Origin of the sequence: Streptomyces sp. ISL-11, from assembly GCF_018614525.1 — a bacterium.
Taxonomy (GTDB): Bacteria; Actinomycetota; Actinomycetes; order Streptomycetales; family Streptomycetaceae; genus Streptomyces.
In genome coordinates, this window is sequence record NZ_JAGGOL010000006.1 from 1 (window position 1) to 86,676 (window position 86,676).

73 protein-coding genes, 1 tRNA gene and 5 pseudogenes are annotated in these 86,676 nt (G+C 71.9%); 31 read left to right on the top strand and 48 right to left on the bottom strand.

Features of this window, described 5'->3' with window-relative positions; translation table 11 throughout:
• Nucleotides 1–1,128: ATP-dependent DNA ligase (locus J7E86_RS01045; RefSeq protein WP_215078761.1), on the top strand; the 1,128-nt coding region annotated here is incomplete at its 5' end.
• A 60-nt stretch (nt 1,129–1,188) separates the two neighbouring features.
• On the opposite strand, the gene J7E86_RS01050 is transcribed toward J7E86_RS01045, so the two are convergent.
• Nucleotides 1,189–3,186, bottom strand: a complete 1,998-nt coding sequence (locus J7E86_RS01050; RefSeq protein ID WP_215078763.1) for a glycoside hydrolase — start codon at nt 3,184–3,186, stop codon at nt 1,189–1,191.
• A gap of 116 nt (nt 3,187–3,302) precedes the next feature.
• A complete protein-coding gene (locus J7E86_RS01055) occupies nt 3,303–3,716 on the bottom strand; it encodes an ankyrin repeat domain-containing protein (RefSeq protein ID WP_215078765.1) in 414 nt (137 codons plus the stop codon).
• A 386-nt stretch (nt 3,717–4,102) separates the two neighbouring features.
• Here J7E86_RS01055 and J7E86_RS01060 point away from each other — a divergent pair, with 386 nt between their 5' ends.
• Nucleotides 4,103–4,297, top strand: coding sequence for a hypothetical protein (locus tag J7E86_RS01060; RefSeq protein WP_215078768.1), 195 nt, complete (start codon nt 4,103–4,105; stop codon nt 4,295–4,297).
• Nucleotides 4,298–4,334: 37 nt separating this feature from the next.
• Nucleotides 4,335–5,918 carry a hypothetical protein gene (locus J7E86_RS01065; RefSeq protein WP_215078770.1) on the top strand — a complete coding sequence of 528 codons (1,584 nt, stop codon included), beginning with the start codon at nt 4,335–4,337 and terminating at the stop codon, nt 5,916–5,918.
• A 219-nt stretch (nt 5,919–6,137) separates the two neighbouring features.
• Here J7E86_RS01065 and J7E86_RS01070 read toward each other — a convergent pair whose 3' ends face one another.
• Nucleotides 6,138–7,652 carry a PLP-dependent aminotransferase family protein gene (locus J7E86_RS01070; protein WP_215078772.1) on the bottom strand — a complete coding sequence of 505 codons (1,515 nt, stop codon included), beginning with the start codon at nt 7,650–7,652 and terminating at the stop codon, nt 6,138–6,140.
• Nucleotides 7,653–7,785: 133 nt separating this feature from the next.
• On the opposite strand from J7E86_RS01070, the gene J7E86_RS01075 reads away from it, so the two are divergent.
• Together J7E86_RS01075 and J7E86_RS01080 are read left to right on the top strand one after the other, a co-directional pair.
• A complete protein-coding gene (locus J7E86_RS01075; RefSeq protein WP_215078774.1) occupies nt 7,786–8,484 on the top strand; it encodes a YitT family protein in 699 nt (232 codons plus the stop codon).
• Nucleotides 8,485–8,741: 257 nt separating this feature from the next.
• On the top strand, nt 8,742–9,116 hold the full coding sequence (locus J7E86_RS01080) for an RNA polymerase-binding protein RbpA (RefSeq protein WP_087929069.1): 375 nt from the start codon (nt 8,742–8,744) through the stop codon (nt 9,114–9,116).
• Between the two features lie 111 nt (nt 9,117–9,227).
• On the opposite strand, the gene fxsA is transcribed toward J7E86_RS01080, so the two are convergent.
• From fxsA to J7E86_RS01105, 5 genes are all read right to left on the bottom strand, one after another.
• Nucleotides 9,228–9,788, bottom strand: a complete 561-nt coding sequence (gene fxsA, locus J7E86_RS01085) for an FxsA family membrane protein (RefSeq protein WP_215078776.1) — start codon at nt 9,786–9,788, stop codon at nt 9,228–9,230.
• 42 nt (nt 9,789–9,830) lie between these two features.
• On the bottom strand, nt 9,831–10,592 hold the full coding sequence (locus J7E86_RS01090) for a polyprenol monophosphomannose synthase (RefSeq protein WP_215078778.1): 762 nt from the start codon (nt 10,590–10,592) through the stop codon (nt 9,831–9,833).
• Nucleotides 10,589–12,364: an apolipoprotein N-acyltransferase gene (lnt, locus tag J7E86_RS01095; RefSeq protein ID WP_215078883.1), complete on the bottom strand. Its 1,776-nt coding sequence runs from the start codon at nt 12,362–12,364 to the stop codon at nt 10,589–10,591. The genes J7E86_RS01090 and lnt overlap by 4 nt, the downstream gene beginning before the upstream one ends.
• Nucleotides 12,365–12,894: 530 nt before the next feature.
• Entirely contained in the window at nt 12,895–14,553 is a 1,659-nt protein-coding gene (locus tag J7E86_RS01100; protein WP_215078780.1) for an amidohydrolase, read from the bottom strand.
• A 70-nt stretch (nt 14,554–14,623) separates the two neighbouring features.
• The gene (locus J7E86_RS01105; RefSeq protein WP_087929064.1) at nt 14,624–15,067 is read right to left on the bottom strand and encodes an Lrp/AsnC family transcriptional regulator; all 444 of its coding nucleotides are present in this window, start codon (nt 15,065–15,067) and stop codon (nt 14,624–14,626) included.
• 196 nt (nt 15,068–15,263) lie between these two features.
• Here J7E86_RS01105 and J7E86_RS01110 point away from each other — a divergent pair, with 196 nt between their 5' ends.
• Nucleotides 15,264–15,632 (top strand): hypothetical protein, encoded by a 369-nt coding sequence (locus J7E86_RS01110; RefSeq protein ID WP_215078781.1) that lies wholly within the window; start codon nt 15,264–15,266, stop codon nt 15,630–15,632.
• A gap of 56 nt (nt 15,633–15,688) precedes the next feature.
• Here the strand turns inward: J7E86_RS01110 and J7E86_RS01115 are convergent, their stop codons facing one another.
• On the bottom strand, nt 15,689–15,925 hold the full coding sequence (locus tag J7E86_RS01115) for a hypothetical protein (protein WP_215078783.1): 237 nt from the start codon (nt 15,923–15,925) through the stop codon (nt 15,689–15,691).
• A gap of 114 nt (nt 15,926–16,039) precedes the next feature.
• On the bottom strand, nt 16,040–17,212 hold the full coding sequence (locus tag J7E86_RS01120) for an acyl-CoA dehydrogenase family protein (RefSeq protein WP_215078785.1): 1,173 nt from the start codon (nt 17,210–17,212) through the stop codon (nt 16,040–16,042).
• Nucleotides 17,213–17,584: 372 nt separating this feature from the next.
• Here J7E86_RS01120 and J7E86_RS01125 point away from each other — a divergent pair, with 372 nt between their 5' ends.
• The 3 genes from J7E86_RS01125 (at nt 17,585) to J7E86_RS01135 (ending at nt 19,717) form a co-directional block, all read left to right on the top strand.
• Nucleotides 17,585–18,835, top strand: a complete 1,251-nt coding sequence (locus tag J7E86_RS01125) for a glycoside hydrolase family 18 protein (protein ID WP_215078787.1) — start codon at nt 17,585–17,587, stop codon at nt 18,833–18,835.
• 101 nt (nt 18,836–18,936) lie between these two features.
• Entirely contained in the window at nt 18,937–19,575 is a 639-nt protein-coding gene (locus tag J7E86_RS01130; protein ID WP_215078789.1) for a hypothetical protein, read from the top strand.
• A 69-nt stretch (nt 19,576–19,644) separates the two neighbouring features.
• A tRNA-Arg gene (locus J7E86_RS01135) sits at nt 19,645–19,717 on the top strand.
• A gap of 326 nt (nt 19,718–20,043) precedes the next feature.
• Here J7E86_RS01135 and J7E86_RS01140 read toward each other — a convergent pair.
• On the bottom strand, nt 20,044–20,964 hold the full coding sequence (locus tag J7E86_RS01140) for an aldo/keto reductase (RefSeq protein ID WP_215078885.1): 921 nt from the start codon (nt 20,962–20,964) through the stop codon (nt 20,044–20,046).
• Between the two features lie 93 nt (nt 20,965–21,057).
• Here J7E86_RS01140 and J7E86_RS01145 point away from each other — a divergent pair, with 93 nt between their 5' ends.
• Nucleotides 21,058–22,050, top strand: a complete 993-nt coding sequence (locus tag J7E86_RS01145) for an ArsR family transcriptional regulator (RefSeq protein WP_308312430.1) — start codon at nt 21,058–21,060, stop codon at nt 22,048–22,050.
• 12 nt (nt 22,051–22,062) lie between these two features.
• On the opposite strand, the gene J7E86_RS01150 is transcribed toward J7E86_RS01145, so the two are convergent.
• From J7E86_RS01150 to J7E86_RS01160, 3 genes are all read right to left on the bottom strand, one after another.
• A complete protein-coding gene (locus J7E86_RS01150) occupies nt 22,063–22,602 on the bottom strand; it encodes a hypothetical protein (protein ID WP_215078791.1) in 540 nt (179 codons plus the stop codon).
• A gap of 193 nt (nt 22,603–22,795) precedes the next feature.
• Complete coding sequence (locus tag J7E86_RS01155; protein ID WP_251018508.1) at nt 22,796–23,074, bottom strand: DUF1540 domain-containing protein; 279 nt, start codon at nt 23,072–23,074, stop codon at nt 22,796–22,798.
• Nucleotides 23,075–23,310: 236 nt separating this feature from the next.
• Nucleotides 23,311–23,853: a DUF1707 and FHA domain-containing protein gene (locus J7E86_RS01160; RefSeq protein WP_215078794.1), complete on the bottom strand. Its 543-nt coding sequence runs from the start codon at nt 23,851–23,853 to the stop codon at nt 23,311–23,313.
• 141 nt (nt 23,854–23,994) lie between these two features.
• Here J7E86_RS01160 and J7E86_RS01165 point away from each other — a divergent pair, with 141 nt between their 5' ends.
• On the top strand, nt 23,995–24,678 hold the full coding sequence (locus tag J7E86_RS01165) for a 1,4-alpha-glucan branching protein (protein WP_215078796.1): 684 nt from the start codon (nt 23,995–23,997) through the stop codon (nt 24,676–24,678).
• A 34-nt stretch (nt 24,679–24,712) separates the two neighbouring features.
• On the opposite strand, the gene J7E86_RS01170 is transcribed toward J7E86_RS01165, so the two are convergent.
• Nucleotides 24,713–25,747: a sulfotransferase gene (locus J7E86_RS01170; protein ID WP_215078798.1), complete on the bottom strand. Its 1,035-nt coding sequence runs from the start codon at nt 25,745–25,747 to the stop codon at nt 24,713–24,715.
• A gap of 444 nt (nt 25,748–26,191) precedes the next feature.
• Here J7E86_RS01170 and dhaL point away from each other — a divergent pair.
• The 3 genes and pseudogenes from dhaL to J7E86_RS01180 all read left to right on the top strand — a co-directional run.
• Nucleotides 26,192–26,821: pseudogene (dhaL, locus tag J7E86_RS30630) on the top strand (dihydroxyacetone kinase subunit DhaL); the annotation flags it as partial.
• A 90-nt stretch (nt 26,822–26,911) separates the two neighbouring features.
• Nucleotides 26,912–27,298 (top strand): PTS-dependent dihydroxyacetone kinase phosphotransferase subunit DhaM, encoded by a 387-nt coding sequence (locus tag J7E86_RS30635; protein WP_251018510.1) that lies wholly within the window; start codon nt 26,912–26,914, stop codon nt 27,296–27,298.
• A gap of 257 nt (nt 27,299–27,555) precedes the next feature.
• Nucleotides 27,556–28,704, top strand: a complete 1,149-nt coding sequence (locus J7E86_RS01180; protein ID WP_215078802.1) for a PP2C family protein-serine/threonine phosphatase — start codon at nt 27,556–27,558, stop codon at nt 28,702–28,704.
• Here the strand turns inward: J7E86_RS01180 and J7E86_RS01185 are convergent.
• A complete protein-coding gene (locus J7E86_RS01185; RefSeq protein WP_215078804.1) occupies nt 28,694–29,434 on the bottom strand; it encodes a PIG-L deacetylase family protein in 741 nt (246 codons plus the stop codon). The two genes, J7E86_RS01180 and J7E86_RS01185, sit on opposite strands and share 11 nt — an antisense overlap.
• Nucleotides 29,435–29,588: 154 nt before the next feature.
• On the opposite strand from J7E86_RS01185, the gene J7E86_RS01190 reads away from it, so the two are divergent.
• The 4 genes from J7E86_RS01190 to J7E86_RS01205 all read left to right on the top strand — a co-directional run bounded on the left by J7E86_RS01190 (nt 29,589) and on the right by J7E86_RS01205 (nt 33,312).
• A complete protein-coding gene (locus J7E86_RS01190) occupies nt 29,589–30,650 on the top strand; it encodes an ABC transporter substrate-binding protein (protein ID WP_215078806.1) in 1,062 nt (353 codons plus the stop codon).
• Entirely contained in the window at nt 30,651–31,715 is a 1,065-nt protein-coding gene (locus J7E86_RS01195) for an iron ABC transporter permease (protein WP_215078808.1), read from the top strand.
• A 1-nt stretch (nt 31,716) separates the two neighbouring features.
• Nucleotides 31,717–32,508, top strand: a complete 792-nt coding sequence (locus tag J7E86_RS01200; protein WP_215078809.1) for an ABC transporter ATP-binding protein — start codon at nt 31,717–31,719, stop codon at nt 32,506–32,508.
• Nucleotides 32,509–32,652: 144 nt separating this feature from the next.
• Nucleotides 32,653–33,312 (top strand): GNAT family N-acetyltransferase, encoded by a 660-nt coding sequence (locus tag J7E86_RS01205; RefSeq protein WP_215078811.1) that lies wholly within the window; start codon nt 32,653–32,655, stop codon nt 33,310–33,312.
• Nucleotides 33,313–33,411: 99 nt separating this feature from the next.
• On the opposite strand, the gene J7E86_RS01210 is transcribed toward J7E86_RS01205, so the two are convergent.
• The 3 genes from J7E86_RS01210 to J7E86_RS01220 form a co-directional block, all read right to left on the bottom strand.
• Nucleotides 33,412–34,350, bottom strand: a complete 939-nt coding sequence (locus J7E86_RS01210; RefSeq protein ID WP_215078813.1) for a phosphatidylinositol-specific phospholipase C — start codon at nt 34,348–34,350, stop codon at nt 33,412–33,414.
• A gap of 258 nt (nt 34,351–34,608) precedes the next feature.
• Nucleotides 34,609–35,571 (bottom strand): L-tyrosine/L-tryptophan isonitrile synthase family protein, encoded by a 963-nt coding sequence (locus tag J7E86_RS01215; protein ID WP_374223750.1) that lies wholly within the window; start codon nt 35,569–35,571, stop codon nt 34,609–34,611.
• A gap of 8 nt (nt 35,572–35,579) precedes the next feature.
• Entirely contained in the window at nt 35,580–36,815 is a 1,236-nt protein-coding gene (locus tag J7E86_RS01220; protein WP_215078815.1) for a cytochrome P450, read from the bottom strand.
• Nucleotides 36,816–37,104: 289 nt separating this feature from the next.
• On the opposite strand from J7E86_RS01220, the gene J7E86_RS01225 reads away from it, so the two are divergent.
• From J7E86_RS01225 to J7E86_RS01235, 3 genes are read left to right on the top strand one after another with little or no spacing between them, the layout of a single operon-like run.
• Nucleotides 37,105–37,356 carry a hypothetical protein gene (locus J7E86_RS01225; RefSeq protein ID WP_215078817.1) on the top strand — a complete coding sequence of 84 codons (252 nt, stop codon included), beginning with the start codon at nt 37,105–37,107 and terminating at the stop codon, nt 37,354–37,356.
• On the top strand, nt 37,353–39,740 hold the full coding sequence (locus tag J7E86_RS01230; protein WP_215078819.1) for a cation-translocating P-type ATPase: 2,388 nt from the start codon (nt 37,353–37,355) through the stop codon (nt 39,738–39,740). Before J7E86_RS01225 ends, J7E86_RS01230 begins: the two co-directional genes overlap by 4 nt.
• Nucleotides 39,737–40,249 (top strand): copper chaperone PCu(A)C, encoded by a 513-nt coding sequence (locus J7E86_RS01235; RefSeq protein ID WP_215078821.1) that lies wholly within the window; start codon nt 39,737–39,739, stop codon nt 40,247–40,249. The genes J7E86_RS01230 and J7E86_RS01235 overlap by 4 nt, the downstream gene beginning before the upstream one ends.
• Nucleotides 40,250–40,585: 336 nt before the next feature.
• Here the strand turns inward: J7E86_RS01235 and J7E86_RS01240 are convergent, their stop codons facing one another.
• Nucleotides 40,586–41,191: a sigma-70 family RNA polymerase sigma factor gene (locus J7E86_RS01240; RefSeq protein ID WP_215078822.1), complete on the bottom strand. Its 606-nt coding sequence runs from the start codon at nt 41,189–41,191 to the stop codon at nt 40,586–40,588.
• 61 nt (nt 41,192–41,252) lie between these two features.
• Here J7E86_RS01240 and J7E86_RS31740 point away from each other — a divergent pair, with 61 nt between their 5' ends.
• Complete coding sequence (locus J7E86_RS31740; protein ID WP_308312428.1) at nt 41,253–41,423, top strand: zf-HC2 domain-containing protein; 171 nt, start codon at nt 41,253–41,255, stop codon at nt 41,421–41,423.
• Nucleotides 41,424–41,677: 254 nt separating this feature from the next.
• On the opposite strand, the gene J7E86_RS01250 is transcribed toward J7E86_RS31740, so the two are convergent.
• Nucleotides 41,678–42,442, bottom strand: coding sequence for a hypothetical protein (locus J7E86_RS01250; RefSeq protein WP_215078825.1), 765 nt, complete (start codon nt 42,440–42,442; stop codon nt 41,678–41,680).
• A 307-nt stretch (nt 42,443–42,749) separates the two neighbouring features.
• Nucleotides 42,750–43,019, bottom strand: a complete 270-nt coding sequence (locus J7E86_RS01255; RefSeq protein ID WP_215078827.1) for a holin — start codon at nt 43,017–43,019, stop codon at nt 42,750–42,752.
• 114 nt (nt 43,020–43,133) lie between these two features.
• On the opposite strand from J7E86_RS01255, the gene J7E86_RS01260 reads away from it, so the two are divergent.
• From J7E86_RS01260 to J7E86_RS01280, 5 genes and pseudogenes are all read left to right on the top strand, one after another.
• A complete protein-coding gene (locus tag J7E86_RS01260) occupies nt 43,134–44,420 on the top strand; it encodes a helix-turn-helix domain-containing protein (RefSeq protein ID WP_215078892.1) in 1,287 nt (428 codons plus the stop codon).
• 62 nt (nt 44,421–44,482) lie between these two features.
• Nucleotides 44,483–46,006: an aldehyde dehydrogenase family protein gene (locus J7E86_RS01265; RefSeq protein ID WP_215078829.1), complete on the top strand. Its 1,524-nt coding sequence runs from the start codon at nt 44,483–44,485 to the stop codon at nt 46,004–46,006.
• A 252-nt stretch (nt 46,007–46,258) separates the two neighbouring features.
• Entirely contained in the window at nt 46,259–47,809 is a 1,551-nt protein-coding gene (locus tag J7E86_RS01270) for an alpha/beta hydrolase (protein WP_215078831.1), read from the top strand.
• 12 nt (nt 47,810–47,821) lie between these two features.
• Nucleotides 47,822–49,429: an alpha/beta fold hydrolase gene (locus tag J7E86_RS01275; RefSeq protein WP_215078833.1), complete on the top strand. Its 1,608-nt coding sequence runs from the start codon at nt 47,822–47,824 to the stop codon at nt 49,427–49,429.
• Nucleotides 49,430–49,751: 322 nt separating this feature from the next.
• Nucleotides 49,752–50,846 (top strand): annotated as a pseudogene (locus J7E86_RS01280) (hypothetical protein).
• Between the two features lie 104 nt (nt 50,847–50,950).
• Here the strand turns inward: J7E86_RS01280 and J7E86_RS30640 are convergent.
• Complete coding sequence (locus J7E86_RS30640) at nt 50,951–51,175, bottom strand: hypothetical protein (RefSeq protein ID WP_251018500.1); 225 nt, start codon at nt 51,173–51,175, stop codon at nt 50,951–50,953.
• Between the two features lie 120 nt (nt 51,176–51,295).
• On the opposite strand from J7E86_RS30640, the gene J7E86_RS01290 reads away from it, so the two are divergent.
• Entirely contained in the window at nt 51,296–51,781 is a 486-nt protein-coding gene (locus tag J7E86_RS01290; RefSeq protein ID WP_215078835.1) for a nitroreductase family deazaflavin-dependent oxidoreductase, read from the top strand.
• A 150-nt stretch (nt 51,782–51,931) separates the two neighbouring features.
• Here the strand turns inward: J7E86_RS01290 and J7E86_RS01295 are convergent, their stop codons facing one another.
• The 3 genes from J7E86_RS01295 to J7E86_RS01305 all read right to left on the bottom strand — a co-directional run bounded on the left by J7E86_RS01295 (nt 51,932) and on the right by J7E86_RS01305 (nt 56,986).
• Entirely contained in the window at nt 51,932–52,477 is a 546-nt protein-coding gene (locus tag J7E86_RS01295) for a hypothetical protein (RefSeq protein WP_308312429.1), read from the bottom strand.
• A gap of 229 nt (nt 52,478–52,706) precedes the next feature.
• The gene (locus J7E86_RS01300; protein ID WP_215078837.1) at nt 52,707–55,283 is read right to left on the bottom strand and encodes an AMP-binding protein; all 2,577 of its coding nucleotides are present in this window, start codon (nt 55,281–55,283) and stop codon (nt 52,707–52,709) included.
• Nucleotides 55,283–56,986 carry an MFS transporter gene (locus J7E86_RS01305; RefSeq protein ID WP_215078839.1) on the bottom strand — a complete coding sequence of 568 codons (1,704 nt, stop codon included), beginning with the start codon at nt 56,984–56,986 and terminating at the stop codon, nt 55,283–55,285. The genes J7E86_RS01300 and J7E86_RS01305 overlap by 1 nt, the downstream gene beginning before the upstream one ends.
• Nucleotides 56,987–57,305: 319 nt before the next feature.
• Between J7E86_RS01305 and J7E86_RS01310 the strand changes: the two genes are divergently transcribed.
• Nucleotides 57,306–58,337 (top strand): hypothetical protein, encoded by a 1,032-nt coding sequence (locus tag J7E86_RS01310; protein ID WP_215078841.1) that lies wholly within the window; start codon nt 57,306–57,308, stop codon nt 58,335–58,337.
• A 192-nt stretch (nt 58,338–58,529) separates the two neighbouring features.
• On the opposite strand, the gene J7E86_RS01315 is transcribed toward J7E86_RS01310, so the two are convergent.
• The 3 genes and pseudogenes from J7E86_RS01315 to J7E86_RS01325 all read right to left on the bottom strand — a co-directional run bounded on the left by J7E86_RS01315 (nt 58,530) and on the right by J7E86_RS01325 (nt 61,604).
• Entirely contained in the window at nt 58,530–59,417 is an 888-nt protein-coding gene (locus J7E86_RS01315) for a hypothetical protein (RefSeq protein WP_215078843.1), read from the bottom strand.
• Nucleotides 59,418–59,542: 125 nt separating this feature from the next.
• Nucleotides 59,543–59,770: pseudogene (gene ilvN / locus J7E86_RS01320) on the bottom strand (acetolactate synthase small subunit); the annotation flags it as partial.
• A 7-nt stretch (nt 59,771–59,777) separates the two neighbouring features.
• Nucleotides 59,778–61,604 (bottom strand): acetolactate synthase large subunit, encoded by a 1,827-nt coding sequence (locus J7E86_RS01325; RefSeq protein ID WP_215078847.1) that lies wholly within the window; start codon nt 61,602–61,604, stop codon nt 59,778–59,780.
• Between the two features lie 830 nt (nt 61,605–62,434).
• Here J7E86_RS01325 and J7E86_RS30645 point away from each other — a divergent pair.
• Together J7E86_RS30645 and J7E86_RS01335 are read left to right on the top strand one after the other, a co-directional pair.
• A pseudogene (locus tag J7E86_RS30645) lies at nt 62,435–62,870 on the top strand (serine hydrolase); the annotation flags it as partial.
• 222 nt (nt 62,871–63,092) lie between these two features.
• Nucleotides 63,093–63,494 (top strand): hypothetical protein, encoded by a 402-nt coding sequence (locus J7E86_RS01335; RefSeq protein ID WP_215078849.1) that lies wholly within the window; start codon nt 63,093–63,095, stop codon nt 63,492–63,494.
• Nucleotides 63,495–63,576: 82 nt separating this feature from the next.
• Here J7E86_RS01335 and J7E86_RS01340 read toward each other — a convergent pair whose 3' ends face one another.
• The 19 genes and pseudogenes from J7E86_RS01340 to J7E86_RS01430 all read right to left on the bottom strand — a co-directional run.
• A complete protein-coding gene (locus J7E86_RS01340) occupies nt 63,577–64,602 on the bottom strand; it encodes a PQQ-binding-like beta-propeller repeat protein (RefSeq protein ID WP_215078851.1) in 1,026 nt (341 codons plus the stop codon).
• A 365-nt stretch (nt 64,603–64,967) separates the two neighbouring features.
• Nucleotides 64,968–65,570, bottom strand: coding sequence for a pyridoxamine 5'-phosphate oxidase family protein (locus J7E86_RS01345; RefSeq protein WP_215078853.1), 603 nt, complete (start codon nt 65,568–65,570; stop codon nt 64,968–64,970).
• Nucleotides 65,571–65,612: 42 nt separating this feature from the next.
• The gene (locus tag J7E86_RS01350) at nt 65,613–66,746 is read right to left on the bottom strand and encodes a globin domain-containing protein (RefSeq protein ID WP_251018502.1); all 1,134 of its coding nucleotides are present in this window, start codon (nt 66,744–66,746) and stop codon (nt 65,613–65,615) included.
• Nucleotides 66,747–67,366: 620 nt separating this feature from the next.
• Entirely contained in the window at nt 67,367–67,720 is a 354-nt protein-coding gene (locus tag J7E86_RS01355; RefSeq protein ID WP_215078857.1) for a PRC-barrel domain-containing protein, read from the bottom strand.
• Nucleotides 67,721–67,862: 142 nt separating this feature from the next.
• The gene (locus J7E86_RS01360) at nt 67,863–69,272 is read right to left on the bottom strand and encodes a DUF6519 domain-containing protein (RefSeq protein WP_215078859.1); all 1,410 of its coding nucleotides are present in this window, start codon (nt 69,270–69,272) and stop codon (nt 67,863–67,865) included.
• A gap of 79 nt (nt 69,273–69,351) precedes the next feature.
• Complete coding sequence (locus J7E86_RS01365) at nt 69,352–71,592, bottom strand: hypothetical protein (protein WP_215078861.1); 2,241 nt, start codon at nt 71,590–71,592, stop codon at nt 69,352–69,354.
• A complete protein-coding gene (locus J7E86_RS01370; protein ID WP_215078863.1) occupies nt 71,589–74,822 on the bottom strand; it encodes a putative baseplate assembly protein in 3,234 nt (1,077 codons plus the stop codon). Before J7E86_RS01370 ends, J7E86_RS01365 begins: the two co-directional genes overlap by 4 nt.
• Nucleotides 74,819–77,641, bottom strand: coding sequence for a putative baseplate assembly protein (locus J7E86_RS01375; protein ID WP_215078865.1), 2,823 nt, complete (start codon nt 77,639–77,641; stop codon nt 74,819–74,821). The genes J7E86_RS01370 and J7E86_RS01375 overlap by 4 nt, the downstream gene beginning before the upstream one ends.
• Complete coding sequence (locus J7E86_RS01380; protein WP_215078866.1) at nt 77,638–78,000, bottom strand: GPW/gp25 family protein; 363 nt, start codon at nt 77,998–78,000, stop codon at nt 77,638–77,640. Before J7E86_RS01380 ends, J7E86_RS01375 begins: the two co-directional genes overlap by 4 nt.
• 5 nt (nt 78,001–78,005) lie before the next feature.
• Entirely contained in the window at nt 78,006–78,350 is a 345-nt protein-coding gene (locus J7E86_RS01385; protein WP_215078868.1) for a hypothetical protein, read from the bottom strand.
• Between the two features lie 10 nt (nt 78,351–78,360).
• Nucleotides 78,361–78,897, bottom strand: a complete 537-nt coding sequence (locus tag J7E86_RS01390; RefSeq protein WP_215078870.1) for a phage baseplate assembly protein V — start codon at nt 78,895–78,897, stop codon at nt 78,361–78,363.
• Entirely contained in the window at nt 78,894–80,015 is a 1,122-nt protein-coding gene (locus J7E86_RS01395) for a hypothetical protein (protein WP_215078872.1), read from the bottom strand. The genes J7E86_RS01390 and J7E86_RS01395 overlap by 4 nt, the downstream gene beginning before the upstream one ends.
• Complete coding sequence (locus J7E86_RS01400; RefSeq protein WP_215078874.1) at nt 80,012–80,335, bottom strand: hypothetical protein; 324 nt, start codon at nt 80,333–80,335, stop codon at nt 80,012–80,014. The genes J7E86_RS01395 and J7E86_RS01400 overlap by 4 nt, the downstream gene beginning before the upstream one ends.
• A 31-nt stretch (nt 80,336–80,366) precedes the next feature.
• Nucleotides 80,367–81,017 carry a hypothetical protein gene (locus tag J7E86_RS01405; RefSeq protein WP_215078876.1) on the bottom strand — a complete coding sequence of 217 codons (651 nt, stop codon included), beginning with the start codon at nt 81,015–81,017 and terminating at the stop codon, nt 80,367–80,369.
• A 31-nt stretch (nt 81,018–81,048) separates the two neighbouring features.
• On the bottom strand, nt 81,049–82,752 hold the full coding sequence (locus tag J7E86_RS01410) for a DUF4157 domain-containing protein (RefSeq protein WP_215078878.1): 1,704 nt from the start codon (nt 82,750–82,752) through the stop codon (nt 81,049–81,051).
• A gap of 167 nt (nt 82,753–82,919) precedes the next feature.
• On the bottom strand, nt 82,920–83,177 hold the full coding sequence (locus J7E86_RS01415; RefSeq protein ID WP_215078880.1) for a hypothetical protein: 258 nt from the start codon (nt 83,175–83,177) through the stop codon (nt 82,920–82,922).
• Nucleotides 83,174–85,267 carry an ATP-binding protein gene (locus J7E86_RS01420; protein WP_251018504.1) on the bottom strand — a complete coding sequence of 698 codons (2,094 nt, stop codon included), beginning with the start codon at nt 85,265–85,267 and terminating at the stop codon, nt 83,174–83,176. Before J7E86_RS01420 ends, J7E86_RS01415 begins: the two co-directional genes overlap by 4 nt.
• Nucleotides 85,264–86,457, bottom strand: a complete 1,194-nt coding sequence (locus J7E86_RS01425; protein WP_215078882.1) for a DUF4255 domain-containing protein — start codon at nt 86,455–86,457, stop codon at nt 85,264–85,266. The genes J7E86_RS01420 and J7E86_RS01425 overlap by 4 nt, the downstream gene beginning before the upstream one ends.
• Nucleotides 86,454–86,676, bottom strand: a pseudogene (locus J7E86_RS01430) (hypothetical protein); the annotation flags it as partial. The pseudogene J7E86_RS01430 and the gene J7E86_RS01425, both read right to left, overlap by 4 nt.

Sequence of the window (86,676 nt, forward strand, 5' to 3'; positions counted from 1 at the left end):
GCCGCGGCGGGCGCGGACCCGGCCGGCGTACGGCGGGCGGTGATGCTGGGCGGCTCGCTCGGCGCGGTCGCCCGGGAGCTGCTGGCCCGGGGCCCGGAGGCGCTGGCCGGGTTCCGGCTGGAGGTGGGGCGGCCGGTGCAGCCGATGCTGGCCCACACGGCCAAGGACGTCGAGGAGGCGCTGGACCGGCTGGGGCCGTGCGCGGTGGAGGAGAAGCTCGACGGGATCCGGGTGCAGGTGCACCGCGACGGCGAGGTGGTCCGGGTCTGGACCCGGAAGCTGGAGGAGATCACCGAGCGGCTGCCGGAACTGGCCCGGGTGGCGCGGGAGCTGCCGGTGACGCGGGCCGTGCTGGACGGTGAGGTCATCGCCCTGGACGAGGCGGGCCGCCCGCGCCCGTTCCAGGAGATCGCGGGCCGGGTCGGCTCCCGGCTGGACGTGGCGGAGGCGGCGGTGACGGTGCCGCTGTCACCGGTCTTCTTCGACCTGCTGACCGTGGACGACCGCGACCTGCTCGCGCTCCCGGTGACCGAGCGTCACGCGGAGCTGGCCCGCGTGGTGCCGGAACCGCTGCGCGTACGCCGGCTGGTGGTCGCCGACCCGGCGGACGAGGGTGCCCGGGCGGCGGCGCGGGACTTCGCGGAGGCGGTGCTGCGGCGCGGCCACGAGGGCGTGGTGGTCAAGTCCCTCGACGCCCCGTACAGCGCGGGCCGGCGCGGCGCGTCCTGGCTGAAGGTCAAACCGGTGCACACGCTGGACCTGGTGGTGCTGGCGGCGGAGTGGGGGCACGGCCGCCGGACCGGCAAGCTGTCCAATCTCCATCTGGGGGCGCGGCGCCCGGACGGCTCGTTCGCGATGCTCGGCAAGACGTTCAAGGGGCTGACGGACGCGGTGCTGGCGTGGCAGACGGAGCGCCTGCGCGAGCTGGCCGTCGGCGACGACGGTTTCGTGGTGACGGTGCGGCCGGAGCTGGTGGTGGAGATCGCGTACGACGGGTTGCAGCGGTCGACGCGGTATCCGGCGGGGGTCACGCTGCGGTTCGCGCGCGTGCTGCGGTACCGGGAGGACAAGACGGCGGAGGAGGCGGACACGGTGGAGACGGTGCTGGCCGGAGGGGTTCCGGACTGACCCGCCCGTTCCGCGGGGCATCGCCGGACGGGCCGGGCCCTCGGCCCGCCCGGCGATGGTCTACCGGTTGACGTCAGCCGGGCACAGGCGGCGCGGTTCCTTGTCGCCCTTCAGTTTCGCGTCCACGCAGCCGCCCGGCAGGCCCTTGTACGCGCCGGAGCCGAAGTTCGCCGTGACCGTGAGCGTGCCGTCGCCGAAGACCGTGCGCTGTACCGTGCGGTCGGCGGTCAGCGTGCGGAAGTCGGTCATGGCCTCGGCGCCGGCCGCCTCGTGGAGGGGCTTGAAGTACTTCTGGAGCGCCGCCAGTTCGGATCCCCGGCTCTCGATCGAGTCGCCGTCGAGGACGAAGTTGAGCGGGGTGTTGTAGAGCATCGCCAGCAGCGCGCGGTCGGTCTTCTGCCGCGGCAGCTTGTCGTAGGACAGCTCCCAGCGCTCGGTGTTGACCACGGAGTCGTGCAGCGCGGTCTCGTACAGCGGGACGCGGTAGGCCGGGTCGTACATCGCCTTGGCCACGGGCGCGGGGAGCTCGGCGGGCTTGAAGAAGATGCCGGGCGCCTTGGCGGGGGCGTAGCCGCCCCACTTCTCCTTGTCCTTCTGGGCCTTCCAGAGGCCGTCGGCCACCGGGGTGCCCGAGCCGTGGTCGAAGGCGAGGACCTGGTTGGACCAGGCGCCGGCGGACTCCGAGCCGAGCACCAGGCCGCGGTCGGTCAGGCGCTTCATCCGGGCGAGCCGGTTGGCGCGGTCGCGGGCTTCGTCCATGGGGTGGGCGGCGCTGTGGTCGCGGAAGAGCTCGCCGGCGGCGTCGACGTCGAGGAAGTAGCTGTCGGCGCCGTTGGCGGTCATCTTCCGGGTGCGGTCGGCGAGGTAGTGGCGGGTGGGCTCGGCCTTCTCGAACGCCTCGGAGCTGAGGTAGCAGCCGCGGTCGTGGAAGCCGGGCACCGGCTTGCCGTCGGCGCCCTCGACGCAGAAGTCCGGGTGGACCTTGTCGGGCCAGACGGAGGTGGGCGCGTCGGAGGTCGCGGGGTCCTGGCCGTTGGCGAAGGAGTCGTACGGGCCGACGAGGTAGCCGGCCCGCTTGGCGGCGGTGACGGCGGCGGCGTCCATGGGCTTGTCGTCGGCGTCGTAGCCGAGCCACATCCGGTCGACGCCGAGCGTGCGCAGCTTGCCGATGCCCTCGGCCGTGCGGGCGTCGCCCCACAGGTAGGCGTGGAAGGCGCCGAGGAGCTTGCCGGTGGCGGGCGAGGCCACCGTCTTGGCGCGCAGGCTGCCGAGCTGTCCGTGCTCCTTCAGCCAGGCGCGGTAGTCGGCGGCGGGGGCCACGGGCGAGCCGTCGGTGAGGCTGAAGGCGACGGTGTAGTCGGTGGTGCCCCCGGCGCGGGAGAAGCGGTGGGTGGCGGTGGTGCGCAGCCGCCCGTGGTCGGAGGTCACCCGCAGGGAGGTGCCGATGTCGGTGGGAACGATGTAGCCGACGCCCTGGCGTCCCATGCTGTAGCCCCACAGCGGCATGGACATCGCCGAGCTCAGGTCGAGGTCGCTGTCGGTGAGTCCGGCGTCGGCGGAGTTCCAGAAGGTGTCGGCGACGGGCAGGGAGAGTCCCTCGCCGCGCGGCAGCTGGAGGGCGGAGGAGGCGCGGTCGGTGCCGGTGACGGGCCAGGACAGGGTGCGGTCGGCGGCGCCGCCCGCCGTGACGGACATCAGGAGCCGGCCCCGCTCGGCGCGGGCGGTGACGGTCAGTCCGCTGTCGGGATACGTCCAGCGGGCGCCGTCGCGGGTGACGCTCACGGGCCCGGGGGTGCCGGGCGCGGCGGCCGCCGGGGCCGACAGCTCGACGGTGCCGTGGCCGGTGCGGGCGCTCACGCGCAGCGAGGAGGTGTCGACGGTGGCCGTACCGCCCCGGACGGCGATGTCGACGAGCCGGCCGTGCACCTCGGCGGTCCGGGCGGGGCGCGGACCGGCGTGGGCGGGTGCGGCGAGGGAGACACACGGGAGGGTGACAGCCAGCGCGACCGCGGCGGCGCGGACGGTGCGGGCGGTGCGGCAGGAAGTGAAGGTGTGCATGAGGAGTTGATAGTCGGCGGTTCTAAGAACTTTGTAAGCCGCCGCCCGTTCCCGGCCCTCGCGCGGCCCGCTTTCCGTTCCCGTGGCGGGAGGGGAGGCGGGCCGCGCGCCCCGGATCACTCGCCCCGGAAGAGCTCCAGCAGGTCCTCGCGGCCGAAGACCCCGGCCGCCTCGATCGCCGAGGGCGTCCCCGCGGACGGGTCGGCGCCGTGCGCGAGCAGGGTGCGGACGATCTCGTCCTCGCCCTTGAAGACGGCCCCGGCGAGCGGTGTCTGGCCGCGGTCGTTGGGGCGGTTGGGGTCGGCCTCGCGCCGGAGCAGGGCCAGGACGGCGTCGAGATGGCCGTGGTAGGCGGCCAGCATGATGAGCGTGTCGCCCCGGTCGTTGGTGAGGTTCACCGGCACGCCGGCGTCCACGTAGGCGGCGAGGGTGTCGGTGTCGCCGTGTCGTGCCAGGTCGAAGACCTTGGCGGCGAGCTGGAGCACCTCGGGGTCGTGTGCGGGCTCGGGCTCGGGGGTCGGCTCGGTCATGGGCTGCGGTCCTCCGGGTTCAACGCCTGGCGGGGGTTTCGTCACGTGAGTGCTGCCCTACCCTACGTACGGCCGCGCACGCGAAGATCATGGGCATCTCTCCCGCGAGTCGCCCGGTCCGGCGGGATGCGGACGCGCCCGTACGGGTGAATCCAGGACGGGTCCGGCGGGGGCCGGCACGCGCTGCCGTGTGGGGGCGGCGATCACCGAAGGGCGGCTTTCGCCCGTGTTCAAGCGGTTCGCCCTTTTCGCCCTTACAGCACCTCCCCTCGATGATCATGCGATTCGAAACTTTCGCGCGTCAAAGCTTGCTTTTGCCTTATTAATACTTTCTGTGAGTCTTGAGGAACGCGTGGTGAGCGTCCCCGACCACTCAGGAGAACGTCATGATCCTGTCCATCTCCGGCGTCGTGCTGTTCGGAATCGTCGCCTTCCTGTTCTTCCGCAAGGACGGCCTCAAGCTTTCCCACGGCCTCGTCTGCGCCCTGTTCGGCTTCTACCTGTCGAGCACGGCCATCGCCCCGAGCATCAAGGCGGGCAGCGCGAGCCTCGCCGGGCTGCTGGGCGGCCTCAAGTTCTGACCGGCCCCCACCGTCCGCACCGACACAGGAGACCGACGTGGGCCGGCGAGCGCTCCCCAGCAGCCTGACCGTCAGCACTCCCCTCTCCCGCGGGCGCGAGCTCGCGCGCTCCGCCGCCGACAACGCCGCCGACGTGCTCCATCCGCTGATCACCATCGCGCGGGGACTGCGCGCCCTGGCCGTCGCGGGATGGCGTCACTGGCTGCGGATGCCCGGGGACCGGCGCGGGCCCACGGTGATGCTGGTGGTCTCGTCCACGGTCATCGTGGCGCTCGTTCCCTATGGGCCGGCGCTCGGCACGATCGCGCTGATGATGGCGGCGGCCTGGGCCGGCCGGCGGGAGCGCTCCTCGGACGCCGTGGTCCGGACGGAAGAGGGCAACGAGCGCCTCCAGGTGCTGTACGAGGCCCTGGTGCCGTACCTCTCGGTGCCCGAGGACCCCGACCCGCTGTACGCGCACGGGGGCGACTGGCGGCGGGCGTTCACCGAGCACGCCTTCGACGACACCGGGCGGCCGGTGTCGCTCCAGCTGCGCTACCCCGCCTACTTCACCGACGGCGAGGCCCGGTCGCGTTCCCGGATCGAGCAGTTGCTCCAGGCCAAGACCGGCCGGGGACGGGAGTACCGGTTCGAGTGGGACCAGGAGGCCAACCACCTCACCGTGAGCGTGCTGCCCCCGCTGCCGACCGACATCGACGCCCAGCGGTTCGTGACCGTGCCCGGCGAGATCGTCCTCGGCTTCACCGACGACTTCCTCGTCCAGCGGACCCTGCCGCTGGCCGACGACGCGGGGATCCGCGACGAGCGGCCCGTCCTGTGGCGGACGGGCCAGCGCTCCACCGAACCGCACCTGCTGGCCCTGGGGCGGCCCTCCGGCGGCACCACGACGCTGCTGCGCTCGATCGCGCTCCAGGCGCTCCCCCACGGCGACGTCCTGCTGATCGACGGCGGTGGCACGGGCGAGTACGCCAGCCTCCTGGGCCGGGAGGGGGTGCTGGCCGTGGAGACCTCGCCCGCGGGCGCCCTCTCCACGCTGGAGTGGGTCTCCCACGAGACCGAGCGGCGCATCCTGGCCGCCGGCCACGCCCGCCAGTTGGGACGACCCGCTCCGCACGACACCCGCCGCCCGCTGTGGGTGGTCCTCGACCGGCCCGCCGCCCTGAGCCATGCCGCCGCCGGCGAGGGGCGGCCCGATCCGCAGCGGCTGCTGGACGTGCCGCTGCGCCACGGGCGGGCCGCCAACGTCACGGTCGTCGTCGCCGAACACCTGGAGAACTCAGGACAGCTCGACGAGACCCTCCTCACGCACACCGGTGCCCGTGTGGTCCTCGGCGTGGTCACCCCCGAGCAGGTACGGGCCGCTCTCGGCGCCCCGCCGCCCACCACCCCGCCCCCGGACGTGCCGCCGGGGCGGGGTTACGCGCGGCTGGGCTCGGGCCCCGTGCACCGCGTGCAGGTGCCGGCCACGCCGGACCCGTACGACGAGGACACGGCCGAGACGCAGCGGCAGGCGGTGCTGGAGCTGCTGCCCGAGCCGTCGGTCCCGGTGCCGTACGGGTCCGAGGCCGCCGACCGGGGGCACACCGGGGACGAGGGCGTGCTGCCCGTTCAGGCCACCTAGGCGGTGTCCGGTGGCTCTTCGGCTGCGGGCCGTCTTTGCCGCCTGCGGCGGCGGGCGCCCTGCGGGCGCGTCCTCAAACGCCGGACGGGCTTGATTTGCGGCTGAGCTCAGCCACTTTCAGCCTGTCCGGCGATTGAGGACACCACCGCGCAGCGGTGCTGCGCACGACACGGCCCGCAGCCGCCCGCTCGCATGACCCGCCGGACAGGCCACGGCGGGTCAGGCCACGTACGTCCGGGGCGTCTCCACGGCCGCGGTCGCACCGCTGGCGACCAGGTGGGCGGCCTCGGCCAGCCGGCTCGCGGCCTGGTCGGCGACCGCCCCGGTGACCGTGAACGGCAGCCGGACGAAGCCCTCGAAGGCGCCGTCCACCCCGAACCGCGGCCCGGACGGCACCCGCACCCCGAGCCGCTCCCCCGCCTCCGCGATCCGCGACCCGGAGAGCCCTCCGGTGCGCACCCACAGGGTCAGACCGCCGTGCGGAACCGTGAACTCCCAGTCGGGCAGGTGCCGTCGGACCGCGTCGACCAGCGCGTCACGGTTCTCCCGCGTGGTGGAACGCCGTATGTCACCGGCGGAGTCCCAGCCCTCGGTGGTCAGCAGCCAGGTGACGGCGAGCTGTTCGACCACGGGGGTGCCGAGGTCGGCGTAGGCGCGGGCCGCGACGAGGCTGCGGATGATGTCGGGGGCGGCCCGTACCCAGCCGATCCGCATGCCGGCCCAGAACGACTTGCTGGCCGACCCGACGGTGACGACGGTGCTGCCGGCCGGGTCGAAGGCGCAGACGGGCCGCGGCATCTCCACGTCCGGGTCCAGGCGCAGGTCGGTCATCGTCTCGTCGGCGATGAGCACGGTCCCCGCCGCCCGGACCGCCTCGACGAGCTCGCGGCGCTGCTCCTCGGGGGCGAGGGAGCCCGTCGGGTTGTGGAAGTCGGCGATGACGTAGGCCATGCGGGGCGCGGCGTCGCGCAGCACCTGGCGCCAGGCGGCGAGGTCCCAGCCGGCGAGCCGGTCGGCCATCGCGACGGGCACCAGCCGGGCACCGGCCTCGCGCATGAGCTGGAGGACGTTGGCGTACGAGGGCGACTCGACGGCGACGCGCTCGCCGCGGCCGGCCATGAGGTGGCAGATGGCGGCGACGGCGCCCATGGCTCCGGTGGTCACCATGATCTGCTCGGGCATGGTCGGGATGCCGCGCGCGGTGTAGCGGTCGGCGATGGCCTGGCGCAGGGCGGGCAGCCCGGCGGGGAAGTCGCCGTGGGTGTGGGCGTAGGGCGGCAGCTCCTCCAGGGCGCCCTGGAAGGCCCGGGTCAGCCACGGCTCGGGGGCCGGCAGCGCGGCGCAGCCGAGGTCGATGACCGAACCGGCGGCCCCCGGTGGCAGCGGGTCGAGGCCGCGGGTGGGCAGCGGGTTCCCGGCGGGCATGGAGGTCCAGCTGCCGGCGCCGCGCCGGGACTCCAGGAAGCCCTCGCCGCGCAGCGCCTCGTAGGCGGCGGCCACGGTCGTACGGCTGACGGAGAGGGCGGCGGCGAGCTCGCGCTCGGCGGGCAGCCGGGCGGCGACCGGAACGCGGCCTTCCAGGACCAGCAGCCGGATCCCGTCCGCGAGGGACCGGTAGGCGGGTGCCCGGCGTCCGCCGAGGGGCGTCACGACGGAGGCTCCGTCGCGGCGGTGCTGGGAGCCCAGGAGCTGTGCCAGCTTTGGCGCTCCTACCGAAGAGGTCCACTGACTCATCTTTTCGGTCCACCTTCCCGGGATTGGCTATGGATCATTATGCGATCCAGTCCACAGACTGTCATGCGGCAGGCCACTTGCACCACTGGCCTGCCGCCTATATTTCGTTCAGTCGTTCGCTCAGGAGGATCCGTTGTCCGCATCAGGGGGGTCGCGCCTCGCCCGTCGTCTGCTTCAGCTGTACGTCGGGCTCGCGCTGTACGGGGTGAGTGCCGGTCTGCAGTTGCGGGCCGGGCTCGGGCTGGCGCCGTGGGACGTCCTCAACCAGGGTGTCGCGCGCCATACGGGAATATCGATCGGCACCGCCTCGATCATCATCGGCGCGGCGGTGCTGCTGCTGTGGATACCGCTGCGGCAGCGCCCGGGACTGGGCACGGTCTCCAACGTGCTGGTGATCGGCCTGGCCATGGACGCCACCCTCGGCCTGACCCCCGCGCCGCACTCGCTGTGGCTGCGGATCCCGCTGCTGGCCTTCGCGGTCGTGCTGTGCGCGGCCGCGACGGGCCTGTACATCTCGGCGCGGTTCGGCCCGGGTCCCCGCGACGGCCTGATGACCGGCCTGCACCGGCGCACGGGCCGCTCGCTGCGGCTGGTGCGGACCTGCATCGAGGTGACCGTACTGGCGACGGGCTTCGCGCTGGGCGGCTCGGTGGGTGCGGGCACGGTGCTCTACGCGCTGGCGATCGGGCCGCTGGCCCAGGTCTTCCTGCGTCTCTTCGCACTCCAGGAGCCCGCCGCGACGCCCGCGGAGACCCCGGCGACGGTCCCGGTGACGACCCCGGCGCCGGCTCCCGTGGGGGCGGCGGCGCGCGAAGTTCCGGACCTGGTTTAGGCACGGGACAGGCGGGCCGGTAGTGTACGCCTTCGACCCACCGGATGGACCGTTACTGCGCGCTAAACCGACAGAAACACAGGGTGACATCCGTTGCCAGATGTGACAAAACGGGCGCTGGTGGGTACAACAAGGGGCGGCACGACGGGCGACGCATGTCCCTACAACGGGAATCTTCACCGCCGACCGGACGTTGACCGGATGACGACGACAGCGACACCTGTCCTGTGGGCGACCAAGCCCGGGAGGCACGATTCATGAGTGAGCGAGCTCTCCGCGGCACGCGACTTGTGGTTACCAGCTACGAGACCGACCGCGGCATCGATCTGGCCCCGCGCCAGGCGGTGGAGTACGCATGCCCGAACGGGCATCGATTTGAGATGCCGTTCTCGGTAGAGGCGGAGATTCCGCCGGAGTGGGAGTGCAAGGCGTGCGGCGCCGTTGCACTCCTCGTGGACGGCGACGGTCCTGAGGAGAAGAAGGGCAAGCCCGCGCGTACGCACTGGGACATGCTCATGGAGCGGCGTACCCGCGAGGAGCTGGAGGAGGTGCTGGCCGAGCGGCTGGCCGTCCTGCGCTCCGGTGCCATGAACATCGCCGTGCATCCGCGGGACAACCGCAAGTCCGCCTGAGGGCGGCATAGAGAGAGCACCGTCAAGGGCCCGGGCCACTGCGTTTCAGCAGTGGCCCGGGCCCTTTTCGTACGTCTTCCCTCGCGCTTCGCCGCGCGGCCCGTCAGGGCCTCAGCGCGGCAGCTGCGGGTCGTCGTGCCGCGGCGCCGGCGGCTCGTCGTCCGGGACGACCTCGCCCTGGACGACCTTGCCGTCGGGCATCCGCATACGGGCCTGCTGGAAGGCGTCGCCGAGGGTGCCGGGGGCCGCCGCGCGGCCCAGCCGCCGCTCCAGGCCCTTGCGCAGCAGCGCCCGGGTGGGCGGGAAGAGGCACAGCAGCCCGGCCGCGTCGGAGAGCAGCCCCGGTAGGATGATCAGCAGGCCGCCGAGCATCGTCAGGCCGTTGCCGCCGCCCTCGGGCGCCGTCCCGGCCGTGGCCGCGCCGGGCTGGAGGGAACCCGCCAGCCGCTGCCAGGCGCGCCGCCCGGCCCGCTTGATCACGTACGAGCCGACCAGCACGCCGCCCGCCAGCAGCGCCAGGACGGTCAGCCCGCCCGCCGCGTCCGCGACGAGGGTCAGCAGCCAGATCTCCAGCACGGCCCAGACGGCCACGCCCAGGGGGATGAGCCTGCGGGCCCGCCCGCGCTTCGCCGGCCGGCCGTCCACGGTCTGCTGAGGTGCTCCGAACGTCATGCCTCAAGTGTGCCTGGACCGCGGCCGGACGCGGGAGCGGGGTCAGCCCCGGCCGAGCGCCTTGCCGACCCGCGAGCCGACGCCCCAGGACGTCACCCGCCACAGCGCCTCGGCGACGATGTCGCGGCTCATCTTGCTGTCGCCCAGCTCGCGCTCGACGAAGGTGATGGGCACCTCCACGACGTGGAAGCCCGCCTTGACCGCACGCCACGCCAGGTCGACCTGGAAGCAGTAGCCCTGCGAGGCCACCTCCTCCATGCCGAGGCCCTCCAGCGTCTCCCGGCGGAAGGCACGGAAGCCACCGGTGACGTCGCGGATCGGGACGTCGAGGAGCAGCCGGGAGTAGGTCGAGCCGCCGCGGGAGAGGATCTCGCGGGACTTCGGCCAGTTCACGACCCGGCCCCCGGGCACCCAGCGCGAGCCCAGCACCAGGTCGGAGCCCTTGAGGGCGGTGAGCAGGCGGGGCAGCTCCTCGGGCTGGTGCGAGCCGTCGGCGTCCATCTCGACCAGGACGCCGTAGCCGTTGTCCAGGCCCCAGCGGAAGCCCGCGAGGTAGGCGGCGCCGAGCCCTTCCTTGCCCTTGCGGTGCAGCACCTTGACCTGGTCGTCCTCGCCCGCGAGCTCGTCGGCCAGCTTGCCGGTGCCATCGGGGCTGTTGTCGTCGGCGACCAGAACGTGCGCCTCCGGCACCGCCGACCGCACCCGGCCGACGATGGTCTTGATGTTCTCCGCCTCGTTGTAGGTCGGAATGATCACCAAGGTCGTGCCGAGCGGCCCGTATCTCCGCTGACCACCGTCGTTCACTGCTGCCTCTTCTTCTTCGGCCGGTCCGTACGCGTCCGACGGCCGATCAGGATCGCGGCCGCACAGGACAGAAGGCCCACCATAGCGAGCGCCCATTCGGGCGCCGCACCGGTGCGGTCGGCGACGGTGGTGCCGTCCCGCAGAGGGATGCGCGCCTCGATGACATCACGGGTGAATTCCTCGCTCCGGTCGAGCACCCGCCCGTCGGGCGCCACCACCGCGCTGATGCCGCTGGTGGCGACGGTGACCACCGACCGGCCGTGCTCGACGGCCCGCAGCCGGGACATCGCCAGCTGCTGCTCCGGCTGGCCGGTGCGGCCGTACGTGGCGTTGTTGGTCTGTACGACGAGGGCGCGGGCACCGGCCTTGACGGTGTCACGGACGATCTCGTCGTAGGCCACCTCGAAGCAGATGACGTCTCCGAGCCGCGCCGGGCCGACCTGGAGCACCCCGGTGTGGTCGCCGGGGTAGAAGTCCCGCTGGACGCGCTGGAGGCGGGTGATGACCTGGCTGAGCTGGTCCCGGAACGGCACGTACTCGCCGAAGGGCACGGGGTGCTGCTTGGTGTAGGAGGCGCCGGGGCCCGTCCTGGGGTCCCAGACGACGCCGTCGTTGTCGACGTAACCGCTCTTCCCCGGGTGGTCGACGAGCACGCCGACGAGGACGGGGACGCCCACGGCCCTGACCGCCTGCTGGATGCGGTCGTACGCCTGCGGGTACTGGAAGGGGTCGAGGTCGGAGGAGTTCTCCGGCCAGATCACCAGGTCGGGCCGGGCCGCCCGGCCCGCCTTGATGTCCCGGGCCAGCTGGAGCGTGGCGTCGACGTGGTTGTCGAGGACCATCATCGGGCGGCCGAGGAAGTCCATGCCGGGCTTCTCGACGTTGCCCTGGACGAGCGCGACGTCGACGGTGTCGTCGGCCTTCGTGGGGACGGGCACGGCGTAGCCGGCCAGGGCGACGGCCACGGCCAGCGCGACGGCCTCCACGCCGGGCAGCGCGGCCCGCAGGGTGCCGGCGGGCCGGGGGACCCCTCGCAGCCGCCCGGCGGTGGCCGCGCCGTACGCGAGGAGGCCGCCGCAGAGGGCGACGGCGAAGGTGACCAGGGGCGCGCCGCCGAGGGCCGCGAGCGGGGTGAACGGGGAGCCGGTGTTGGCGAAGGCCAACCGCCCCCACGGAAAGCCGCCGAACGGCAGCCGGTCACGGGCCAGCTCCTCGGCGACCCACAGACAGGCACCCCACAGCGGCCACCCGCGCAGCCGCGACGTCAGGGCCAGGGTCGCCCCCAGCACGGCGAGGAACAGCGCCTCGATGGCGGACAGGCCGACCACGGCGTCGTAGCCCACCACCCGCAACCAGCGCAGCAGCACGAAGAAGAACGGCAGCCCGAAGGCGAATCCCGTCCACGCACCCTGCCGGGCCGTGCGCCCGCGCGTCAGCAGCCCGAGCGCGGCGACGGCGACGACGGACAGCGGCCACAGGTCGTAGGGCGGGAAGGCCGGCGCGAGCGCCAGGCCGGCGAGGACCGCGAGCCCGGTGCGGGGCGCCTCGCGGCGGGCGAGCCGGGCGAGGCGGGTGCGCCGGGTGGGACGGGGGGCCGGAGGGGCGGCGACGGCCTCCGCCGTCGGATCCGCGGCCGCGTCCCCTTCAGGTGCGGCGTCAACCGTCCGGTCCGCGGCTTCGGCCCGCTGATCTGCGGCTTCACTCCTGCCGTCTGCGGCTTCACTCCTGCCGTCTGCGGCTTCACTTCTACCGTTTGCGGCTTCGCCGCCCATGGCGTCGGCGGTGGTTTCGGGACCCGGGGGCACGGTCGCGCCTTCCTGAAGCTGAGCGGTGATGAGCCGACCGTACAACGCCCGGGACACACCCCGGATCCTGGGTGGGAATCCCGCTCAGCGCGGTGCCGACGAATGGGGGCCCGGCGTCCTTCGGGCCGACCTGGGACCCGCTGGCTGCGGGTCGACCGAGAGCCGTTGTCTACTGAACATCCGGGCCCCACCCGGGTCGCACCTGCCGGCCTGGCGGAACCCCCCTCGCCCCCGTGCGCTGAACCTGGCTGCCAGTGAGCGGCGCACCCTCTCCGGCGCACCGCCCCACGGCCCAGCGGCGTACGACGACTGTGTGGAGATTCACCGGCCGGACGTCCTGTGGTGGACTCCGCAGAACCTACCCGCCGCCGACCACACCCTGTCAACACCGGCACGACCTGGGCATATGCCATAAATCAGCAGGTCAGTACCGCGAGTGACCGCCGGTGACGACAGGCCGACGGCACGTCGTTCGGCGGTACGCCACGCGGGTCACGTCACTCGTTCGGACGCTCCCGCAGGTCATGCACGGTGCGGCCGCCCACCACGGTGCGCAGGCACACCGGCAGCGGGACGCCGGGCATGAGGTCGGGCAGGCCGGGCGTGCCGGAGCGCGGGTCCGTCGACCAGCTCGCGACCCGGTCGTCCGGGACCTGGACGACGAGGTCGCCGGCCTCCCAGACCGCGTAGTCGGCGGGCGCGCCCGGGACCAGCACACCCGCGTCGTCGCGCCCGATGGCCCGCCAACCGCCGCGCGTGTGCGCGGTGAAGGCGGCGCGCACCGAGATCCGGTGCTCGGGCGTGCGGTGGAAGGCCGCCGCGCGAACGGTCCCCCACGGATCGAGCGGGGTGACCGGGCTGTCGGAGCCGAGGGCCAGCGGGACGCCCGCGCGCAGCATGGCCGCGTACGGGTTGAGGGTGCGGGCCCGCTCGGCGCCCAGGCGCTGCGCGTACAGCGCGTCGTCGCCGCCCCAGGCGGCGTCGAAGGCGGGCTGGACGGAGGCGGTGAGGGCGAACTCGGCGAACGCCGCGATGTGCTCGGGCGTGAGCATCTCGGCGTGCTCGACGCGGTGCCGGGCGGCGCGGACCCGGGCCAGGCCCAGCTTGTCCGCGGCGGCCCGGACGCCCTCGACGACGGCCGTGAGCGCCGCGTCCCCGATGGCGTGGAAGCCGGCCTGGAGGCCCGCCTCGGTGCAGGCGGTGACATGGGCGGCGATGGCGGCGGCGTCGAGGTGGGCGGTGCCGGTGTGGCCGGCGTGCGGGCCGTCGGCGTAGGGCTCGTGCAGGCAGGCGGTGTGCGAGCCGAGGGAGCCGTCGACGAAGAGGTCGCCGGCCGCGCCGATCGCGCCGAGTTCCCGCACGCGCTCGGCATCGTTCGCGGATGCGACGGCTTCCGCCCAGTAGCCGACGACGCGGGGGCCGGGGCGGCCGGCCGCGAGGGCGAGCAGCCCGGCGAGGTCCTCGGTGCCGGAGATCTGCGGGCCGGCGCACTCGTGGACGGAGCCGATGCCGAGGGAGGCGGCGCGGTCGAGGGCCGCGGTCTGGGCCTCGCGGCGCTGGGTGGGTGTGAGGCCGTCGTGCGCGGCCGCGCGCACGGCATGGTGGGCGTCGCCGGTCAGCGGGGCCTCCGCCGCGAATCCGGCCAGGTCGCGGACGCCGGGGACGAGGTCGAGCAGGGCCGTGGTGACGACGGCGGAGTGCACGTCGGCGCGAGTGAGGTAGAGCGCGCGGCCGCCGGCGGCCTCGTCCAGTTCACGGCGGGACGGGGGCCGTCGCTCCGGCCAGGCGCTGGCGTCCCAGCCGTGTCCGAGGAGGACCCGGTCGGCGGGCCGGGCGGCCGCGTGCGCCCGTACGCGCTCCAGGGCCTCGGCGAGCGTGCGGGCCCCGGTGAGGTCGAGACCGGTGAGCGCGAGGCCGGTCGCGGTCGTGTGCACATGTGCGTCGGTGAACGCGGGGGTGACGAGCGCGCCGTCGAGGTCGACGACCTCGTCCACGCCGTCGGCGAAGGAGTCGGCGGCGCCTTCGGAGCCGACCCAGGCGACGTGGCCGCGCTCGACGACCATGGCCGTGGCGAACGGGTCGGCGGGGCTGTGCACCTCGCCGCGGCGCAGCAGCACGGTGCGGGGTTCCTGGTGCGGTTCGGGGCGCTCACTCATGGGGTCAGTCTCTCCCCTGGCCCGCCCCTTCCCGTAACCGGGGCCGCTTCGCCGGACGGGCCGAAAGGTGTCAGCCCACCCGCGGCGGCCGCGCCTCGTACGGCGTCGACAGCACGATCGTCGTGCGGGTCGACACCCCGGCCAGCGACCGGATGTGGGCGAGCAGGTGCTCCAGCTCCAGCGGCGTCGCCACCCGGACCTTCAGGATGTAGTTCTCGTCGCCGGCGACGCTGTGGCACGCCTCGATCTCGGGGATCTCGGCGAGCCGGTCCGCGATGTCGTCGGGGGCGCTGGGGTCGAAGGGCTTCACCGAGATGAACGCGGTGAGCGGCAGGCCGACGGCCTCGGGGTCGACCACCGCCGCGTAACCCCGGATGACACCGCGCTGTTCGAGCCGGCGCACGCGCTGATGCACCGCCGAGGTGGACAGGCCCGTGGCCTTCCCCAGGTCGGTGTAGCTCATCCGCCCGTCCTTGACGAGCAGTTCCACGATTTCTCTGTCCAGCTCCTCCACGCGGATCAACCTACTGCGTCACGGTCGGCCGGGCACTATCGACGGCCCGAACGCCCGCGCAACCCATGTGATGAACAACACGCCTATGCGCCCGTGTCCTGGCGGCCAGGGCGATTACCCGACTCGACAGGCGGGAAGTGCTTGCTGTGGCCGAGGCCGAGGTGCCTGGCCGGCCCATCCGAGGGGGAGAAAGAATATGCCCAGCCTGGAACGCCTCAATGAAGGCGACGGCAGTCCGTACGAGACCTATGACATCACCTCGATGTTCCGGGTGACGTGCCCGGACTGCGCGCGTCCGATCGCGCTGTTGCCGGACGAGGACGTCCTCCCGGAGCACGCCCTGTGCCCGTCGCCGTGGAACCCCTTCGGGCTCACGGTCTGCGCCGGCTCGGGACGCGGCGTGGAGGAGGCGGCCGCCGCCGACGAGTCGCTGGACGCCCGCGACTGCGACACGGCCCTGCTGCTCACCCTGCCGGAGAGCCTGGACTGGCGCACCCAGCCGTTCTCCCACATCGGTGGTTCCGGCTCCCACCCGCTGGGAGTGCCGGGCATGCGGCACGCTTGAGCGGACAGCCGGCGCCGACGGCTCCGCACACGCGGTGGCCTTCCTCGCGGTGGCCCTCATTTGCGGTGGCAGACGAACTGCCGGCTGCCGTCGTCACCGGTCTGGATCACCGCACTCGCGCACCCCTCGGGGCACCGGGGCGGCGCGGCGTACTCGCTGCGCTGCCGCCCGGAGGGGTGCACACAGGTCGGGCAGTACCACGTCGGCGCGTAGGGGTAGGTGACGTCCCACCACATCGGGTGGCGGCAGTGGGGGCACCTGACCAGAGGGGGTGTTCTCCGCCCGGCGTTCATACGGGCATCGTCCCGCTTGAGCCACCCGCCGCGTGGATCCCTGCTGACTCGTCACCCGAACGAGTTTCACCGGCGTGAACCGGGCTGTCGGACGACCCGGTTCACGCGTGGCGGTCAGCGGGACTCGGGGCCCGCCAGGTGGCGGGCGACGACCATGCGCTGGATCTGGTTGGTGCCCTCGACGATCTGCAGCACCTTGGCCTCGCGCATGTAGCGCTCGGCGGGGAAGTCGGCGGTGTAGCCGTAGCCGCCGAGGAGCTGGACGGCGTCGGTGGTCACCTTCATCGCGGCGTCGGTGCAGAAGAGCTTGGCCATGGCCGCCTGCTTGGAGAACGGCAGACCGGCGTCGCGCAGCCGGGCCGCGGCGAGGTAGAGCGCGCGGCCCGCCTCGATCTGCGTGGCCATGTCCGCGAGCATGAAGCGCAGGCCCTGGAAGTCGGCGAGGGGGCGGCCGAACTGGCGCCGGCCCGCGAGGAAGGCGAGCGCCTCGTCGAGCGCGGCCTGGGCGATCCCGATGGCGCAGGCCGCGATGCCCAGGCGGCCGGAGTCCAGCGCGGACAGGGCGATGGCGAAGCCCTGGCCCTCGTCGCCGATGCGGCGGAAGTCGGGGACCCGCACGCCGTCGAAGTGCAGCTGGGCGGTGGGCGAGCCCTTCATGCCCATCTTGCGCTCCGGCGGGGCCGGCGTGAGGCCGGGTGCGTCGCCGGGCACGAGGAAGGCGGTGATGCCGTGGGCGCCCTCACCGCCGGTGCGGGCGAGGACGGTGTAGAAGTCCGCGACGCCGCCGTGGGTGATCCACGCCTTGGTGCCCTCGATGGTCCAGGTGTCGCCGTCGCGGGTGGCGCGGGTGCGCAGGGAGGCGGCGTCGGAGCCGGCGGCCGGCTCGGAGAGGCAGTACGCGCCCAGCAGTCCGCCGCCGAGCATCGCGGGCAGGTGCGCGGCCTGCTGTTCCTTGGTGCCGTAGCCGGCCAGGGCATGACAGGCGAGGGTGTGCACGCTGACACCGAGGCCGACGGTGAGGCGGGCCGCGGCGAGCTCCTCCAGGACCTGGAGGTAGACCTCGTACGGCTGGTCACCGCCGCCGAACTCCTCGGCGTACGGCAGGGCGAGCAGCCCGGACGCGGAGAGCAACCGGAAGACCTCGCGCGGGAAGTGCCCGGCGTCCTCTTCCTCGGCGGCGCGGGGTTCGATCTCCCGCTGCACCAGATCTCGTACGAGCGCGATCAGATCGCGGGCCTCCTCGGTGGGCAGCTGACGCTCCACCGGCTGCGGGCCGTGGTCGGTCATGGCGGCGCTCTCCTCCCTGTCGGGCGCTGCGGCGACGGGCGCGCAAGGGTGTGGCGCCGCCGTCGGTGATGCCCCAGCCAATGATCCCGTGCCGGGTCGCGGCACCGGATGACCTGCGGCTGTGGCGGGTTGGAGTATGCCCGATCGGCGGCTCGACGTCACGGGTTGACAAGTGGCCGCAGAGGTCTGACGTGCCACGGAAGGCTCGTGGGGCCCTTGTCGACGGGCCGGTGAACGGAGTTGGTCCGAACCATTGACCCCAGTGGTCTAGTCCTTCTACGGTTTCCCCACCGTTCAGCGCGTCCATGCCAAGCAGCAACGCAAACGTGGACAGGTCACCCCCATCTCTCCCCACCCCACCGAGGAGACACCATGCCCCGACCGCACGCCGACGCCTTCCGACGCCGCCCCCGCACGCTGCTCGCGGCCCTCGCCGCCGGTGGCGCCATGCTCGCGACGACCCTCTTCACGGGCACCGCCTCGGCCGGCCCCACCGCCGACCCCGACGAGACCGCCGCCGGCCACCACGTCGTCGGCTACTTCACCAACTGGGGCGTCTACGGGCGCAATTACCACGTCAAGAACATCGAGACCTCCGGCTCGGCCGCCAAGCTCACCCACATCAACTACGCCTTCGGCAACGTCACCGGCGGCAAGTGCGCGATCGGCGACGCCTACGCCGACTACGACAAGGCGTACGACGCGGCCGGCAGCGTCGACGGCAAGGCCGACACCTGGGACAACGGCGCCCTGCGCGGCAACTTCAACCAGCTGCGCAAGCTGAAGAAGCTCCACCCGAACCTCAAGGTGGTCTGGTCCTTCGGCGGCTGGACCTGGTCCGGCGGCTTCGGCGAGGCCGCCAGGAACCCGGCCGCGTTCGCCGAGTCCTGTTACGGACTGGTCAAGGACCCGCGCTGGGCCGATGTCTTCGACGGCATCGACATCGACTGGGAGTACCCGAACGCCTGCGGCCTGACCTGCGACACCAGCGGGCGCGACGCCTTCGGCAAGGTGATGGCCGCGCTGCGCGCGAAGTTCGGCTCGCGCAACCTCGTCACCGCCGCCATCACCGCGGACGCGTCGAGCGGCGGGAAGATCGACGCCGTGGACTACGCGGGCGCGGCGCGCTACGTCGACTGGTACAACCCCATGACGTACGACTACTTCGGGGCCTGGGAGGCGAAGGGCCCCACGGCCCCCCACTCGCCGCTGAGCTCGTACAACGGCATCCCGAAGGCCGGCTTCGACAGCGAGGCGACGATCGGGAAGCTCAGGTCGCTGGGGATCCCGCCGTCCAAGCTGCTGCTGGGCATCGGCTTCTACGGGCGCGGCTGGACCGGCGTGACCCGGTCCGCCCCGGGCGGCACGGCCACGGGCCCGGCGAAGGGCACGTACGAGGACGGCATCGACGACTACAAGGTCCTCAAGGCCAAGTGCCCCGCGAACGGCACGGTGGCGGGCACCGCGTACGCCAAGTGCGGCAGCGACTGGTGGAGCTACGACACCCCCTCCACGATCGCCGGGAAGATGACGTACAAGAACCGGCAGGGCCTGGGAGGTACCTTCTTCTGGGAGCTGAGCGGTGACACGGCGAACGGCGAGCTGATCAAGGCGATCGACTAGCCCCGGGGCCGGACCGGCGGGCGTGCTCGCGCGGGGACCGCTTCGGGCCCGGGTATGTTGGGGGCGATCATGTACCTGGCATTCCCCTCCCGGAGGAGACCGTGAGCACGCCCGCCACCGCCCGGCCGGCCACGAGCACCGAGCGCGCGGCAGCCCCCGCGGCGCCCTCCGGGCGGTCCCGCCGGCTCAATACGCTGAAGTGGGCCCTGCTCATCCCGGTCCTGACCGTCGTGGCCGGCTGCGCCGCCCAGTACCCGTACGGCATGTGGCTCACGATTCCCCTGGCGTTCGTCACCATCGGCGCGGCGGCGATCGTGGCGGGCAGCTCCTGGCGCCGCCCGGGCGCCGCGACCCTGGCCTGTGTCGCCGCCTTCGCCCTGCTCTTCTTCTCCGGTCCCGCGCTCTACGACCTGTACGCGAAGAAGCTCGGCGAACCCCTCGACGCGGTGGTGGCGCAGAAGGGGACCCACCGGAACGCCAAGGGCACGGAGCTGGACACCTGCACGGTGATCGACACCGACGGGGGCGTCCACCGCCTGTCCCAACAGCAGAACTGCTTCGGCCAGTTCAAGGAGTGGGAGCCCGTGACGCTGATGAAGGACCCGGTCGGCCTCCTGGAGCCGTACCTCCTCGCCCGTACCGAGCGCGCCCCCGACACCACCGGGCTGGGCATCTCGGCGGGGCTGTTCGCGCTGACGGGCGCGAGCATGCTGTACGCGGGCGGGCGCCGGCGCGGCTGACGGCACCGGACGGCCGCACATATCCGTTTGCCCGCCCGCTGCCGCCGCCCCTAGCCTGATCACCGACGACGGCGTGTAGCTCAGCCAGAAGAGCACCGGGCTCCGGACCCGGAGGGCGCGGGTGCAAATCCCGCCGCGTCGGCATGAATGACGGGTCTGCGACTGGTGGCGGCGGGCGGCCGGTTCGACACGGCACATGCGGCCGGGCCCGCCGCTTCCTGGGCTGGTCCACGAAGGACCACTGGATGCGGGTGGTCTGACGGCTGGTCCGAAAGGTCACGTCCCTGCGGGCCGTGTCGTGTGCACCACCGCTGCGCGGTGGTGTCCTCAATCGCCGGACGGGCTTGATTGTGGCCGAGCTCAGCCACAATCAAGCCCGTCTGGGGGCACCTCCCAGCGGTAGCTGGGGGAGATTGAGGACGCGCCCGCAGGGCGCCCGCCGCCGCAGGCGGCAAAGACGGCCCCCACCTAGTTCCGCTGCTCCGGAGCGACGCCGTGGAGGGAGTTCAGGACCGTGAGTTCGTCCTCGGAGAGCCGCAGCGCGCCGGCGGCCACGTTCTGGCCGAGGTGGTCGGGATCGCCGGTGCCGGGGATGGCCAGGACGTGGGGGCCCTGGTGCAGTGTCCACGCCAGCCGTATCTGCGCCGGGCTCACCCCACGGGCTCGGGCGACGGCGTGCACCTCGCCGCTCTCGCCGGTGGTCGCGCCGGCCTCGCGTCCGGTGCCGGCGATCGAGTAGAACGGCACGAATGCGACGCCTTGTTCGCCGCAGGTGCGCAGGAATTCCTCCTGCTCGGGTGATGCCCCGATGCCGTGCATGTTCTGGACGCAGACCACGGGTGCGATGGCCTGGGCCTCGGCGAGGTGGTGGGGACGGATGTTGGAGAGGCCCAGGTGGCGGATGAGACCTGCTTCGCGCAGGTCGGCCAGCGCGCCGAACCGCTCGGCGATCGAGTCGGTTCCCGTGATGCGCAGGTTCACCACGTCCAGGTGGTCGCGGCCGAGCTGGCGCAGGTTCTCCTCCACCTGGCCGCGCAGCTGCTGGGGTGTCGCATGGGGCAGCCAGTTGCCCGAGAGGTCACGGCCCGGCCCGACCTTGGTGACGATGACGAGATCATCGGAGTAGGGCGCCAGCGCCCGGTTGATCAGCTCGTTGGCGGACCGCAGCGGCGAGAAGTAGAACGCGGCGGTGTCGATGTGGTTCACGCCGAGCTCAATCGCGCGGCGTAGCACCTGGATCGCCTGATCGCGGTCGCGTGGAACGGCGTCGGGTATCAACGCCTCGCCGTGCTGCGTCAAGCGCATCGTGCCGAACCCGATGCGGTTGACCACCAGGTCGCCGAGCTTCCAGGTGCCTGATGCCGCTGCGGTGATGGAGTCCGAAGCCATGTGGGAGGTCATGGGTGAGGTCATACCGGAATGATCTCCACCGAGTAGAGTGACCGCCACTGATTCGGACATGTATGAATCCTGAAGGTGGTCATCCTGGCGGAGCTGGCGTTCTCGGCGAGCGATCTGGCGCAGGTACGGTTCGCCGTCTCGCCGATGTGGCAGGTGGTGACCAGCTTTCGGCTGCTGTCGGACCACGCCTCCGCATCCCCTGTTCACCGGCCCTGGATCCAGCAGGTCCGGCCACGAGCGGCGGCGGCCGGGCTGGACCGGGGCTGGCTCGCGGAGTTGGTCCCGCAGTCGGGTTTCTTTCCGTACTTCCTCAACCCGGCCTCCGCCGGACCGGCCCCGGTGCTGGACGCGGAGCTGGACGCCATCCAGGACAGCCCCACCGACCGGGTCCGCCACGACCTCGATCACCTCGAGTATCACCAGGGACGTCTCGGCCCCCGGCTGCGGTCGCTGCGCACCGACCCGCACACCCGCCTGACCCGCCTCACCCAGGAGATCCGCACCTACTGGGAGCTGGCCCTCGCCCCCTACTGGGCACGCATCCGCGCGGTGCTCGACACCGACGTCTTCCACCGGGCGCGCCAGGTCGCCGAACACGGCGCGGGCCACGTGCTCAACGACCTGCACGAATCGGTGAGGTGGGACGGCAGTGCGCTGCACTTGATCCGCCGGAACAGGCCCTTGTCCCGCACGACAGCGGGCCCGGGACTGCTGCTGGTTCCCTCGGCCTTCACCGGGCCGGGCATGCTGACCCGGGTCGCGCCACCTGAACCACCACAACTCGCCTATGCGGCGCGCGGCATCGGCTCGCTGTGGGCTCCCGGGCCGACCACCGGCACCGGCACCCTCGCCGCCGTACTCGGCCGCTCACGAACCCGCCTGCTGGCCGAGCTGGACACCCCGGCCTCCACCACCCAGCTGGCGCACCGCACCGGCCTGTCCCCGGCCGGCGTGTCCCAGTACCTGACCGCTCTACGTGATGCGGGGCTGGTCAGCGCCCACCGAGCCGGCCGCTCCGTCCTCTACGCCCGCACCGCCGCCGCTGACACCCTCCTCGAAGCCGCCTCCGCCTGAACCTCGGGTCACTCAGTTCCAGGGGTTGGCCGGCTGGTCGTTGATGGCTGTCCAGAAGCGGGTGCCGACGGGGACGTCACCGTAGGCCCAGTAGCTCCAGCCTCCTGAGTTCTCGAGGTTGGGGCCGTATCTGCCGTCGTGGAACTCGGCCATGCGCCAGCCCGCCCCGAAGGTGTTCGCACAGACTCCGTCGGCGGCCGCGCGGCTGGTCAGGCGGGTGCCGCGGATCGGGCCGGTGGCCGCGACCTCGCCGCGCGCCCAGCCCGCGTAGAAACCGGGCGTGATGCCGGCGGGCGCCGGCCGGCCGTCGATTCTCAGGCAGAGCACGGGCAGGGCCGTGGTCGTGGCGGTGTCGCCCTGATAGGGGTTGCTCAGAGGACCGCCGCCCACCTGGACCGTTCCGCTGGGCCCGTCCGCGAGCAGGGTCCAGGTCATGGCCTTCCCGTTGGCGTGCACAGAGGGAGCCGCTGCTGTCGCGGCCGGGGTCATGATGCTCCCCGTCGCGGCCAGCGCCGCGACACCGAGAGCGAGGACCGTCTTCACCGAGCGCATGATGTCTCCTCACCGACGTGACATGAGATCCATGGCGTGACGGTGGGGATTCTCCACGTTCTTCACAGGACATCCAAGAGTGGGAACCGGACATCGCGCCGGAGGACCGGCCCGGAGCCGCAGGCAAGGCCGCCGCGGTCCTCGCCGCAGCCGGCGGCGATCCGGCGGGCGGCCGCGCCCGTTGTCCTGCCGTCTACCGCGCCGTGTACGTCAGGCAGTCCGCCGAGGCCCCCAGGGAGGCCACGGTGATGCCGGGAGCCTGGCATTCGAGACCGACGTTGTGCAGGCAGCCGGACATCTTGCAGGCACCGACCCTGCCGACCGAGGAGGAGTCGCCGCCCTCGGCTGGGAACACGAAGAACGTGTCGCAGTGGGGGTGGGTGGCATCGCCCACGGTGATCGCGAGGGCGTGGCAGGCGCTGTCCCGGTTGTACGCGCACTCGTCCACCTGACACACGCTCACTTGCGGCATTTCCACGGGGTTCTCCTCGGCATGACGTCCGGACCGGCCACCGGCGCCACACCGCGTCGAGCGCGGCGCCCCCGGAGCTTTCCCACCGACGCCTTCCTCGGGCACCGGGCGGCGACACCGGCGCCCGGGTGGGTTCACCCGGAAGCGGCATCGGCTCCGCGGTCCCGGCGGCCGCGCCGCCGGGCGGCCGGACGGAACAGGCCGCCAGGCAGACAGACCGTCAAACGGACAGTCCGTCAGACCGACAGGCGGAAGGAGAGGTCGCCGAAGGCGACGTGGTCGCCGGGGCCGACCCGGACGGACCCGGCTATGCGCAGGCCGTTGACATAGGTGCCGTTGCGGGAGCCGAGGTCCGTCAGGCGCCAGCCGTGGTCGAGCCAGCGCAGTTCCGCGTGCCGGCGGGAGACCGTGTCGTCCCCGAGGCGCAGGCCGGAGACCGGGGCCCGGCCGATGCTCAGCGGCTTCGTGCCGGGCTCGGGGAGCCGGAGGCCCGGGAGCCGCGCGCCCCGCCAGGCCCCGCGCACGCCCGCTGCGAAGGCGGACAGGCGACCCACCGCGCGGAGGACGAAGTCCGAGAACCGCCCGCGGGAGGGGAGATCGGCCATGACGAGGTCGATCTCGGCACTGCTGCGCGCGGTCAGGACGAGGTCCATGCGGCGCATGAACGTGTCGTGGGAGAGCCTGCCGTCGCCTGTGCCGTCGCGCAGGATCACCAGGGCCCGCTCCCGCTCGGCCTCGGAGGGCCGTGTCACGCGCGTACGGAACTCAGGAGACGTCATGAGGCCGATTCTCGGGTTCCGGCCCCCACTCTGTCCATAAAATCAAACAGACGCCCGGATCCAAGCCCGTTACCCTGGCGCGGGCCTTCCGACTCCGGGTGCGAAGGCTCCCCCACCGCCCGACGCAGGAGGATCCGCGGTATGGCTGTCATCCATCAGACCACCCTCAAGCCCACCAAGCTGGAGCTGCTCGCCTCCTGGCTGCCCTCCCGGACGTGGTACCAGGGTGGCTCGGGCGAACCGCGATTGGTCAAGGCGGGCGGGTTCCGGCTGGACGACCCGCACGGTGAGGTGGGGGTCGAGTTCATCGTGGTCGCCGACACCGGTGGCACTCATCCGGTCGCCTATCTGGTGCCGTTCACCTACCGCGGCGCCCCGCTGGAGGGGGCGGACCACGCCCTCGTCGGCACGATGGAGCACGGGGTGCTGGGGCGGCGCTGGGTCTACGACGGCTGCCACGACCCGGTGCCGGTCGCCCAGTTGCTCGCCCTCATCGAGGGCCGGGTCCAGGCCCAGGACCAGAACACCAGCGACACCCCCGACCGGGAGGTCACCCGCTCCTTCACCGGCGACGGACCGGCCCCGGCGGACTTCGTCGTCGGCGCCACCACCGACGACCAGGACGGAACCGAGCTGTCCGCCGCGCAGGGCGCGATCCTGCGCGTGCACCGGGTCCTGCGTCCCGGCACCGACAGCCGCTCTCCCCTCCCCCAGGGAACAACGGGCCACGTCGGCGGCTCCTGGCAACTGCCGGACGGCACCCGGGCCCGGGGGCTGTTCGCCACGCTGCGCACCGCCCCCGGGATCGACGCCGGGGCACGCTGACGAAGCGGTCCCCGACCAGGACGACGGGATCGGTTCACGTACAGCCCTCCAGAGCCAGCGCACCGTGGGTACAACACTCCCTCAGCGCGGCCAGTTCGCCGGGCGGCAGCCGCAGGGAGGCGCCCCTGCGGCTGTCGTCGAGCAGTGCGCTCCCGGCCTCAAGCCACTCCGGGAGCGGATCGACGCCGATGAACGCGGCGAGCCGGGCGAGCTCCTGACGGGGATCGTCGAGCAGGCTCTCGTAGGAGAGCGTGGTCCGCAGGGGCGCGGGCACCTGACGGAGGTGGCCGGCTCCTTGGGCGACCAGCTCCGACCACAGCGTCCCGAATCCCACGAGCGGCAGGTCGCGGTCCCGTACCAGGGCGGGATCGAAGCGGTCCGCCAGCAGCGCCGACAGCTCCGGGGGCAGTGACCGTACGTCCCGCTCCGTCAGGTCGCCGAACTCCTTGACCCCGGTCCGGGAGCGGATCTCCCGCATCAGGAAGATCATCCGGTAGCCGGGGTGGCGGCTCATGGACAGCGCGCAGTCGGGTCCGTCCCTGAACAGGTGCACGAACCGCGCCCGCGGGAACGCCGCCCGCAGCCGCGGGACCCAGTGCGTCGAGTATCCGGAGCGTTCGACGGCCGCCCCGGTACGGCCGAGCCGCGCGCCGAGCGTGTCGAACAGCGCGTGGTAGTGCCCGGCGGCGGCACGGCTCGGCCACGTCGTGACCTCCCCTTCGAGCGCGTCGAACAGCCCGTCCGGGTCGTCGGTGAGGTGCGGCAGCACCATGAGGGAGAGGGCGGGGATCCCGGCGCCGTCCGCCGCGAACCGGCGCCCGGGGCGGCGGGTGTAGAGGAACTCCGGCAACGGCACCCCGCTGCGGATCATGGTGTCGAACACGCGGTTCGGCGTGGCGAGCAGCCGCCAGAACTCCCCGCCGCCGAGCTCCCCTTCGGGGAACCCCTCGTGCCCCACGGAGGCGAGCAGCTCATTGAGGCTGAGCACGTCGGGATGGGTGCCGAGGACGCGGGACAGGGCGGTCGACCCGCTCCGTCCCGTACCGACGACGAAGGTCAGGTTTCGCACGGCCACTCTCCTTGGGTGACGGCCTGATCGGGCACCCACTTCCTACCCTCCGGTGAGCCCCCGGCGAACCCCTGTCACCACCCCTTGCGCACCGGGGCCGGGCATCTCGGTTCGTAGTCCTCGATGGCCCGCAGGGCGTCGCCCGGGCCGCGAACGAGCAGGGAGCACACCGTCTCGCGCGGCAGTTCGCGGTGGTTCAGCCATGACCCACGTCGACGCCGAACAGGCCCTGGTCACCTCCGACCTCATCGTCGCCGACCGGCTGACCCTCACGGCGGGCCGGCCGTCGTGACCGGACCGGCGGGGCGGCCCGCCTGCCGACCGGACCGGCGGGGCACTGACGCGCGAGCGGCGATCACCTGGCCGAGGGGGCCGCACTACGCTGGCCGGGCCGGGCCCGTACCAGCTGGTGCGGGCTGTTCCAGCGACGAGGAGCCACCGCACATGTCCGTCCCGCTCGACCTGGCCTTCTTCCACCGTTTCCTCGACCGCGCCACCCGCGTGATCGTCGCGGAGGCGGCGCGGCTGACCGACCTCGACGCCGCCATCGGCGACGCCGACCACGGCGCCAACCTCAAGCGCGGCTTCACCTCCGCCTCCGAGGCCGTGACCGCCGGCGCCGAGCCGCCGGCGACGCCGGGCGCGCTGCTGACCGCGGTCGGCGCGCATCTGACCAACACCGTCGGCGGCGCGTCGGGGCCGTTGTACGGGACGGTGCTGCGCCGCATGGGGAAGATCCTCGGCGAGGACGCGGTGGTCGAACCGGAGACGCTGGGCCGGGCGCTGGCCGCCGCGGTGGCGAGCGTACGGCGGCTGGGCGACTCGGCGCCCGGCGACAAGACGATGGTCGACGCGTTGCAGCCGGCCGCCGACGCGTATGCCGCCGCGCTCGCGCAGGGCGATGTCACCGCCGCGCTGGACGCCGCGGCACGGGCCGCCCGTGAGGGTGCGGAGGCCACGATTCCGATGCGGGCGCGGCGCGGGCGTGCCAGCTACCTGGGCGAGCGCAGCGTCGGCCACCAGGACCCGGGTGCCACCTCCTCCGCGCTGCTGATCACCGCGCTGTACGAGGCCACCGACCCGGAACTGTGCGCCTCGGCCCCGGAGGCGGAGGCTCCGGCGGAGCCGAAGGCCGCCGCGGAGGAGCCCGCCGGCCGGGTGGGCATGGTGCTGGTCTCGCACAGCCGCGAGGTGGCCGCCTCGACGGCGGCGCTGGCCAGGGCCCTGGTCGGCACCGGCGACCCGGCGCCGGCCGCGGCCGCCGGCGGGCTGCCCGACGGCTCCGTCGGCACCAGCGCCGAGCTGGTCCGCCGGGCGGTCGCGGAGGTGGACCGGGGCCGGGGCGTGGTGGTGCTGTGCGACATGGGCAGCGCGGTCCTGACCGTCAAGGCGCTGCTGGGCGACGGTTCGCTCGGCGCGGCGGACGTGCGGATCGCGGACGCGCCGTTCGTGGAGGGCGCGGTGACGGCGCTGGTGACGGCGTCGGCCGGGGGCGATGTGGAAGCGGTGCTCGCGGCGACGGACGACGCGCGGACGTACCGCAAGGTCTGAGGCTCACGGGCGGGCGCCGCGCCCCCGGGTGGCGGACCCCCGGGAGGCGCGGGCCCAAGAGGCGCGGGCCCAAGAGGCGCGGGCCCGAGAGGCGCGGTCCACGGAAACGGAAACCCACGGTAAAACTCCGGCCAAACCCGCGACTCAAGATCGCAGCGGTGGCCGGTGGGCACCGGCCGTGGAAGGCTGTGCCTGGCGAATTGCCCAATGCAGCCCATTTCCGGCGTGGAGGTCCCGCCACCGTGTCGTCGCGCAGCATGCCTTTCGCGCTCGTTGTGGTCTATCTCGTGGTCATCGTGGCCGTGGACCTGGTGACCCCGGCCCATCTGCGGCTGGACCTCTTCGCGGCGCTGGCGCCGATGACGGCCGCGGTGCTGTGCACCTATCGGCAGACGGTGTTCGTGGGCATCCTCGACTTCTGTCTGATGGCCACCCACCACGGGGTGCTGGTCAGCGACGTGGCCGTCAACCGCGTCGGCTCGTTCGTCGGCAACGCCCTGATGGTGGGCGCGAGCATCGCGGTGGCGCGGCTGCGGCGGGACGGCGAGGAACTGCTGGAACGGGTGCGGGCCACCGGCGAGGCCGCGCAGCGGGCGCTGCTGCGGCCGCTGCCGCTGCGCACCCGCAGCGTCGTGGTCGACGGCTTCTACGTCTCCTCGCAGCGGGAGGCGCTGGTCGGCGGCGACCTCTACGAGGTCGTCGACACCCCGTACGGGACGCGGGTCCTCATCGGCGACGTGCGGGGCAAGGGGCTCGGCACGCTGGGCGCGGGAGCGGCGGTCCTGACGGCGTTCCGGGAGGCCGCGTACCACCGGCCGGACCTGGTGAGCGGGATGGAGGCGGTGGAGCAGGGGCTCTACCGCTACCACCGGTCGGCGGCCTACCAGGTGCGGACACCTTCGCACCCGGCGGCGGCCGTCTCGGAGGACGTGGCGCTGCGGGTGTCGGAGGAGTTCGTCACGGCGCTCGTCTTCGGCACGGAGGAGGACGCGCCGGGACAGGACGGCAGCCGGGTGCCCGTGGTGTTCGTGGACTGCGGCCACGTGGCGCCGTTCCTGATCGGGCCGGACGGTGAGGTGCGGGAGCTGGAGGCGGCCGACCCGGGGCTGCCGCTGGGCCTGGGCAACCTCTCCCCCGTCCCCCGGACCGGCCGGCGGATCGCGCTGCCGGCCGCCTGCCGGGTGCTGGCCTGCACGGACGGCGTCACGGAGGCGCGTGACCCCGACGGCGGCTTCTATCCGCTGGCGGAACGGCTGGGGGCCTGGGCGGGACTGCCGACGCGGGAGCTCCTGGAGCGGTTGCGGGCGGATCTCGACGCGCACACGGGCGGACGGCTGCAGGACGACGCGGCGGTGCTGGTGATGGAGCGGGCGCCTTGCCCGGACGCTCCGGAGCTCAGCGGCTGAACAGCTCGAACGCCACGCCCGACCGCCCGCCGAAGCGCTCCGAGACCGCCTTCATGTTGCCCTCCAGGAAACGGCGGCAGTACGTTTCCGGGTCCTCCTTCGTCAGCGCCTCGATGTACGTGCGGTGACAGAGCAGCGAGGCGACGGCCCGGTCCAGGCCGCTGCTCGCGTCGATGGCGTGGGTGGACCGCGGGGAGCCGGCGACGGCCACGTAGCGGACGCCGTCCCAGGGCAGCAGCCCCTCCTCCGCGAGGTCGGGGAAGATCCAGCGGTTGCCGGCGTCCGCGACGGCGTCGAGGGTGGCCCGGCCGACGGCCCGGTGGTCGGGGGTGTTCCAGAAGACGGAGCCGTCGAAGGACCAGGTGTCGTGGTGGTTGAGGGTCAGGACGAGCTCGGGGCGGTGGCGGCGGATGGCGGCGGCGAAGTCGCGGCGCAGCGCGGTCCCGTACTCGATGACGCCGTCGTGGTGGCCGAGGAATTCCACGGTCGACACCCCGACGGCGGCGGCGCTGGCCCGCTGCTCCCGCTCGCGCAACGGGCCGGCCTCGGCGGGTGCGAGGGTGTCGATGCCGGCCTCGCCCAGGCTGGCCAGCAGATAGACGCACTCGCGGCCGTCGTCGAGCCACGTGGCGATGGCGGCGGAGGCACCGTATTCGAGGTCGTCGGGGTGGGCGACGATCGCGAGAGCGCGTCGCCAGTCGGTGGGCATCTCCTGGAGCTGGTGCGCCATGCGGGGTCTCCTTCGCGCGTCGATTGGACGTTCGGGTCAGGGTACGTCGCGGTTCCTCGCGACACGCGGGAACCGGGCGGGGGCGCGGTCCGACTACCTGATCCGGGCCCGCAGGTGCGGGCCCGTGCGGACGTCGATCACTGGAGAGTTTCTGATGCGCCCTCGTGCGTGGTGCGGTGTGCTGGCCGCTGTGGCCCTGTCGGCGACGGCTTGCGGCGGTGGCGGGAAGGCGGGCGGGACCGCCGATGACGAGGCGGGCGCGGCGCGCGCGGGCTTTCCCGTGAGCGTCTCCGACTGCATGGGGGCGAAGACGACGTTCGAGGCGGCGCCGAAGCGGATCGTCACCAGCAACGCCGCGAGCCTGGAGCTGCTGATGTGGCTGGGCGCGGGCGACAAGGTGGCCGGTACGGGCTTCCCGCCCGGCAAGGGGGCGCTGCCGGGGGAGTTCTCGGACCGGGCCGCGAAGGTGCCGGTGCTGGGGAAGACCGTCATTCCCAAGGAGAAGCTGCTGGGCTCGGGCGCGGACCTGTACGTCGACTCGTTCTCGTCCATGAAGAACATGGGCAGGATGGGTGACGCCCCCACGCCCAAGGAGTTCGAGACGGCCGGGATCAAGCACGTCTTCCTGAAGTCGACGGCGTGCGCGTCGATGAGCAAGGCCCCGCGTATGGACCTCTCGGGCGTCGAGGCCGACATCGAGGAGCTGGGCAGGATCACCGGAACCTCGCGGCGGGCCGGTGAGCTGGTCACGGCGATGCGGCAGAAGACGGGCGCGGTGCGCGAGGCGCTCAAGGACGTACCCGAGGCCGAGCGGCCGTCGTACTTCTTCTTCGACTACGACGCCGGCACCAAGACGCCCATGGCCGTGTGCAACCGCCAGGTCGCCAACGCGGTGATCACCCAGGCGGGCGGGCGGAACGTCTTCGCGGACTGCACCGGTGACTTCAAGCCCGTGGGCTGGGAGGACGTCGTCGCGAAGAACCCGGACTTCATCCAGCTCGGGGTCCGCGACCGCGGCAGCGAGGAGGCGAACAAGAAGGCGTTCGACGAGGCCGCCGACTTCCTGCGCTCCTTCCCCGCCACGAAGGACCTCACCGCGGTGAAGGAGGGGCGCTTCGTGCGCATCGGCTCGGAGCGTACGACGATCGGCGGGGTGCGCAGCGCCGACACCGTGCGGGAGATCGCGCACACGCTCCACCCCGACCGGGTCAAGTAGATGGCGGCGCTCACCGCGGCGGTGGAGGAGGAGCGCGAGCCGGGGATACGGGCCGGCCTGGCCGGCGCCGGCCTGGGCGCCGCCCTGCTGGCCGCGCTGGTCGCGTCCGTGTGCCTGGGTTCGTCGGACGTGCCGCTCGGCGAGGTGTGGTCGGCGGTGGCGCGCGGCGTGAGCGGCCGGCATCCGGTGCCGGGCACCCGCGACCTGATCGTGTGGCAGCTGCGGGTGCCCCGGGCCCTGCTGGCGGCCGTGGTGGGCGCGGGCCTGGGCCTGGTCGGCACGGCCGTGCAGGCCCTGGTCCGCAACCCCCTCGCGGACCCGTACCTGCTGGGCATCTCCAGCGGCGCGTCGCTGGGCGCGGTCGCGGCCATCGTCCTGGGCGCGGGGGCCGGCGGGCTGCTCGGAGTGGGACTGTCGGCGGCGGCGTTCGCCGGTGCGCTGGCGTCCTTCGCCCTGGTGTGGGCGATGGCGCGGCGCGGCGGCGGGTTCTCGCCGCTGCGGCTGGTGCTGTCGGGAGTGGGGATCGGACAGTTCCTGTCGGGCTTCACCCACTACCTGGTGCTTCAGGCGGGCGACGACCAGCAGACGCACGGCGTGCTCTTCTGGCTGATGGGCTCGCTCGGCGGGGCGCAGTGGTCCACGCTGGCCGTGCCCGTGGCGGCGGTACTGCTGGGTCTGGCGGCACTGCTGGCCCGGGCCCGCGCCCTGGACGCCATGCTGATGGGCGACGAGACCGCGGCCGGGCTCGGCGTGGACGTGGCACGGCTGCGGCGTGAGCTGTTCGTGGTGACCAGCGTGCTCACGGGTGTACTGGTGTCGGTGTCCGGCGCGATCGGCTTCGTGGGGCTGATGGTGCCGCATGTGTGCCGGATGGTGGTGGGCGGCGACCACCGCCGGCTGCTGCCGGTGGCCGCGCTGTTCGGCGCGGTCCTGCTGGTGGTCGTCGACCTGGTGGCCCGTACGGCCCTGCCGGACCAGGAGTTGCCGGTGGGCGTGGTCACGGCGCTGATCGGCGCGCCGACGCTGCTGTATCTGCTGGACCGGCGCCTGGAGAGGGGACACTGACATGCGCGTCGCCATCGAGGACCTGGACGTCGCCCTGTCGGGGCGGACCGTGGTCTCCGGCGTCCACCTGGTCGCACGGGACGGCGAGATCGCGGGCCTCATCGGCCCGAACGGCAGTGGCAAGTCGACCGTGCTGCGCACCGTCTACCGCTATCTGCGCCCGCACGCCGGGCGCGTGCTGCTCGGCGACACCGACATCCGCACACTGACCGCGGCCGAGTCGGCCCGGCACGTGGCGGCGCTGCCGCAGGAGCGCGGGAGCGACTTCGAGCTGTCGGTGCGGGCGGTCGTCGCGATGGGCCGTACGCCCTACAAGCGCGCGTTCGCCGCCGAGGACCGCGCCGACGCGGACATCGTGGCCGCGTCCCTGGAACAGGTGGGCATGGCCGGCGCCGGCGGCCGCCGGTTCTCCACGCTGTCCGGCGGCGAGCGCCAGCGGGTCCTGCTGGCCCGGGCCCTGGCACAGGACCCGAAGGTGCTGGTCCTGGACGAACCGACCAACCACCTGGACGTGCGCCACCAGGTGGAACTGCTGGCCCTGCTGCGCGAACAGCGCCGCACGACGCTGCTGTCGCTGCACGACCTCAACGCGGCGGCATCGCTGTGCGACCGCCTGCACGTACTGCACGAGGGCTCGGTAGTGGCCTCGGGCCCCCCGCGCGAGGTCCTCACGCCGGAACTCCTGGCGGAGGTCTTCGGCGTACGGGCGGCGGTGGTGGACCATCCGCTGACGGGCGACCCTCTGATCGCTTTTGACCACCGGGTGCCGACGCGGTGGGTGCCGGTCGGCTGAACCCTTCCCCGGGCCCTCTTGGCAGCGATCGTTCTCGGCATCCGTGGGGCCCTTCTCATGTCACCGCCCGAATGGAACGACCCTCATGTCCGCCAGGCCGTAAAGCCGTGGACAGCCCCCCGGTGCTGGGCGAACATCTCCGTGATGAAGAACGAACCTCTCTCCATTCCCAAAAGCGTCCGCTTCGTCGGGCTCAGCGAAAGGGCGCTGCGGGCGCTTGCCGACGGTGACCTCGCCGGCGGCAGCGCCGAGGCCGGGGTCGCCCTTGACGAACACTTCGTCGGTGAGCGAGCCCGCTGGATCTTCGGTTACCGCGCCGACCAGCTCGCCAAGGATCCCTCTGCCGCGCCCTGGATCACGCGGGCCGCGGTGTCCGAGCCGGACGGGGTCGTCGTCGGCGACGCCGGGTTCCACGGGCCGCCGGACGAGGCCGGCATGGTCGAGGTCGGCTATACCGTCGTGCCCGGGTACCGCCGCCAGGGCTATGCCCGCGCCATGCTGAGGGCGCTGCTCGTCAGGGCCGCCGCCGAACCCGGTGTCAGGACCGTGCGCGCCAGGATCGGATCCGACAACACCGCCTCCCTGGCCTCCATCGAGGGCTTCGGCTTCACGCGCGTCGGCGAGCAGGGGAACGAGCGCGACGGACTCACGATCGTCTTTGAGGTCCCGGCAGACGCGATTCAGGGCGGTGCGCCGCAACGCGGATGTGAAAGCCTTCCCGGTGCTGCCCCGCAGGTGCGACCGCGCGGCCCCATCGAGACCGAAGCGGCTCGCCGTCTCGCCGACGCCCTCAAGAACGAGTGATCACCCGGTTACCCAACACTTTCTGACGGCCGACTCCTCAACGTCGAGCCGCCGAGCCGCCGCGCTCCGTCGGCGGCCCGCAGGCTCCCGCGCTTCTCGCTACCTGACGAAGTTCTTCTCCACCAGGAGGCGTACGACGTCCTGGTTGAAGTCGGGGAAGTCCATCGGGACGATGCCCAAGTGGATCTTCTCGTCCCTCCTGGCGTTCAGGTACTGGAAGACATCCGGGAGTACCTGGCTCGCGTTGAGTTTGGGCCAGCGATCCGCGGAGTAGCTCGTGAAGTTCACGTACGGCTCATACGATTTCTGGTCGTAGTAGGCCGCGTCGAACCACTTGGTGATGAACCGGACCTTGGCGGCGCTGTTGGGGGCGTTCCACTCGTCCTGGATCTTGAAGTAGTTCTTGTCGGGCGTGCCGCTGGTCCAGTTGAGGATGCCCCATTCGTTGGCGAAGTCGGCGGCCAGGACGATCTTGCCGCGGACCTGGCCGAGGGCGGGCCACGAGGGAGCGGTCCAGAACAGGCTCCGGTACCCCATGTTGTCCATGTAGTAGTTGAACCGGCGCCGGAATTCTTCGGGGCCGAGCGCCTGGCCGCCGGCGTTCTCGTTCTTGAGCCGCATGATGATTGTTTCGCCCGGACTCTGCCGGAGGAAGTTGCGGCACACGTCCAGGACGTCCTGGTAGCGGTGGTGCTGGTAGGCGGCTCCATGGTAGAGCCCGAATTCGTTGGGCGCGCCCTGGAGTCCGTTGCAACGGATGTCGAGGAAGCGGATTCCCCGTTCGAGCTGCTCGGGGATGCCCCAGTTCTGGGTGTGCGCCCACTCCGTTCCGTTGCTCGGGTCGGTGCACCACGAGTCGTGGGTCCCGGGGATCGTGAGGCGGGCCAGCAGTGTGCTGTTGGGGAGTCGGCCCATCCACGAGGGGTCGTTGAAGCCGCTCCCCGCGCGGGCGGTCGCGGGCAGGCCGAGCGCGGCCGCGGTCGCCGCGCCTCCGGCGCCGACTCCCCATTTCAAGACGTCACGACGGGTGGGGCTCATGCGTACGCTCCAAGTCTTCGCAGGGATACCTGCCGTGAAGTACGGGCACTCCTCGCCACACCGGGCGCGGCAGGCCCGAACCGTCGGAACGCGTCCGTCGGGCCTTGTGCGCCAGCCACCGCATCAATGCGGCGAAAGGCCGAGCAGTGCCCCTCCTCAGGCGGGCCCCATCCTGCTCGCCCGGCCGAAGGCCGGCCATCGTGGAACACCACGAGATCGCCGCCGGCGGTCAGGGGCGGAGCCCCGGAAAATCACCTGTCAGGCCACCGCCTCGAAGTGGCTGGGCCGCCCGTCCCGCAGAACGACGCGCCCCACCTCCTCCGCGTCCGCCCGTCGCACCAGCCGTGCGGCCCCCCGCTGCCGGAGGACGACCCCGTGCCATGGCGTGGCCCACGCGTCCGCCGCCTCCAGCAACCGGATCCCGAACTTCTCCGAGCCCGGTCGCTGCGGATGGATCGACAGCCGCACGGACCGGGGATGCCGGTCCGCGATGAGGTCGCCCCAGGCCCTGCTGCGCGCGATCACGCCGTACGCACGTGCCCGGCACGCCCGTTGCAGCGCGGACCGTGTCCCGGAGAAGGCCGCGGTGTCCTCGACGAGGAAGCGCGTGATGCCGCGGTAGAGCCGTGCCGTCTCCTCGTCCGTGCGGGCCTGTGCGCGAAGCGTGTCGAGCGACGGCGCGTACGCCTCGGTGACCAGGCGCCGCTTCGTGTCGTGGTCCACGTCGCCGTGGACGTCGCGCAGGTCGAACGTGTCGATCCGGGTCAGGCCCTCCCGGTGGACGAGGGTGCGCAGTTCGTCACCGTAGGCGTCGATGTGCTCGTCGGGCACGCCGATGAGGTCACCGAAGATGTGGCCGTCGGAGCAGATGAGCATGCGGGCGCCGGGCGCGTATATCTCGCCGACGCGCGCGCAGAGGCGGTCGAGGAAGGAGAGGGAGAGGCGCTCGCCCTCGTCGGGGAGGTGGCCGAGCACCTTGGCCGGGTTGGGCGACTTGCAGGGGAATCCGGGGAGGGTGAAGACGATCGGCTCGCCGGTGGCGGTGAACTGCCGTATCTGGCGCAGTTGCTCGGGGTGGTCGGCGGGATCCGCGGACGCCGGCCCGCTGGTGCGGTGGTACGGCAGGAGGAGACGCAGCACGCGCGCCTCCACGGACATGCCGGAAAAGGGGTCGGAGGGGGCGAACGCGGGAGCGGCCGGTGCGGCGCAGGTGATCGGCATGTGCGGACTCACCTCCCGGAGCGGGGGCAGACGGGCCCGTCGAAGGCGACGGGCAGCGCGCCCACGCCCCGGCCGAGGACGGCGGGGATCCAGGGGAGTTCCTCGTCCGGTACGGCGAGCCGTATGCCCGGCAGGCGGGCGAGCAGGGTCCCGAGGGCCACCTGGAGTTCGATGCGGGCGAGGGCGGCGCCGGGGCAGAAGTGGATGCCGTGGCCGAAGGACAGGTGCGACCCCTGCGCCCGGTCGAGGTCGAGGGTGTCGGGGTCGGGGAAGCGCTCGGGGTCGCGGTTCGCGGCGCACAGGGAGACGATCACGGAGTCGCCGGCCGGGACGCGGGTGCCGTGCAGCTCGGCGTCCTCGGCGAGGAACCGCCAGGTCGTCAGCTCGAACGCCCCGTCCAGGCGCAGGAGTTCCTCGACGGCGTCCGCCATGAGCTCCGGCTCGGCGCGCAGCCGCCGAAGGGCCTCGGGGTGCCGGAGCAGCGCGACCATGGCGGTGGTGATCTGGTTGGTGACGGGTTCCTGGCCGGCCACCAGGAGCTGGAAGATCATGGAGTCCAGCTCCTCCCGGGTGAGTTCACCGCTGTCGCGGGCGGCGACCAGGCCGCCGAGGAGCCCGTCGCCGGGATCGGCCACGGCCTCGGCGATGTACGCCTGGAGCTCGCGCAGCAGCGCCTCGTACGCGGGGCGGCCCGGGTCCGTGGGTCCGACGGGGGCCACGACCCTGCCCCATTCGCGGCGGAAGCGTGCGGCCAGGCGCGGGGGCAGCCCGATGACCTCGGCGAGGACCTGGAAGGGGAAGCGGGCGGCGAAGCAGCGCACGAGGTCGGCGGAGTCCGCGCCGGCGGGCATGGCGTCGACGAGCGCGTCGGCCATCTCCTGGAAGCGGGGCCGCATCTCCTCCACGCGGCGCGGCGCGAAGGCTTCGGTGACCAGGCGGCGCATCGCGGTGTGCTTCGGCGGGTCCTGGTGGAGCAGGTGGACCTGGAGCTGCGAGTGCTGCGGCTCGGGCATGATCGAGGCGCGGGCGCGCCAGGCGTCGTTGCCCCGGGCGTGGTTCTTGCCGAGCCGGGGGTCGGCGAGCGTCCGCTGGGCGGCGGCGTGGCCGGTGACCAGCCACGCGGTGACCCCGCTGGGGAAGAGCACCCGGTGGATCGGGCCGGCCGCGCGCATGCGCGCGTACAGCGGATACGGGTCCCGCTTGTACTCGGGGCCGTACAGGGGGATCGGGTCGGGCAGCGACACGGTGGGGGCTCCTCGCGAAGTCGTGGACCCCTGAGAAGTCGGATGGCGGGAGGGGCGAGTTCCCGGCTGTTTTCCCGACACTTCCCGGCCGCTCCCGACACTTTCCGACGGTTCTCGGTGGTTCCCGACCGGTTGTCGAAGGTATGCGGGCCGTGGGAACACCGTCGCGATCCTTGGGTAGTCGGCTCGGGGAGCGGGCTGGTTCCCGGGGGCGAAAGGGATGATCCTCACGTGCCGGAAGCCGGCGGCAAGCCGTCGTACGCGGCCCGGGCCGTGCCACGATGCGGCGATGACCGCTCGTCACGTCCTCAGTCCGTTCGGCAGGCCGTTCGGCGCGTACGGAGCCCTGATCGGCTTCGTCCTGCTGCTGGCCGCCCTCTTCGGTGTCGCGTACGCGGCCGGCGCGGCGGCCGGGCCCGCCTCCCCCGGCATACACCGCACCGGCGGCGGCTCCGGCGGCTCGTCCCCGGGCGGCGGCACGGGCGGGATGGGCGGCATGCACGACATGGGCGCGCCGGTCACCGGGCGGGTGGCCCGATGAGCGCGCCGGACACCACGGCGGCCGGCGCCACCACGGAACTGATCGTCGGCGGGATGACCTGCGCGGCGTGCGTGGCCCGCGTGGAGAAGAAGCTCGGCCGGGTGGAGGGCGTCAGCGCCACCGTCAACCTCGCCACCGGCCGGGCCCGGGTCAGTCATCCGGCGGGCGTGAGCGCGGCGGAGCTGATGGCCGTCGTGGAGGGCGCGGGCTTCACCGCCGCGCTGCCCGAACCGGAGACCCCGGCGGAGCCCGAGGCCGGCGAGGCGGCCGCGGCGACGGCCAGGACCCGGCTGCTGGTGACGGCACTGCTCTCGGTGCCGGTCCTGGTGCTGTCCATGGCGCCGGCGCTCCAGTTCCGCAACTGGCAGTGGCTGTGCTTCGCCCTGGCCACGCCGGTCGCGGCGTGGGGCGCGTGGCCGTTCCACGAGAAGGCCCTGCGCGGGCTGCGGCACACCACCGCCACCATGGACACCCTGGTCTCCCTCGGCGTCCTCGCCTCGTACTCCTGGTCGGCCTACGCGCTCTTCCTCGGCGGCGCGGGCGAACCGGACATGCGGATGCCGTTCACGCTGGTCCCCTCCATGGCCGGCGGCACCGCGGACGTCTACCTCGAAGCGGTCGTGGGCGTACCGCTGTTCGTCCTGCTCGGCCGGCTGCTGGAGGCGCGGGCCCGGCACCGTACGGGCTCGGCGCTGCGGGCGCTCGCCTCGCTCGCCGCGAAGGACGTCGTCGTACGGGCCGGTGGCGTCGAGCGCCGCGTGCCGATCGCGGAGCTGCGGGTCGGCGACCACTTCGTCGTACGCCCCGGGGAGCGGGTCGCGACCGACGGCACGGTCGTCGCGGGCAGCTCCGCGCTGGACCTGTCGCTGGTGACGGGCGAGAGCGCGCCCGTCGAGGCCGGGCCCGGTTCGGCCGTGGTCGGCGGTGCCGTCAACTCCGGCGGGCTGCTGGAGGTGCGGGCCGAGGCGGTCGGCGCGGACACCCGGCTCGCGCGGATCGCGCGGCTGGTGGAGGACGCGCAGGCGGGCAAGGCGAAGGCGCAGCGCGTCGCGGACGCGGTGGCGGGCGTCTTCGTCCCGGCGGTGCTGGCCGTCGCGGTCACCGTCCTCGGCTTCTGGCTCGGCGCGGGTGCCACCGCCCAGGCGTCGGTCACGGCCGCCGTCGCGGTGCTCGTGGTCGCCTGCCCGTGCGCGCTCGGCCTCGCCACGCCCACGGCGCTGCTGGCCGCGACGGGCCGCGGCGCGGGCCTCGGCATCCTGGTCAGCGGGCCGCGGGCACTGGAAGGGCTGCGGCGGGTGGACACCGTCGTCCTCGACAAGACGGGCACCTTGACGACGGGTTCGATGACGGTGACGGGCGTGACCGCCCGGCCCAGCGGCCTGGACTCGGACGAGGCGCTGCGGCTGGCGGCGGCGGTCGAGCGGGGCTCGGAGCACCCGGTGGGCCGGGCGGTGTGCGCGTACGTGCCGGACGCCTCCGCGCTCCCGGAGGTCGCGGACTTCGCGGCGACGCCGGGCAAGGGCGTCGCGGGGCGCGTCGCGGGACGGCTCGTGGAGGTCGTACGGCCCGGGACCCCGTCCGTACCGGCCGGGAACCGGGCCCGGAAGACGGTCCGCAAGAACCCCGCCGCCCTCCCGGAGGCACTGGCCTCGGCCGTCCGGAACGCCGAGAAGGACGGCCGCACGGTCGTGGTGGTACGCGTGGACGGCACGGCCGAGGCGGTGATCGCCCTGGGCGACACCGTGCGTTCCGGCTCGTACCGCGCGGTCGACCACCTCAAGCGGCTCGGCCTGCGGCCCGTCCTGGCCACCGGTGACAGCGAGGGCGCGGCGCGGGCCGTGGCCGAGGAGCTCGGCATCACCGAGGTCCACGCGCGCGCCACCCCGGAGGACAAGGCGGAGCTCGTCCGCGGCCTGCGCGCCCAGGGACGCCGGGTGGCGGTCATCGGCGACGGCGTCAACGACACCGCCGCGCTGGCCGGCGCGGACCTGGGCATCGCGATGGGCGGCGGCACGGACGCGGCCATCGGCGCGGCCGACGTGACGCTCGTCCGCGAGGACATGGCCGTCCTGGCGGACGCGGTCCGCCTGGCCCGCCGCACGTCGGCGACGATCCGGGCCAACCTCGCCTGGGCCTTCGGCTACAACCTGGTCACCCTGCCGCTGGCCGCCGTCGGCCTGCTGAGCCCGATGGTCGCGGCGGCGGCGATGTCCGTCAGCTCGGTCCTGGTCGTGGCCAACAGCCTCCGCCTGCGCACCTGGCAGCCGGGGCCCGCCCAGACACCCGGGCGGCGGCCGAGAGGAGCCCCGGTACGTACGAGCACGGGCCGCCCCGCCGCGGCGAACGTCCCCGCCCACTCCATCGCACGAGGTGACACCCGATGACGGACCTCTCCCCCGGCCGCGGCGGCCTGCCGGCCCGGCTCGCCGGAACCGCCCGCGCGGCCCTCGTGCCCGTCCTCGCCTGCGCCGTGACCCTGGCCGGGCTGGGCGCCTGGACGGCCGCCGGCGGGGCGCGGCGGCCCGCCACCCTCACGGTCGAGGACGCGCGTGTGCTGCTGCCGTTCGGCACGGACGACACCGCGGCGTTCTTCCGGGTGCGTAACGACGGGGACGCCGGCGACGAGCTCCTGGCCGTCGACGTCCCGACGGCCGGCGCCGCCATGCTCAGCCGCACGGTGGTGACGAAGGGCGCGGGTTCCATGCGCATGGTCCCCTCCGCGCCCGTACCGGCCGGCGGCACGCTGGAGATGTCACCGCACGGCCTGGACGTCATGGTGGCGGCCCCGCCCCGGCTGCGCCTGGGCGACCGGCTCCCCGTGACGCTGCGGTTCCGCGAGAGCGGGAGCGTGAAGGTGGAGGCGCGGGTGGTACGGGCGGGGAGCGGAGGCTGAAGTCCGCCTGTTCCCCCGCCCTGACGGAGGACGACGGTCCGGACGCGGCGGCGCCCCCCAGCGCCGCAGCGCCCGGACCGGTCGGCACCTCGCGGCTGTGCCGTGTCCGGCAGATCGTGTCAGCGGGCGAGCTACGGACCGTGTCGTGCGCGCCAACGCTGCGCGGTGGTGTCCTCAAGCGCCGGACGGGCTGCTGTGCTGTGTCCTCAAACGCCGGACAGGCTGACATCGGCCGAGCCCAGCCGAATCAAGCCCGTCCGGCGATTGAGGACGCGCCCGCAGGGCGCCCGCCGCCGCAGGCGGCAAAGACGGCCCGCAGCGGAGCACCCGCCGGACCTAGGCCGCCGCGCTCGCCCCGGCCAGCACCGGCACCCGGCCCGCGCCGCACCCCGCGTCACGCTCCGCCGTCTCCAGCTGGACGATCAGCGCCTCGCGGGCCCGCGCCACGCGGGAACGCACCGTGCCGACCGGGCAGCCCGCGACGACCGCGGCCTCCGCGTACGGCAGCCCCAGCAGCTGCGTCAGCACGAACGCCTCGCGCCGCTCGTAGGGCAGGCGGTCCAGCAGCTGCGAGAGGACCACGCCCTCGTCGAAGCCCGGCAGCTCCGCGGACTGGGTCCGCTCGGCCGCCGACAGCCAGTCGTCGGTGTCGGACAACCGCGGCCGGGCCGCGTTGAAGCGGAGCCGGTCCACGACCGTACGGCGGGCGATGGTCAGCAGCCAGGTACGGGCCGACGAACGGCCCTCGAAGCGCGGCAGCGAGCGCAGCGCGCGCAGGAACGTCTCCTGTACGAGGTCGTCCGCGCCCTGCGGGTCATTGCTGAGCCGCGCCACGTACCGGCGCACGTCGCCCTGGGTGGCGCGGATGAAGCACTCCACCGCGTCGGCGTCGCCGCCGCGCGCGGCGAGCGCCCAGGCGGTCACCGTCTCGTCGTCACGCACGGCGGCCTCCCGCACGGGGGGTGGTGCGCGGTGCTCCGGCGGCGCCGGGGACGATGGCGGGGTGCACTGCCCCGATTTCCGTACCGCCATATCCGCCCGCGTCGACGGCGAGGAGCTGCCGCCGGACCTCTCCGGCACCGCGCTCGCCGCGCATCTGCGCGGGTGTGCCGACTGCCGCCGCTGGGAGGAGCGCGCGTACCGGCTCAAGAAGCTGACGGCAGGACTCTTCTGAGGCGTACGGAGTCCCCGTGGCGGGGGGCTCGGCCGACGTGTGGCCGGTCGGCGGATGGTCGATCGGCGGGTGGCCGACCGACGCGTGCGGGGAACGCATCGAAGGCGCGGCCGACGGCGGAACGTGTCGCCGTGGTGTGTCCTGTGTGAGGGCAGGGGTCATCGCCCCGGGTCCTTCCTGGAATCCGGGCGCCTCGACCCCGAGGGGGCGGCGGCCCGGTGACGTGATACGGCCAGGTCGGTCGCCGTCGGCCCTCAGCGGGCGGCGGCGACGCGGACGGCCGGTGGACCACGTGTGGCCAGGACATGGCCGTAGAGCAGCCGGCGGAGCCGCTGCGCGGCGCGCGTGCGGTCGGCGCGGATGCGGGGCGGCCCCGGGCGCGTGGGGACGTCGCGGAAGAGGACGAGCAGGGGTGCGAAGAGCCGGGTGCGCAGCGTGCGGGCGAGGCGGAAGGCGGCCTGTTCGCCGCCGGAGAGCCAGATGCCGCAGATGAGCGCGACGACGACGTGCGCGGACCACATGCCGAGGGCGCCGTGTCCGGCGTGCAGGGACATGCTTCCCATGTCCATACCGCCCATGCCGCCCATGCCGCTCATGCCGCTCATGCCGCCGCCCATGTCCATGCCCTCCATGGGCATGGACATGGAGTGATCCATGGGCATGGGCGCCGGCATCCCGTGAGCACCGGCCATGCCGTCCGTGCCGGTCGTGCCGGGGTCCAGGCCCATCCGCCGCGCATGCGCGGCGTTCACCGCGACGTTCTGCGCGAGGGCGAAGAACTGGTGCAGAGCGGTCTGCGCGCCGACCGTGGCGAGCGTGATCAGCAGCGGTCCGCGTTCGCGGCCCGCCAGGAACCACGCGCCGCTGCCCGTACCGGACAGCGCCACGGCGACGGCCCACCACGGGACGGTCGACCCGGACATGACCGCGTGCCCCAGGGCAGCGAGCAGCACACAGACGACTGCGAACACCGCGGCTCGCAGCGCCCGGGGTCCCTGGTACGGCTGCCCTGCTCTCATGACGTGGACATCGTTGCACCCGCACCGCGCGGAGCGACGGCGGGGTGCACCCCGACGCCCGTACGACCGCCCGCTCGGGCGCACGGGTCCGCCCCGTACCGTCCGCCCGGCGGTACGAGGCGGTGGGCCGCCGGCTCGGGGGAAGGACCGGCGGCCCGGGTCCCGTCGCTCCATTGGGACTCGCGTAGCCGAGTCAACCGCCCGCGGGGCCGGCGCGGGAGCGTGTGCGAGGGGGTGCGCGTGGGTGCGCCACGCACACCCCGTGTGAACGGTGCCCCTCCGCCCGGCGCTCGCACCGGCCCTCCGCTCAGCCTCTGCCGGCCGACGCCCCGCCGGCGGTCTTCTTCCCCTTCCCGGACTTCTTCTCCGGCAGCCAGGCCGCGCTCTCCTTGTTGCCGAAGCGGGTGCCTATCGCGCCCTTGATCACGGAGAGGGCGGCGGGCAGCGCGGCGATGGCGGCGGCCTTGAGCGCGGACACGTCCGTCAGGTCGAAACCGTCGGCGATGAGGAGACCGAGGAAGGTCGTGAGGTAGGCGGCCAGGGTGCGTTCGAGGATGTCGACGATGACTTTCCGCATGGCTTCTTCCGGCCTCTTCCGTTCGCGTCCTATGAGTCAGGGGAAGCCTCGTGGCGGCGAGGCGACGTCCGCAAGCCCTTTCGGCGCACGTTCTTGCGGAGTGGAGGGTCCATGGTGGTCAACCCCTGGCTGGCACTGCCGACCGGTGACGATCCCGCCGAACGGTGCCGGACGGTCCGCGGCGCGCACGCGGCGTTCGCGGCCGGAGGGGCGGTGGCCCCGCAGGTACGGGCGGTGGTGGCCGCCTCGTGGCGGCGTTCGGCGGCGGCGCTGCCGGGGCCCGAGTTCATGGCGCCCGTGGAGCTGTACGGCGCGGAGCTGGAGAGCTATCGCCGCGCGCATCCGCTGGCCGCCGTGCTGCCGCTCGTCCGGGAACTGCTCGGCACCATCGCCGACGACGGTGCCCACCTGCTCGCGGTCTGCGACGCGTCGGGGCGGATGCTGTGGGTGGAGGGGCACGCGGGGGTCCGCAGGGGCGCCGAGCGCATGAACTTCGTCGCCGGTGCCCGCTGGGACGAACGCCACGCCGGCACCAACGCCCCGGGCACCGCCCTCACCCTCGACCACGCGGTCCAGATCTTCGCCACCGAGCACTACAACCGCCTGGTCCAGCCCTGGACGTGCGCCGCCGCCCCGGTCCACGACCCGCGCACCGGGCGGCTGCTGGGCGCGGTGGACCTGACGGGCGGCGACCACCTTGCGGCGCCGCACAGCCTGGCGCTCGTCCAGGCGACGGCGCGGGCGGCCGAGGCACAGCTGGCCGCCGCTCCCGGTGCCGTGGCCGGGCACGCGCTGTCGGTACTGGGCCGGGACGAGGCGCTGCTGGTGGCGGACGGGCGGCGCTCACGGCTGGGCCGCCGGCACAGCGAGATCCTCCTCCTGCTGGCCGGCCGTCCCGAGGGGCTGACGGGCGAGCAGCTGACGGCGGCGCTCTACGGGGACCGCCCGGTACCGCCGGTGACGCTGCGCGCCGAACTGTCCCGGCTGAGACGGCTGGTGGGCCCGCTCCTCGGCTCCCGCCCGTACCGGCTGTGCGCCCCGGTCGATACGGACCTCGCCCGGGTGGAGCGCGCGATGGCGGCCGGTGACGTGCGCGGCGCCCTGCGCGCGTACGACGGCCCGCCGCTGCCCCTGTCGGAGGCGCCCGGTGTGTGCCGGCTGCGGCGGGGCCTGGAGGGCCGGCTGCGGCGGGCCGTGCTGACCGGCGGGGACGCCGGGGCGCTCCAGCTGTGGGCGGACAGCCCGTGGGGCGAGGAGGACCTGGAGGTGTGGGAGCGGCTGCTGGCGGCCCTGCCGATGAGCGCGCCGCAGCGGGGCGCGGTGGCGGCGGAGGCGCGCCGCCTGCGCGCGGCGTACGCGCCTGGCTCCGGGGCAACGTCCGGGCAACCCCCGCGGCGCTAGCTTCCACCCGGTCGCCGCCCGCGCAGGGAGCGGGCGGCAGCGAACGGGAAGGGCACACCCCCATGCCTCGCTACGCCAACCCCGGCTCCTCCGACGCGGTCGTCTCCTACCGGCCGCGGTACGACCACTGGATCGGCGGTGAGTACGTACCGCCCGCACGGGGCCGGTACTTCGAGAACCCGACCCCGGTGAACGGGCAGCCGTTCACCGAGATCGCGCGCGGCACGGCCGAGGACGTCGAACGCGCGCTGGACGCCGCCCACGCGGCGGCCCCGGCCTGGGGCCGCACCGCCCCGGCCGACCGCGCGGCCGTCCTGAACCGGATCGCCGACCGCATGGAACAGAACCTGGAGCTCCTCGCGGTCGCCGAGTCGTGGGAGAACGGCAAGCCGGTCCGCGAGACCCTGGCCGCCGACATCCCGCTCGCCGTCGACCACTTCCGCTATTTCGCGGGCGCGATACGGGCCCAGGAGGGCGGCCTCTCCGAACTGGACGAGGACACCGTCGCGTACCACTTCCACGAGCCGCTCGGCGTCGTCGCCCAGATCATCCCGTGGAACTTCCCCCTCCTGATGGCCGCGTGGAAACTGGCCCCGGCCCTGGCGGCGGGCAACACGGCCGTCCTGAAGCCGGCGGAACAGACCCCGGCGTCGATCCACGTGTGGCTGGAGCTGGTGGCGGACCTGCTGCCCCCGGGCGTGGTGAACGTCGTCAACGGCTTCGGCGTGGAGGCCGGCAAGCCCCTGGCGTCCAGCCCGCGGGTCGCCAAGATCGCCTTCACGGGCGAGACCACGACCGGCCGCCTGATCATGCAGTACGCGTCGGAGAACCTGAAGCCGGTGACGCTCGAACTGGGTGGCAAGAGCCCCAACATCTTCTTCGACGACGTTTCCGCGGCGGCCGACGACTTCCTGGACAAGGCGCTGGAGGGCTTCACGATGTTCGCCCTCAACCAGGGCGAGGTCTGCACCTGCCCGTCCCGCGCCCTCATCCAGCGGGGCCACTACGCCCCCTTCCTGGAAGCGGCCGTGGCCCGCACCGAGGCGATCGTCCCCGGCCACCCCCTGGACACCGCCACCATGATCGGCGCCCAGGCGTCGAACGACCAGCTGGAGAAGATCCTCTCCTACCTCGACATCGGCAAGCAGGAAGGCGCCCGCATTCTCACCGGCGGCACCCGCGCCGACCTCGGCGGCGAACTGAACGGCGGCTACTACGTCCGACCCACCATCTTCGAGGGCACCAACCGCATGCGCGTCTTCCAGGAGGAGATCTTCGGCCCGGTGGTGGCCGTCACCTCCTTCACCGACTTCGACGAGGCGGTCTCCCTGGCCAACGACACCCTCTACGGCCTGGGCGCGGGCGTCTGGACCCGCGACGGCACCACGGCCTACCGCGCCGGCCGAGCCATCCAGGCCGGCCGCGTCTGGACGAACTGCTACCACACATATCCGGCGCATGCCGCTTTCGGCGGCTATAAGCAGTCGGGGATCGGGCGCGAGGGCCACAGGATGATGCTGAACCACTATCAGCAGACGAAGAACATTCTTTGTAGTTATTCACCCAAGAAGCTCGGGTTCTTCTAGAGCAGTGAAGTCCGTTCTCGGCAGCCCCGTGACGGCAGATCACGGGGCCTCCGCGTTCGCACCAGGCAGCCCCAGCCGGCCGACCCGGGCAGGGCCACCTGCGCCGCATCAGGTCCCGGCCGACCTCCAGGCGACGGCCGTCCGAATGCGCGGGTCCGTGCCACCCGGTACCGTCGATGAGGTGCGTTCCACCCAACCAGCTGCGACGTTGCCCGACTGGACGGCCGCAAATGCCGGCAGAGGAACGATCGTATGGCAAAGCACTGCATCACCGCGGCAGCTGCCGCCACCACTCTGGTCTGCCTGGCGGCATTCGGCGGGAAACCGAGCAGTGCCGCGTCACCCCACACTCCCTTCGCCGGGCGCAGCCCGACCGCTCCGTCGCGGTTCGTGCCCGGCCCCTGTCCGAAACCGCCCAAGCCGATCGAGGCGTTGAGTTCCGCGAAGTGCGGCTTCCTGAAGGTCCCCGAGAACCGCGCCCGCCCCGGCGGCCGGACCATCGAGCTGGCCGCGGCGGTCATTCCGGCCGTCTCGGCGAAGCCCGCTGCGGACCCCGTCGTGTTCATGGCAGGCGGTCCCGGTGGGGATGCGTTCGACGACATCCCCTTCCTGATCGACTCCGGTCTGAACAAGGACCGCGAGCTGATCGTCATGGCTCAGCGCGGCAACCTCTACGACCAGCCGAACCTCGCCTGCCCGGAGATCGACCGGTTCAACGAGAAGGCCGTCGGGTTCGGTTGGGACGCGACACAGGCGAAGCGGCTCATGCTGAAGGCGGTGAAGGAGTGCCGGGACCGCCTGACGGCTGACGGGACCGACCTGAGCGCCTACAACAGCGCTGAGAACGCAGCGGACTTCGCCGACCTGCGCACGGCCCTCGGCATCCCGGAGTGGAACGTCTACGGGTACTCCTACGGCACCAACCTGGCCCTCACCTATCTGCGCAGGCACCCCCAGGGGATCCGCGCGGTGGCGCTCGACTCGCCCAGCCCTCCGCAGGTCACGATCCTGCCGTGGGGCTGGAGCAGCGCCCGGGAGGGGATCGGCAACGTCCTTGACGCGTGCGCGGCCGAGCCCCGCTGCAAGAGCCGCTACCCGGACCTCCGCCAAACCCTGAACGAGCAGGTGCGCAAGCTGGAGGCACAGCCCCTGACGCTGAACGCCCGTCCGCCGAGCGGCGGAGACCCGGTGAACGTCGTTCTCGACGGAGGCACCCTGCTGAACATGCTGGTCGCCTTCAACGTCAAGCCGGTCGACCTCCCGGCGGCGCTCCAAGAGCTCAGCCAGGGCAATCCGCAGCGCTTCGCGCAGGCCCGTGCGAAGGACTCGGTCCAGCCCGTCGGTCACACCGCGCACGGCCTGACGCAGTCGGTGGCGTGCGGCGAGTGGGCCCCGGGTACCTCGGAGTCCGACGTGCTGAACGCGGGGCACCGGGCCTTCCCCGGGTGGCCGGAAACGGTCCTGGCACAGGTACCGCAGCTGCCCTTCCAGTACGACGTGTGTCGGGTCTGGAACGTCAAGGACCGCGCGGCCGAGCACCGGGTGGCCACCGTGAGCTCGGTGCCGGCGATCATCATCTCCGGGACGTTCGACATGAAGACGGGCGCGAGCTATGCGAAGGACGCGGCCCGTACCCTGTCCCGCTCCACCTCCGTGCTGATCCCCGGGATCGGGCACTGGGTGGTCCCGCAGTCGCCGTGCGCGCAGCGCGTGCTGGCCTCGTTCTTCGCCGGTCCGACCGCGCCCGACACCGGTTGCGTGGCCGGTCTCACCCCGCAACCGTTCACGATCACCCCGAAGTGACCGGGAGGGCAGATGGCTCTCGACCCCACGCCCCGTCGCCGCGCCGTGCGACGGCTCCACGCCAGGTCGGCCGCGGTGGCCACCGGTGTCCTCATCACGGGCCTGCTCACGACACCCGCCCACGCGCGGTACAGCACGGGCGCGGACGACGGAGCCGGAGCGCCGATCGGAACGGCCGCCCGGACAGTGGACGATGCCCGCTTCGAGCCCGGCCCCTGCCCGAAGACGGCGGACCCGGTCGCCGAACTCGAAGGGGCCCGCTGCGGCACGCTGACCGTGCCCGAGAACCGCACCGAGCCGGACAGCCGGAAGATCACCCTCGGTGTCGCGATCGTGGCGGCGGTGGCCGACAAACCGAAACCCGACCCCGTCGTGTGGCTCGCCGGCGGACCCGGCGACGACGCGGTCGGGGAGGCGAAGATGGCGATCGACGGCGGCCTGAACCGCGACCGCGACGTGATCTTCATGTCCCAGCGCGGAACGTACTCGGCCGACCCGGCACTCACCTGCCGCAACATCGACGAGTTCAACGCGCGCGCGACCGGGCTCGTCTACGACGCGCCGTCCACCGAACGCCTGCATGTCGACGCCACGAAGGCCTGCCGCGAGAAACTGGCGGCGAGCGGGGCCGACCTCAGCGCCTACAACGACATCGAGAGCGCCGCCGACCTCGCGGACCTGCGCACCGCGCTGGGCCTTGAGCAGTGGAACGTGTTCGGCATCTCCTACGGCACCCAGCTGGCGCTCGTCTACATGCGCCTGCACCCCGACGGAATCCGGTCTGTGGGCATCGACGGCATCCTGCCGCCGTCCACGGGAGGATCGGCAGTGACCTGGGCCGCCGCCAGGCAGGGCTTCGACGGCCTGTTCAAGGCCTGCGCCGACCAGCCCGCCTGCAACCGGCGCTACCCGAACCTGTCGGCCACCTTCGAACGGCTCGTCCGCGACCTCGAAGCCAAGCCGGTCACCACCACCGTCACGCTCCCCGGCGGCCAGAAGCAAGTGAAGGTCGTCCTGGACGGCGGAGCACTGGTCAACTGGATGACCGCCGCCACCCACGTGGCACCCCAGGTACCCGCGGCCCTCGACGAGCTGGCCCACGGCAAACCGCAGCGGATCGCCCAGCAGTGGGCGGGCGGCAAGTACAGCCCCCAGGCCATCGGCCGGCTGTCCCACGGGCTCGTCTACGGCGTCTTCTGCAGCGAGTGGACCCCGTACGAGACCCAGGCGGAAGCACTCCGCGGAGGCCAGGAAGCCTTCCCGTCGTTCCCCCACTCGGTACAGGCCCAGGCCCCGCTGCTCACGTTCCTCCGCCCGGACTGCGACGTCTGGAACGTCCCCGCGGCGCCCCGCTCCATCCGCGACGTCACGAAGAGCGACATCCCCACCCTCGCCGTCTCGGGCGGGTTCGACGCCCAGACCGCGGCGGGCAACGGGCCGTACGTCGCCCGCACGCTGAGCCGCGCCACCGTCGTCACGGTCCCCTACGAACCCCACGTCGTGTTCGCCACGTCGAAGTGCGCGCAAGCGATCACCCTCTCGTTCTTCGGCTCCCCGACCGCGCCGGACACCGGCTGCCTCGCCGATCTCAAACCGCCACAGTTCGAGATCGGACCCTGAACTGTGAACCCTTCGGCCATCGTGTCCGCACCCTGCCCGCAGTGCGTGCACTGCGGGCAGGGGATCCCGCCCATACTGCGCCGTCGCCTCCCAGCCCCCGATGCCGAGCAGGGACACCCGGTGCTGAGCGGTCGCAACGGCTTACAGCGCCTAACAGAATGAGGCTGGTCGGTTGTGACTGAGCACTTCAGTTGTCCAGTTGGGAAAGGGTGGCGCGCCCACACCGTCCGCCCGGCCGGCCTCACTGTCAGCACTCTGTGTCATTATGCGGACGCGTCCCAGGGGAGTGGGCCGCGGACTACTGATTTCCAGGGGGTTGGGGATGGGCGCGGGCACCGAGCCGGACGGCTCGTCCAGGTCCGACGAGGAGTGGGAGCGGTTTCTGCACGAGTCGGTGGCGGGTGTCGCCGACGCGCCCAAGGAGCCGTCGGCGCGGACCCGCGATGTGGCAAAGCGGCCGCGCGCGGAGTCCGGCCGCGGCCTGAAGGGCTGGCGCAGCTACACGCCCGCGCGGCCCAAGCGGCGCACGGGCTGGTACGTGGTCGGGCTGCTGGCCTCGCTGGTGCTGCTGGTGGTGGCGCTCGCGCCGGGGCGGATAGTGGACCTGTTCGCCGGTGCTGACTCCCCGCCGCTGGCGGCCGAGACCGGCCGCCCGAACCAGGCGCCCCCGGCGGAGGCGGCCCAACGTCCCACCATGGACGAGCCGTTCCGGGGCTCGCCGGCGGCGAGCTGGGCGAGCGGAGCGGCGGGGATCACCGTGCCGAAGGCCGGGGCGGTCGGCTGGATGAGCGCGACCGAGGTCGAGCGGGCCCTCGCCCGCAGCCGGGACTTCCTCGTCGCGTCCGGCCTGGACCGCGGGGTGCTGCGGGGCGAGAGCCCCGAGAAGGCGATTGCACTGATCAACCCGCGCTAGAAGGACGTCCAAGACCTTCTGAAAACCGCTTTCCGAACCCCGAGCGAGAAGAACGACCCCCTCCTCCTCTTCAGCCGCTTCCAGCCCTCCCGCACCCACCTGGTCGGCGACGTCGTGAAGACCCGGGGCCGGCTCACCTACCGGGAGGGCGAGCGCGGCGCGCTCCAGGTGACCGCCGACGTCACCTTCGTCTACCCGGTCACCCGTGCGGACGCGGGCGGCGACGACGAGATCGTGCGCACGATCGTCCGGCGCGAGCTGGTCCTGAGCTGGGACGACCCTGCCAAGGTGATCACCGAGCCGGGCACGTTCTCGATCGTCTCGTACAAGTACGACATGACCAACGGCGGCTGCGGCGCCCCCACGGGCTACTTCACCCCACCCTTCGGCACGGACCGCCGGGCGGACGGAGCCGGCACGGAGGTCGACCCGTACGACCGCAGCGCGCCGGTCGGGCGGGGCGAGTCCTCTGGGGACGAGTGTGGGAGGGCGACGCGGTCCTAGCGGGCGTTACTCGGTGGAGGCCACCTCAACCCTGAGCGCGATGAACATCCAGCCGCCGATCCGCTCCCAGCGCCGGCGCCAGGCCGGTCGGCCGAGCACCGCGCTCAGCCGGGCGGCGATGTGTACGAGCGCCAGCCAGTAGAGCCGCCGATCAACGGCATCGAGCGCGCCGAGTCAGTCTCGGGAATGACCTGCCGGCGGCGGCTGCGGTAGCTCGTCGACCAGTTCCCGAGGACGACGTCCACGACGGCACCGGTGCCGTCCGCGAGCCGGGCGAAGTAGTCCGGGGGGTGTCCGCGTTCCCGCCGGCCGTCCGCCCGTCCAGACACCGGAACCTTGCCGTCTCACTTGAAGTTGTTCGGCAGAGCGGGAACGGCGGTCTCGTCTCCGCGCGAGGCTTGTGTTGAACTGTGCAACATAATCCGTAAAGCGACGGCGGGGTGACCGCGATGCCTCTAGAGGGCGAGTACGAGCCGAGCCCGGCGCAGTGGGTGCGCGAACAGGTCGAGCTGTATGAGAGTTCGGGCGGCACGCAGGGGACGACGCTTTGGGACACGGGCCTGCCCGTCGTCATTCTCACGACGCGCGGCGCGAAGAGCGGCAAGATTCGCAAGATCCCGCTGATGCGCGTGGAGCACGAGGGGCGGTACGCGGCCGTAGCCTCGAAGGGCGGCTTCCCGCGTCACCCGGTCTGGTACTTCAACGTCAAGTCCGACCCACACGTGGAGCTCCAGGACGGCTCGAAACGTCAGGACATGACGGCCCGTGAGATCACGGGGGACGAGAAGGCCGACTGGTGGGAGCGTGCGGTCGCCGCGTATCCGCCGTACGCCGAGTACCAGGAAACGACTGACCGTGTGATCCCCGTCTTCGTGCTGGAACCCGTGTACGGGGTACGGCCGGCGGACGCCCCACCGCTGTCGACGAGGAACTGAACTCCGGGCCTCACCGTTCGGCAACCCGACCAACTGAGACAAGGATCTGATCATCAGAGACGGGACAGTTTCCGCTCGTTGCAGACAGCCGGACACGGATGTCTTGTGTCACCGAACCCTGCTCGCGCCCCGGGCGGAACCCCCGGACACTCACCCGGAGAGCTCGGCCCGCCACGGCCGTGGCCACTCCCCCGACGGCGGCGGATCTCCCGCGATGCCGAGGTCACGCCGCGCGCTCTCGTAGAAGGCATCACGCGCCGCACTCGCCAGCTGATGGGCCTTGGTCCACATCTCGGCGTTGACCGGCCCTTCCCGTACGAGCAACTCGATGGTCCAGATCGTCTCGTGCCATCGCCGCGCCGCCGCGATCGTCGCCGCGTCCCCGACGAGCAGGACGGACTCCCACTCCGTCGCACGGTGGGACTCCGCGTCGGCCAGCAGAGGCAGACCGTCGGCCTGCTGCAACGGATCGGCCACATCCGTGAATCCGAGGGCGGCGCCGATGCGCTGAGCGACACGAAGCTGCGCCTTGAGGGCATTGGCGTAACGGCCGTACGTCTCGAAGCGTTTCTCGTCCCACCGCTCCTCCCGCTGCCGCTTCCATCGCCGACGCTCGGTCAAGCTCTGCGCGGCGTACGAGCCGAGCGAGCCGACCACGACGCCTATCAGAGCGGGCAGTTGATCCAAAAATGCCACAGTCTCTCCCCACCGGTTTCCTGATGCCGCACGCTCATCGCTCCACGGCCGGAATGCCCGACCCGTCCCACCATCGCCATGGAGCACCTCTACTCGGTGGGCTGAACGAACGGTACGTTCCCCGCATCCCGGCGGACGAACGGGACACCGAGCTCCGGGGCGTCCGGGCCGGACAGGCGTCCGCCCGGGCCCGCCTGCGGCGGGTCCGGGCGGTCCTGCGTGGTGTGGGTCAGCGCCGCGCCTGGGCGTCGAGCCAGTCGCGGACCAGTTCGTCGTTGGGCGATTCGAGCAGGGCGAAGTGGTCGACCGGCAGCTTGTCCACGGCGTCGTCCGGCAGGATGTCCCGCCACTGGCCGATGGCGTGGCCGCCCGTCCACGGCGTGCCGCCGCCGGCCGTGACGGTGGCCGGTCCGCGGCGGGCGTAGTCGATCCGGCCGCCGGTGTCGCCCTGCAGGATGCGCACCTTCAGCCCGTCGGGCGGGCTCAGCAGCAAGCCGTCGAGGACCCGCGCGTTCGATTCGTACACCGCCCAGGCGTCCTCGATCTCCTGTTGGCCGGCGTCCCGCGCCAGGGTTCCCGCGTCCTTGGCCGCCGCGGTGACCGCGGCCAGGTCGAACCCGCCGTGCTCGGTGACGAACCGCTGGGCGGGGACGGTGATCGACCAGCCGACACGGACGAAGATGTCGAAGGCGTCGGCCACGCCGACGCGGTGGGCGCCGGGGTCCGGCGGGTCGATGAGCAGGGCCCGCACCGCGTCGCCGCAGCGGTCGTGCAACCGGCGGGCGACCTCGTAGCCGAACACGCCGCCCAGCGAGAAGCCCGACACACAGATGGCGCCGAATCGGTCGACGTCGTTGGCCAGCAGGACCTCGGCGAGTCCGTCGGCGAGCGCCGCCATGCCCTTGCCGGACAGCTCGGGAGGGGTCTCCATGGCCCACACGGTGTCGTCGGCGGGCAGCAGCCTGGACAGTGACGCGTACCGGGTGACCGCGCCGGACAGCGGCGGCAGGAAGACCCACAGCCGGTCCTGTCCCGCCGGACGCATCCGCACGAGGGTGGTACCGGTGGTGTGGTGCGCGGTCGGTATCCCGTCCCGGCGGTCGGCCAGGAGGCGTGCCAGCGCGTCGAATTGGGGTGTCCGGTACAGCTCGGCGGCGCGCAGGTTCACGTTCAGCCTGCCGCGCACCTTGGTGATCAGCTCGATCGCCCTGACGGAGTTGCCGCCGGCGGCGAAGAAGCTCGTCGACTCGTCCTGGGGCGGGCTGCCCAGGACCTCGCGCCAGGCCAGCCGCAGTTGCGCGGTCACGTCCGCCGGGTCGGCGTCCTCCTCGGCGTCCGTGCTCGGCCGGGTCCTCGCCTGTTCGAGCAGCACCGCTCGGTCGACCTTGCCGCGCGACGTCAGCGGGAACGCGTCGAGGACGGTGACGCGCGAGGGCACCATGTAGTCGGGCAGGGTGACCGCGAGTCGCCGCACGATCGCCGCCTCGGGATCCGAGGGCGGCGCGAGGCTCTTGTCGAGCCGGACGTACGCGGCGAGGAGCCGGCCACCGGCGCTGTCGAACGGCACGACCACCGCGTCGACGACGAAGTCGATGGACAGGAGCCGGGAGACGATCTCACCGGGTTCCACCCGGAAACCGCCGTTCACCTTGACCTGTGCGTCGAAGCGGCCGTGCAGGTCGTAGCCGCCGTCGCCCTTGGCGGTGGCCACGTCGCCGGTGTGGTAGGACCACTCTCCGTCGAGCAGGCAGAACGCCGAGGACGACGACGCCTGCCCCAGGTAGCCACGACCGACCGCGACGCCCTGGATGACGAGACCGGACGCGTTCCCCTCGTCGCCGAGGGGCTCGAGAAGGAACCGGACGCCGCCGATCGGCGCCCCGATCGCGATGGCGTCGCCGGGCAGCAGATCCCGGTAGCAGACGACGACGGCCGTCTCGGTCGGGCCGTACCCGTTCACCACGCGGGTACCTCCCGGCGCGACGGTCGCCCAGGCGGCCACCGCACCCTGGGTCGGCGCCTCGCCGCCGGCCATCACCAGCCGCAGGTCCGGTGTGGTGTGCCCGGCCGACTCGGCCAGCTCGGCGCCGAACCTGTTGAACACGCCCGTCGGCAGGCTCAGCACGGTGATACCGAGCCGACGGCAGTGGTGCAGGAAGTCCTCGGCTCCGCCGTACACGAACGCCTCGTCCCGGAAGACGAGTTCACAGCCGGCGACCATCGATGTGCAGATCTGTTCGAGCGCGAGGTCGAACGCGATCGAGGAGAAGAGCAGTCGGGTGTCGGCCGAGGTCAGGCCGTACCAGTCGATGGTGCGCAGGACGTGGTTCTCCAGGGCGGCCTGCTCGACGACGGCGCCCTTGGGGACCCCGGTCGACCCCGAGGTGTAGGCGACGTACGCGGCGGGCGAGGTGCGCCGGACCAGCCGTTCGTCCAGCGGCGGCCCCGGTCGCGGGCCCCGCGCCGGTCCCGACTCCGTGATCAGCGCGGCCGGGCCGCAGTCGTCGATGATCAACTGCTTGCGGCTGTCCGGCAGATCCGGTTCCAGCAGGGTGAAGGCCGCGCCGACCTGGCCGACCGCGGCCATCGCGATGATGGTGTCGAAACCGACCGGCAGGTCGATGACCACCACGTTCTCCGCCACGACGCCGAGCTCGCGCAGCCGCGCGGCCAAGGTGTCCGTGGCCGCCGCGAGTTCGCGGTAGCTCAGCTTGTGCTCGCCACGGGACAACGCGATCTTCTGGGGACGGTCGACCGCGTGCGCGGCGATCGCGGCATACAGCGTGCCGCCGGTTTCCGGAGTCATCAGGCGTTGACCTTTCGCGAACTGGGAGTGGCAGAGGTACTCGTGGTGGCGGGCAGGATCACCAGGACGGCGATCAGGGCGACGGACGCCACCGCCGCGCCGGTGATCCAGGCGGCGACCAGGCCGGAGCTCACGCTGTCGGCGAACCACGTCGCGGCCTGCCCGGACCCGTGGGCGAGCAGGTCGTAGCCCTCACTCACCGATCTGGCCGAAGCGGGCAGATCGGGCCCCGACTCGATTCGCGTCCCGTAGCCCGCCGAGAACACCAGGCCCATCACCGCGACGCCCCCGGCGCCCCAGATCTGCTGGAACATGGCGTTCACGGAGGACCCGACGCCCGCATCGGCCGGTCGCAGGCTGGTGACGATCAGCGTCAGCGCGGGCCCGACGGACAGCCCCATGCCGAGCCCGCAGCACAGCAGCCCCGCGGCGAGCAGCGGGTATCGCAGATCCGCGGCGGCCATGGCGCAGAGCGCGCAGCCGAGCGCACCGAGGCCGAGCCCGGTGGCCACGGTGGCCTTGGCCCCGATCCGTGCGGTGACCGCGACGCAGGACAGCGAGGCGACGGTCAGCCCCACCGCGAGCGGGAGCAGGCCGGCACCGGCCTGCAGGGGGCTCCAGCCGAGGCCGTACTGGGTGAACTGACCGGCCAGGAACACCGTGCCGAACAGGGCGAAGAACAGTCCGGACATGGCCACGACGGCGCCGGTGAACGTCCGCGCCCGAAAGTAGCCGAGGTCGAACAGCGGCCGGTCGGTACGCCGTTCATGGACGGTGTACCCGATCAGCGTCAGCAGACCGACGGCGCCGAGGCCGAACCGCAGCCAGCCGGGGAGCCGGTCGTCGACGGCGAAGATGATCGCCGAGGCGAACACCGCGACACCGATCAGCAGCAACACCGCTCCGACGGGGTCGGGGCGCCTCGTGATGGGCTCCGGGTCCCGGCGCCGGATGAGGGTGGCGGTGCCGAGCAGGGCGATCACGCCGACCGGCACGTTGATCAGGAAGATCGATCCGTACCGGAACCGGGTCAGCAGCAGGCCGCCGAGCACCGGGCCGACGGCCACGCCGAGACCGACGACGGCCGGCCACAGCGCCAGCACGCGCCGCCTGCCGCTGTCGGTCAGTTCCTGGGCGAACAGCTTGAAGATGCTCGGCACGATGAACGCCGCGCCGATGCCCATGCCCGCGCGCGACAGCACCAACGCGGAGACCGAGGGCACGAACGCTCCGAGGAGCGAGGCGGCCGTGAACACGCTGATACCCACGGCGTAGGAACGACGCGCGCCCACGCGGTCGACGACACTGCCCGCGATGATCAGCGACGAGGCGAAGACCAGCATGTACGCGTCGATCGCGAACTGCACGTCCGGCGTGCCCGCCCCCAATGACGCCGATATTCTCGGTACCGCGGTATTGATGATGGAATTATCCGCGGACACCATGAAAAGACTCAGGTAAGCGGTCGCCACGACACCATGGGTGCGCGACACCATCTTCGGTCGACTAGCGGTCAGCGACATTTGGTTCTCGATCTTCTCTAAGGCCTGCGGCCGGCCGTTGACCAGAAAATCGACGGCGTCCGCAAAAGTACAGATGCCAGGCAGCTGAATCGAGAATTGTCGCTGTTCTGCGCCACGGCAAAGAGGGGAAGATGCGGGGCGGCTTTCCGGCTGATGGCCTTGTGTGCCCCCGACGTGCAAGCTATTTTCGGCTCGCCAGTTTCAGACGCTAGCAGTCGGCTGCCGGGAAGATCAATCATAGGTGGCTCGGATCACACCGGGGGTCGGCCGCCCGGCAGGACGCCCGAACATCCCTCGAAGATTAAAACCGGTCATTCCGGGAATCCCCGCCACTCCGCCGGAATCCGAATGATGATTTTGACTCTGGCTCAAATACATGGACACGACAAAAAGACGAGAGTTGACTGCCCCTGTCGCAGCGCCGAACTCGTAATCCGGCCCTGCATCGAACGAAAACATCCCCTCCGTCACCGGTGAGGGAATTTCACAAGGAGCGTCAATGACCGTTGAAGCTGTTATCGGGGCCAGCTGGACCATCGCTCCGGAGTTCGTGTTCACGGATGCGGAGCGCGAAGCCCTGGAGACTTCGCTCGACAACATCACCGCCACCCCCTACCGCCTCTACGAGGCGCACCGCTTCCAGGTGGGCCGGCTCATCGCCGATGGTGTGGTCCCGGAGCGTTTCCGTGCCTACGTCGACTCGCTGGCAACCCGCGACCGTACCGCCGAGCCCGTAGTAGTCCTGAAGAACGTCCCTTACGACCGTGATGTTCCGGTATTCGACTTCGACCAGCCGGTGCGTTCCAAGTACGAGCTGAAGAAGACGTTCATCGCGGAGGGGTTCCTCGCGCTGTTCGCCCAGCTCGCGAACACCCCGGCCATCGGGTACGTCAACGTCAATGACGGCGATGTCTTCCAGGACATCTACCCGCAGCGGCGTCTGCAGGGCAGCCAGTCGCAGAAGGCGCTCAAGCAGATCCACTTCCACAAGGACCTCGCCAACCACTTCGTGCGGCCCGACCAGGTGTACATGGTCGGCATGCGCAGCAACCCCGTGAACGAGGTCTACACCTCGTTCGTCCGGAACATCGACGTCATCGCTTCCTTCACCGAGGAAGAGCTGACGCTGCTGCGCTCCAGCGAGTTCTACACCCCCTTCGACGACCTGAGCACCATGGGCGGCGGACGGGTTCAGCTCGGCGAAGCGGACATGCACCCGATCATCGGTGGCCGGGGCCCGGAGGACCTGCGGTTCTTCGAGAACCGGACCGTGGGGGTCACCGAAGCCGCCAAGGCCATCGTCCCCACGGTCGCCGAAACCCTGCACTCCCTCAAGCGGCGGGTCTTCATCGAGCCCGGCGACTTCGTGATCACGTACAACAACCACACGATCCACGCCAAGGAGGTCCTCAACGTCGGCGACCCCGAGGCGCTGCAGAGCCGCTGGATCATCAAGACGGTGAACGTGGACGACATGGCGCCCCACCAGGACCACCTGGTCCCCGGTACCGACCACCTGATCAACGGCTGACCCGCCGCCCGGCGAACCGCTCGGGGCGCCTGGGTACGGCTGCACGCGGAGCCGTGCAGCCGTACCGGGCAGGAGATCGGGGACGTCGCGGTGGGGGACGACCGTGCGGCGGCCGTGGCGACCCCGTGTCCGGCACAGCGGAACGGCCCGGCCGGCTCGCCCTCGGAACATCCGGGTCGGATACGTCCGTGTTCAGAACAGTTGCGGGAGCATGACCGGATCCGCGGTGATCTGCGCCGTGATGAGCGCTGAACCGACGGGCGTCAAAACATGGTTGACCGCTTTGCCGACGCGATGGGTGGCGACCAGGCCACCGTTGCGCAGAGCGGTCACGTGCACGGAGGCGGTACCCGCGCTGACGCCGAGCCGGTCGGCCAGTTCGGTGGTACCGCAGCCCGCGCCGATGTTGAGGAGTGCCGCCGCGCGACCGCGGCCGAGCAGCGCGCCGAGCCGGGTGGGGGCCACCGCCTCGCTGTCGTCCCAGAGCCGGCGGTGTCCGGACGCCGGGTAGGTGATGACCGTCCCCCACTCGTTCGTCAGAAGCACCCGCGTCCGCTGGAAGACCGAGGGCACCAGGATCAGCCCGCGCTCGGCGTCTCCAGGCGCATACCGCACTTCGCGCACGGTGAGGCCAGGCAGGTTGTCGACGACCTGGCGGACTCCGAACGCCGCCAGGTCGTGGGCGCGCAGCGCGACGTCGGACTCCAGCGCGGTCCTGATCCGGGGCCAGTCGCCGGCGAGGCAGTCCTGGAAGAACTCCCGCGCCGACTCCTCCAGCGGCCCGAGGGCCGAGAAGTCGGCCTCCTGACGGCCGGTCGCCACCTGCTGTCGGCGGAGCAACTGTCCTGCCGTCAAACGAATCCGGTGCTGTACTTCGGCCTGGGGGAAGTCGAGTGCGTGCCGATTTCCGAACTTCAGGCCGCGCCGGGGCCGGCCGCGCAGGGCCGGGTGCTGTCCGCACAGGGCTTCGCCGGCCGCCAGCACCTCGAGGAGTGGCGAGACGAGGAAACGGCAACTGGACAGTTCACTCGCCGAAACGCTCAGTACCACCGGGCCGTTGCGCTCCGATCGGGACGGCACCGGCAGGGGGGCTCGCTGACGGGTCGGCGCCGGCGGGGGCTGAGTAATCGTAGTGGGAGACACCGGGCGATGTATCGAATCCGACCCGCACCGCCGACTGTACGAGCCCTTGCTCATACGCTCCGCTCTCGGATGGAGATGACGTTCACCAGCTTGTCGAGCTGCTGGATGACCTGCTCCAGCGGGCGCTCGTCCACATCGACGACGATCGTCATCCGGGAGGTGGCGGGTTCGTCGGTGGGACGCACCGACAGCGAGTCGATGTTGAATCCCCGGCGGGAGAAGAGACCGGCTATCCGCGTGAGGGCACCGGACGTGTTCTCGACGCGGACGACGAGTGTGTGCTTCGGCATGGCGTTCCTACTCCTCGTCGTCACCGAAGTCGGGACGGACATCGCGCGCGGCCATGATCTCGTCGTTGGAGGTGCCGGCGGCGACCATCGGCCAGACCATGGCGTCCTCGTGGACGATGAAGTCGATGACGACGGGGGCGTCGTCGATCGACATCGCCTTCTCGATCGTCGCGTCGAGCTGGTCGGGGGTTTCGCAGCGCAGCGCGTAGCAGCCCATGGCCTCGGCGAGCTTGACGAAGTCCGGGACGCGGGTGCCGCGGCCGGGCCCGTTGTCGGGTGCCTCGCCGGAGTGCAGCACGGTGTTGGAGTACCGCTGCCCGTAGAACAGGGTCTGCCACTGGCGGACCATGCCGAGGACCCCGTTGTTGATGATCGCGACCTTGATCGGGATGTTGTTGAGCGCGCAGGTGGCCAGTTCCTGGTTGGTCATCTGGAAGCAGCCGTCGCCGTCGATCGCCCAGACCGCCGCCTCCGGCTTGCCCACCTTGGCGCCCATCGCGGCGGGGACGGCATAGCCCATCGTGCCCGCGCCGCCGGAGTTGAGCCAGGTGTAGGGCCTGTCGTACGCGATGAACTGCGAGGCCCACATCTGGTGTTGGCCCACGCCCGCCGCGAAGATCGTGTTCTCGCCGGTCAGCTGGCCGATGCGCCGGATGACCTGCTGGGGCGAGAGCTGGCCCTCCGGCGCCGGCTCGTAGCCCAGCGGGTAGGTGCTGCGCCAGTGGTCGAGCTGCTCCCACCACGCCGCGTAGTCGCAGGTCTTCTCGGGGTTCTCCGCGCTCTCCAGTACGCCCCGGACGGCGGCGGTGAGGTCGGTCAGCACCTCACGGGCGTCTCCGACGATCGGAACGTCCGCGAAACGATTCTTGCCGATCTCGGCGGGATCGATGTCGGCGTGCACGATCGCGGCGTGTGGGGCGAAGCCGTCGAGCTTGCCGGTGACGCGATCGTCGAACCGGGCGCCCAGGGCGACGATCAGGTCGGCCTTCTGAAGCGCCGTCACCGCGGCGACCGTCCCGTGCATGCCGGGCATGCCCAGGTGCTGCGGGTGGCTGTCGGGGAAGGCACCGATGCCCATGAGCGTCGTGGTGACGGGGATCCGGGCGAGTTCCGCCAGGTCCCTCAATTCGGCGGTTGCCCGCGCCTTGAGCACACCGCCACCGACGTAGAGCACCGGCCGCTCGGCCTGGGCGATCAGCCGGGCGGCTTCGTGGATCCGCTTGCCATTCGGCTTGGTGACGGGCCGGTAGCCGGGCAGTCGGTGGTCCGTCGGCCAGCGGAAGACCGTGTCCTTTTGCAGCGCGTCCTTGGTGATGTCGACCAGGACGGGCCCGGGTCGACCGGTGGAGGCGATGTGGAAGGCCTCGGAGATCGCGCGGGGAATGTCGTCCGGGTCCGTGACCAGGAAGCTGTGTTTGGTGATGGGCATGGTGATGCCGCAGATATCGGCTTCCTGGAAGGCATCCGTGCCGATCAGCGAACTCGCCACCTGCCCGGTGATGGCCACGATGGGAACCGAGTCCATATAGGCGTCGGCAATCGGAGTGACCAGATTGGTCGCTCCCGGACCGCTCGTCGCCATGCAGACCCCGACCTTCCCGGTGGACTGGGCGTACCCGGTCGCGGCGTGGCCCGCACCCTGTTCGTGCCGCGCCAGAATGTGACGCACCTTGGTCGAGTCCATGAGGGCGTCGTACGCCGGGGTGATCGCCCCTCCTGGGATGCCGAACGCCGTATCGACACCCACTTCTTCAAGAGAACGGACGAGGGACTGAGCCCCCGTCATGGTGGCTGAGGAGTGCGAGGGGACGGGTGTTTCTGCGGTCTGAGTCATCAGTCTGTATTTCTCTTCTTGGCGCCGCTCCAGGCAGGACGAGCTGCCCGAGGAATCTGAATACCGAGCCCGCCCAGCGGGCGCGACAGTGGGTATCCGCCCAGCGAGTACGACTCCGTACGGTGAAATTCCCGACCGTACGGGATGGGGATCAGATGGGGTGGCGGACGCTCAGCGTCACACATTGATCACTTGAAGCGGCAGGGTATGCCGACACAGAAAGCCGAAATGCGGCGCATGGTCCGTGCCCATACCCCAGGCGCGAGCACGTGGTCTGCGCTCATACCTCGGGCATGCGGTATCCGACGGGCCGGGCCCATCGGCTTGCATGGTGCGTATCCGCTGGTGAGCGGGTCCTGATCATAAGCACAGGTGATCTTCGGAGCGAAGTGTTCTCAGATGCTGAGAACCTGTTGTTCTTCGCCCATGGCCGGTGTAAGCAGAACGGTCGTCCCGCGCGGGTGATCAGAGGCGGGTTCAGCCCGGAAGCTGGTTTCCCTTGTCATCGGGAAGGCCATTGAACCCGTCGAGCGGTTCCGGGAGGCATTGTCGCCATGTACCCGGCCGAGACGGTTTCGTGTTCAACTCACCTTTTCTGCCGCGCGGTTGCCTTACGCCGTCACCGCGGCCATGGGCGTCTCCGCCCGTTCCCGTCGGTTGAGCGCACCGGGGGATAGCCCCACCTGGAGCGGGCGGGTGGCAGGATCGCTCCGGGCGGCCGCATCCGGACATGCTGGGCCCGGCGTATACCGCTGGTTTCCCCACGCATCCATAGGAGTTGGCTCGTGCGTGAGCAGGCATGGCAAAGGTTTCGTTCTTCCGGGCGGGGCCTCGACGCCCCGGTCGACACCTATCTGCCGGGCCTCGTACGCGGGGAGGGGATCGACGGGCGCCATATCACCGCCCGTCAGCTCCTGCAGCACACCAGCGGGCTTCCCGACCCGGGCTGCGCCACACCTACTTCCCCGCCCCCGGTGACGTGACCATCCGAGAGCCCCATCCCAAGGGCTCGACGGGGACTCATACGACAGGGACTCAGCAGGCGCGCCTCTGCGCGACGTCACGGAAATGGACCCCTCCTGGGGCTGGGCGGCAGGTCAGATGATCTCCACCGGCTCCGACCTCAACCGGTTTCACCGCGCTCCTGGGCGGTGTCCGGCGCCTCTTCGGCTGCGGGCCGCCTGTGCCGCTTTGTCGCCTGCGGCGGGCGAGCGCCCTGCGGGCGCGTCCTCAATCGCCGGACGGGCTGGATTTGGGCTTGGCTCAGCCATCTTCAGCCCGTCCAGGCGACGGAAAGGGCAACCAGTCAACCCGCCGATGAATTTCGGGATTCCCTTTCCGTCCCCATCCACCCGGTTTTCACCCCTGCTGCTCGACGGCAGGTGACACCCCCAACGAGGGTGGCACAGCACTCCTCTGAATTGGCGTCAACAGCCCCTGCTGCTCTAGACTTTACGCACGTACCAACAAAAAGGAGGGGCGCCATCCATGGGCACCAAATTCATTGAGGTAGACGAATCCCACAAGGGTCAGCCGGGCGTGGAAGAAGGGGTAAAGACGATCGAGGTCGGTGGTCAGACGATCACGACGCCGATTTTCGTCCAGCGAATCGACTTCGACGACCTCGCCCCCGAGGTGACCGATAATCTGACCACGGTCAAGTTCGCTGTGACAGTGACCGAGGAAATGGAGGACCTGACGGGGGACGTGGACGAGGATGGTTCCCCGGTGACGGAGATCAAGGAAATCCAGGTGCCCAAGTGGCTCGAAGTCGACATGGGGCCCGAGTCTCTGAAGCAGTACGAGGACGTAATGGCGCCCTTCTTCGCCGCCGCCCGCGAAACCGAGGCACCGACCGTGCCCGCGCCCCGCAAGCGCCGGAAGAAGTGATCTCGCGCCCCTCTCCTGCCGCCAGGAGAGGGGCACCGATCGCGATTCCGTGAGCGTTGTCGGCGGATCGCGGGCATTCCCCTCAGCCGAAGGCAGACGCATCCACGGCACGGTAGACATCGATCGCTCGGGCCGAGTCGTCGTAGACCAGGCCGTAGCCATCGTTGACCATGGTGGGCGAGACGGGGCCGATGTCCGTGCGAAGGTCTCTGCCTGTACGGGTGTCAAGGGTCATGGCCTGATCGGCCTGGGCGTAGACGACCCCGTGCCATGCCGAGGTGATCTCGGGTGCGACACGGTTCGTCGATGCGTCGGGCAGACGCCACACGACGTCCGAGGTGCGGACGTCCACTGCCCATACGGCAGCGTGGCCGGATCCGTCGGCTCCAGCGCAGATCGTCGTGTTCCACCCGTCGTAGTGGCAATCGAGCAGCGACGTGTCATCCGAGTCCAGGCGGGTCGCGCCGGTCGCGGCGTCGATGAGCAGGGTTCCGCCCGCGGCGGTCCCGTCGGCAAAGGTCAGCCCGGGGCCGGGATCCGACGCCGTGGCCTCGCCGAGTCGAAGGTCCCGCTTCCACTGCTGCCCACCGTCAGAGGTCGACTTGCCCACGAAGTCGCCGTCATGGCGCACACCGACGGCCACCGATTCCTCCAGGTCCACTCCCTTGAAGTCGGCGTCGGTCCAGATGACCCGGCCTGTGCGGGTGTCGAGCAGGGCGGACAGCGGAGGCGTGTCCGAATAGCCCTGCTCGTACGAGGCGACGAGTACGTGCCGGGCGTCGGCACCGACCACATGGGGCACGGCGGCGCCCGCCTCGTTGTCGGAGACGCTGTCAGTGGCGATCTCACGCGTCCAGAGGGTCTTGCCGGTGCCGGCCTCCATGGCGACAACGCTGACGCCGTGCCGGTCGGCGTACGTTCCCGCGCCGGTTTCCGTTGTGGCGAAGGCACCGATCACCGTGTTGCCCGTGAGGCGGGGTGCCTGTGCGACGGAGCCGCCCTCCGGGAGGGACGTGTGCCAGGCGATGTCACCGTTGTCCAGCCGGAAAGCGGTGATGCCGACGTCGTCCCGGTCGTACGCATAGGCGAGGTGTGCGCCCAATGCCACGACATCAGCGGGATCGCGCTCGGCGCCCGGGGAAGGCCAATCACCCTGAAACGTCGTGCTGGGATCCTGCGGGAAGGACTCGGGTGGCGCCTTCGGATCGGCTGCCCTACCACCGCCGGCCGGATGTCCGCCGCCGCACGCGGCCACGGCAAACAGGACGCCGAGGACAACCGATACCAAACGTAGTGGACGCCGTACGGCGTTGCGCCCGTTCGCGGAACCCATGAACTTCATGAGCACCAAAGGGTGGCAGAAGGAGACGCCCGAAGAGCACGTCTCCGAAAACATCTGCGCGGGGGCGGAGCCGTCGCGAACCCGGGGGCGGGAACCCCGTGCCGGGCCTCCTCCGGGGGCGCGAGCCCCGGTCAGTGTGTCGTACGGGGCTGGGTGAAATAGTTCGCGTCCTTGGGGCGGGCCGCGTCGTGGCCGGTGGGGCGGGGGGCCGGTATCAGGTGGGGTATGTACTTGGAGCAGTGGATGTAGGCCTCCTCGACGGTGAGGTGGACCCAGATCTCCGGACTGCGTCCGGGCGCGATGTCCGTGGGCAGGCCGGGATGGATGCTGCGCAGGTCCGCGTCGCGGTAGACATGCGCCACGCCGTTGACGTGCAGGCCCACATGATCGTGGGTGAAGTCCACGAAGAGCATGCCGAGATGAGGATTCTCGATCATGTTGCCGGCGCTGGCGAGCACACCGTTCCCGCGGAATTCGGGGTAGGCGAGCGTGCGGTCGTCGATCACGTGGACGAATCCCGGCGGCCCGGCCCGGAAGCTGGCATCGCACTCCCCGTGGGAATCCGCGGTGGCCAGGAAGACCATTGCCTGGCGGCCGATGAAGTCCCGCATCTCGGGTGTGAGGTGGGGGCGCACCTGTCGATCGTAGAACCGGGCGGCGCGGTCTGCGGTGCCCAGGTGCTGCTGCAGCTGGTGTTCACCTGCTGATCCGTAGGACGGCGGAGGCGAGGTCACGAGGGGTTCTCCCGGCAAGGCAGGGCGGATAGGGGGTGCGGCTCAGGGAGCGGACAGAACGGGGGTCTCGAAAGGGTCGTGATGGATGCGGTCGGGCCGGGTGCCGCTGAGGGTGAGCGTCTCCTTGGCGGAGACGATCATCTGAGCCGGACCGCTCAGAAAGACGTCATGCTCGTACCACGGCCCGTATTCGGCCAGTACTTCCGGCAGGGATCCACGGATTCCCGGGATGTATTCGTGGGAGACCGCGCCCCTGATGGTCAGCCAGTGGTGCCGTTGGGCCATCCGGAGCATGTCGTCGACCCCGTACAGCTCGGCTCCGGTCCGGGCGCCGAGAAACAGATGCACTTGATGGCGTCCCCCTCGGCGGGCGACCTCTTCGATGAGTGCGCGGATCGGGGCGAGACCGGTGCCGCCGGCCACGAAGAGCAGTTCGCTGTGGTGGTCGGCCGCGTCCAGGACCATCTCGCCCATGGGCGGCCCCAGCCGGAGTACGTCGCCCACCGCCGCCCGGTGCACCAGTGCCTCGCTGACCGAGCCGCCGGCCACCGCACGCACGTGAAAGGTGAGCGTGCCGTCCTGGCGAGGCGCGTTGGCGGCGGAGTAGTAGCGCCACCGCTTCGGCCACCAAGGGGTTTCGATGCTCACGTACTGGCCTGCGGCGTACTCATAGGCCATATGGGGGCGCACGGTGACCTCGGCGATACCGTTGCCGCGCGAGACACGGTGCACGACCGTGGCGGGCCACACGGCGGGCCGTACCGCCTCGTCCTGCTCGGCCGCACTGATCATGACTTGGGCGACCACGCCGTACGCCTTCGCCCAGGCGGCGGCGATGTCCGGGGTCCACGCGGGGCCGGCGTACCGGGCCAGAGCGGCGAGGAGGCATTCACCCACGGGCGGGAAGTGCGCGGCGAGCGTGCCGAACTTGCGGTGATCGCGGCCGAGGTGTCCGCAGAAGCGGACGAGACTGTCGGGGTCGTCGACCAGATCCACGATGCGCAACAGCGCGCGCAGGAGGCGATCGCGCTGGGGGTCCATCCCTTGCGGGAACATCGGACGGACCTGGGGGTAGCGGGCGAAGAGGATCGCGTAGAAGTAGACCGTTATCTCCCCCGCGAGGGGCTCGACGACCGACAGGGAGGCCCTGATGAGACCTATCTCGTGGTCCGACAAGGGCGGTTCGACGGCCTCCGGCTGTCCGGTGTGCGCAGCCGGGATCGGTGCCGGTTCCTCCGGGAACGGGCGCGCGGATGTTCTGTTTGGCCGGCCGATCCGGAACCTCGAGGGGCCAGTGCTCCCCCATCCGCTGTTCGACATGGCTACCGTCGGGCGTACCGCGAGACGACATCGCTCGAGGCGCCTCGCCCTCGGGGCGCACGGAGGGCAGGACCTTCACCGGATCCGGAGCCGAATCCGGAGCCGATCCCGAATCCGAATCTGCATCTGAAGGGAGCGGCGTGGGAGTCGAATGGGGCCGACATGAGTCCTCATTTGAGTGCAGAGGCGATGAAGCGGACGAAGCGCTTCCGGATGCCCCACGATCCTCAATGAGGATCACGAAGCGGGGAAGAGGCGTATCCACTAGAACTCATGGCGAGATCTTGTCGTATTGCCCTGGCCGAATCCGGCCGGTGTGAGGATTTGGGGTACATATCGAGCCACTGCCGCCCCCCTGACCCCGGTGCCGCATCACACATCGGAGCAGGCCCGGCCGTGCCGCATTCACCTACAGAAAGGAACATGCCCCCGAATGGGGGATTCTCACGAACATACGCCCCTTACCGTCGCCGGAGCTACATATGCGGCTGGTTGTAGTAGCGGGCGAACTGGTCAAGGTAGCTGGGCTCGCCGGCGTGCTTGCCCTCGTCGAACTCGGGGGCGTCCTTGACCTGGTCCTTGGTCCGGCTGACGTAGACCTTCTTCTCGGCCGTGTCGATGCGCTCGATGGTCCCGGCCGGGAGCAGCACGTGCTTACCGAAGATCCAGACTCCGGTGTCGACGACGAGGTAGGAGGCACCGACCTCGTCGGAGTGCTTGTCGATCTTGCCGATGCTGCCATCGGTGGCCTCGACCTTGTAGCCGATGAGGTCGATCCCCTTCTGATACCCCGCGCTCGGGGGGTAACCCCAGATGCTCTCCTCGCTCACAGCAATGCCTCTCCCATACGCGCGGCGGATTCGAAGAAACCGCTGGTTCCTGCCGAACGTAAGCCGGAAGTCAAATGACCGCCACCGGGGTCCGCTCCGCATGGGTGACGCCAGGGCATGCGGAGGCGAGGCCGGGAGACCGTCACGGCTCCTGCCGTGGTCTCCCCAGCCGGTCGAACAGCATGCGCAGGTCCCGCACATCTCGTTGCCCGCTCCCCGACGGCTCGACGTTCGCGAGGGGCGCGTAGTGGTAGTCGATGCCGTGCGGCGGTCTGCGCTGGGCTTCTCCCCGAGCGTCGGTGGGCCACATGACGTCCCCGGTGACGACGCGGGTGGGGATCAGCCAGTAGTCACCCGCGCGGTAGAAGCTCGGGCTGCCGGTATCGGCGGAAGGTTCGAACCACACGTGGATGCCATCCTCCAGCGGAAGCCACTTGCCCTCTTCGACCGGCAGAGCGCCGTCGGCGGGTGCCGCGGGGGGTCCCTCGGCGGCTTCGGCCCGCTCCGGGGGCTGGTGGTCCCATCGACGTACCAGCGGGTGACGCTCGTGGACCGTGCCGACGTTCGGCTGGTGCGGGTCCTCCGCCGGGTCGGCGTCGAGGACCACCCGCCGGGCGACATGGTCGATCTCCGCGATCCGGTACAGCCTGGCACAGGTATCGGGGATGACGTCCAGAGCGGCCCGGCAGACGGAGGCGTCGTCGACGATCTCCACGACATCGCCGGCCTCGAGACCGAGTTCGTCGTCCCGGCCGAGCGTATCCAGCTCGACCGTGGGGCCGGCGATCGACCTGATGGGGAGGACCACCGAGGCGTTCTCCCGCGACCACTTGAACGTCGCTTTTCCGGCCGTGCCGCCGCAGTGCACCTCCACGCGGTAGAGCTGGTTCTCCGGGCCCCGGTAGCCGGCATCGGGCGGCAGGTCGCAGGGATCGGTCTCACCCTCCGGGCGCCGAGTGCGGGCCGCGAGCTGCCCGCGAGAGCCGAACCGCTCCTTGATCCGCTTCTTCAGGAATTCCGGAGCGGTGTTGGCGTCGGGGATCAGGGGCTCGGGGCCGAGAGCCGTCCAGTCGAGCTGCCAGACAACACGGGTGCGCGCCGTCGTGTCCGGCCCGTGCAGACCGAGGGCGACCTCGCGGATCGCCGGCGCCTCGTTGGCCGTCACCAGTCGTTCCCAGACGCGCAGGTACACCATGAACGGGCCGGGGGGCAGCTCCCTGTCCTTGTCCCGCGCCTGTTCGAGATATCCGTCGGGCTGGGTCCAGTACTCCGCGCCGTCGGACTCACACAGGATTCCCTTGACGTACATGTGGCCGGACGTCACGGTCAGCGTCCCGTCGGCGAAGGCGACCTTGAACCCGCCGTCCTCGCCGGGCCCGACCGGGCACGCGGCCGGACCGAGGACATCGGTGGTCAGCGAACGCAGGTAGTGCAGCAGGATCGCCGTCTGCTCATTCATCTCGGAGTCGAGCTGCACCCGCCCCTGCTGGGACAGGACGGCCGAGAACCGCTGGGCCGGGTCGAATGTGACCCGTGAGAAGTCGCCTTGCATGGTGGTGCGCTTCCTGACTGGTGGAGGGAGCCTGACTGGGTGGAGGGAGATCGCCTGCGCGCGGTCCGCGATCGCAGGCTCACGTGACGAAGAAGAGGCCGCTGTCACAGCCGGCGGGTGTGTACTCGGCGAGGCGGGCTCGCAGGTTTTCCTCCCGCAGCGGCACGAAGAGGTCATGAAGGGCACCCGGTTCCGAACCGTCCGCCGCGCCCCGGCGGACCTCCTCGGCACAGTTGTCGTGGAGTTGGGCGTATCCGGGAGTGCCGTAGCGGGTACTGGTGAATCTCAGGGCGACGCGCCCGGGATCGCCGGAATGCTCGGGCTCGCAGTGGAACCGGGGTGGTGTCCGGGAGACCGGCGGCAGCCAGCAGAAGCGGACGCACCCCTTGGTGCGACGCGCCACGTGGACCTCCCCGTCGAGGAGGCAGTTCTCCAGCAGCCCCACGGCGCGGGGGCGCAGCACCCCGATCACGGTCGTGCGCTGCGCGGAGAGCACCACATGGGCCTGACGGCCCTCCGGGCCGGTCAAGGCCGCCGACGACCGGTCGGTGGCGTCCAGCACGGAGTCGGCGAGACAGACGTGGTTGGGCTCGGTCGCCGCCTCGTCCTGGTTGACGACGATGGTCCCGAGGATGCTGTGCTCGACCCGTACGCACGCCGGGGTGTCGATCAGCTCCAGGCTCGCCTCCTCGGGATGCTGCGGGCGGCATCGCTCGCCGACATCCCAGCCGGGCACCAACGTGCAGTGCCGGACGACGACTTCGGCCACCGCTCCCCGCACCTGGACGCTGCGTCCGGTGACCAGGAGGCCGTCGAGGACGATCCTCGGCAGCGGCCCCGCGCCCTCTCCGGTGCCGGTGATCCGCAGGGCGTCGGGGCGGTTGCCGGACCAGTCGAGCAGGCGGAGCACCGGGCGGGCGCCGTCGGCCGCTCGTACGGCCAGGACGTCCCCCCTGTCCAGACGGATGTCGATGATGTCCTGGTAGGCGTCGTTCCCGGTGATCTCGACGACTGCCTCGGCCGGAACGGCCGCCCCGGAGAATGCCGTCGTCTCGGAAGACGGCGTCGCCCCTGACTTCCACTTCCCCACTGCCGCGGGGTCGGGAACGGCTTCGGACTGCGCGGACCCGGGCCGCGCCGGGCGCGGCTCCTTGTCGGTGCGCCATCGTTCGAGAGCATCGGTGATGCGGGCGTGCTCCTCTCCGGGGCCCACTCGGTACACCACGGCTCGCCCATCGGCGGCCGCGACGTCGGGGCGGGGGTACTCACCTCCGCCGAGTTCGCCGGCAGAGCCGTAGTGGTAGGTCACTAGGACGTCGGTGTCGGGCGCGTCACGGGCCGGAAAGGCGATGCGGCCGAGGACCGGGTCGAGGGCCACCTGCCCGGCGCGCGGCCGGTAGTTCCATTCCGTGAGGTCGGCCACCACGATCCGGTCGAGCGGCACCGGCGCGCCGTGGGGCCCGGTCCACACGCACACACTCTTGCCCGGCCCGTAGTAGTCGGCGAGGCGTTCGCTCAGGGCCCGCCGCCTGATCGGTGCCGGGACGTTCATCTCGTCCGCGGTGTGGCAGGGGGCCGGCTCCGGCACCGGCTTGGTGAACAGCTGCGTGTCGTTGCCCAGCATGCTGAAGGTGTAGCGGGAGGGCGCCCTGTCGACGCAGTAGGCCGGGGCATGGGTCACCGAATGGGCGCTTAGCCGCCAGACCTGCAGGCCCAGGCCGGGGATGCCGTAACGGCCGGAGCGGTGCGCGGCACCGGTGCGCGGCACTTCCACGGTGCGGGCCAGTTCGTCGAACGGTCCGGCGACCCGGTCGAGGGCGTCGACTCGGCGCAGGTCGGGCAGCCGGCCCCGGCGCAGGCGTCGGCGGGCGCCGTGGTCGTCGGCCGGGTACCGGCGGACCGGTTGGGTGAGGGAGAGGAACGCGCGGTACTCCACGGCGCGGGCGGGCCATCCGGCCACATCGGCCGCGAGGTCCTCGAGCAGGGCGAGGGTGCCCTTGCGGCGGCGGTTGGCGACGGTGTCGGCCACCTCCCGGCGGGGCACGGCCGCGGCGAGCCACCGCTGGGCCACGGCCCCGCCCTCCCCGGGCGCGGCCGCCCTGGGCAGCACACGATGACCGACGAGGTCTCCGAGATAGGGAACGACCCAGTCGCCGCAGGTCTCGATGAACCAGTCGGCGTAGAGCCGCTCGATGTCGGCTTCGACGAGATCGGCCTGTTCGGCGATGACGGAGAGCAGTGCGTACAGCCGCCTGCCGGTTTCCTCGTCCCGCCGCCGGTGGACGGCGGGCAGCAGTTCGTACAGCTGGTCCGGGGTCATGGGATCCTCCGCAGTACGAGGGTCTCGGGAGCCGCCGGGTCCAGCACGGCGAGCTGGGCGGGGCGCAGTGCTCGCCGTACGACCAGTTCGGATACCGAATTCACCAGCTCGGTGTCGATCACGGCGGGGGCGATGTCGGGGTTGAGCCGGAGGAGTTCGTCGAGCGTGAGCCCGTTCCGTTCGGCGACCGAGGTGAGCGTGTCGCCGACGACCACTTTGTGGCGCGTCTCCCGGCACTCGGCGGGCCGGGCGGGGACGCAGGGCGCGGCGGCGGTGAGCTGATCGGCGAGCTGTTTCAGGCCCATGGTGTCGATGTCGTCCGGGATGCCCGTGAAGAGGTCGACGTCGACGTAGTCGACCCCGGCCACCGACTGTGCGGCGGAGATGGCGCCGCTCAGAAGGACGGGCTCGGCGAGTCCGGCACGCGCGAAACCCAGGGCGTCGTGAAGGGCCGAGCGGACCGCGGGCCCGACCGTGTCCCACGTACGGTCGGGCAGTACCCGCACACCGGCCGACAGGACGAGCAGGACCCGGTCCCGTATGGCCACGCGCACCGGCAGTTGGGGGTCCCCGTACCGGGTCAGCGCGGCCTCCAGGGCTGCCAGGAGGGGTGAGGCCGGGGCCATCGGGGCGTCGTCGACGGCGGCGACCGTGACGAGGACGATCCGGCGGCCCCCGTCGACGACATGCTGTGCGATGGCTTTGCCGATGCCCGTGAAGGCCCGCGCGAAGTCCTCGTAGTCACGGAGGGAGACCAGCCTGTCCAGTGCCCGCAGGCGCAGGGGGACACGGAAGCGGGTGCTCTCGACGCCGTCCGCGTCGGTCCCGCCGGTCGCGGGCAACGGGTTGGTGACGGCGCTGACCCCGAACGGTCTGCTGACCACATGGTTGACCTGCCCCGCGGGCACGTTGCCGGCCCTGCCCGATCCGATGCGGTACCGGGCGGTGACGTTCTCCGTCCCGGTGGGCAGCCGGGAGCCGTGTCGCCCGTCGCCGAACTCCACGGCGGCCTTGCCGTCGGCACCGGTCCGCAGACGGTATCCGGGATCGGCCGGACCCAGGTCGGTGAGATCCTCCGTCTGCGGCCAGGCCGTGTCGCCGACCCGCAGGGTCAGAGTGTCGGCCGCGCCGTCGGGGGTCGGGGCGGGGAGCCAGGTGAGGGGGCTCTGGCGGAGCGGGAAGGTCTGTCCGGCCTGTCCCGCGTCGCCGCTGCCCAGTACCTCGTCGCGCGTCTCGCCCGCGGTGGAGGGGGTGACGTTGCCGCGGACGACGACGGTGTCGCGCCGGTAGCGGTAGGCGAGCCCGGTGGTCAGGAGGAGTGTGGTCCGCACGCGGTCGCCGGGGCGCAGCGGATCGTGGTTCTGGCGCACGCCGCCGAGCATGACCAGCTCCGTGCCGCGTACGCCGGCGATGTACGGAACGTCGGTGCGCTCTCCGGAGACGATCAGCCACCGGCCGGGTCGCAGCCCCTCGTAGGCACCGTCCAGGGTGATCTCCCGGCCTTCCACCTCGTCCGGCAGAGGGCGTTCGGCCACCGGAAGCGGTTCACCGGCGGCCCAGACGGTGATCTCGCGACGCACATCGGCTTTGGCATAGTCGCTGGGCAGGCGACGGGAAAGCTGGAGTCGCGTCACCTTCACCGCCACCCTCCGGCCGACCTCGGCGCGCTGCGTCACCTCCATCACCTGGCGCACCAGCGGTGTACCGCTGCCTCGCTGCACCACGACCCAGCTCCTGGGAAGGATCGCGTCGTAGACGGCGTCGAGGGTGAGCTGGCGGCCCTCCAGGGCGGGTTGATCGTCGCTCGGCGCGTCGACCTCGATCAGAGGTCTTCCCTCCCCTTCGGTCTCTTCGATAGTGGCGCCACAGGGGGTGGCCTTGACCCGGAGCCACTGCACCTCGACGAGTTCGTCGGGCGCGGCCACGGAGACCGTGTCCATGGCGCGGTAGAGCTGCCCGGCCAGCTGGGGGCGGGCCGCGGCGAGCAGGCGAGGAAGCGTGTCGGAAGCCTCGGAGTAGAGGTCGGCGACGGAGGTGGGAACATCGTGGGGCCCCGTGGGCGGGCGGGACGGCGGCCGGTCGAGCGCGGCCAGTGCGGGCGTGAGGCCCACCAGCGCGGACGCGCCCTGACCGGTGCCGGCGGCCCCGTTGCCGACGTGCTCGTCGGCAGACCTGCGCAGGTCCACCAGCTCCGGGGAGTCGGCAGCGGCGGCGGCCGCGGCCGACAACACCCCGGCCTGCTCGACGACGGGCTCCAGCCATGCCTCGACGGCCGTGTCACCGGTGACGCGGGCGACGGCCAGGTGCTCGGTGAGCCGTCGCACGGGACCCGCGAGCTCGTCGAAGAACCGGTTGGGCTGGGGACGCATGCCCTGTTCCAGGAGAGGAAGCAGCACCTGCGCCTTGATCTCCTTGGCCACTGTCCCGGCCGGTGGGCGACGCGCCGCGAAGTCCACGGCGGTCCGCAGACGCGCCACGGCCTCTCCGTACAGCTGCGCCGGTGACGGGGATTCGAAGATCACCGCGGTGCGGTCGTTCCGCGCATCGGGACGGGTCTCGCGGACGGTGCGGACGACGCGCTGTCCGGGGACCGAGAACAGGAACAGCAGGCGATCCCCCGCCCGGATCGACGGGTGGATTCCGGCCAGTTCGAGATCCTGCATCGCTCTCGCCCGATCCGGTGTGATGGACGGCGGGCCGGTCAGGCGGACGGGGAGCCGATTCCACTCGGCCCGTGCGACGAGATCCTCGGAGGTCTCGAAGGTCTGCGGGAGGGCGCCGGGCAGTGGGGCGCTCTTGACCTGGGAACCCGCCGGGATCGTGGAGCCGGCCTCGGGATCGAGGGTGTAGGCGAGGTGAGCGGCGGCGGCGAGGGCGGGCCGGGGCCGGTGGCCCACCAGCCGGCCGAGCCGGGTCAGCGAGTCCTGCTCGGTGGCGGTGCGCAGATAGCCCTCGTCGGCGATGCGTTCCTGATAGAAGGTCAGGACATCCGCGATCATGGCCCAGCCGTCGAGCAGGGCGATCGAGGGGTCGTCCGGCTCACGGGTCGTCAGCCGGGACAGTTCGGGACGGTCGGTGCCGGACAGCCGGGCCAGCATCGACTCCAGGAACTGCCCGTGTGTGCCGATCCGGCGGTTCAGCGCCGGCAGGCCGGGGCGGTTCCAGACGTCGACGGGGGTGGAGACCCGGACCCCGGTGCAGCAGCCGCAACGGTCGAGTGGACCGCTCATCGTCCTCCTCGCAAAGTCAGGTTCAGCCGCCCGTTGTCGGGGCGGGACGGGTCGTCGTCGAGCCGCGCGATCTCCAGGGGTCGCAGCCGCAGCACGCCCGAGGCCGGGACCTCCTCGGCTGCCGCGGCTCCGGGCGCGCCCGCGCCGTGGAGCCGGCGCAGCCGCGTCACCTCGACGTGCCGGACACCGGGCACCGCCGCGGCGGCGGCGATGAGGTGGCTCACCCGCACCGGGGTGCCGAACGTGAGCACATCCGGGTCGAAGAGGCCCAGGCCGCCGCAGGGCGCGGGGCCGGGCCGCAGTACACGCAGGACGTCCCGGCGTACGTGCTCGGCGACATGGCCCGGCTCGACCGCGACGGCCAGAGCGACGTCGAGGGGGACGTGGACGGCCGGGCCGGTGACCACGTCGTGCCCGATGCGGCGGACGCGGTGCAGATCCTGCCGGACCTCCTCCAGCAGCTGCCGCGGTACGTCGGAACTGCCCAGGGCGTCGAGGGCGATGTCCGCCTCGTACCAACCGCCCGTCCACCTCAGGGCCGCGGCGACGCGCTGTACGCCGGGGTGGCGGCCGGCCAGCGCGGCGTAGTCCTCGGCGGTGACGGCGCGCAGCAGTCGCCGGAAGGCTTCACGGGGTGCGGCGAGCCGGACCTCGGCCACCGGTTCGGGATCGGTGCCGCCGACGGCGGGCAGCGGGTTCCGGACCCGGGTGACCGCCCCCAGTCCGGTCGAGCCGGAGGAGATCAGGCGAATGGCCTCACGGCCGACGTTGCCCGCCCTGCCGTTGCCGATCCGGTACTCGGCCATCAGCTCGCTGCCGCGGGGCGGGCGGGCGCCGGCGGCACCGGAGCCGAACCGGAGGCCGAGCACACCGTCGTCGTCACTCTCCCCGACCAGATGGCGGTCGCGCGGGCCGCTCGACAGCAGGTCACGGCGCGGGGCCCAGGAGTCGCGGTCCCGGTCGGTGCCGGCCGCCCATACACGGACGTCGGGCAGTGCCTCACGCGGATCGGGGCGCAGCGCGTCGCGCGCCGGGCCGTGCAGGGCGGGATTGTCGGGGGCGAGCCCCGGCCACGCGTCGTCGCCCCAGGTCTGGTTCAGCTCCCAGCCGGTGTCCGCCTGCTGGAGCACATACCCCGAGCGGGCCTGCCGTGCCAGGATCGCGACGCGCCGGATCCTGGCCGCCAGGAATTCGTCGAAACGGGTCAGCAAGGTGGTGAGGGCCTGGCCGGGGTCCCGGTCCAGCTGGACCCGGTCCAGTACCCGGGCCCCGAACAACGTCCGCAGGAACGCCCGGTCCGCGTCCTGGAGCGGAGCCCCGGAGCTCCTGAGCTCGTGAAGCCGGTTCCGGGCCTCGTCCGGTAGGCGTGCCAGCTGCCGGGCCTGCGCCGTGGCGATGTGGGCGGGCCGGGGGTAGGGCGCGGACCGGGTCACGGGAGCACCCCGCAGCCCGGCGACTGCGGAGGGCGGTGCGGCGGGGCGGTCCTCCTTCCCGGCGGCCGGGGTCAGGACCTCCGCGCCGCGTCCGTCCCAGGTGTTCCTCAGGCCGTGCTCGACCAGAACGGTGTTGCCACGGGCGACGCCGACCTCTTGGTCCTCTCCGGTGGTGACGCAGAACGGGAAGGTCAGGGCGTCCTCGGTGGCCCAGGCGATGTCCAGAACCGGCGTGTCGGACAGCGCGTCGACGCCCGGGGTGACGCGGGTCAGCCGGACGGCCTGCCGGTGCGAGGGGTCGGCGTCCGCCGCGGATCCGGTGTGCGCGCCGAGCACTTCCTCGAAGACGATGACGTCGCCGGGGGTCAGCCGCAGGACGCGGTGCGGCTGTCCTTCGCCGGTGCAGTCGCGCAGGGTGGCCTCGGTCGTTCCGGCCGGCAGACAGCACTCGCGGTCCTGCCAGGTCCACAGGCTGATCCGGTTGTGGGCGGGGTGGAGGACGACGTCCCGGCGCAGCACCGGCTGAAAGACGGGGTGGCCGGCGGCATGGAGCTCCCGGGCCGCGACGACCGGCCCGGTGTCGCCCGGGAACCGATCGGGCGGGAGCAAGGAGAAGGCGAGGTCCTCGCCCGGCAGGGTGATCTGTTTCTCGGTTTCCACGCAGACGAACGTGCGGGCCGCGCAGCCGTCGTGCATGGGGTAGTCGACCAAGCGCGCATGGCGGCGGACCGACGTGCGCAGCCGGGCGGTGTCGAGGTAGGCCTCGGTGGCCACGGCGTCCTGCTGATAGCTCAGCCGGTCCCCGACGTGGGCCAGGAGTTCGACCAGGGTGATGCCGAGGTCGGGCACGTGCCGCTCGGTCCACTCCGGCATCGTCAGGGAGAACCGGTCGAGCAGCAGGCGCCGGAAGCTCGCGTAGTCCTTGGCCAAGTAGTCGATGGCCGGTGCCGGTGCGGGCTGCGGCTCTGTGCGGTCATCCGTCTCGGGGAGGCAGTCCAGGCCGCCGGGGTGGCTGCGGAAGGTGAATTCCCGGGACGCGAAGCGGGTGTCGAAGCCGCTGCCCAGCCCGTAGAGCCGGTAGACGGACTCGTCTCCGCACCGGTCGAGCGACAACCGCGCGCAGGGCTGTTCGTCTTCGTCCGGCCCGGCGTGGGTGACGGCGGTGACCTGAATGCCGGTGACCCGTCGGCCTCCCTCGACGCGGAAGCTGTGCCGGTCCAGTGCGGCGGGGAGCGTCCCGAAGAAGGTGACCGTCAGGGTGCGCCGGTCGGGGCCGACCGATACGGCCTCGATGCCCGCCAGGCCGTGGTCGCGCACCGCGGCCCGCCGCCGATCGATTTCGCAGGTCAGCGCTCGTGGTCCGGTTCCGGGCACGGGTCCGGTCATCCTGCGGCCCCTCCGTCGATGCGGACACTGTGCCGCTCATCCGTGGCGGTGAGCCGGTAGGCGAGGAAGACGCTCAGCGCGGACTCCTCGACCGTCACCTCGAGAGCCTCGACGGTCAGCAGGTCCCCGAGCCAGCGCTGCAGGGCCGCCTGAGCGGTCATGTCGATGGTGGCGGCCACTTCCGGACCGGCCGGCCCGAAGACCAGGTCAAGCAGTCCGCAGCCGAAGTCCGGCCGGTTCACGCGCTCGCCCGGTGTGGTGAACAGGACCTGCTCGATCAGGTTCCGTACGTGCCCGCCGTGGTCGGTGGCCGCGGTGCGCCCGCGCTCGTCGACGCGGTACGGGAAGTCGATGTGCATCGCGCTCACATCCCCCACACCCGCGTCTGGGCGGCCTGCACCATGGGCGGAGCGGGCGGCGTCGACGTGCTGAGCCCTGCCCCGGGTGAGGGTGGCGGGGAGGGCTGCAGCAGGACCGGCAGCTGGTTGACCCACACCCGGGTGGAGGGGTTCGTCCACTTGATGCTGACGCAGGGCGCGGTTCCCGGACCGACGAGTGTGCAGCCCGCGACGAGGAAGGTGTCCGCGGTGGTGGCGACCGGTTGCGCGCTTACCAGCACCCGCTGCTGGCCGGGTGCCGGAAGGTTCGCCAGGCCCGGCGGATGCGCGCACGTCATCGTGGCACCGAAGTGGAGCAGCAGCCCCGTCATCCCGTACTCCTCACTGCACCATCAGTGCGCCGCCGTTGACGATGACCTGGGTACCCATGAGCTGGATGCTGGCCAGGCCGGGACCGCAGGACAATTCGATGCCCTTCTCATTGATTTTGATGAAGGGGCCTGCGGGGCCGTGGAGTTGCAGGGTGATGCCGCCCAGCGGCGCGCTCTGGTCACTGATGACGAGGGCGTTCTGGCCGGGGGTCGCGAGGACGATCTGCGGTACGCCCGGCGAGGTGGTCTTCGCGGCCGGCGGCACTTCTCCCGCGCCGCCCCTCCAGAAGCCGACCCACACGGCCCGGTTGGGATCGCCTCCGAGGAACTGCACCCATACGCCGGAGTTGACCAGCGGCACGACGTACATGCCGCTGGCCGTTCCCGCGACCGGCGAGAGCGGCGACGCCCAGATGCAGGGGTCGTCACCGAGCACTTCCGGTACGCGCACCAGCAGCCGGCCCATCTGGGTACTGTCCACGTTGGACACGACGACCCCCTGGTAGAGGCCGCCCCACTTCTTCGTGGCGGGAGCGGGCGCCGTCACGGGATCACCACCGGCGTGTTCGATACGAGTCCGTCCCTGCTGAGGGTGAAGCTCTGCTTGTACTCGCCGCGCCTGATGTCGTGCGTCACGCTGCGCACGTAGTACACACCGTCGTAGGCGAGACCGGCGCCGCGGACGCCGACGAGATGGCGGGCGCTGAGCACATGGCCGTAGCGCAGCACGTCGAGCCTGCCGTTGCCGGTGACCACGTCGGTGGACACGGAGGTGCGGCTGAGCCCCAGCAGCAGTGCCTCCGGCACCGAACGGCCGGTCAGGTCGGGCACCGGCTCCTCGCGCATGGCGATGGCGGGGCGCAGGGCGAGGGGCGGCCGGAGCAGGCTGACGTCGGGGACCGGCACCCGGAACGTGACCTTGGTGTTCGGCTCGGTGAGCGGAATCGTGTACTGGGTCCGGCGCAGCCCGTCGTAGCCGAAGGTGAGCGACTCGACGTTGGTGGCGGCACCGGAGTCGACGGTGAGCGCCGGCTGGAGGATTCCGGCGCGGACCTCCGGCCCCCAGTAGGCGATGCTGACTCCCGGGGCGGGGCCCGGTTCGACGAAGAAGACGTAGCCCACCTCCGCGGCCATCGACTTCAGGTAGGCGAGGTCGGTGCCGGACTGGATGGGAACCTCGACGGCGGGGTTCGGCAGTTGGCTGATCACCGGGGGCACGGCGGCCGGAACGATTCCGTACTCGGCGTAGCGGGCACACACCGCGATCGCCCGCAGGTGGTGCGGCAGGCCCGGGTAGCAGCGCTCGGTGTGCCGCAGGTCCATCAGGAGCGAGAGGTCCTCGCCGGTGACCGTGAGCAGGGAGGTGCCGGGGGACGTGCCCGGGCTCAGCTCCTGGCGGGTGATCACACCGTCCATCAGGACGTGCGGCAGGCCGGCGACCACGGCGACGACGACCACCCGGCGCTTCGGGTCGAGCGCACCGAGGGGCAGCAGCACCCGGGTCACCGGCGACCGCTTCCCGACGGCGAAGGTCAGCTGGAAGCCGCTCGCCGCTCCACTGGAGCTGGTGACCTGTACGGACCGCAAGGCGTCGAGCAGCACGGGAGGCGCGGGCAAGGGGAGGACGGCCCCGATGAGCAGCATCAGCTGCATGCTTCGTGTCATGACGGAGCGGCCCCGGGCGGGAGTACGGGCACACCGGCGGGGAGGGTGATCCTCAGGCGGCGTCCGGGCGTCCCGGTGAGGTCCTCGGGCCGCAGCACCCGGTGGGCGTCGGCGATCCTCCAGGACTGTTCCGCGTCGCCGTAATGCCGGGCGGCGATCGTGTCCAGCCGGTCGCCTGCCACCACGACGTGCTCGCCCAGCGGAGCGAGCTCCTCGGGCCGGGGCAGAAAGCGCCGCCGGACGTAGGTGACCGTCCGCCCGTCCGGCGACGTCCAGGTCGCGGTCGCGATGCCGTGGTACCGGCTGGTGGGCTCGAACATCCTTGCCTTCCTCGGGTCCTCTCTCCGGAACTCAGATCGCGGCGAGTCCGACCGCACCGGGGCTCTGGCCGCCGACGAGGGCGGCGAACCGTTCCTTGTTCTGGTGGTAGCGCAGGTACAGCGACCCGGCCTTGTGCGCGAATCCGACGTCGCCGACGGTGAGCGTCCGCACGGACAGGCCCACCTTGGCGCGAACCGGGTTGAGCTCACCGTCGTACGCCTCCTCCGTGACGGTGAATTCGAGGATCCGCACCGGCACCACGCGGCGGGCACCCAGCACCAGGACGGTCAGCGGCGCCTCCACCGGCGCGATCTCGATCATTCCGGCCGACGCCAGGGCCTCCTCGTGGAGGAGTTGTGCGCTGTCCGGGTAGACCGCGGTCTCCAGCGCCGACAGGGCCGCGAAGAGCCCGGTCCGGCCCGGCTCGGTGGAGCCGCGCCCCAGGGGATCGAGCTGATCGGCGGCATCGAACTCGGCGTCGAACTTGAACGTCTCCCGTGGCGGCCCCTTGAGCCGCATCGCCTCCAACCGGTCCCCCGGCTCCTCGCCGACGCCCTGCGGCGTGAGCGTGCGGGTGAGCGTGTCGGGGTTGTACTGGAACGGGACGACGCGCAGCACGCGGCCCTGGTCGGCGTCGAGGAAGACGAGGCCGCCGCGGAGGGCGGGGAGTGCGGGGGGCATGGGGCGGTCTCCACTCGTGGACGAAGGGGCGTCACTGCGCCGGCGGCAGCGTCGTGGAAGGCGGGCCGGCCGACCCCGCCGGCTGGGCGGCCTTCGCTTCGAGATGCGTGTGCCACTCCCTCAGCAGGGCGATCCACCCATCGAGGAAGGCCGTGTCATCGATGATCCGGTCGCGCGTCGCCTTCGCGTCCTCGATGGCGTGGTACGTGTTGTTGATGACGTGTTCGAGGTCCACATGGGTCATAAATGCGTCGACCTCTAGCAGGGTGGACGGGTTCAAGGCTTTGACGAGCGGTGAGATCCTCAGCATCATGGCGGCGGCGTCCTTTCGCTGTTCGGCGCGCCGCAAGGTGCCCTCCAGGACGGTGATGTCGTTGTCGAGGCTGGTCTGCAGCGAGGCCAGGGACGACGACGCCGAGAGCAGCGAGAAGGCCGTCTTCGCGATCTCGCCCAGGTCTCCCGATCCGCCGACCCCGAAGAGCAGTGGCGGCAGGGATTCGATCACCTGGCTGTAGCGTTCCTGCTCGGCCCGGCCGTCGGCCATGTACGTGCGCACGGAGATCGCGTGGTTGGTCTCCTCCGTGAGGATGAACGGCTGGTTCTTCGCCGCTCGCTCCGCCTGATGAAACCTCTCGACGGTGTCCTGATAGGTCTTGTAGGCGCCCTCGATGAATTGAACCGCCTTGAAGAGCTTCGCGAGGATCGTCAAGGTGGTGAGGACCTTGAGGCTGCCGCCCAGCTCTCTGGCCATCGTCTGCGTGAACCTCATCCGCCCGAGTGCCGCGCCTCGCGCGGGCGGAGGGGTGTCGACCACCAGCACCCCGAACGAGATCCGGCCGAACCTGTTTCCCGAGGCAGCCGTTCTGGCCGTGTGCTGCAGTTCCGCTTGCTGCGAGGGCGTCATCCCGGAGAAGCCGGGCACCTCGATGTGGACGAAGAGCCGTTTGGGGTTCTGGAGAATCGTCCTGTTCCACGTGCCCTGCGGTTTCCCGCTCTCCCACTTCGCACCGGCCATCGGTTGATTGGCCGCCTTCTCCGGATGGGCCAGCGCGTTCTGGAATTTACCGACCCCGACGTTCACCCCGTTTGCCACGTTCTTCTTGAGAGCGCTCATGTCGGTGGAGGGGTCGAGTCTCTTGATCTGGATCCAGGTGCCGCCGGTGACTCTCTCCAGGACCTGGACCCTTCCCGTCGGGTCCGTGTTCTGGGTGTACTCCGGCTGGTTCCCGCCCAGCACGAGGTCGACTCCCGGCTGCAGGACCTGAGGACGGTAGGCGGCCGGGTAGTAGTGGGCGTGCGTGTCGCCCTCCAGGAATTGGCGGGACTCCCCCGAGCGGTGGACACCGACCGGCGCGGCCACGCGTACCGCACGTGGAGCATGGGGGTCGCCGGCGAGGGACGCCGCTTCGGCTTCCGCGGACGTCCCGTGCGTGTGGGCGCCCACGCCGAGGTCCTGTTGGACGACGTGGGCCAGTTCGTGGGTGAGGAGCCGGGCGCCGGCCGGAGTGGCGGGCGCGAAGCGGCCCGCGGCGAAGGCGATGTGGGGACCGACCGTGAAGGCTCGCGCCCGCAGTGTCGACGCGGCGCGGGCCGCGTGAGGGTCGGTGTGCAGACGCACATGGCCGAAGTCGTGCCGGAAGCGCTGTTCGGCGTCGGCGCGAAGCTCCGGGGGAAGCGGCGCCCCCGGACGACGGACCAGGTCCCGAGCCGGTTGCGGCAGTCCGTGTTCGGGCACCGGCTGGCCCGGAGTACGCGTGGGCAATCCGGTGAAGTCGCGGGTCCAGGCGGGTGGCTGGTCCGGCTCACCGGATCGCCGCGGCTGCCGGCCCCGGGCGGCGCGCGCGGGGGCCGGCGCCGCGGCGGGCGGTGCCGCGGATGGGGTGGAGCGGGAGGGATTCACGCTCATCGGCCGCCTCCGGCGGAACTGCCGAGGCTGCCATGCACCGCGTGCGCGAGATGGCGCCCGAAGGCGGAAGGGTCGGTGGTGGCGGCGACCGGAGGGGCGGTGGCCCGGCGGATATGCCGGGACGTGGGCGGGGTGAACGCACTACGGACGAGCAGGGCCGCGAGTTCCGACGTCAGGGCCGCACGGACGGCCGCCGCGTCGCGCGGCTCGATCGCCTCCAGCACGACCCGGCGGATGCGCAGCTCGATCCTCATACCTCCACCCCGCTCGGCGCCGCGGTGGGCGGTGGCCAGGAGAGGTCCTGCTCGGGTACCGGCGTCCCGACCTTGTGCAGTTCCGCCCGGGCGGCTGCCAGGACCGCCCGCATACTGATGGCGGTGCCGGCCGAGGCGGCCGCGAACGCGGCGTTGAGAGCGATGTTGCGGATCATCCCGCCGCTCAGCGGCAGGGCGGCCAGCCGCTCCAGATCCAGTGGGTCGACGGGAGCGCTCGCCGGGAACGCGCGCGCCCACATCGCGTGGCGTTCCGTGGAGGCGGGGAAACCGAAGGGGACGATGAAGCGCAGCCGTCGCAGGAACGCCGTGTCCAGCGCCCTGCGCTGGTTCGTGGCGAGGATGGCCAGCCCCCGGTACGACTCCATCTGCTGGAGCAGGTAGCTCACTTCGATGTTGGCGTACCGGTCGTGGGAGTCCTTCACCTCGCTGCGCTTGCCGAACAGCGCGTCGGCCTCGTCGAAGAACAGGATCGCCCCGCCCGGCTCGGCGGCGTCGAAGAGCCGCCGCAGATTCTTCTCCGTCTCGCCGATGTACTTGCTGACCGCCGCCGACAGGTCGACGCGGTAGAGGTCGAGTCCCAGGTGTCCGGCGAGCACTTCGGCGGCCATGGTCTTGCCCGTGCCGCTGGGGCCGGTGAAGAGGGCCGTGATGCCCAGTCCCCGGCTGACCCGGTCCGCGAAACCCCACCGGTCGTGCACGGTGGCCCGCTGTGCCACCTGGTCGGCGATCTGCCTCAGGAGGGCCCGGTCGTTCTCGGGCAGCACGATGTCGTCCCACCCGACGCGGGATTCCAGGCGCTGTGCCAAGGATCCCAGCCGTGGCCGGGTGCGGACCAGGCAGTCATGCCACGCCTGCTCCGGGCCTGCACCGGCCGCCGCCACCTCGTGGATCACGGACAGGTCCAGCGTGAACTGGCCGGCCAGCCGGTCCGCGTCCGCGGGGAGGAACACCGAGCCCCAGGCGGCGGCCCGTTCGGCAGCCGGTGGCGGCGTCACCTCCACCGCCGCCGTCGGCGCGGGCACGTCGGGACGGGTCTCGCGGGTCGCGACGAAACACGGCCCGCCGCTCCGCTCGAGGAAACGTCCGACCTCTCCGGTCCGGCCCATGACGTCGGCGCCCGTGCCCCGCTCGTCATCCGCGTCGAGGTAGAGGGCGAGCGGAGCCAGCCGGGCCTCGCGGTGCCACAGCCGGGCGACGGCATCGAGCTCCTCCGCCGGCCCGGGAATCGCACCGGCCGTCATCCCGTACAGCAGCAGGCCGGACGCGGACGCGGCCTGCTCGGCCACCGACCGCTTGCTCTCCCGGTCCGCTCCGAGAAGCTGGATCACGGGTGCGCGGCCGTCGGCTGCGGGCTGCGGTTCCGGCCAGTGCCCCAGGATCTCCTCCACGGCGGAGTGCGGCACGGAGAAGAAGGAACCGAAGGGTCGGGCATCCTGCTGAAGAGGCGTCAGCAGGGCGTGAAGACGCTCGTCGAGGTGGTCGAGACCTTTGAGGTGGTTGACGATCCGTTCATCGGCCCGCAGCGGGCTGGTCACCAGGGAACGGCCGGTCGACCGGTCGATGTCGAGGAGCCGCCAGTAGCGCAACCCCCGGTACGGGGAGAGGACGTCCCAGACGGGGTCGGGAAGGACGGACAGGGCCAGCGCGAACGTGGGATGACCTGCGAGAGGGCCACCCTGTGCCCGGGCGTACAGATCCGCGATACCGGGGTCCAGCTCGGGAGCGGCGCACAGCAACAGGGTGTGCTGCTCGAAGAGGGACAGCCCGAGCACCCGGCCCAGGCCGATGAGGGCCGGCGGCGCGCCTGTCGCGCCCGCAGTATCGGCGGCCAGCTCGGCCATCTGCCGGCGCGCCACGGTCGGGCTTTCGCCGTCGGCATCCGCCGCGGTGGGCCGGGCGGGGTCCGGGGCGGCCGCCGCGATGTGTTCGCGGAGCAGCAGCCGCAGCCAAGCGAGGGCGGCGGCCAGATATGCGTTGTTGTACGACTCCCAGTCGGTGGTCCCCGAGGTGGCGTCGGGGCCGGGGTCCCGGGGCTCGTCGGCGTTCTCCGGCTCGGGTGCGGCCGTCATGTCACCACCACCGCCGCGTCGGCCGTGAACTCCGGCCGCTCATCGGCGCTCTCGACCAGCGGGCTGTCGACGCCGTCGACCCGCAGACGCAGCGCGTACCGACCGGGGACCACCTGCGACAACCGGAAACGGAGCGTGTCGGTCGCCCGCGGGAACGCCTCGGCTTGCACCGACCTGTCCCCGACGAGGAGTTGCACGTGTTGCCCGGGGCGTACCGGCGGCGCGCACTTCACCTTGAGCAGGAGCACCCCCTTGGGGTCGCGTTCCGCCTCCATGGGCAGCGGGCCGGTGATGCGGGGGGCGACCGCCACCGGCAGCGGCCGGGTGGCACGCCGAGTGCCGTCGGCGGTGGTGAGGACCACCGTCGCCGACCACGTGCCCGCTGCCAGCTTGTCGGGGAGTTGGGCGCGTACCTCCGTGGCACTGACCGGCCGGGCGGGGCGGTCGGGGGGCCCGTCCAGGAAAGGGTGGGTGAGGCGGAGGGTCGGCACCCCGGCGTCGAACCGGGTTCCGGTCAGGACCAGCTCGTCGGTTGGCAGTGCGACTGACGGGGCGACGGCCCGCAGCGTCGGATGAGTGCCGGTGGTGTTCGCGGCCGCCTCGGGCCCGCGGTCGTGATCGCCGCGCCGCAGCACCGGGAGCGGCGCGCGCGTGGGGACCGCGCTGTCGATGAGCACGATACGAGCCTCGTACGCCACCGAGGCGCGGTACTGGCTCTGGAAGGCGGTCCACAGTTTGGAGATGTCGTCGGTGGAGACGGGGACGGGAGTGATTCTCACGCGCTCCGACTGCTGATGGAGATCGCTGAAGGGAGCCGCCCGCTTGATCTCCGCCGGCCTCAGCTCCGCGTGGTCGTGCAGGGCGGCCATGGCGGCACCCAGGATCCGGTGGGCCGTGGACTCCTCGGCTTCGCCGCTCGCGTACGGGGTGAGGAGGTAGTGCAGGACGAGCGGGAGCGCCGGGCGCCCGGTCTCGCCGGGGCGCGTGCCGGCCGGGTCGAGGTTGCGCCATCCGCCGTCGACGGCCGTCCGGTAGAGGTAGACGTTCAGCGCGCTGGGGGGACGCTCGGCGGTGACTTCGTCCGGCGGGCGTGCGGTGACCACGGTGCCGGGCACCTGACGGCCGACGGCGCCCTGCAGGATCGACCGCAGTGTGTCCGTCACGGCGGCCACGGCGAAGGTGTCGCTCACGTCCGCCCTCGCAGGTACTCGTCGAGGCCGAGCTGCGGCCGTCGGCGCGCGGTGCGGGTGACGGCCGCCGGCTGGGGAGCGGCGCGGACTTCGAGCCGGTCGATGGTGATGCGGACGACCTGCTCGCCGGATTCCGGCGCGCCGGACGCGCGCGGTGCGGAGCGTGGCGGCCCGCCGGGGAGGGCCGCTCCCGCCGGACGCACCGGGTGGGCCGGGGCG

What these genes read in the sequence shown, in the direction of transcription:
- J7E86_RS01140 (WP_215078885.1), bottom strand. Translation starts at nt 20,964, where the DNA reads ATGGCTTCGGACTCCATCACCGCAGCGGCATCAGGCACCTGGAAGCTC.
- J7E86_RS01405 (WP_215078876.1), bottom strand. Translation starts at nt 81,017, where the DNA reads ATGCCCCCCGCACTCCCCGCCCTCCGCGGCGGCCTCGTCTTCCTCGAC.
- J7E86_RS01250 (WP_215078825.1), bottom strand. Translation starts at nt 42,442, where the DNA reads ATGAGAGCAGGGCAGCCGTACCAGGGACCCCGGGCGCTGCGAGCCGCG.
- J7E86_RS01325 (WP_215078847.1), bottom strand. Translation starts at nt 61,604, where the DNA reads ATGACTCAGACCGCAGAAACACCCGTCCCCTCGCACTCCTCAGCCACC.
- J7E86_RS01225 (WP_215078817.1), top strand. Translation starts at nt 37,105, where the DNA reads ATGACCGCTCGTCACGTCCTCAGTCCGTTCGGCAGGCCGTTCGGCGCG.
- J7E86_RS01375 (WP_215078865.1), bottom strand. Translation starts at nt 77,641, where the DNA reads ATGACCGGACCCGTGCCCGGAACCGGACCACGAGCGCTGACCTGCGAA.
- J7E86_RS01415 (WP_215078880.1), bottom strand. Translation starts at nt 83,177, where the DNA reads ATGAGGATCGAGCTGCGCATCCGCCGGGTCGTGCTGGAGGCGATCGAG.
- J7E86_RS01215 (WP_374223750.1), bottom strand. Translation starts at nt 35,571, where the DNA reads ATGCCGATCACCTGCGCCGCACCGGCCGCTCCCGCGTTCGCCCCCTCC.
- J7E86_RS01385 (WP_215078868.1), bottom strand. Translation starts at nt 78,350, where the DNA reads ATGACGGGGCTGCTGCTCCACTTCGGTGCCACGATGACGTGCGCGCAT.
- J7E86_RS01160 (WP_215078794.1), bottom strand. Translation starts at nt 23,853, where the DNA reads ATGACGTCTCCTGAGTTCCGTACGCGCGTGACACGGCCCTCCGAGGCC.
- J7E86_RS01155 (WP_251018508.1), bottom strand. Translation starts at nt 23,074, where the DNA reads ATGCCGCAAGTGAGCGTGTGTCAGGTGGACGAGTGCGCGTACAACCGG.
- J7E86_RS01185 (WP_215078804.1), bottom strand. Translation starts at nt 29,434, where the DNA reads ATGGCGCACCAGCTCCAGGAGATGCCCACCGACTGGCGACGCGCTCTC.
- J7E86_RS01080 (WP_087929069.1), top strand. Translation starts at nt 8,742, where the DNA reads ATGAGTGAGCGAGCTCTCCGCGGCACGCGACTTGTGGTTACCAGCTAC.
- J7E86_RS01235 (WP_215078821.1), top strand. Translation starts at nt 39,737, where the DNA reads ATGACGGACCTCTCCCCCGGCCGCGGCGGCCTGCCGGCCCGGCTCGCC.
- J7E86_RS01265 (WP_215078829.1), top strand. Translation starts at nt 44,483, where the DNA reads ATGCCTCGCTACGCCAACCCCGGCTCCTCCGACGCGGTCGTCTCCTAC.
- J7E86_RS01195 (WP_215078808.1), top strand. Translation starts at nt 30,651, where the DNA reads ATGGCGGCGCTCACCGCGGCGGTGGAGGAGGAGCGCGAGCCGGGGATA.
- J7E86_RS01230 (WP_215078819.1), top strand. Translation starts at nt 37,353, where the DNA reads ATGAGCGCGCCGGACACCACGGCGGCCGGCGCCACCACGGAACTGATC.
- J7E86_RS01165 (WP_215078796.1), top strand. Translation starts at nt 23,995, where the DNA reads ATGGCTGTCATCCATCAGACCACCCTCAAGCCCACCAAGCTGGAGCTG.
- J7E86_RS01300 (WP_215078837.1), bottom strand. Translation starts at nt 55,283, where the DNA reads ATGACTCCGGAAACCGGCGGCACGCTGTATGCCGCGATCGCCGCGCAC.
- J7E86_RS01210 (WP_215078813.1), bottom strand. Translation starts at nt 34,350, where the DNA reads ATGAGCCCCACCCGTCGTGACGTCTTGAAATGGGGAGTCGGCGCCGGA.
- lnt (WP_215078883.1), bottom strand. Translation starts at nt 12,364, where the DNA reads ATGGGCGGCGAAGCCGCAAACGGTAGAAGTGAAGCCGCAGACGGCAGG.
- J7E86_RS01360 (WP_215078859.1), bottom strand. Translation starts at nt 69,272, where the DNA reads ATGCAAGGCGACTTCTCACGGGTCACATTCGACCCGGCCCAGCGGTTC.
- J7E86_RS01110 (WP_215078781.1), top strand. Translation starts at nt 15,264, where the DNA reads ATGCCCAGCCTGGAACGCCTCAATGAAGGCGACGGCAGTCCGTACGAG.
- J7E86_RS01370 (WP_215078863.1), bottom strand. Translation starts at nt 74,822, where the DNA reads ATGAGCGGTCCACTCGACCGTTGCGGCTGCTGCACCGGGGTCCGGGTC.
- J7E86_RS01205 (WP_215078811.1), top strand. Translation starts at nt 32,653, where the DNA reads ATGAAGAACGAACCTCTCTCCATTCCCAAAAGCGTCCGCTTCGTCGGG.
- J7E86_RS01270 (WP_215078831.1), top strand. Translation starts at nt 46,259, where the DNA reads ATGGCAAAGCACTGCATCACCGCGGCAGCTGCCGCCACCACTCTGGTC.
- J7E86_RS01200 (WP_215078809.1), top strand. Translation starts at nt 31,717, where the DNA reads ATGCGCGTCGCCATCGAGGACCTGGACGTCGCCCTGTCGGGGCGGACC.
- J7E86_RS01180 (WP_215078802.1), top strand. Translation starts at nt 27,556, where the DNA reads ATGCCTTTCGCGCTCGTTGTGGTCTATCTCGTGGTCATCGTGGCCGTG.
- J7E86_RS01290 (WP_215078835.1), top strand. Translation starts at nt 51,296, where the DNA reads ATGCCTCTAGAGGGCGAGTACGAGCCGAGCCCGGCGCAGTGGGTGCGC.
- J7E86_RS01055 (WP_215078765.1), bottom strand. Translation starts at nt 3,716, where the DNA reads ATGACCGAGCCGACCCCCGAGCCCGAGCCCGCACACGACCCCGAGGTG.
- J7E86_RS01125 (WP_215078787.1), top strand. Translation starts at nt 17,585, where the DNA reads ATGCCCCGACCGCACGCCGACGCCTTCCGACGCCGCCCCCGCACGCTG.
- J7E86_RS01310 (WP_215078841.1), top strand. Translation starts at nt 57,306, where the DNA reads ATGACCGTTGAAGCTGTTATCGGGGCCAGCTGGACCATCGCTCCGGAG.
- J7E86_RS01190 (WP_215078806.1), top strand. Translation starts at nt 29,589, where the DNA reads ATGCGCCCTCGTGCGTGGTGCGGTGTGCTGGCCGCTGTGGCCCTGTCG.
- J7E86_RS01365 (WP_215078861.1), bottom strand. Translation starts at nt 71,592, where the DNA reads ATGACCCCGGACCAGCTGTACGAACTGCTGCCCGCCGTCCACCGGCGG.
- J7E86_RS01335 (WP_215078849.1), top strand. Translation starts at nt 63,093, where the DNA reads ATGGGCACCAAATTCATTGAGGTAGACGAATCCCACAAGGGTCAGCCG.
- J7E86_RS01400 (WP_215078874.1), bottom strand. Translation starts at nt 80,335, where the DNA reads ATGTTCGAGCCCACCAGCCGGTACCACGGCATCGCGACCGCGACCTGG.
- J7E86_RS01150 (WP_215078791.1), bottom strand. Translation starts at nt 22,602, where the DNA reads ATGCGCTCGGTGAAGACGGTCCTCGCTCTCGGTGTCGCGGCGCTGGCC.
- J7E86_RS01255 (WP_215078827.1), bottom strand. Translation starts at nt 43,019, where the DNA reads ATGCGGAAAGTCATCGTCGACATCCTCGAACGCACCCTGGCCGCCTAC.
- J7E86_RS01120 (WP_215078785.1), bottom strand. Translation starts at nt 17,212, where the DNA reads ATGACCGACCACGGCCCGCAGCCGGTGGAGCGTCAGCTGCCCACCGAG.
- J7E86_RS30635 (WP_251018510.1), top strand. Translation starts at nt 26,912, where the DNA reads ATGGTGCTGGTCTCGCACAGCCGCGAGGTGGCCGCCTCGACGGCGGCG.
- J7E86_RS01050 (WP_215078763.1), bottom strand. Translation starts at nt 3,186, where the DNA reads ATGCACACCTTCACTTCCTGCCGCACCGCCCGCACCGTCCGCGCCGCC.
- J7E86_RS01380 (WP_215078866.1), bottom strand. Translation starts at nt 78,000, where the DNA reads ATGCACATCGACTTCCCGTACCGCGTCGACGAGCGCGGGCGCACCGCG.
- J7E86_RS01070 (WP_215078772.1), bottom strand. Translation starts at nt 7,652, where the DNA reads ATGAGTCAGTGGACCTCTTCGGTAGGAGCGCCAAAGCTGGCACAGCTC.
- J7E86_RS01275 (WP_215078833.1), top strand. Translation starts at nt 47,822, where the DNA reads ATGGCTCTCGACCCCACGCCCCGTCGCCGCGCCGTGCGACGGCTCCAC.
- J7E86_RS01100 (WP_215078780.1), bottom strand. Translation starts at nt 14,553, where the DNA reads ATGAGTGAGCGCCCCGAACCGCACCAGGAACCCCGCACCGTGCTGCTG.
- fxsA (WP_215078776.1), bottom strand. Translation starts at nt 9,788, where the DNA reads ATGACGTTCGGAGCACCTCAGCAGACCGTGGACGGCCGGCCGGCGAAG.
- J7E86_RS01115 (WP_215078783.1), bottom strand. Translation starts at nt 15,925, where the DNA reads ATGAACGCCGGGCGGAGAACACCCCCTCTGGTCAGGTGCCCCCACTGC.
- J7E86_RS01060 (WP_215078768.1), top strand. Translation starts at nt 4,103, where the DNA reads ATGATCCTGTCCATCTCCGGCGTCGTGCTGTTCGGAATCGTCGCCTTC.
- J7E86_RS01395 (WP_215078872.1), bottom strand. Translation starts at nt 80,015, where the DNA reads ATGACACGAAGCATGCAGCTGATGCTGCTCATCGGGGCCGTCCTCCCC.
- J7E86_RS01420 (WP_251018504.1), bottom strand. Translation starts at nt 85,267, where the DNA reads ATGACGGCCGCACCCGAGCCGGAGAACGCCGACGAGCCCCGGGACCCC.